Genomic DNA, 114,445 nt, shown 5'->3' on the forward strand with positions numbered 1-114,445 from the left:
CGTGGGGCTTGCAAACTTAATCTCAAAGCTTACACCTTGTGCTGAAAAAAGAGATTCTATGACCGCCGGACAGTCCCAAGACATATCTAAACTATCACCTAGGCAGCCCATTGCGCTAGATACACTCACCCCGCAGGCCGAGGCGCGCCTGATGGAATTTACCCGTTCCGAACTTTTCGCCAAAACTTTTCGCGAAGGCATGGATATGGTGGAAGAGACGGCCGCTTACCTCGACGGGCCGGGCCGACATGATTCCAAGAAATTGGGGCGGGACGACGCTCTGACCTATGCCAGTCAGTCCATGCGGCTGACAACGCGGTTAATGCAGGTTGCCAGCTGGTTGCTCGTCCAGAGAGCCCTTAAGGAAGACGAAATGGGATTGAGCGAAGCCCGGGCGGAAAAATACCGTCTCGTGCCGGAAACCAAGTCGGAGGACGATGTAAGCTTTTCAGAGCTGGCACAAGCCGCCTATACGCTTCCGTCTCGGCTTCTCGACCTGCTCGCGAGGTCGGAGGCGCTTTATGAAAGGATTACCCGCTTGGACCGCTCCCTCTACGGAACAATTGCGGCGCAGCAAGGCAATACGGTAGCTGACCAGCTCAACCGCTTGGAAGCGGCCTTTGGTCAAAACAGCTAAGCCATAAATTTGAATCAATAAAAAAGGCTCCCAGTGGGAGCCTTTTTCGTATTCGGATTGCGATTTGGCTTAGACGCCAAATCCAGCAAATTTGTCTTTGAAGCGGGAAACGCGTCCGCCGCGATCCATCAACTTTGCATCTCCGCCGGTCCAGGCAGGGTGAGTTTTAGAATCGATATCCAGCGCGAGAACGTCGCCTTCTTTGCCCCATGTAGAGCGTGTTTCATATGTTGAGCCGTCAACCATTTTGACGGTAATCATGTGATAGTCAGGATGAGTATCTTTTTTCATTGTCTGGCTCCTTGGCCTCTGGTCACGGGTTTACGTTATTGGGTCCCCCGCTCGGAGCGCGCGATATAGGCGAGGCGCCGCTTTTCGTCAAGTTAGCCGTTCACGATATCCCGAAACGCTTTTAATTTCGTCAAAAGCGGGCGGGCTTCGCTGATGGGCAAGCAGCTCGGCGCATCGCAAAGCGCGGCGTCGGGGGCCGTATGGAATTCCAGAAATACGCCGTCTGCACCCGCGGCGACCGCTGATTTCGCTACTATGGCTACGCCGTCGCGCCGCCCGCCAGTGGAGGCGCCGCCCGTTCGAGGGTCGGCTCCGGGAAGCTGAACGGCATGGGTTGCGTCAATCGTCACCGGCACGTCGAGCTTTTGCATTTCGGGAATAGCCAGAGGGTCGACGATCAGATTGTTATATCCAAAGCTGACGCCCCGTTCGCACATGATGATGGCGTCCGCGTCATAGGTTTCGCGGATTTTCGAGATCACATTTTTGCTGTCCCAAGGCGCAAGGAACTGGGCTTTTTTTACATGCAAGACGCTGCCGGTTGTTTTTGCAGCTTCGGCCATAGTCGTAACCAGATCCGTCTGGCGGCAAAGAAAGGCCGGAACCTGAATGATTTCGGCAACTGAGGCCACGGGCAGGGCTTGTTCCACTTCATGCACGTCGGTGCAGATTGGCACGTTCAGCTCTGCTTTGATCGCCGTGAGCATTTCCAAGCCTTTTTCCAGGCCCGGCCCGCGGAAGGATCTGATGGAAGAGCGGTTCGCCTTATCAAAGCTCGCTTTGAACACATAAGGCAGGCCCAAATCAGCGCAAATGGATTTCAGCTCCCGCCCAATCGTCAGCGATTCTTCGAGGCTCTCCAATACATTACATCCCGCAATCACGGCCAGAGGTAGGCCAGAGCCGATAGACCAGTCCGAAGATTTTGGGGAAACCTTTGACATAGGGTGATCCTTTAGCCAACACGCTCTTTTAGCGGCGCCATCAGAGCGGCGTTTGTGCAAATAATATTGCCCGTCTCTACGACATTTCCGCCAGATAGGCTTTCGACTTGGCATCCGGCTTCTCGCGCAATCAGAACGCCTGCAGCGATATCCCAAGGCGCAAGGCCCCGTTCCCAAAACCCGTCATATCGGCCCGCCGCCGTCCAAGCGAGATCAAGCGCGGCAGAGCCAAGGCGCCTAACACCGGCGCTGTGACCCATAACTTGGTGGAGTTCTTTCAAAAATTTGGCGTGTCCCGGACGGCCCAAAAAGGGTATGCCGGTTGAGAAGAGCGAGTCCTGAAAAATGTCCCGTTGTGAGGGCCGAAGGCGGCGATCTCCCCCGCCCCGCGTGCCGTCATTTATGAAGGCGCCTTTGCCTTTTTCAGCAAAAAACATTTCGTCCGTAATAGGATTATAGATGAGTCCGGCCACGATTTCGCGTGGCTCTCCGTCAATTTCGCGTTCCAGCGCAATTGAAATAGCAAAGTGAGGAATGCCGTGAAGATAATTCGTGGTGCCGTCTAGCGGATCGACAATAAAGCGATGTGTCTTGTCAGAGCCTTCAATTTCTCCGCCTTCTTCAAGCAAAAAGCCATAGCCTGGACGGTCGCGTTGTAGGTTTTCTACAATGACCTCTTCGGCCTTTTTATCGGCGCGCGAAACAAAATCCGCTGGGCCTTTCCGGGCCACCTGCAAATGTTCGACTTCATTGAAATCACGTATCAAACCGCGCGACGCTTTACGCGCCGCCATTTGCATCACGGTCATTATGGCAGAAAGGTTCGCCATCGGGCTCTCCGTAAATTTTTAAATATTGTGCCGAACAGCTTTCTGAAATCTTCAGATATAGGAGCGATCCGGCAGAGTGTTTTAGTCTGCGCGTTTAACGTAAGACCCGTCTTCGGTGTTGATAATCAAACGCTCTCCTTCGCCGACGAAAGGCGGCACCGCCGTGCGTACTCCATTAGAGAGAATGGCCGGCTTAAAGGAATTGGCGGCTGTTTGCCCCTTAACGACGGGTTCGGTCTCAGCCACCTCCAAAACGACGGTTGCGGGCAGGGCAATACTGATTGGGCGGTCTTCGTAAAATTCGACTTCAACTTCCATACTGTCCGTAAGATAGGCGGCAGAGTCGCCAACAAATTCTGATTGCAGGCGGATTTGTTCATAGTTTTCGGAATTCATGAAAACGAGCATGTCGTCTTCTGCGAAAAGATAAGTATGCGGTTTTTGGTCTAGGCGAACTTTTTCCACTGTCTCGGCCGCGCGAAAGCGTTCATTCAATTTCCGGCCATCCAGAATATTTTTGAGCTCCACCTGATTAAAGGCGCCGCCTTTACCAGGCTTCACGGCATTGCATTTTACCGCGATCCAGAGAGAGTCCTGATGCTTGATAATATTACCCTGACGGATTTCATTCCCGTTCATTTTCATGAGGCACTCTTTCTTTCGCTAGACGATGTGGTGTGAGGCTTATCAGGCAAACGAAAAAGGAGCAAGCTAGGCTTGCTCCTTCAAGTGTTTAAAGTGTGGCGTAAAGAAAGGTGCGTATCAATCCGCTCTTACTCCGCAGAAGCCAGTTTAGGCGAACCTGGAGTCACATTATCCTGCACATTGCGTTCCATAAGAAGGCGGCGCGGATCTATCGAGATGAACCCTGGAAGGGTTTCCAGCTCAAAGCTCAGCTCGCTCTCGGCTTGAGTGACGCGAACGCGTTCCAATTTTGACCAAGCGCTCCAGAGCCGTTTGGGCTCTTCCTCATAAAACCCGATTTCTACCCATTCATTGAGGCTCTCACCCTCAATATCGGCAAAACTTTCGGCGGTTTCCATCTCTTCGGTCTGGATTTTCTTGTCCATCTCTAAAGGAAAACTCACGCGGTAACGGCCATTGGGCAGTTTGCTTACGCTTGGTTCAGCCTCGCCGAATTGCATGTCCCACCAGACAATTCGGTCCCACTGATCAGTAATCAATTGATCATATTCGGGGCCAGCAACTTCGCGCAGCGCGTCGGTGACGTCTTTCGTCGTTGGATAAGGCGGGCCGTTCGAGCCGAACTCATTGATAAGATTGCGCATGGCGAGCCGCATATTATCGGGCCCAATATAATGCTTCAGCCCCCAAAGCACCCAGTCCGCTTTGTTGTAAACCAGATATTGCTGCTCCCCGGCCATGGCGAGCGGAACTTCCTTTTCCCGGTCGATAAAGGCCAGAGCCTGCATCTGCGCGATGGTTGAATTCTCCAGAGCGTAGAGGGCTTTGTCAAACCCGTATAAGGCTTCGTAGGCGTCCATAGTGGCATAAGACGTTAGCCCTTCGGACAGAACGTTAAAGCCGCGAGACAGGCCGGGGACGATTTGGTGGGCGAACCACTGGTGACCCAGCTCATGCAGTGTGGTCATGGAGGCGTTGTCCAGGGTTTTGATATCGCCGGCTTCGCCGCTATCCATGATGAAACCCTGTTCCGCATAGGGAATGGTTCCGGCAAAGGCCTGGGCGAACCCAATGAAAGGCACTTCCATAATGCGGAAGTAATTATATTGGTAAGGCCCAAAGTTCTCGGAATAATGAGTCAGGCCGAACTTTGTTGCCTCAATCATATCCTGAACTGAATAGCTGTGGCTCTCCGCATGATAAACGCGGATCGGAATGATTTTTCCCGTCGGGGATGTCCAACTATCTTCGGTCACGGCGTAATCGCCGGACAAAATAGAGAAGAAGTTGCTGATCGGCGTATCAGAACGATAAGTTCGGCAATGACGGTCGTCTTCTACAGACTCCGCGATAAGATCGCCGGGGGCAATGGGAATTTGATTGGCGGTGGTGCAGACCGTGCCTTCAAAATCAATGTAATCCGCTGGCCCGGTCAACATGCCGAAGAGATTAACTTTCCCGGCATCCGGCGCGTCTGGATCCGGGAGTTTTTCTAATTCCGGCAAGTCATATTTGCGCCGGGTTTTAGAATTGCGGATACGAAGATCCGGCACGCCCATTGTCGGAATCACGCGTGAGCTGACGCCAAAGCCACCATAATTGTTGAGAAAAGTACCGTCTTTGGAAATAGCGCTTCTGTCGGCCAGACGCGGCGCGTGGAAGAACGTTTCGAAATCAAGTTCCGTCTTGTCACCGGGCTCAAGCGCAGGCTCGAACCGGAAGACACGAATGCCGAGGTCGTTGATCTCTTCGATGGAATCGCCTTCGGCGTTCGTCCCTTCAGTAAGTTCAACGGCGCCTTTCAGATCAAATTGCTTAACGTCTTCTTCGTGGCCACTGGCCGGGTTAACATAGATTTCGGAAATCGGCACGCCCGACGCATTCTCAAATGTCATAGCGCCTTTGACGGTGGCTTCCTGAATTTCCGGATAAATGTCAGCATTGATGCTGACGCTGCGAACATGCGGATGCGGAGCATCCCGTTCTGTCGCAAGCAGCTTTTCAGCTTTGACTTGGCGTTTTTCCTGTGTCTTCTGATTAGACCAATTCACCTTGTCATAGGCTTGGTAGATATAAATACCGCTGCCGATAAAAGCGGCGAGCGCGAAAGTTGCGACCGCGCCGGAGGCCGGAGTGATATTGGATTTCATTTCTTTGAGACGGCGTAGCAGCGAAACTTGGAAGCCGCGGCGCCAGAGCCAAACGCTAAGCACAGCAAAGAGAACGCAGAGAGCGCCCCAATAGAAATTGAACCACCGAAAATAGACCCAGCTATTATAAGGAGAGATTTCCGAAACTTGACCCGGGCTGGTTCCGCCAAAGCCCATGAGCGGATGATAGAATGGAAGTCTGGAGACCACCAAGGCAACAAACGCCATAGATCCAGCTGCGACCAACATGCCCACAATTCGGTTGGGCACAAAGGCTTGAACAAATAACCCCAAAAAGGCGAAAGCCAGATAGTTCGGGAAAGCATTTAAGAAGGTAAATTTCAAATAAAGCGAAAGGTTCACTGGCGGGCCTCCGGCCGCGATCTGGATCGCCATGCCGACAATCATGACCACCACACAAAGCGTTGCCAGGGCAGCTGATAAGGCCAGCCACTTTGCGACTAGCAAGGACCAATTACGCACTTTAGTGGAATCGAGAAGTCCGACAAATTTTGCGCCGCGATCCCGGAAAACCATTTCGGCAGAGAAAAAGGCGATAATTAATTGAACCGGAATGAGAAAGCTGCCAAAGCCGATACTGACCATAAATAGGCTGGTCGGAACCAGTTTCTGAGGTGAGAAAAAGACGGTGACGATGATCAAAAAGGCAAACAAAGCCATGGCGAGGCTGGCCAATATAATAAACGGAACAGACCGCACAGTTGTTAGATATTCGAACTTTGTGCGTGTCCACAGAGCGGCGATATCCGCGGCAAAGCCAAATTTCGGCTGAACGCTCTTATATTCTGGAATGTCTTTGGATTGAAGGACTGCGCCGCGCAATTTGGTTTTACCGGTCACAATACCGCGTTTGAACCGCCTAAAGACAAGCGCCAAAACGCCGAGCGAAATAACGCCCCAGACAAGCCGGTTGAGACCGAGATAGCCGAAAATGGGGGTTAGCCGCGTATTGCGATCTTCCGGCGACCAGAATTCCGTGTCCAATGTATAAGCAATCGCGCCAAAGGGGTCGGCTAAGGCTTGGATCCATTTTGGAATATCCAGTTCCATGACGACCCCGGACATGATGGAGAAGAAAAACAGTCCGATGGCGCTGACCAGAACCAGCATACGGTTTTGTGTGAGTCCGGCAATCAGGGTGAAAAAGGCCGTCACGAAAAGCGCGTTTACGAGCGTGAAAAGAAGCAGAGGTTGAAGGTAGTAAAGAGGGCGGATCGGACCAAGCGTCAGCTTGTCGATCGTGGGACTGAATGAACCTAGAAATTGCGCCAGTAAGAAAACGAAAAAGCTCAAGAAAATGATCAGGAAAACGCCTGTCATTCGCGATGCGGTCATGTCGAATGTCGAAATCGGCGTGGAGTGAATAATTTCCGTCATATTAGAGGTTTTGTCGCGCAAGATACCTGTCACAACAAAGATTCCGCCAAAGAAAATCACCGGCAGATAGGCATTGGCAATCCCGCCGGCGATCATCTGCGCGCCATTGGCTTTGATTTTTGTGCCGCCGAGCCCTGATCCGAAAAGATCCGGTATAACGGCGACAAAAACGCCGTAAGCCAACATAACAAGGAGAACGACCCAAAAGCCGATCTGACGGGCCTGAAAGCCCATTTCAAATTTCAGGAGACGATTAAACATGAGCTGCCCCTAAACCAAACCGTTTAAGTGGGCGAAATAGGCATCTTCCAGCGTTTCTTCTTTTTGTTCAAATCCTGTGCCCGGAGAGGCATCAGCGAGAACAGAGGCCTGAACACCGCCTTTCAAATGACGACTGGAGAGGAATTTATACCCTTCTTTCATTGTCAGCAAATCATCCCGGTCGACAGATTTTCGCCACACGCGGCCACGAATAGTATCGATCAAACTTTCCGGCGCGCCGCGGACTACGATTTGTCCATTGCCCATTATCGCCATGTCGGGACAGAGGTCGCGCACGTCTTCAACAATGTGGGTGGAGAGCAGGATAATCTTTTCACGGCCAAATTCGGAGAGAAGGTCAAGAAAACGCTGACGTTCAAACGGGTCGAGGCCGGCTGTAGGCTCGTCCACAATCAGAATTTTCGGATTTCCAAGGAGGGCTTGCGCGACGCCAAAGCGCTGACGCATCCCGCCGGAATAGGTCGCGACAGAGGCGGTGCGGTGAGTGATAAGGTTGACCTTTTCCAAAAGCGCCATGATCTGGTCTTCACGTTCGCCTTTATTTATCACCCCTTTTAGGATGGCGATGTGGTCAAGAAGCGCGAGCGCGCTCATGCGGGGATAGACCCCGAAGTCTTGCGGCAAATAGCCGAGCTGAGAGCGGATCGCATCGGGGTGGGTCACAATATCCTGACCATCAAAGAAGATTTGGCCTTCATCCGGTTTCTGCAACGTTGCGAGTGTTCGCATCAGAGTAGATTTTCCGGCGCCATTGGGGCCAAGCAGGCCAAATAGCCCTGGTTCCAAATCCAAGCTCACATTATTTAACGCATGAACATCGCCAAACCGCTTGTGGATATTTTGAATGGAAAGCATGAAAGACCCCTTCGAAAGTCAATTTTCCAATAGAGTAACAATTTCTTATCGAAAAACAACAATTATTTTCGTTTATCGATAAATCTTTACAGGGCATTCTGAGGGAAGCGGCACGCCGTAAGTGCCGCTAGGACATGTCATTCAAAACAGAAAAAATATAATGAAAACTTAAATCGCTTTTCGCGACAGCGGTGTTTATAAATCAATATTATGGAAGCCACTCGCATGACACCTCAGCTCAATTACAGCTTTGCCAGAACGCAAGGCGTGCTGATTGTCACAGATGCGGAAGGCAGTGTAAGTCTGCTTCATAGACCGCAGGTCAGCCTGTCAGCTTTGCTGGAGGCGCGCCGCGCTGTGGGCCATGCGCTGCCGAAACAGGAAGTCAGTCCCGCAATTTTTGAAACGGAACTGTCCAAGACTTATTCGCAAAATGATTTGTCCAGTGCGTCTGAAGACGCAATTGGAACGGGCGAAGATTTGAACGCTCTGGCAGATGGCCTTCCGAAAACCTCTGACCTGTTGGACAATTCTGATGACGCTCCCGTTATCCGGCTTATCAACGGTATTTTGCAGGAGGCGATCCGCTCGCGCGCCTCTGATATTCACATTGAACCCTATGAGCAGCGCCTCTCCGTGCGGTTTCGCATTGATGGAACGCTGAGTGAAAAGCTGAGTCTGCCGGCGCGCCTCGCCCCTGTTCTGGTCAGCCGGGTAAAGGTCATGGCGCAGCTGGATATTGCGCAGAAACGTGTCCCGCAGGATGGCCGTTTCTCGCTTAATCTTGGCCAGCGGGCGATTGATGTGCGGGTCTCGACCCTGCCGTCGCGTCACGGCGAAAGACTGGTCATGCGGATATTGGAAAAGGACAGTTCGCGACTGGCCCTGTCGGAGCTCGGTATGAACGCGCCCATGCTGTCGGCGTTTAAATCCGCGCTTGCCCGTCCCAATGGCATTGTCCTTGTTACCGGGCCGACCGGTTCGGGTAAAACGACAACGCTTTACGGGGCCTTGTCGGAATTAAATGATGGCTCCCGCAATGTGTTAACGGTCGAAGACCCGGTCGAATACGCTCTGGACGGGATCGGCCAGACACAAGTCAACTCTCAAGTCGGGATGAGCTTTGCGGCGGGGCTCCGCGCCATTCTCCGTCAGGACCCGGATGTTGTGATGGTCGGGGAAATCCGGGATCCCGAAACGGCAGAAATAGCCGTGCAGGCCTCACTGACAGGGCATCTGGTTCTTTCAACGGTTCATACGAATTCCGCCATTGCCGCGATCGCCCGCTTGCGGGATATGGGCGTCGAGCCTTTCCTTCTCGCCAGCACCGTTACGGCTTTGGTCGCTCAGCGATTGGTGCGCGAACTTTGCCCGAATTGTAAAACCCCTTATCAGGCCAGCGAGACGGAGCTTTCCGAACTTGGCCTGCCGAATAAACCGACGACATTCTATCACGCCAAGGGATGTAACGAATGTTTGGATATTGGTTATCGCGGGCGTTTGGGCCTTTATGAAATGGTGACGATGGATGACAAACTCCGCGCCATGATTCATGACGGTTCCTCTGAATCCAAGATGTCCAAGCATGCTTTCCGGAGCCGCCAGACACTCCTCCAAAGCGGGGCGCAAGCGGTGGTAGACGGCCTGACCTCCCCTGAAGAAGTGCTCCGGGTTTGCAAATCGAGCACAGCAGAGGCCATCTAAAAAATGGAAGCCTTTGATTATGCCGCAATAGACGCGAAAGGCGCAAAACAGCGCGGCACGCTCATGGCGAGTTCCTCCCGCGATGCGCGCGACATGCTCCGCGCCCGCGCTCTTATCCCCGTTGATCTAAACCGGAGCCGGAAGAAAACGGCGAAGACCGCAGAAGCCTCCAATTCCTTTTTATCAGGCCGGGTAAAATTAAAAGACTTAACTCGCGCGACCCGCCAGCTCGCTATTTTGATAAATGCCGCCACGCCTGTAGAAGACGCGCTTCGCGTTATTGCTCTGCAATTTGAACGCTCGCCAATGCGAGGGGTGCTACTTTCTATTCGAGGGCAGGTGATGGAGGGGTTGAAGCTTTCAGATGCGATGAAGAGCCAGCCGCAAGCCTTTGATGATCTCTATGTCGCGATGATTGCTTCCGGCGAGGCGTCAGGCCGTTTGGCGCAAGTCCTGGAACGTCAGGCCGATGATCTGGAGGCCGCGCAAGCGATACGCCGCAAAATACTTGGGGCGACAGTCTATCCCATGGTGCTGTCTTTGGTAGCCATTGGGGTGATAGCTGTTCTGATGATTTTTGTCGTGCCAAAAGTGGTCGCGCAGTTTGATAGTTTCGGACAAGAATTGCCGCCGCTGACACGGTTTACGATCTGGTTTTCTGCCGCTTTTAAATCTTACGGGATATGGGTGCTGGGAATTGTGGTTCTTGCCTTTATCGGATTTAGACTTTTACTAAAACGTCCGGCGGCGCGATATTGGTGGGACGGCATGCGATTGAAAATGCCTCTATTGGGAAATATTATTCGCGATCTAAACGCGGCGCGCTTTTCCCGCACAATGGCGGGATTAATTAGCGCGGGAACTCCCGCTTTGGACGCGCTGGAAACGTCGCGTCATACGCTGAAAAACTCTGTCATGCGCGAAGCTGTGTTAGGGGCGGCGACCCGGGTGCGCGAAGGCGCCGCGCTCAGTCAGGCCTTGCAAAAGACAAAAGTTTTTCCGCCCTTGGTGACGCAAATGGTCGCCGGCGGCGAGGCCAGTGGAGATGCCGGACAAATGTTTTCACGCTCTGCGGATTACCTTGAAAGTGAGTTTGAAGCCCGGACGTCTGTGTTTTTGACTTTGCTGGAGCCGCTCATCATCATATTCTTAGCGGGTATCGTGTTGTTGATTATCGCAGCTATTTTCCTGCCAATCCTCACGCTTAATCAGTTTATTCTTTAGGAGGCCTCATGGCTAACAGTGAAAAGAAAACAGACAATAACATCCAACACACGCCAGAGGAGCAGGACAAAGAGGCGGGCTTCACGCTTGTTGAGGTTCTGGTGACTTTGGTCATTATCGGCCTTTTGACAACCGTGGTTGTGGCCAACGTCCTGCCGCTGATCGGCGACTCTTCGGCGAAAAAAGCCAAAGCGGACATCGCCGTGTTGCAACAATCTTTGGACCGTTACTATCTCGACTTTTACGATTATCCCGACCAGTCGGCCGGTCTAGACGCGCTGACCGAAGCGCCTGCCGGAGTGGACGAGGCGCTTTATCCTAATGGCGGTTATATCCGGACTTTGCCAAGTGACCCTTGGGGCAACCCTTACCAATATCGCTATCCGGGTGAAAACGGCGTCGTAGACATTTTCTCCTACGGCTCTGACGGGGAACCAGGCGGTGAAGACGCCGCCGCTGATATTACAAACTGGTCTGAATAATCAGAGCAGTTGAAACTTTCAAATGAAGCGCTTTGATGAAACATTCTGAAGCCGGATTTACCCTTATCGAAATGCTTTGCGTTTTGGTTTTGATTAGCCTGCTTTCGGGTGTGGTCATCATGAATATCCCGAACCCCAAATCCCCTGCCCAGATTCAGGCGGAGGGACTAACTCGTGATCTCAATGCCATGGCGCAGGAAGGCTTGATCAGCGGAGAGGTGCGGGCCTTTGGCCTGACGGACAAGCAATTTTCTTTCTATGCTTATGACGGGGAAAAATTTATTCCGGCGGGCGGAAACAATTGGTCAGATGAAATAAGAACTGAGTTTACCCGCAATGGGGAAAAGCTTGAATTGCCTGAAACCTTGGCGCCGCAAATTATGTTCGAGCCTACCAGCATTAATACACCTTTCGTCCTCGACCTGTCTGGCCGCAAAGCCAGATATGAAGTGCGTTCAGAAGGGGACGGCCGCGTCGTCCTGGTGAAGACAGAATGAACAACCTCGTCGAAGATAAGAAAGAGGCCGGATTTACACTCGTAGAAGTCCTGGTCAGCCTTCTGATTTTTGCTGTGGCCATTTTAGGCCTGACGCGGGCAGGTACGCAAACCGTTTCAACCCTTAATCAGCTTGAAGAAAAAACCTATGCCTCCATCGTGGCAGACAACCAACTCGCTTTAGCCCGGTTGGAGAGCGAAAATCCTTTCGCGCAATCGCGGGAAGGGGAAGAGCAATCCGGCGGACGAACATTTGAATATCGCGTGGAACGGGTTGAAACCGAGGTGCCGGAATTTTTTGAATTGGTGGTCAGTGTCTCCTCTCCGAGGACTGACCAAATTCTGATACAACGCCGCGCCTTCGTGACAGGGGAGGCGTCATGAGCGGTCGGGATAAAGAAGCCGGCTTTACGCTTATCGAAATGCTCGTGAGCCTTTTTATTTTTTCGCTAATTTCAGCGGGAACAATGACTGTGATGAGCAGCTCTATAGCTGTCCGAGACCGGGTCAATCAGGGCATGGAAGAGCTAAATCGGATACAGGCCTCCCGGTCAATAATGCGAACGGACTTCGAACGGATATCCTTACGCGCGCGGCGGGATATTCTTGGCAGCTTCGAGCCCTACGTTCTGACCACGGATGGAGAATCCCTAATCAATTTCACTCGGTTGGGCCGTGAGAATCCTGGCGGATTAGAGGCGCGCGGCGACGCCGAACGCGTAGCTTATTACTTTCGGGATGAGAAACTCATTCGTCAAAGCTGGCCAACAGCGAATCCGGATGTGTCGAGCGAGCCACGCGAAATAGTTTTGTTTGATAACTTATTATCCGCCCGTCTCGAATTTCTTTCCGAGGATCTTATCCCTATTTCGCGGTTGGCTATCCCTGTTGAAGCGGCAGCGAGCGGGCCCGGGGGCGCTACTACCTTGCCCGGCGTGGCGCGGTTCGTTCTGACAGAGCGGAACAATAATGTGTCCGAATATATTTTCGAGCTTCGCGGGTGAGGGGCCGAGCGGACAAAGAACGCGGCGCCGTATTAATTGCGACCTTGCTGATTATGGCAATTATGGCGGCGTTGACGGTGACTCTCATGGAAGATATCCGGCTGTCTATTAAACGCACCGCGAATGTTTCAGATTACGCGCAAGCCGATTGGTATGTTCGCGGCGCCGAAGATTACGTTGCAGATATCTTGGCGCAGCGTTTGCAATCCGTTCCCGCCGAAGGCCGCAATCAGGTCCTTTCCAGTATTAATCCTATCATCCTGCCAATTGAAGACGGCGTCATGCAGATGACCGTGCGCGACGGCTCGCATTGCTTCAATTTGGGCAGCCTAACGACCTCTCAAGGCCAGCCCAACGAAGCGGCGGGAGAGCAATTTATCAATACATTGGACGCACTTGGCGTGCCGCTTAACCAAGCTGAAGGCCTAAGAGCCACTTTAACGGACTGGGTGGATACGGACAGCCAGGCGGAACCCGGCGGCGCGGAAGACGGCGATTATCTACGGCGCACCCCGCCAGTTCTTCCGGCGAATACGCCGCTGGCCTCTGTCATGGAACTTCGGGCCGTCCAAGGCGTCACTCCAGAGCTTTATGAAGCGATCCGGCCCTGGCTTTGTGTTGGAGAGCCTTATGTCGAGACCAAGTTCAATATTGATTTGGCGGAAGCCTGGCAGGCGCCTTTACTGGCTGGATTAATGGGCGGTGCGGATAACCTTACTCTGGCCAAGCAACTCATTGCCGACCGTCCGGAGCGGGGCTACGGCTCTATGGAGGTTGTTCTAGCCAACCCAGCCCTGCAAGACCTGCCGCAACGCGAAGGCGAGCCTGATATTGCAGGCCTCCTACAGTCCTCTCTCATTTTTACCCCTCAGTCCCTCTGGGTCGAACTGGAATTAACTTACCGAAAAGCTCAAAGATCGCGCAGCTTTCACTTTACAGGGGTGGACAACGGGCAACCGATTCTGACATATCGTGGATGGGGCCGTGAAAGTTTCCGCCCTTATCTGCGTCCCGTCGACGCGACGACTGCTTCGGAAGGCCGATAGACATGCGCGAGGGCTTGATATTACTGCTGCCGGGCACCGAGTCGGCGCCGCTTTTATGGGGCCATTGGCGTGATGGAAAGGTTTCCGACACAGGGCAAATTCCATTTGCGGAAGCGGAAACTTTGGCGGCTAAGTCACTCCCCGTTGCTATCGTCCTTCCCGGACAAAATGCACAGACTTTTGCCCATGACATTCCGAAAATGCGCCGCCGCGAACGGGAAAACGCTGTCCTTTTCTCTCTCGAAGATAATCTTTCCATGCCGTTCGATAGCCTTCATGTCGCCACGCAAGATGAGGTCGAAATAGACGAAAGCCCGATCAACCTTGCCACAATTATATCAAAGTCTGTGATGGGAGAGGTAATTGATTGGGCCCGCGAAAACGGACTGAACGTTCAACATATTCTGACAGATTATGATGCGGTAACCGGCTTGGAGCCACGCCCGCTTGCGCTGCCGGACCGCGTTGTTCATGCGGGGCCTCTTGGTCACACACTCGACATGGATTGGTATGACGGCCCCTTAGAGACCTTAGACCAACCCACGATATTAAATGCCATTGGGCGCCGCCTGTCGGCGGCGAATAATTTGATGCAGGGCGAGTTTGCGCCGAAATCTGCTCTGAGCGGAACACTCCAGAGAGGGCTTCGTATTGCGGCGCTGGCCGCGTGCCTGGGGATCGCTGTCTTAGTTTTTGAAACTATGGAGGCCCGCGCCATTTCCAAGCAGGCGGAGAATGTTCAGGCGCAAACAGCCCGGCTTTATACCGAGCAAACCGGACAGGCGGCGCCGAATAATCCCGCCCGCGCTGTCGCTCAGGCCGCGCGGTCCGGGAATGTCGCTCCGACGCAATTCCTGGCGCTGTCTGATATTGCCTTTCGCGCTCTGGCCGACTTTGACGATGTATCGATTGAACGTTTGAGTTTTCAGGACAGCCGCAATGAATTGCAGCTACGCTTTAGCTATCCAAGTTTTGAGCGAGCAGAAGCGGTAAAAGCCGCGATGGAAGCCGCCGGAGGAGATTTTACCCCGGGAGGCGTGCGCGAGCAAAGCGGGCGCTTTGTCGGTGAGGCCGTGTTAAGAGCGGCGGGGGCGTCCTGATGTTTTCAAATCTCAGACATCATTGGCAGGAAAGAGAGCCGCGAGAGCAGGTTTTGCTCGGCGTTATGGGCGGGCTCCTCGCTCTTGTTGTTTTCTGGCAGTTTATTTTAAACCCGGTTTTCTCAGCTCAAAATGATGCGCGCGCCGATCTTCTCCGCGCCGAACGCGATTATACAACAGTGGCCCGGACGCTTCCGACTTTGTCCTCGGGCGGTCGAGCCGCCGTCACGCGCCCGTTCAGTCAGGCCGTATTTATCGAAACCGCTCGGGCCCGGGGCATTAACCCCTCTCGCGTTCAGCCTGACGGGAATGAAAGCCTGACCGTTTGGATCGAAACTCAAGACACACAAGCGCTTTACGGCCTCTTGAACGATGTCATCGTGAAAAACGGGGCCGTGCTAAACCGGGTGACGATTTCGACGAGCGTCAATCAAAATCTGTCAGCGCAAATTACTTTCACGCTTTAATTTCGACGCCTTCGAGCGCCAGCAAAGCCCGCTTGCGGTCCAGCCCCCCGGCATAACCGCCGAGCCCGCCGTCTTTGGCAATGACGCGGTGGCACGGCACGATAAGCGCGAGCCCGTTCTTGGCATTTGACCCCGCCACAGCGCGGACGGCTTTGTCATTCCCAACCGCTATCGCCAAATCCGCATAGCTCCGCGTTTCGCCATAGGGAATTTTTTGTAATTGCGCCCAGGTCTGTTTCTGAAACGCCGTACCGGTCAAAGTCAGCGGAGTCTGAAAGGCGGTTAAATTTCCATTGAAATAGGATGTCAGCTCCGCCTCGATTTGTTCGGAAATGGCGGTTCGCCCCGCTTCAATCGGGCGCCGATGAAGACGATATAAACGCTTCACTTGCCCGATCATTTCGACCCGATTGGTGAATTCGAGCATATAGAGAGAGGTTTCATCCGCAATGCTCACCATTCGTCCGAGAGGCGTTTCATGCCATGCGATGGACAGCGGCGCGCCGTCCGAAAGCTTTGTTTTGGCGGGGGCGCTCCCGAACAGCCCCGCATAGGCGGCGCGAAATCCGGAGGGGCTGTCAAAGCCCGCGTCCAGTTGGGCGTTTATCACACTGTCTCCTTTTTGCAGGGATTTTGCCCCGCGTCCTAACCGGACCCAACGCACAAAATCGCTGAGACTAAACCCCGTATGATCCTTGAAGGTCCGCCGTAAGGTTGTGGGGGAATAGCCCTGGTCTTGCAGCGCGGCTTCAGACCAATCTTTTGAGGGATCGGCGAGGATATCCGCCATCAGGGCTTCGAGCATCCGGTGCTGCCCGCCCAGCGGGTGGCAGCGTTTGCAGGGTCGAAACCCGGCCAGCAGCGCGTCTTGAACCTCTTCAAAAAACAGGCAGTTTTTCCGCAAAGGCAAACGCGCCGGACATCCCGGACGGCAGAAAATACCTGTCGAAGTGACGCCGAGATAAAAGCGCAAACCTTTCGCCGCCTCTTTATCCAGCAAGGCGGCGTAGCGTTGGTCATCTGTAAGGGGCTGCGTCATGGGATTGATGTAGCATACCCCATATAACTCCGCCGCCGAAATTCGGTCACGGATGTGATTTAATTCGCGCTTACTCTTCGTTTTTGTAAATCACGCCGCCTTTCATGACAAAATCAACATCCATTAATTCTTCGATATCGTCCAGAGGGTCCCCGTCCACCCCGATCAGATCGGCATATTTGCCTTCTTCCAGAGAGCCGATAACGTCCTCCAGACCAATATGTTTGGCCGCAACCGTGGTGGCAGAGGCGATGGCTTCCTGAGCGGTCATCCCGGCCTCGACCAGATATTGGAACTCTTTGGCATTCTCGCCGTGTTTGGACACGCCGGTATCCGTGCCAAAGGCAATATTGACGCCGTTTTCATAGGCAATGCGCGCCATATCCAGCATTTGCGGGCCCACCTGCAAGGCTTTCTCGGCCGAGTTTGGCGGCAGCCAATCGGTGTTTTCCGCCCAATCGACAACCGTCATTCCCGCAAGAACTGTCGGGACGAGGGTCGCGTCATATTGTTTAAAGAGCGCGGCTGTGCCGGCGTCCAGATAGGTGCCGTGTTCGATGGACTTCACCCCGGCTTTCAAGGCGCTCTCAATGCCCTCTTTGCCATGGGCGTGGGCGGTCACCTTGCGGCCCATTTTGGTGGCCGCTTCGACAATCGATTCCAGCTCGTCATTAAAAAATTGCTGACCCGTTCCGGCATTGGTGTTCGACAGCACGCCGCCTGTGGCCGTAATTTTAATAACGTCCGCGCCGTTCTTTACGGCTTGGCGTGTGGCGCGGCGGCAATCCGCCGGCCCGTCGCAAATCGTTTCTGACGCAAAGAAATGCAGCAAATCATCTTTGAACCCGTGCGAGTCGCCGTGTCCGCCCGTGACGGAAATCGCCGATCCGGCCGCCTGAATATGCGGGCCGGGCACCGTGCCGGCATTAATGGCGCGTTTCAGCGCAAAAATCTCATTCGGCCCGCCCACATCCTGCACGGCGGTAAAACCCGCCATCAAGGTGGTCTTGGCGTTTTTCGCGGCCTGAAAGGCGCTATCGCCGGATTCCATCAGAACCGGTTCCCAGCGAGACGTCGGAGACCATTCACTGCGAAGGTGAACATGGCTGTCAATCAAGCCGGGCAGAAAGAACATCTCTTTTTTATCGAGAATGGTCGCCGCGTCATCTTCGAGAAAGCCTTCTTCCACGCCGACTATTTTCCCGTCATGGATGATAATGGTCGCGTCAGAAATAGGGTCTTCACCGGGAACCGCCAGAACTTCTCCCGCATGGATCAGAGTGAAATCCTCATAATTATCATGCGGGCCGTCATGCGCGAACGAATCAAAAGCAACGCCAATCCCCCCGATAAGAAAGGAAATGGCGGCGGCGGAGGTCAGGAGGGTACGATAAGTCATACCCGACCTTTAACACATTCTTAACCTTTGCGAAGGCCCTTCGCGTGAGAGGATTGTGGGGAAGTGAGACTTCAAAAGCTATTCGGAACGAAAACGTCCGAAGACGAGATGATATTTCTCTTTGGCATTTTCTGGCCGAGCGGTGTTCCTCGTCACATCGAAAGTCTTTCGGAACAATATAGGTAGCCTGATAATATATCTAATAACGCAATAACTAAGAGCTATATCTATGTTTGTTCATAAGATAAAATCGGATGGCTTGGCCCACCTTTCTTATTTGGTGGGTGACGGAGCAGAAGCCTGCGTAATAGATCCGAGGCGTGATTGTGACGTATATATTCGGCATGCCAGAGAACGCGGGGCGCAGATCACTCACATTATAGAAACCCACCGGAATGAGGATTTAGTTTCAGGCGCGCCTATCCTCTCGCAACAAACGGGTGCGAAAGTTTATCATGGGCCGAACGCTGATGGCGAGGTGGTATATGCGACGACAACGAAGGAAGGGGATGAATTTCAATTAGGAAATATGTGTCTACGTATTTTAGAAACGCCCGGGCATACGTATGACAGTATTTCGATCGCTATTTACGATCAAGAATTAGAAAAGGGCGCCGTTGGCGTATTTACCGGCGATGCTCTTTTTGTCGGTGATGTTGGTCGTACCGATTTTTATCCCGAACAATCCGAAAAAGTTGCAGGACTACTTTACGACAGTTTGCAAAAACTTATGCAACTTGGAGACCAGACAATTATTTATCCGGCACATGGCGCCGGGTCCGTTTGCGGCAATGATATGGCAAACCGTGAGTTCTCAACTATCGGTCATGAGCGTGAAAACAATTCGAGGCTCAAAATCAAATCCCGAGAAGAATTTATCAAGGAAAAATTAGACGAACATCACTATATTCCTCAGTACTTTTCTTTGATGGAACACTTAAACCTTGTGGGCGGCTCAGAAATTGACAAGGTTCTCATACCCAAGCCCTTTGCGCCTGGGAGGTTTAAGCCTGACCTTGCAGACTGGCTCTTGGATGTGAGGTCGGTGACCTCTTTTGGCGGAGCCCATGTTCCAGGATCAATATCTATGCCTCAGGATATGATTTCAGCTTTCGCTGGATATTTTCTAAGTGAATCAGATTCGATCTTTCTTATATCTGACCATAGTGACCAAGCGGAACAAGCATCACGTCAATTGGCTCGTATGGGGTTTGATAATATCGTGGGACGATTAGACGGTCTCGTAGGCTTATCCACAACGGGAGCAAAGATTAAAAGTTTGACTTTTGTGGACGCCGAATGTGTCCGTAAAAGAGTGAATAGCTCCAAAGATAATTGGGTGTTGCTGGATGTACGCTCAAAGGACGAATTTGAACAAGGACACATCGACGGCGCGAGGCATCAATATGTGGGACACATAAAATCCTGTTTAGGTGAATTAGACGCTCATAAGGAATATACGGTTATGTGCGGAAGTGGGGCCAGAGCGACGATTGCTGCCTCTTTTTTACAGGCGAATAATTTCAAGAATGTAGATGTATTCCTCGGGTCAATGGGAGCATGGAAAGCGAATAAGTAGGGGGAACATTTCTATTGTAACCCAACGGTTCAAAGCTCTACAGCGCCCGATACGCAATATCTCCGGCAAAATCCGTCTTCCCAGTCTATTTTCGTATCAATGACGTCATAGGCCTTTTCTACTGCCTCTTTCAGCGTCGGGGCTTGGGCTGTGACAGAGAGGACGCGTCCGCCTGCCGCCTGCAACTGCGCGCCGTCACGTTTCGTGCCGGCGTGAAAGATCACGACGCCGTCCGTTTCATTCGCGTAATCCAGATCGTTAATCGGCGTGCCTTTATTATATTTTCCGGGATAGCCATTGGCGGCGAGGACGACATTGACGACGGGCTCGTCAAACCAGGCGGGCGCGCCCAGCGCATCCAGCGTACTATTTTTCGCCATCACTCTCATCGTACGAGAAGCCGATAATCTTATTCTCCTGCGACCTGTATCACAAATTGAAAGACAACGCTTTTGAGCGCATGGGTGGCGAAGTGCCCGCGCGTTCCCCTGTGGTGAGACAAGAGCTCTTGATTGTCCATTGGGAAAGCTTTGTGGAGCCCAACCCTCAAACGGCAACAATTCCCACGCCCGCTTACTATGCCCCGAAAGCCCCAAAGCGCAAAGCCAGCGCCAAACCCGAGGTCAGTGATGACTATGTTTTTGACATAAGAGGCCACATTTACCTCTATTTGCACTTGTGAGGCGTTTGCAACTAAGCTAGTGACCCCCAACACTAATTGAGAACTACTCTCAATAGCGAGATTGTGAAAGTTTCTAAGGAGAAAATTGTGAGGTTGAAAAAGACACTGATGGCAAGTGGAGCATTATCTATACTTGTCGGCCTTGGGGTGGCGCAGACAAGTTATGCTCAGGCACCAGACGAAGATGTCATTACAGTATATGGAACGAAAATAGAGCAGAGCCTGATGGAAGTTCCCGCCAGTGTCGACATCACAACGGCAGAAGAAATCGCAAGGGAACCGATATCCGATCTCTATGATATCGTCGAGCGAATTCCTAATGTAAACGCGGCCCTTGGCGAGCAAGGCTATGCCATTCGCGGCATCGATCAACGCGGCGTGGGCGGCGGTGGTAACGGGAACACAATTACGGTATATGTGGATGACGCACCTTTAGGAAACCAAACGACATTTTTCGGCCCGACGGGCTCATGGGATGTGGGTCAGGTCGAAGTCTATCGCGGACCGCAATCGACTAATTTTGGCCGCAACGCTCTGGCTGGAGCCATTTATATTCGCACCCAAGACCCTAGCTATGAACCTGACTTGAAAGTACGCGCTGAATTCGCTGAACGAGGAACCCACCAGATTTCTGCAGCGGGCGGCACAGCTTTGATTGAAGATAGGGTCGCCTTTCGCTTGTCCGCAGATTACCGGGAAAGTGATGGCTTCATCGCAAATACATTTCTTGAGGATGATGCGGATGCCACGGAACTCTTAAATCTGCGCGGAAAGCTGCTCATCGAACCGACCGAGAACCTGAGTATTATATCAACCACAACTTATGCAGAAAATAATGCTGGCGAAGACGTCGTTGACCCGACAAATGGTTTTACCAACGAGACGGCCTATGATTTAGCGGGACGCGAAGGCACAGAAACTTTCTTGCAATCCGTCAATGCTAATTATGACATCTCGCCGAAATGGTCACTGCAATCTATTACGAGCTATCAAACCACCGATTATATCCGCGTTGAGGATTTTGATGTAACTCCACTGCCGCTGGCGTCTGTGGACCGAACCGGAGATGACAAAGCCCTATCGCAGGAAATACGTCTGAAATATCAGGGGGTGCGCCTTAAGGCTGCTATCGGTGCATATTATGTGGATACCGAGCGCGGATTTGACACGACCACCACAGTTCCGATTTCAATTCTTGACCCCAGACTGCCGTCCAGCCTGTTTGCGACCCAAGGGTCATTTTACGAGTCTCAAGTAGAGAATTTTGCCCTCTTTGCAGACGGGGAGTTTGCTCTTTCGGATAAATTCGACCTCCTATTTGGCGCGCGTTATGATATGGAAGATAATCAAATACAGGCGGTTACTGATACAGAAATTATCAGTGAGTTGCCGCCATCCCTAGAGTATCTACGAGCCTTTGAAGGCTCGCAGGAACAGCTGACAGAAGATGATTTCAATGCCTTCTTGCCCAAAATTGGTTTGCGGTGGCGTGCCCATGATACGACCAATTTCACATTCCTCGCACAGAAAGGTTATCGCGCAGGCGGCTCTGAGATCAGCATAGTGGACGGCAGTACATCTTTTTACGATCCAGAATACTTGTGGAATTACGAAGTTTCCAGCCGTTCCACCTTCTTTGATGGAAAAATGCGCGTTAATGCAAATGTGTTCTATTCTGACTGGACAAATCAACAGGTTCCTGTCCCAATCTCTCCGGCAACACCCTTGTTCACTTACACGGTCAATGCTGGCGAATCTGAACTCTACGGGCTTGAACTCGACGGCAGTTTAGATCTCGATGACGGTTTGGAGCTATATGGGTCTTTGGGGTATGTTCACACTGAATTCAAAGACTTTCCCATATCATATTCAGATACGGATGAGGTAAACTTGGCTGGAAATTCCTTTCCCTTCGCACCTGAGTTCAGTCTGAATGCGGGATTTAACAAGCAACATGATTTCGGCCTGTTTTATGGCGCCGACTTGAACCTTAAAACCTCACAATTTTCGGATAATGAGAACCAAGTCGCGAGCAAGCTGGATGATGTGGCTTTAGTCAATGCCCGTTTGGGGTATGAAATCGATGAACGCTTTAAAATTTCGATTTATGCCCGAAACCTGTTTGATAAAGAATATTATACGTTCTTGAACCAACAAACCGGAACCGGCGTCGCAAGAATCGGAGACCCGCAAGTTTTCGGCATTCGCTTTGACGCAGATCTGTTCTAAAACGCGCCGATGGTTATTCCACTTACGGGCATAGGGACATCAATTGTAGGCATTGCCGCGCTTAAATATGCGTGGGCAAAGCCCGGTCATCTGCGTCCCTATGCTATAAGTGGTGGATGGGTTCTTTTAGGGCTCGCATTGTTCTTTTTTGCGCGCTCCCTTGGCGGAGAAATAGGTGTGCCTGTCGGCGCTACATTTATTTGTGTAACTGCCTTAGCTTTTGCCCTCGCAAATATAGAGGTCAGACCCCAAAAAGTACGGCGCGAACGAGAAGCCGTCATTGACCCTGCCGCTCGCAAAAAAGTCTGGTGGCGCGGAACTCTCCGGGTGTTGCTCGCGGGACCATTATCGGGAGCCGCCGCTTTTGGTGTTGGAACCGCTCTTTCGACTAAACTGCCTATGGAACCTGTAAATGCGGTTGCAATTGGCGGATTAATGGTTCCGCTGATTTGGGGCGCGGGAATGGCGTGGACTTTATCAGACGGTAAAATTTTAAGAGCCTTTACAGTGTTGCTCGTAGTCTGCGCAGTGTCTTACCCCTTAGCATTTTTATTCTAAAGGCCTCGTTATGAGCCAATCTATCTGGCCAAAAGTTCCCCCGCGTTTTGTCGCTGCCATGCTAGCGGGACACTCCGCGCTCGGCCTAGTTTTCGCTGCCCTGATTTATATAATTTGTCTGACCGGAACGATCCTCGTCCTCGCACACGAGATTGGACGCTGGGAAAACCCCCAAGCGACGATTATCACATCTCCCGCTCCTGCGACTATAGTACAAGCGCTTGGTAACGGCGCGGCACGAGCGCAGGAAACCGGGATCGATGGCTATGTGGTTGTGACAACCTCCTCGGATGGCACGCCAAACTTAATTGTCCGGATGGCGGATTTCGAAACAGGCCAAGAAGAAATTTGGAGTGCCGATGCGCAAGGTGAACTCGTGCGTCAACGATTTGACGGTCCGGAGCATTTTCTAAAGCATTTGCACTTATATCTGCACCTACCAGAGACTATAGGCCTACTTATTGTCGGCCTAATCGGGATTGCTTTGCTGTCCTCGATTTGGTCGGGCGTTCTGTCACATCCAAGAATTTTCAGAGATGCTTTCCGTTTTCGCCGTGGGGGCTCGAAACGCCTTGAAGAAGCAGACCTGCATAACCGCCTGAGTGTTTGGGGGCTTCCCTTTCATATTATTGTCTCTTTGACAGGCGCAATTTTGGGCCTATCCATTGCTATATTAGGAATTTTAGCCTTAGCCGCTTTTGATGGTGATATGGAAAAAGCCCGCGGCATTGTCTCGGCTCCTACGCCAGAGGTTAATCAGACATTAGCACCGCTACCGGACGTCCTCCCTGTTGTTGAAAGCCTGTTGGCAAAATACCCGGGCGATGGCGTAGCTCGCTTAGGAATTAGATACCCAGGAACTGTAGGACAATACATCCAAATTGATTTGGACAAACCAAATGATTTGACGGTTACAGACCGCTATACTTTTTCCGCTGATGGTGAGCTTCTTGGAAGTCGCGGGTTTTCTGACGGTGCACTAGGCGCGCAAATCATCGGATCTTTAGGTCCATTGCATTTTGGCTGGTTCGGTTCAGGTTGGGCTGCAGGTTTTCTCAAAATAGCATATGTCTTGTTGGGGCTGGCTCTAACATTTATTACGGCTAGCGGCGTAACAATTTGGGTGGCCCGCCGAGAGGCTCAAGGAAAACCCGTGAAAGGATGGCACCGGGCTTGGATCGCGTGCGTGTGGGGGCAGCCACTTAGTTACGCGCTGGTTGGAATTGCATACCTAATTATGCCCACTTTGCCTGCCGTCCAAATTTGGGTGGCTGTAACCGTGTTGTCGTTCGCACCAGCTTTCTTGATGTCTACACCGATTAAAGGCGCTAAAGTCTTACGCAGTTTAACCGCGGCTAGCCTTGTCTTTCTCGTCATAATACATGTCTTATTAAATAATCAAATTATCGATAATATGGCCTGGGTCATTGACACTGTTTTATTGGGATGCGCCGCGATTATTGCGGCTACCGTCGTTAAAGGCGATTTAACGCATTTGAATCGCCCTGGCACGAAGCAACGGTCAAACGAGTAGATCGCAGGCGATGGCATTAGTTCGATGGCTAAATTAAATTAATAGGGCAACTGGCGGGATGTCCGCAAATCCCCATTTCGGATGATAGCCTGACGCTTTACTCCTTCACAAACAGCAAATAGTTACCCCCCTACAGCGCCCGATACGCAATATCCCTCCGGCAAAACCCGTCTTCCCAGTCTATTTTCGTATCAATGACGTCATAGGCTTTATCCACCGCCTCTTTCAGGGTCGGAGCCTGGGCTGTGACAGAGAGGACGCGTCCGCCTGAGGCTTGCAACTGCGCGCCGTCGCGTTTCGTGCCGGCGTGAAAGATGACGACGCCGTCCGTTTCATTCGCGTGGTCCAGTCCGTTAATTGGCGTGCCTTTCTTATATTTTCCGGGGTAGCCTTTGGCGGCGAGAACGACATTGACGACGGGTTCGTCAAACCAGGCGGGCGCGCCCAGCGCGTCCAGTGTGCCGTTTTCCGCCGCGATGAAAATCTCCATCAAATCGCTTTGCAGGCGGCGCATCATGACCTGACATTCCGGGTCTCCGAAGCGGGCATTATATTCAATTAATTTCGGCCCATCCGGGGTCATCATCAATCCGGCAAATAATACGCCGATAAAGGGATTGCCGTCCTTGGCCATACCGTGAACCGTAGGCTGAATAATTTTTTCCATCACGGTTTTCAGCGCGGCGTCATCAAAGACCGGGGCCGGGGAGTAAGCCCCCATTCCGCCGGTATTCGGACCCTTATCGCCGTCATAGGCGCGTTTATGGTCTTGCGCCGCAATTAGGGGTAGGGCGTTTTTACCGTCGGAAATGGCAAAGAAGCTTGCCTCCTGCCCGGTCATGAATTCTTCGATCACGACCTTGGTCGAGGCGTCGCCGAATTTGCCCGAGAAAAACTCTTCCAGCTCGGCTTCCGCCTCGCTCAGCGTTTCGGGAATGACCACGCCTTTGCCCGCCGCGAGGCCGTCGGCTTTGAGCACGTAAGGCGCGCGCATGGTTTTCAGATAGGTTTTTGCGTCCGCCAGATCGGTAAAGACGCCGTAATCCGCGGTGGGAATATTATAGCGTTTGCAGAATTCCTTGGTGAAGGATTTGGAGGATTCGAGCTGCGCCGCCGACTGGGTCGGGCCAAAGACTTTGACGCCGCGTTTCTGGAGTTCATCGACGAGGCCAAGAGCGAGAGGCTGCTCGGGGCCGACGACGACGAAATCATATCCGTCCCGCTGGATGAGCGCGAGCAGGCCCGTCACATCATCGGCGGCAATGTCCACAATATTGGCGACCTCGGCGATACCCGCATTTCCGGGCGCGCAGGTTAGCTCGGTCACAATCGGGCTTTGCACCAGTTTCCAGGCCAGAGCATGTTCACGCGCGCCGGATCCGATAAGTAATACGTTCATAATGATACCTCTTTTCGCGTGTCACCTACCCTATACACTCGTTCAAATCCATTCTAATCCTTCGTGAATTATGTCTGACAATACGCCCGAATTTACTGTTTCCGAACTCGCTTTCTCGCTCAAGCGCAGTATTGAAGAGCAATATGGCCATGTCCGCGTGCGCGGGGAGTTGGGGCGCGTCACCATTGCCCGCTCCGGACATTGCTATCTGGACGTCAAGGATGACAAGGCGGTGATTAATTCCATCATCTGGAAAGGCGTCATGGGGCGTCTGTCCATGCGGCCCGAAGAAGGCATGGAAGTGGTCTGCGAAGGCAAGCTCTCCACCTATCCCGGTCGGTCGAACTATCAGCTCATTGTCGATAAGATGGAATTGGCCGGGGCCGGGGCGCTCATGGCGCTCTATGAAAAGCGTAAAAAAGCGCTCGCCGCCGAAGGCCTGTTTGATGAAGGCCGAAAGGTGCCGCTGCCGTTCATGCCGAAAACCATTGGCGTGGTGACGTCGCAAACAGGCGCTGTGATCCGCGATATTCTGCACCGCATTTCTGACCGTTTTCCGAGCCACGTTCTGGTCTGGCCTGTTCTCGTCCAGGGCGACAAAGCCGCCGAGCAGATCGCCTCGGCCATTACAGGCTTCAACCATGCAGAGGGCTTTCCGAAACCTGATGTTCTGATCGTCGCGCGCGGCGGCGGGTCCATGGAAGACCTCTGGTGCTTTAACGAAGAAATTGTCGCCCGTGCGGCGGCCAGCTCCAACATTCCTCTGATTTCGGCGGTCGGGCACGAAACCGACTGGACGCTGATTGACTATGTCGCCGATTACCGCGCCCCTACGCCGACCGGCGCCGCCGAAGTGGCCGTCCCGGTTTTAGCGGACTGGCTGGAAACCCTGGCCGATTACGGGCTGAGATTGGGGCGCGGCCTCCGGCGCTCTGTGTTGGAGCGCGAAAACAGATTGCGCGCGGCCCGCTTGCCGCGACTCGACACCGTGCTCGCTCCCGCTCAGCAGCGTCTGGATCTGGCCGCGGCGCGCCTGCCGTCCCCGCAGCGCCTATATGAGCCACAAAAAAACGCGCTTGCCTTGCAGCGCCTGCCGAGCATGACGCAGATTCTCTCCCGCGCCGCTGAACGCCTCGCAGAACGCGACAAAGCGCTCCGGGCGGCCATGCGCTTTACCCATTCCCGCGCCAAGGAAACGCTGACCCGCCAAGGGGAAACAATCATCCGGATGGAAAAATCGGCGGAGCAAGCCATAAGACGCCAATTGGACGCGCAATCAAATCGCCTCGACCGCGCCGCGAAACTTCTTGATGCTTACAGCTATCAGGGCGTGCTCGATCGCGGCTACGCCTTAGTTCAAGATGATAAAGGCCACGTCGTCCGCAGCAAAGATTCTGTCAGCGCCGGGCAGGGGGTTAGTCTGACCTTTGCAGATGGCGAGAGAGCTGCCGTGATTGCAGGTGGGACGACTCTGAAAGCTAAACCGAAAAAACAGACCAAAACCCCGAAGCCCGAAACCCCGCAAGGCGACCTATTCTAACCGCCATTCCCTCTTCGCTTTCGCGCCGCAACCCGTTATAGCGCTCTCATGAATAGTTTTTTCCAAAACCAAGGCGAAGCGCAGCTCCATTACGGCTCTTCGGATTTCACAATAATGAAGCCGGGCGCGTTTGTCGTCTGTGCGATTACAGGCGAGAAAATCCCGTTGGAGCGCCTGCATTACTGGAATGATGACCGTCAGGAAGCCTATAAAGACGCGGCCGCAAGCCTCGAAGCCCATAAAAAGGCGAATGCGTGATGGCGATGAAATTGTTAAGGCGGTTACGGTTCTCTTCTCCCCGCCTGCGGGGGGAAGTCCCTGCAAAGCAGGGGATGGGGGGCAACTCTCGTTTCGGCTCTTCATTTGAAAATCTCCCCCCATCGACTTCCGCTTCGCTCCAGCCACTTCCCCCCGCAAGCGGGGAGAAGAGTATATTGACGATTTTCGCAATGGCAGCTCTTATGGCTTCAGCTCCTGTTTCCTCCCAAACCTCCACACCCCAAACTCCCTCGATCGCCTGCTCCGGCATGGCGCAGCAGGGCGGGCTTATCGTCTGCCGGACCGAGCCAAATGCGAAAGTCAAAATTGCGCGCGGCGAAGACGATTTCTATTTCGAAAATGCGGACGACAACGGCGTTCTCTTTGTCGGCTTTGACCGCGACGAGAGCGATAATTTCGTCGAATATGCGGGCGAGCGGGTCAGTTTCGATCTGTCTCCCCGCGACTATGACACCTCAAAAATCGACGGCCTGCCGTCCAATATGGTCAATGAATATACCGAAGAAGAATTAAAACGTATACGCGCCGCCACCGCCCGTAAAAAAATTGGCTTTGCCTCTCGCCAGGAGGAAATCGGATTTAAAGATGGATTTATCTATCCGATCCAGGCTGATTATATCAAAACTACGAATTTCGGCGCGCAGCGTATTCTAAACGGCGTGCCGAAGCGGCCGCATTACGGCGTAGACCTCGCCGCGCCGAAAGGCACGCCCATTGTCGCGCCCGCGGACGGCATCGTCTCCATGGCGGATGAAGACATGTATTTCGAAGGCTCGCTCCTGCTGATTGATCATGGTCAGGGCCTGATCAGCTATTATCTTCATATGGAAGATATCGTTGTCGAAGACGGACAGCATGTGAAGCAAGGCGAACAGGTTGCGACCGTGGGGACAAAAGGCCGCTCAACGGGGCCGCATTTGTGCTGGCGTTTGAAATGGCGCAATCGTAATCTCGATCCGGAACTCCTCACGGAATGGCCTTCAGAAAGCTGATTGATTATGTCGCCGATAAAATCTGATCCCCATCCGGCCGCGCCGCTCCCTGATGAATGCCAGACCATGACGGATGTCCGCAAGGGCGTAGATAGTCTTGACCGCGAACTCGTGCGCCTTCTGGTTATTCGCCAGGGCTATATGCACGCCGCCGCTCGTATCAAAAAAACTCGCGACGCTGTTTATGACGAAGCGCGGATTGAAGACGTGGTCGCCAAAGTTTTGACCGAAGCAAAAGCGCAGGGCCTGTCCGCCGATATCGCTGAACCCGTCTGGCGGAAATTAATTGAACGCTGCATAGCGCATGAGTTTGACGAATGGGACGCGACGAAAGGCCGGAAAACGGCTTAGTGTTAAATCATGAGATCGTTCTTCTAGTAGAATAAAGCGTTTTTCGAATTAATTGTTACTCCCTCTCCCATGGGGAGAGGGTGCCCGAAGGGCGGGTGAGGGGCTCCAAAACTCTAAATGCGATAGCGCTCGTCCCCTGTAACACCCCAGCCCCTCATCCGTCACTTCGTGACACCTTCTACCCCATGGGAGAAGGAGAAGGTTTGGCTCACCCCTCCACCGCAGTCGGGTAATGACGGGAAAGATTGAAACCCGTCGCTTCCGACGCCAGGCGACTTCGCCATAATTCTGCATTTCATCCCCCGGATAAAATGCTGACCGGACTATGGCTCCGTCGCATCAAGGAAAGCCGCCATCCAGACTAATGGCGCATTCCAATTAATTGTCACCTCGTTCAATGTCCACGCGCCGTGGTCATCGACATAGCAGGTCTGCGCCGCGCAACGCCCTTGAATAGTTTCTGCCACCGGGTCGCTCATATTGTCATTATTCGGCCCGCCGGAGAGGACGCCTGCCGGCGGGGCAGGGCGATCTGAAATTTCAGATTTGGCCCAGAACCGGTGATGCGGGTTCTTGTAAGGCTTATCGCCATAGCCCGTGATATAGCTATAGCCCGTCGGGTTTCGCCCCAGCAGGTAATCCATCAAATCCACGACCCCGTCGCGATATTTTTGCTCACCCGTCAATTGATAGGCCGTGCCGAGAACAATAGCGCGATTGGTCAGCGCGGAATTACTGCCCCAATGATATCTTTCCGAATAATAGGGGAAGTGGAGTTTTTCCTGTGCCGTGTCTAACAGGAAATTATCGGCCGAAGAGATTATTGCATCTTCAGAGACGGGGTTGGTTTGACGAGTTGAGAGTAAAGCTAACAGCTCTGTGTTGTTAAACCCTGGAGCCGTTAGATTATTACTTGGCGCAGGTAGAACAGCTTCCGAGTCAGCCCCAAGGACTTGATTGGTGAGACTATACTCGTATAGGGCCCATTTTTTCTCGTCTAGGAAGTCACTATCCCCGTAAGGTCCGCCCCCATCGAAATTGCTATACCCGAAAATATTTGGGTTTTCTTGAGTTGCGTTGAGGGCTCTCGTTGCGCTTTCAAAACACTGCTGCGAAAACTCAGGATCAATCTCCCGCCAAATCCGCGCGCATTGCGCCCCAATAGCGGCGAGATTTAATGTCGCCCCCGTACTTGGCGGATAGAGATAGCGCGTTTCCTCATCCTCATGCGGCATAATGTTGCCTGTCCAATGTTCGTCATGGACCTTGTGGTGCACCATGCCGGAGGCGTTCACTTCAGTGAGTTTTAAAGGCTCTCCGGCTTCTTGCTTTCCGATAGGCAATTTCATCGTTGTGCCGTGCGGCACCTGCATGGAAAGCATCCATTCGATGTTATATCGCGCCTCGTCGAGCAGGTCGTTCACGCCGTTTCCGGCTTCGGGAATATTGACCTGACCATCGGCAAAACTTTCGCCGAATTGCTCATAGGCATTAAGCAGCGTCCAAGTCGAAATGCCGGCATTGACGACATATTTGCCGTGATCGCCCGCATCATACCACCCGCCCGTCACGTCCAATTTATAATCACATCCCGGCCACTTCGTCCCCCAGAGGTCTTCGCCCTTAAAGCAGGTGACGACTTCATTTCTATGCCCGGCGGGGCGGGTATGTTCCTCGGCGACATAAGGCGTTTCAATCGGCACCCCGGCGCGGGCGTGATAGAAATAGGCGAGCGCGTCATATTTCAGGGATTGATAGAGGTCTTTCGCAATGTCGAAGTCGGGACTATTTGTGCCACGAACGGTCAGATAATATCCGTCTCCGGGCGTATTGAAGTCGGAAAAATCGATTTTATTCAGATGTTGCTGCGCCGTTTCGGAATAGCCGACGGGCTCGGTCACGCCGTCCAGCACGACGTCCCCGTTTTCATTATGGAGCGACCAGGCCGCGGGGCTGTCCAATTCGCCCCGGTAAAAGGCGAGCTTATGGCTCTCAGGCGAAAATCCGTGTTGATTGACATAAATTGGATTGGCATCGGCAAATAAGACAGCGCTGTCATTCGAAGCCGAAAATTTAGACTTTACCTGGTTTTGATCCTGCGCTTTGGCGCCGCATCCTGCCAACATAACCGCGAGCGGTAATAAATAATGACGCATTTCTAACTCCCCAAATTTATGTCTCTGGCCGATAATGTTTTTTTGGCCAACGTCTGTGCACCCAAAACCACTGAGCAGGTTTTTCGCGGACGCGGTCTTCAATAAACTTTGAGACCCTCGTCACGCCGTTTCTTACATCATTGTCTTTATCGCCTGTCCTCGTCAACTCTATCGGAGAATAAAAAGTTACCGTGAAATCCGATCCGTCCCGCGTCACCGCCATAGGCAGGAGGGGGCGTCCGGTTTTAAGGGCGAGCCGCGTTGCCCCCTGCGCGGTCATGGCTTCCGTTCCGAAAAAGGGAATAGATAGCCCCGTATTGAATTTCTGATCGTTTAATATAGCGATGCTCTCGCCGTTATTAAGCGCTTCAAATAATTCCCGCCCCCCTCTATGAGTGGATTTCTGGACCAGGAATTTTGTGCCATAAGCTTCGCGTTTTTCGCGCACGCGTCGGTCAATATGGGGGTTATTTATCTTGCGATAGGTGATCCGCACGGGCAGCCCGGATTGCGTCAGAACGGTCGCCATAACTTCCCAATTCGCGAAATGTCCGGTGACAATAATCGCCGGGGCATTCCCCTTGAGTATATCTAGACCCTCCACCGTGACGCGAGAGCCGTCAAAAGCTTTAATTCGGTGGAGGAGGGGAAATTCAGCAAACGTTCGCCCGACATTATCCCATTGAGCGCGCAGCAGGTTGTTTAATTCCTCATCCGGCATATTCGGGAAAGCGATTTGAAGGCCCGTCTTGGCAATTTTCTGTTTCGAGGTGAGCGGGCCGATTTTTTTGACAACCCATCCCCCCGTCTTTGATATCCAAGAGAACGGAAATAAGTTTAGAAAAAAGCTGACCACATCATAGGCGAAGGCTTCTAATCGCCACATCAGTTTTTGCCCGAACGAGACAGGCATCAAGTTGCGGCGCGGATGATAGGGTGGAGCAATCGGCGAATGGTAAGTTCGTCTTCAAAGACCACTTTAACGGGCCAGGCGTGAATGCCTTTGCGGTAACCTTGGGGCAGGCGGACATGATCTTTTTCTGTCGTCACCAGTGAGGCATCATATTCGCTTGCGAGCAGAAAGAGGCTTTCAATATCGGCATCGTCATAGGGATGATGGTCGGCGAAAGGCACTTCTTCGACAATTTCCCCGCCATGCCGTCGCAGCGCATCGAAAAATTTATTGGGTCGTCCTATTCCCGCAAAGGCGTAAAGTTTACCACGAGGGGGTTCACTTTGCGGAGCGAGATAGGCCGGTATCACGACTTGGCCCTTAAGCTGTTCAGCCAGATGATCGTCTATTTCGTAATCCGGGGTCGGCTTCATCAAGATAACCGCATCGGTTCGCGCGAGGGCGTCTTTCAGGGGCTCGCGCAAGGGCCCAGCCGGGAAAACGCAGCCATTGCCAAATCCGGTTTCTGCATCGACAACTAACAGGGAAAGCGTTTTTGTAAGCTGCGGGTTTTGGTGGCCGTCATCCATGACAATTAATTGCGCGCCGTGACTTCGCGCCGCTCTGGCGCCGTCATCTCGGCCTTCGGATACCCAGACAGGGCCGTGACGGGCGAGCAGAAGCGGTTCGTCGCCGACATCTTTGGAAGTGTGGCGTTCATGCACGGGGATGGGGCCTTTCAGCTGCCCGCCATATCCGCGGGTCAGCCCTACCGCATTTAATTGCATTCGGCGCAGACTCTGGAGCAGGTAAATCACGACCGGCGTCTTGCCCGTTCCGCCCATCGTGGCGTTTCCGACACAGATAACGGGAATGCCGACATCATAGCTCTGCGTGGTTTTGAACCGCCGCCGCACGCCTTTGGTATACAGCCAGGACAGGGGCGAGAGCAGCGTGCGGATCAGCGGGGCGGCGTCGCGTCCGTGGCGGTGGTTCCAGAAATCCGGCGGCTGCATCAGAGCAGCTCCTCAAGCGCGCGGTGGGTGATGTCCAGACTGCCGGACATTTTCGCGGCGATCGCGCTGGCCCGCTTGGTCATTTCTGTAGCTGTGTGTGTGTCGGTGAACATAGTTTTGACTATTTGGGCAAGGTGGCCCCCGTCTTCAACCACTTTAATCGCGCCGGATTGAAGATAGGGTGCGTAAACTTCTTCGAAACTTGTGTAATGCGGCCCTGTCAGGGTCGGGACGGACAGCCGCACAGGTTCCAGCGGATTATGCCCCATCAGCTCCGGCGAAAAGGACCCGCCGACAACCGCGACATCGCCTAGCGCATAAGCCAACCCCATTTCGCCCAGTGTATCGCATAGATAGATATCCGTCTTCGCGCTTGGTTTTTGTCTTTTAGAACGCTGCGCAAAGTTGAGGGTCGGATGCGCGCCGAGGAGCATGCGCGAGCTGGCATCACTTGGGTGGCGGGGAACGAGCACAAGAAGCGCGTCTTTGCCAATCTCTTTCTGCGCCTGGATGAAGACGTCCATTTCCTCGGCGTGGACACTCGCCGCGACCCAGACCGGGCGGTCTCCAATATGTGACTTAAGCGCGCCGCGCTCCGCCGCGTCAAAGCTCAGCGTCGGCGCGTCATATTTCAGATTGCCGACAGAAGAGAGAGGCGCGTCCACAAATTGCGACAGCCCTTGCGCGGTGGGCGCGTCGGCGGGCAGAATTTGGTCAAAACAGCCAAAGACCTGCTTCGCAAACGCCTCCCGCTTCGCCCAGCCCTCAATCGAATGCGCCCCCATCCGCCCATTAATGAGCGCCATGGGGATGCCCGCCTTATGTGTTTGCAGGACGAGGTTCGGCCAGATTTCCGACTCCGCCCAGACGGCCAGATCGGGCTGCCAATGCGCCAAAAACCGCGCCACCATTTGCGGCGCGTCGAACGGCGCGTATTGATGGAACGCGCGCTGGGGCAGTTTCTTCGCCATGAGCTCAGCAGAGGTCACCGTCCCGCTGGTCACCAAGACGGACCGCCCCGGCGTCTCGAGCAGGCGGCGGATCAAAGGCAGCATCATCGTCGTCTCTCCGACAGAGGCGCCGTGCATCCAGATGAGCTCCCCCTTGGGGCGCTTTCGCTCTGTCCGACCATAGCGCTCTGACAGGCGCCTTGCGTCTTCCTTGCCCGCCCGCGCGCGCCGCCGGAGCCAGAGCGGCAGGAACAGCGACAGCCCCCGCATCAACAGCGCATAAAGCCGCGCGGTCATGGGTCTAACTTTCGGGGGGCAGGCTCCACAGGCATATGCCCCAAATCACGATCCGCCCCGGCGAGAAGCTGGTTCATTTCTGTTTCTATGCCGAGGCGAAGGCGCTCTATCTCGGCCTCGTCGGCGTCTGGCCCAACGGTCACAGGGCTGCCCCAGACAATTTTGCCCCGCCCGAACGGCAGAGGCAGGACAAAGCGGTCCCAGCTGTTAAATTGCTTGCGGGATTTCACCGCGAACAGGCACGGCAATATCGGCGCGCCCGTCATCTTGGCCAGGCGCAGCGGCCCTTCGCTCAGCCTTTGCCGGGGCCCGCGCGGCCCGTCCGGCGTGATGACGATACAGCCGCCGCGCTCTATCGCACTGAGAATATCACGGCTGGCCTGCGCGCCCCCTTTTGCCCGGTCGCTCCCGGCTTTTTTGCTCGAGCCGCGAATAGAGCGAAGCCCCAAAAATCGGCAAGTCTGCGCCACAATCGCCCCGTCGCGCGAGCGCGAAATCAGAACATGCGGCAGAGCGTAAGACCGTTTCCACGCGGAATTGAGCATTAAAAACCGCGAATGCCAGGTCAGCGCAATGAGGCCTTCCCCGCCGGAAATGATCGACTCGGCGCGCGCGGCGTGCTCGACCTCCCACCTTGTGGTGTATTTTACGACCACCATATAGGCCGCCACCAGCCCCCCGATCAGGGCCGCAACAGCAGATGAGCGCATCAAGCGTTTGAACACGCGCATCCCTCCTGTTAAGTGCGACATATCGTTTTCTTTTTCGGCTTAGGTCATATGGCGTTAAATCTCAACAATCGGGCTGATAGAAAACGCGCTAATCGCGAAGCGCTCTGGGGCGATCACGGATTTCTGCGGCTTTGGCTCCATAACCACCATCATATCGGCGGCGGCATGCACCGCGCCGTGCAGCCAAATGCCAAGCGCGTGGCCAAGCTCGCCGAGATGGGAATAAAAACCATCATCAACCTACGCGGGGAAAGCCCGAAAGGCTTTTACTGGCTGGAACGCGAAGCCTGCGAAAAACACGGCATCCGCCTCATCGATTTTCGAATGTATAGCCGCGACGTCCATAGCGTCACCCGGCTCAAAGGCGCGCGCGACCTCTTTGGGCGCATAGACTACCCCGCCCTGATGCACTGTAAATCCGGCGCCGACCGCGCGGGAATGATGGCCGTTCTCTATCGGCATTTTGTGATGGGCGACACCATCGCCGAAGCCGTCCATCAGCTCGACCTGAAATACGGCCATATCAAACAGGGCAAGACAGGCATGCTCGACTTCTTCTTCGAAGAGTATCTCGCCTATAACGAACACACCCCGATAGACTTCATGGACTGGGTCGAGGGGGTCTATGATCAGGCTGACGTGAAAGCGCGGTTCAAGGCGGGAAAGGTCGGAAGCGCGGTGACGGAAGGGGTGCTTAGGCGGGAGTAGGGCGGCGTCCAAAGGCAGGAAATATAAAAGGTTGTTTAAAGTTTGGGGCCAGAGACAAAAGATATAAGACAGAGCTTTGGGCTACTATGACTGAATTAGCTTTGCTTCATTAAGTTGCCTTTTTAGCCTACTCAGGTTTGCTGTTGGTTCTTTAACTCTGTCCACGTTAAAATTTAATACGTTGAAGAATAATTGAATTACCAAAAGAGCACTTTCTACCATATAGTCTAAATCTGTATTTACAGCACTTGCGCTGGATGAAGACTTCAAAAAAGTATTTAATCGACCAATTAAATGCGAGTGAAAACTTTTTGCGTTTTTTTTACTAGGGTGCCAGATTCCATACTCCTGTTTGTAGTTCACATCATTACGAAACGTCGACATCCAACCAGCGTTTCTCTGTCCGTCCCTCCTATTTTCGACGTGCCTTTGGATGCTGTCTAGGTGTGCGATAAGTGATGCTTTGGTTTGATTGGAACCATTTGACTGATTAACTTTGAGAGGCAGTTCTTTAAGTAAATTTACATATGTTTTCCAGGTATCTTGATGGGATTCCTTTAGCCTAGCGAATGAAACCTCGGATTTTGAGGGTGACGAAACATGGTAAAGTGATTTGCTGCGCAAGATGTCCTCCTCTACAATACCGTAAATATTCCTCATTTTTTGATATTCGAGAATCGCACCAGAACTTAAATATGTACAGGATTGCCCAAACAAGCGCAGCGTACTATTGGCAGCAAAAAAAGACGCGTAATATAGTTTAATTAAGCCCCATGGCGCTGCTCCGGATATGTATTTATGGTTACGAATTAAAGATATGGTTTCTATACTAGCGCTTCCTAGACGCGCTATCTCGTTGGCGAAAACTATGTCTAGATCATCCTGGGTTTCAGAAAGTATTGGTTCGCCGTCTTCGATTCTGATTTTATAATTTTTGTTCGCTAACCATCCGTTTATTCCAAACTGTTTTTCTTTCTCTGTGACCGTGAAGGCGCTCAGCCTAGATAGAGACGAAAGGAGAAATAACTCGTCTGCTGTCATGGATGTTAAAGAGTAAAACCAGAGTTTAACGTGCTTTCAAAATGCTCAAGAAGTGGTTTGTAGGCGGTAGTTGTTTCATTTATTTTTGAAAGTCTAACTGCTCCACTTACGGGCATCAGAATGTTTCTGAAGTTTGCTTCGGTATAAATCGCCCCATACTTATTTTTTAGGTTAGCCGCGACACTCAAAAAGAACCCACAAATCGCTCTGAATACTTGCGGTTTGAAAAACTTGTCTTTTGTTTTTTCAGTGGTTAGCACAACTTCATAAAATGCATTTAGATAATTTCGAAGGATTACGGCAACCTCGTCAGGCGTTTTATCGCCAAATATTGAAACTAAATTTTTAGTGGCTTGATTAAAAGTGGTTCTTGTTATTTTGCCTTGTGATTTTTTCGCGGGTGACAATCTATTATAGAGAATACCGTCTTGGTCTTCTTTCAAGGCGTCGAATATCTCTCGTAAGAAACTTTCGAGATCGTTCTCATACTCCGCCATTCTTTTTATATCTAGGAGTAATTCTGGCGGGACACCTTTCTGTTTAGAGTTTATATCTATAAATAGGCGGCTTTCATCGGTTTTAGATAAATTATGATAAACTATCACCGGAACCCGAAATGCCTTTTTGGCGAGGCGAAACCCAAATACTCTATGTTGCCCATCGATTATAAGAAATGCTTTTTTTATATCTCTAAAAGTTATAGATTTTGAACGCGAATTGTATTCCAAGTTAGCGTCTTCTTGCGCCGATAAAATTATTGAGCTTGGAACAGTTCCGAGCCCTTGATCAATGTAATTTGCGATCTCACTAGCTCTATTTTTATCAAGCTCGCGTTGAAAGCCTTCCTCAGGGTCTTCTTCTCTATTCACAACGAAACAAGTTCTGGAAAGAATATCGCTTTCCATTGTAAATGAATAGAATTGATGTTTTCCTTGGCGAACCAAGCTCACGGTACCAATGCTTATAGTCATACAGCCTCACCAATGCTTATAGTCATACAGCCTCTGAATGTTCTAAGAGACATTGAAGCAAGGTATCGGGTAAGGCAATAATTTTTTCGTTTCGTCTCGAGAGAGCTAGCAAAAAGCTCCTGACTTGTGGATTCATCCTGATCAGAAATACTTCTTACGCATTGTTTTTCCTCTTAAAGTACTTTTCTAATCCGCACTTTCGATTTTGCCCTTATATTTATTAAGTTGTTTAGTCGAAGCGGTGCTTCGGCTTTGCAATTTTGGTTCGGGCCGGACATCGATTCACTAGATCGATGTCTGTCTCGGCCAAACTAAAATTGTTCTTCCGGGCACAGGACAGGTGAGACGTCATCACTGGTTCGGGGGACGGCGAGGTTGAGCATCTGCCTGTTGACGCGGGCGGACTGTGCCGGGCCACCGAGAACGCGTTAGCCTGCCTACCGCGCCCAGAAGCTGCAAACGGCTTCGTCCCGGCGTGACTGTGGGAGCCATGTAAGAGGCCGTTCCGGTTCCAATCGCTGCCGCGGGGCTCGGGCCTTTGCGAAACGTTATCTATATTCGGTCTCCGGCAGGGGGCCGACCCCGCGGGCTGTCCTATTTTAATGGAAACCGTGAGAAGGCTCCGCACTGGATTGCGAGTGGGAGGAAAAGCGTGGGCGATTCATACTTTTATTTTCTGTCATTCCGCACAAGGCCGATAGGCCGCAGATGCGGGCGCTCTGCGTACCCACAAGGGGCAAGGCCGAGAGGTTGTGAAATTCACTGGCAGAGGCTCCCAACCTCTCGATCTTCCGGGTTCGCTTCGCGCCCCGGAATGACAGGAAAAGTGGGCGATCCTCACCCATGTCATACCGACGCGACCCTCGGCAATCGCGTCGCGACATTTCATGTCGCTTAGGCTCATACCCGGTATAAGTACCTTGTCGGTTCAGCGAAAAACGTCTTCTAAGGATCAAGACGCCAAGCCTAAGGCACTTGCACCGGGCAGGGTTGGCCTGCGTCGGTGTGACGAAGGAATAAGAAAAGTTGGTGGCATCCTTACTAACCCCGCTTTGCGGGGCGTCGTGCGGATGGGTTGTTGACTTATCATGATGAAATGGTCTGATAACATTTAAAGCAAAAGGACGGATTATGAGCGAGCTATTTCTGGATTGTTACAAGATCATGGACCCCGCGCCGGAAATTATTGCCGGGCGGTCGCGGCGGGCGTGGATGGACGGGTTTCCCGATCGCCATGCCTATCGCTGCCTGCCGCTGACCATGGCCAATTCGACCGGGTGGGAATTGCTCTGCCCCTTTGACGTCACGCTGGAATGGGATGGCGGGCCGAGCGCCGACGCGCTCAAGGTCACGGGCAATGGGCCGCCCGACATGATCAAGGGGTTCGCTCTGTCGCATTTTACTATGGGCATCATCACCTTTTACACCGGACATCTTTTCCGCACGCCGCCGGGCTGGGCCGTGCTCTGTAGCGGGCCGCCCAATCAGCCGAAACACGGCATCGGGCCGCTCTCGGCCCTCGTCGAGACGGATTGGCTGCCCTATCCCTTCACCATGAACTGGCAAATGACCGCGCCGGGGAAGGTGAGTTTTAAAAAGGGCGAGCCGTTCTGTTTTATCACATTGATCCCGCATCACGAGCTGGAGTCCATTCAGCCGCGGATCAAGGATATGGAGTCGGACTTTAAACTCAAACGCGATTTCAAGGATTGGCAGAGCTCGCGGTCGGAGTTTCTGGAACGCCTTGAAAAACGCGAAGGCAAGGCTGTGGCTGAAAAATGGCAGCGTCTCTATATGCGCGGGGAAATGGCCAGCGGCGAAAAGGGTCCGCCCTCGCATCTGACCAAGCGGCGATTGAAAAATCCGAAACCGGAAGAGGCGTAAGCATTAAAAAAGCCGGACGCTTTCGCCTCCGGCTTTGATAATTTAAGGGGACGCGCCGTTAGGCAGACGGATTTAATTCGTCCTCGAGCGTGTCTTCCATCTCAACAAAGCCGAGCTCGACCTTGGGTTTGACGTCGCGGCCATAGAGACTGACCAGCACCGCCGCGACGCTCGCAATGATAAAGCCGGGCACGATTTCATAGAGGTTCGCCGACAGGCTTTGTCCGCCAATCTCGACCGGCAGATAGAGCCAGAGGAGCACCGTTACCGCGCCGGCAATCATTCCGGCCAGCGCGCCGTCCCGGGTCATGCCGCGCCAGTAAAGGCTGAGCAGCAGGACCGGGCCAAAGGCGGCGCCAAATCCGGCCCAGGCGTTGGACACAAGGGAGAGAATATTGCTGGAGCGATCAAAGGCGAGCATAATCGCCACGAGCGAGACGAGGATCGTCGCGACCCGTCCGACCAGAACCAATTCTTTCTGGCTCGCATTTCGGCGGGCAAAGGTCTTGTAGAGATCTTCGGTCAGAGAGCTGGAAGAGACCAGAAGCTGAGAGGAGATGGTACTCATAATCGCCGCCAAAATCGCCGCCAGCAGGAAGCCGGAAATCAGCGGGTGGAAGAGCACTTGGCTCAGCAGAATGAAAATCGTCTCGGGGTCGAGCAGCGTTTCCTGCAGGTTATTTTCCTGGACATAAGCGACGCCCATATAACCAACCAGCACGGCGCCAATGACGGCAATCGTCATCCACGTCATGCCAATCCAGCGGGCAATAGCGATATCCTTAACCGTGCGAATGGCCATGAACCGGACAATAATATGCGGCTGACCGAAATATCCCAGCCCCCAGGACAAAAGAGATATGAGGCCGAGGAAGGTCATATCATCCGTCCACCAGGAGAAGAATTGATCCCGCGCCGGTCCCGACGAGCCGTCCATATTAATGGCCGGGCCTGCCTGTGCGATACTGGCCTCTGCCCCGCTTAGTCCGCCAATACTGAAAAAGGCGATAATAGGCACCATAATCAGGGCCAGGAACATGATACAGCCCTGAACGAAGTCCGTTAGGCTAACCGCCAGAAAACCGCCAATGACGGTATAGGCAAGGACAACGCCTGCCGTGAGGAAGAGTCCGTAGAAATAATTCAGGCCAAAGGCGCTCTCGAATAATTTACCGCCCGCCACAATGCCGGCAGAGGTATAGAGCGTGAAGAAAATAACAATAACAAGGGCGGAGATAATACGGAGCGCATGGGATTTGTCATTAAATCGGTTCTCGAAAAAGTCTGGAATGGTAATCGAATCATTCGCCATTTCCGTATAAAGACGAAGACGCGGCGCCAGGAATTTATAATTTAAATACGCCCCGATGGTCAGGCCTACCGCAATCCAGGCAGCGCTAATGCCGCCGACATAGACGGCGCCGGGCAGCCCCATCAGCATCCACCCGCTCATATCCGAGGCGCCGGCAGACAGAGCCCCCACGGCCGGATGGAGCTTCCGTCCACCCAGCATATATTCCGAAACGTCACTGGTTGAATTTTTATAGGCGTATAATCCGATCGCCATCATTAGGACGAAATAGGCCCCAAGCGAGATCATCTCGTAAAATTCAATTCCCATATGAAGTAACCCAGCCTCTAAAATTCAATTATGCGCGGACGATAAAATCGCAAGATATTACGGACGCGTCTGCCCACTACCATGAACAAGATATTTGAAGCTTGTCAATTGCTCGAGACCCACAGGCCCCCGGGCGTGCATTTTACCCGTCGCAATCCCGATCTCTGCGCCCATACCGAATTCACCGCCATCAGAGAATTGCGTAGAGGCGTTATGCATGACGACCGCGCTGTCTATCGCGCGAAGGAAATTCTCTGCCGTTGCGTTGTCTTCGGTGATAATCGCGTCTGTGTGGCCTGATGAATGCTCAGAAACCCAGCGGATAGCCTCATTGGCGTCATCCACCAGCTTGATGGAGGCAATCGTATCGAGATATTCTGTTGACCAATCTTCTTCCGTCGCGGCTTTAAGGCGAGAGTCGATTTTGACAGATTCTTCATCGCCGCGAAGTTCGCAGCCCTGCATCTTGTCGATCAGCTTCGGGATAACGTCTTTGGCAATGGAGCGGTCAATAACGATGCTCTCCGTCGCGCCGCAAACGCCCGTGCGGCGCAATTTGGCGTTATTGACGATTTCAATGGCTTTTGCGATGTCCGCATCTTTGTGGATGTAGCTGTGGCAATTCCCGTCTAGATGCAGAAGTGTCGGGACTTTTGATTCGTTGCGTACAAGTTCGACCAGGCCCCGCCCGCCGCGCGGAATGACCAAGTCGACATATTCATCCGCCTGTAAAAGTGCTGTGACGGCGTCTCGGTCAGTGGTGCCGACAGTTTGTACCACATGTTCAGGGAGGCCTGCTTTGGCCAGTCCAGTTTGCATAGCCTCGACAATGATAGCTGTAGAATTCAGGCTTTCAGATCCGCCGCGTAAAATCACGGCGTTCCCGGATTTAAGGCAGAGCGCGCTGGCATCCGCGCCGACATTTGGCCGAGATTCGTAAATCATTCCGATCACGCCAATGGGAACGGCGACGCGTTCAATATTTAAACCATTTGGGCGGTCAAAATTTGCGAGCCTGCGTCCGACAGGATCAGGTAGCTCCGCGATTTGTTCCAGAGCACTTGCTATGCCCTCAATGCGGTCTTCGGTGAGTTTGAGTCGATCAATAAAAGAGTCAGGTTTTTTGCCTGCGACGCTCTCCACGTCTTTTTTATTAGCGGCGAGTAGGTCACTCATCCGGGCGCGTAGCGCGGCCGCAGATTGTTTAAGGGCTTCGTTTTTTTGCTTGGTAGAGGCAAGTGAAAGGGCCATAGCGGCTTTTTTAGCTTGTTGTCCAAGCCTATTAATATGTTCTGTCACGTCAATATTCGTGGTCGTCATTAAAAATGTCCTGTTTAAAAATTATCGGAATTAAGTTTAGGCAGGTTATTCTATCTAAGTTCAACTGCGCGATTATAGGCGGCGTCGACAGTCTCTTTTAACTTCCTTGTCACAGTACCGTCTTGGTTCAGGGCGTTAAGCCCGGCTTCGGTCGTCCCGTTTTTGCTCGTCACATTATTGCGTAAAGTTTCCAGCGTCTCATTAGAACCTTGAGCCATCTCAATTGTTCCAAGAATTGTTCCCAAAACTAGGTCGCGGGCCTGTTCATTAGAGAAACCCAAGGACTCGGCGGCTTCGACGTAAGTCCTGGCGAATTCGAAGACATAACCGGGGCCGCTTCCAGCCACGGCGGTAATGCGGTCAAGGCCGTCCTCACTGTCGACCCAAACGCTCGTGCCGGCAAGCTCCATCATATCTTCCAGAAGGTCGCGGTAAGTTTGGGACACATTCTCCATCGCGAAAAGACCGGCAACGCCTTTCCCGATCATAGAAGGAAGGTTCGGCATAATACGCGCAATGCGATCCGTCTCCATGACTTCTCCAAGACCTGTCGCGGAAAATCCGGCTGCCATAGATAAGACCAGCCCGTCTTTATTCAAACGTTTTGAATAAGAGGGGAGGACTTTTTCGATGAGTTGTGGTTTGATGGCAACGATGATTAAATCGAACATTTCGTTTTTCAACGCATCTTGGTCTTTGAGCAGCCGCGCGCCCTCAGGCAAGCTCTCGGCCATGGGGTCCACAACCGTAAAGTCGAGCTTATCCGACTTGATCCACTGTTCCAGTAAGGCACCGCCCATTTTGCCGCAACCTACCATTAATACTTTATGAGATGTCTGTTTAGTAACCATTGAAATTATATAGGGGCGATATTATTTGTGTTCAAACAAAATATACGTCATTCGCTGTAAATGAAGGGCTACAATTCTTAAGCTCAAATATTTGAGGCTAGAAATTTAGAGCTATAAATATAACACAAAGTCATTTGTGTTCGAACTAATTCATATTTTTGTGCGTTAGTTTAAATCGCACAGAAAAATAAGGAGGCGCATTTGCCCATAAGTAAACGCATCGTTGTAAAAGTAGGGTCAAGCCTGCTCGCGAACCCGGATCTTTTAACTCCACGATGGGCTTTTATTCAAAGGCTCTTGGAGGATTTCAGACTCTTGCGGGATCAAGGCTATGACATCATTCTTTGTTCGTCCGGTTCTGTGGCTCTTGGTCTTAAAATGATTGGCGAAACGCCTGAGACGGCGGGACTTCGCGATAAGCAAGCTGCCGCAGCGTGTGGTATGCCGCTTCTGCTGAACGCGTATAAACAAGTCGGAACTGAATATAGGTTTGATATCGCTCAGGTCCTGGTCACGCTCCGGGACATGGAGGAGCGCAAGCGTTTCTTGAACACGAAGAACACAATTGATCGTCTGCTAGATGCTGAAGTCATTCCGATTGTGAATGAAAACGACTCTATCACCACCGAAGAAATTCGAGTGGGGGATAATGACCGTTTGGCCGCCAAGGTCGCGCAGATGGTGCAGGCCGACCATTTGGTCATTCTCACATGCATTGATGGTCTATATGACAAAAACCCGGAAGAGCCGGGGGCAAAACTTGTCGAGGAGGTTGAAGACGTGAGTCAGTATCTGGCTGTCACTACCGGGACCAGCGACCTAGGCTCCGGCGGGATGCTGACCAAGATGCAGGCAGCCAATATGGCGCAAAATGCAGGTTGCGTGACCCTTATCGCCAATGGTGAGCATGATAGCCCTGTGTCCTCTGTCTTGTTTAACAAGCGGGAGCATACGCGCTGCTTAGCTCATACGGAACCTGCCTCTGCTTGGGCGGCGTGGCTTACGGACCGGCTGCAAATGGCCGGGAGTATCGTTGTTTCGTCAGATATTGTTGACGCCTTTGAGAAGGAAAAGATGTCTATTCTTCGCGAGCATGTGCAGTCGATTCAGGGGCCTTACGTAAAAGGTGACGTCATTCACATTTATAGCGAGGACGGTGAAGAGATTGCCCGCGGTTTGAGTAATTTCTCTTCTGAAGAAACAATGGTGCTCACTCGAAATATGAATATGCCTCCAGAGCAGTTGCTTGGGTACAAGACTCGGGGGACGATTGTCGGCAAAGACAATCTTGTCCGTCTGGAGGAGCATCACCTCCAGTGGGATAGTCCGGAAGACTCAGCTAGTGTAAATGCGTCTTCCAGTTAAATGTCTTGAGTGAGGTCGCCGACTTCTAAAATAGGGGCGGCATCAATCTCCTCTGCATTCATCATTGCTGCCAGGCGCTGCAATGATGATAAAAGTAGCGTCTGCTCCCAACGATCTAGACCCTCAAATTGCTTAGTGAAATTTTCCTGTAAAAGGGGTGGCGCATTTTTCAGACGGCCTTCACCCTCGGTTGTTAAATAGATATTGATGACGCGGCGGTCAGTCTCGCTTTTTTCGCGCCTGACCAGCTCCGCCTTGGACAGTCTATCGACAATGGAGGTGACGGTAGCTTGGGAGAGGTAAACTTCTTTCGCGATATCAGAAGGTTTCTTGGGTTCGCGGGCGGAGAGAGTCTGCAAAACAAGAAACTGCGGCGCCGTAAGCCCGGCTGATTTCACCAATCGTTTTGAGCTCATATCAATGGCCCGTGTGATTTGTCTGATGGCAATAAGTAAGTCGTTCTGTGTAGACATATCTGTGGGTGTCCCGGTTTTAGCTTAAAAAGCAACCCGGCGCGGTGTGTTTTCTCAATTTCGTTCTTTTGAGTTTGGCGGTGTTTGAAATCCTATTTTTTCAAGCCATGCTTCCGTAAAAGGCCTCTGAATTGATGATAGGTCAGGTCGAGATAATCTGCAGCCTTGCCTTGATGGTGGTCGTTCAAAGACAGAGCCTCATCAATTAAGCGTCGTTCAAAGGTGAAAACCCGTTTTTCAAATCCTGCTTCGGGACCGGGTTTGTGGGTGTTGTCAATTATACTAGAAGTATTTGGTGCATGAACTGCGTCCGACGCAGAATTACTACTCGAATTAAGCGCTATGGCCCAGTCCGGACCTATAAATGGATCCATCTGAAGGTCGGCGACGGGTTGGGTCAAACTTTCGTCTTTTAAAAAGCTGCCCGCTACGCTGCGCTCTACCACATTTTTGAGCTCTCGCACATTGCCCGGCCAGGGCTGGTTCTCTAGGAAGGCCATCGCTTCTGGCGAAAAGCCGGGAAATCGGTCTGCGCCCAAATCACTCGTTATCCGTTTTCCGAACAGATCGGAAAGGGGCTGAACATCTTCGGGGCGTATGCGCAGAGGGGGCAGGTGAACAACGTCGAAAGAAAGCCGGTCCAGTAAATCCGATTGAAATGTCCCGGCCTTTACGCCGTCTCGTAGGTCTTGTCCGCTGGCCGTCAGGATGCGGACATCTACCTCTTGGCTTTCTGTTTCGAGCCCAGCCTCAAACTGCCCATATTCAATGGCGCGCAAGAGTTTTTCCTGAAGCCGTAAACTTGTTCGGTCTATATTATCTAAAAAGAGGGTGCCGGTGTCGGCAGCGTAAAAACGGCCGTTAGTTTCCTCCCGGCCATCTAAAAAGGACTGACCAAAAAGCTCCTTGTCCAGCATCTCGTCTGTGAAAGCGGCGCAATTGACCCGAATGTAAGGTTGCTCCCATCGCGGAGACAAGAAATGTAGCCTGGAGGCAATAAGTTCTTTCCCGGTTCCGCGCTCCCCAAGGATTAAAACGGGTTTTTCCAGCGCTGCTGCGTCCGACACTTTGTCCAAAAGGGCGTAGAATATATTCGACCGTCCGATCGGTTGCTGAGAAATGGCGCTCATAAGAGAGTATAACTGGTAAAATAAGCTAAATCAATAGGCTAAATATTAGTAAAAATAGCTAATTTATTTATCGGTAAAAAACAAGAAACTTAAAAAATTCAATAAAAGCAATGACTTAAAAAAATTCGACAAAGGCTGAGGATTTATCCATATTGAGTTTGTCGGCGGCATACATCGTCGCAAACGAAAAAACCTCAAACCCGAGGTCAAAATTGAAAGAGAGAGAAAGATGACCTTCCGCACTTTAGACATAGACACAGCTTCTGAGTCACCAGACGCCGCCACAGCGATGTCTTCAGCCCCCGCCCGTAGCAGCCGTTCACGCCGTTACAATGCAGTGATGAGCCATCGGAATGTTGGCAGCCGCCTTGTCGGACTGGGATTTTAGAGAGGTCTCTAAAGAGACGCTCCGCCCCATAAACCGCACAACGAAAGGATAAACACATGAACGACTATAGAACAGAAAGTTACCGTCAGGACGGCGAAAGCTGGCAGCGCAAAGGCGCCCGCTTCGTCCGCTACCTGACGAGCCGTAAAGCCGAAACATGGTATTTCTTTATTGCCGGTTTCATCATTGCCGCGGTTTTCGCTTAAACCGCAACTTTTAACCCCAACCCCACATTTGGGCCGTCTGGCCCGAGAACTTAGTTTTAGGAGACGAAAATGGGAATTTTTTCACGCATGGGTGACATCATCAATTCAAACCTGAATGCGATGATCGACAAAGCAGAAGATCCGGAAAAGATCGCACGCTTAATCATTCAAGAGATGGAAGATACTTTAATCGAGGTGCGCACAGACGCCGCCCGCAACATCGCAGAGCGCAAGGAGCTTTCTCGCAAAGCCGAGGAATATTCCGACCGCGCTGGGGAATGGGGCGCCAAAGCGGAACTCGCTTTGTCTAAAGACCGCGAAGACCTGGCTAGAGGAGCGCTGAGTGCCAAGCAGCAAGCCGAAGCTATGGCCGAAGTCGTCAAAAAAGAGATGAAAATTCTCGACGAAGCGGTTGAGAAGGCAGACTCTGATCTGTCCAAACTTCAGACCAAGTTGGACGAAGCCAAAGCGAAACATAAAGCGCTTATGATGCGCGGAAATGTGGCTCGCGGCCAAATCAAAATGCGCACGGTCTTGAAAGACTCCAAAGTCGAAGACGCGCTCGCCCGTTATCAGCGGATGGAACGCAAAGTCGACGATCTGGAAGCTCAGGTCGAAAGCTATGACCTCGGTGCCGGCCAGTCTTTGGAAAGTCAATTTGCTGAACTTGAAGCCAATGACGCCGTTGAAGATGAGCTAAGCGCTCTGAAAGAACGTCTCGGTGGTAAAAAAGCGGCTAATAAAGAGACGAAAAACAAAAAGGCAAGCTAAGATAAGCTTGCCCTAGCGTCCGGGCGGTGAATATACGCTCATTCCCTTCGAACTGGTGAGCTTCCAGCCGCCCGGACATCAAACGAATAGAGAGAGAAACACAATGGAGGATGAATTGGCCCTTTTAATTCCAATTATTGCTATCCTCATGCCGGTCTTCATTATCTGGACTGTCATGTATTTTAAGCATCAGGATAAAAAGCTTCACCAGATGAGCGGCGATGAAATCGCTGAACTGGAGCAAATGTCCAAAGTCGCTGATATTCTGGACCAACGCGTTGCCGTCTTGGAACGCATTCTGGATGATGAAGTGCCAAAATGGAGAGAAAAAAATGACTAAGAGCAAGTATAGGAACAAAACGCACCGCATGCTCAACGACATGAACTGGGACGGAACTGAAGACGGATATAAGTACCAAGGTCCGAAGAGGCTTCGCCGGAACAAAATAGATGGCGTTTTTGGCGGGGTCTGTGCCGGGATAGGTGATTATCTAGGATTGGATCATACGATAGTACGGGTTTTATTCGTCCTGTCTGTTATTTTCTTAAGTTTTCCACTTCTCGCTTACGTCCTGCTTTGGATATTTATTCCGAAGGACGTGCGCGCTCCCTATCACCGCGCGTATCGGCAAACTAGACGGGCTTATCGTGAGTCCCCTTCCATGCCGGCTCGGACAACGACGTTCAAAGACGTCCGATCTAAATTCAGATCGCTTGAGGAACGGATGCAGGGATTAGAGAAATCCATCACATCCAAAGAGTGGAAGCTACGCCGCGATTTCCGCGACCTAGAATCCTAAACTGAAACTGATTGACCATAGGAGGACAGGGTCATGATTAAGACAACACTCGCAATTACCGCTCTCTTGGCTACGGGTACAACCCTACCGCCCGTCCAAGAGATACAGCCGGTCAGAGGCGCAACCCTCTCGGTTTCACAGTTTAATCTTGATTGGGGCAAGGATGGTTTGGAAGCCACATTGGCAGAAAAATCTGATTTCGCTCTGACGCTTAAACTTCGCGGCGATCACGCCGTAACGCTGAAATTTTAAATTCGAATTAGAGAGAGCCTAATGTCAAACCGTCACAAGATTAATGTTATAAAGAGCGCAATCTTTGCGCTCCCTCTTTTAGGCTTGGCAGCGCCTGCCGCTCTAGCAGATCAACCGACCGAGCTTGTTATTCAAGACTTTATTGGGTCTATAAATTGGTCGAATGGCGGCGAGAATTTGGAAGTATCAGACCGAAAAAACGCACGAAGTTTAGACGTATCTACAGAGAATAATATTACGACATTTGACGGCGGCGTGAAAGACTTAGACGGCGATAAATGTGAGAGCCTAAATGGGTCTTACGACCTTAGTTTTTTCGGCAAAAAGAACAAAGGTACATTCGGCGGTTATGAGGACTTAGAGGATTACCCCAGCCTGACGCTTAGCCTTCCCGCCGATACAAAATTGACTGTCAAAAACTCAATTATATTTACGCAGGGACAGCCAAACCTTCGCGCGGCTGAATTGGATTTGACGCATTGCGGCAAAATGAATTTGGGGAACGTAACCGAGGACTTACAAGTTGAAGGAAGAGGCGCCGCCGACCTCACCTTCGAAAATGCCGCGTCTTTAACGAGTACAATGTCTGGATCTGGCGATATCAAAGCCAGCGACATAGGTTTCGTAAGCGCCAAAAGCCATGGTTCCGGGGACCTCGAAATTAGACAAGCCGGAGATGTGGACATCAAAACCGCGGGCTCCGGGGACGTCGAAATAGAAACGATTACAGGCTCCGCGATTATTGAAACATCTGGTTCGGGGGATTACGAAATTGGTTTGGTCGCAGGGTCACTAGACTACCGGAGTTCCGGGTCAGGTGATTTAGATCTTGAGCGAATTGGCGGGCAGGGCCAAAACCGCGCTGGATTGAAAAGTAGTGGAAGCGGCGATATTTATATCGGCGGGGGAGAGATTTTTGAACTGTTCATTACCGTCTCCGGCGCCGCAGATGCGGAAATCAATGCGGTTGTGCAAGACGCTGTCGCGAAAGCTTCCGGCGCGGCTGACATCTATATTGATACCGTTAAAGGCTCTTTGAAAAAGTCGACGTCTGGAGCGTCTGACATTGACGTCGACCGCCGCGGTTAATTAAATAAACGACTGGCGGAGAATTTCTCCCAGACTCTTTGTTCAATCGGCAGGGGTTCGCCCAGATAATCTGAAATAATCGCTTCGGCAAGCAAGGGGGCAAAGACGAACCCTCTTGATCCCAGCCCAGTTAAGACCCGGATGCCCGTTCGGGTTTTTCCTATAGCGGGAAGGGTGTCGGATGTTGTGACGCGGACACTGGCTCGCGACGGCGTCTCTGAAGGGTTAGGCTTTAATCCAAGGTGAGTTTCAAACTGTTCCAGATTCTTCCGGTCGTTCTCGTCTTTAAGATCGAACGGATTCTCAGCTGGCACTAACCTGTCATGTGTGGCGCCTATCAGAAGTTCATCTTTCACATTCAACGCATACCCGCCATAACTGACGGCTCCTTGAAAATCTGAATGGCTTTGCGCCCAACTTAGTTGTCCGCGGGAATATCGCAGCGGCCAATCGGGTAACAAAGCGTGAATTCCATACCCAGGCGCTAGAAAAACGGGGGTTCTCCCGACCGGTAATTCTTCCAGTTTCTTAGCTTCGTAATCCACATTAGATAATATCGATTGTTTAAACCCGAGAGGGTCAATAGCGAGCGCCTGAGGCAGAAACAAAGCGCCATTTGCACTTTCAGTGATATGGTCGTCGGGTAAAGGGTTTTGCGACAGAAGTTTCAGATACCGCGCTTTCTCTTTCTTATTCTTCCCGCGGTGTTCAACCCCCTGTGTGAGGCTAAACCCTTGGTAAAACTCAAGAGCATAAAGATAGCTGCTGAGAAAAAAGCGGCTTTCGGGACGATCCTGTAAATCAAAACGGGGTTTGATTAGCGCCGCCGCATTTCCACTCGCGGCAATATGGTCCGGATCTTCAATCACTTTCGGCACAATACCCCGCCGAATAAAACCTTGAGCCAGTGAAAGCCCGCCAATTCCCGCGCCGATAATCATGGGTTGAGGGGAATCGTTCTTGGGAAAGCCTCTCCCCAGCCCAGGAAGATACGCTTCCAGGCGATGTCTTTTCCGGCCAAACCCTTCTTTGCGCTCTACGTCGAAACCGGCGTCTGTCAGCGCCCGCCTGACGGACCCTGCCACGGTGAAACTCGCCAAGCGCGCCCCGGCAGCAGACAGGCTCGCAAGTTTGTTCATCACGTCTGCTGACCACATATCCGGATTTTTGGAGGGGCTGAACCCGTCCAGAAACCAGGCATTGGCCTGCATATTCATGGACTCCAAAGCCGGAACTATATCATCATGGACAAGCGTGAGGCTGACATCTCCAAAATGTAGACGATGGAGGCCGCGAACGCGTCCAGGCCATTGCTTAAGTAATGTTTCTGCTTTTCCGGCCAGCTCCGGCCAAGCCGAAAGGGCTTGGGACAGAGTATCTTTGTCAAAAGGATATTTTTCGACGGAGACGAAATGAAGGCGTCCATCCTTTGGTTTAGTTTTCTCCCACAATTGCCAGGTGGCAAGGAAGTTGAGGCCGGATCCAAACCCAAGCTCTGCAATTGTAAAACACTTTGTCTCTTGCCAGCCTTTCGGTAGACCGCAGCCGCCGAGAAAAACAGTGCGAGTCTCGTCTAATCCACCGTCAGTTGAAAAGTATATATCGCCAAAATCAGGGGCGGCTGGCGTTCCGGGTCGGCTCCAGTCCAGGTTCGGCGGCGGACAGAGTGTGAGCGGGCGAGGGGCGGGCATAAGACGATATATCCTTCTGGCGCGCTCATGTCATCCATATGGCAAATAAAAAACCCCGCCCTGAGAACAGGACGGGGTGATTATTTTTATAATCTGACGAAATTAGTTGTCAGTTTCATCAGCCATATCATCGGCCATATCTTCTGTATCGTCGACCATTTCGGCTCCAGCGTTTTTCATCGCTTCCGCTTTATCTTGAGCGTTTTGAACAGCAGCTTTACCTGCTTCTTTCAAATCCATGGCTTCTTTTTTTGCTGCTGCCATCATGGCTTCAGCTTCTTCTTCAGTGATATCGCCGGCTTCTTTTAGACGCTCGATATTACGGGCTGTGGCTTCTTTAACCGTTTCGCCTGCGCCTTCGAGGCGGTCGGCTTGTTCCTGAGCGGAATTAACCAGAGCTTCGCCTTGCTCATTAAGCTCGTTTGCTGTTTCTTCAGCGGCTTGTTGAGCTTCACTCGCAGCAGATTCTACACTTGCTTCGATTTCTTCGGCTGTGTTTTCGGCGTCTGTACCGGAGCAGGCGGCCATTAAGGCGGCGGCACTGACGGCAAGGATTGTTTTATAAGTAAAGTGCTTAAAGGTGTCTCTCCAAATCTTGTTACCTGTTACGATAACAGGCCATAACTGCTTAATAAGTCAAGAGATTTGTTAAAGCTCTTTAATATTTAAGCGAAATTATGAGGTCATAAGTCTTTTGAAGAGATTTTGTTCCATATATCCATCAGCTGGAAGCCCATTATTTTTTTGCCATGCGCGAATTGCCTTCCGCGTATTGGGGCCGATTTGACCGTCGATACCTTTAGTGTCGAAACCAAGTTGGGTAAGTTTGACCTGCATGTCCTGCTTATCTTCAAAGGAAAGGGCTTGATCCTCGCGGGGCCAGTCCGTGTGAAGTGTCTGAACGCCGCGTAGGGCGTCGCCTAATACGGTTATCCCCATGGCGTAACTGGTGGAGTTATTATACTTTTTGATGACGTAAAAGTTTTTGAACGTCAGGAGAATGGGGCCTCTATGTCCCGCAGGCGCGATCATTTCCGCGTTCAAACGGCCCTGATCTGCTTTCCAGCGCTCCCCGGTTACAGGGCGAACACCCAAAGCGGCCCATTCATCCACAGTCTTCGTCGCCGTTTCCGAAAGAGAATAATCAAACCCGGACGGGACGGCCACTTCAATCATGACGGGTTCACCTTTGCGCCAGCCATGCCGGCCAAGATAATGCGCGGCGCTGCCGAGAGCGTCATAAGCATTATCCCAAAGATCCTTATTGCCGTCTGAGTTAAAGTCGACAGCATAATCCCGGAATGTCGTCGGAATGAATTGCGTCATCCCCATGGCTCCTGCCCAAGACCCTGTCAGCTGCTCAGCTTTCACCTGATTAGCAGCCAGCATATCCAAAATTGCGAAAAGTTGCTGTTCGCCAAAATCGGTGCGCCGCCCCTCAAAGGCAAAGGTAGATAAGGCGCTGACGACGTCATGATTTCCCATGATACGGCCATAGGCCGTTTCCAGCCCCCAAATTGCCGTCAGAATATGACGCGGAACGGGGTAACGGGCTTCAATGGCATTGAAGACGTCCTCATTTTCAATGAGTTTGCTCGTTCCGGTATTCAAACGGTCAGCAGACACGGCATTGTCGACATATGACCATACAGGTTTCGTAAATTCCGGTTGGTCACTGTCACGCTCGAGCGCCAGCTCATTAATCACAGCGGGCTGTATGACCGACGTGACCAGAGCACGGTCATACCCTTTGGACGTTGCGCGGTTGATAAAATCCGCTTTCCAGCTCTCAAACCGTTTTTGCTGGGCCTCTTCTTCTATCAGAGCAGCCTCTGCCTCAGTTATTGGAGCCTGTACGGGTTGGGCGCCGCGTAGCTGCGCTTCAGCTGTAGGGGTGTTGGCACACCCCTGAAGTGCGGTGAGAGCCAGAACAAGGAGGGTGTAGCGGTGATGTTTCATAACAGTAGCTCTAGCAAAGGCCAGTGAGTCCGACTAGTAGATTTACATCACAAGCTGCACAGGGTTATTAACGTCCAAATTTACCTGAACAGACGTGAATAATACAGTTTTGCGCGTTGACTTGCTTCGCTGTCCTGCCTATATGCCCCGTTCGAGATAAACCCAGCCGCCTATGCGGTTGATCACACTTATTGGAAAGTCAGACAGATGAAAGTCCGTAGTTCGCTGAAATCCCTGAGAAACCGTCACCGCGACTGCCAAATCGTCCGTCGCAAGGGCCGTCTCTACGTTATCAATAAAACCAACCCGCGTTTTAAAGCGCGCCAAGGTTAAACTCTATTTATAATGCGCCTTCTGGCGTATGAACCTGTTCAACGCCTCTTGCCAGTCCTGGTGGGAGGCGTCAGTGTATGTGGGTGTTGAAACTCTACCGTCATAGTCTTTTTCTCGCGCTTTTTGCGTTGATTTTCTCTGCCTATGTGGCCGCGCCCGTCTCGGCCCAGACTGCGCCGCCCAAAGACCGCACACAGCTCCCTCCGCCCGATCCAATTCTGCCAGATGAAGAACGTCCAGAAACGCCTGACCCTGATAGTCTCCCTGAAGATCTGCCGGACGACACAACTGATGACGATGGGGTCTCGGATTTCATCGCGCCCGATATCTTAAAGCAACCGGATTATTCCAGAATGTCATCGGAAGCTGAGAGGCGGGCCCGGCTGGATAAGTTGTTTGTGCGTTTGGCCAATGCGGCCAATGAAGACCAAGGCGAATTGATCGCCGAGGAAATATGGGCGCTCTGGCTTGATAGCGGCTCGGCCTCTGTAAATTTCGTGCTGCGGCGCGGCGCTGCGGCGCAAACAAATGGTGATATGAAACTGGCGCGCGCCATGTATGACCATACGCTTGACCTAATGCCGGACTATGCCGAGGGCTGGGCCCGATCTTCGAGGCTTGCCTTGGAGGAGAAAAACCTATCCCGCGCCCTGACCGAGGCTGCACATGCGTTAACATTGGAGCCCCGCCATTTCTACGCGCTCTGGACAATGGGCAATGTATTCGAGCAGCTTGGCCGGAATGAAGAGGCCTTGGAAGCCTACCGCGAGGCCAATAAACTACATCCGAAGTTAAAATCGGTTGAAGACAGGGTCAACGCCTTGCGGAGTTCTCTCGAGGGCGACGTGCTTTAAGAGGCTATCAGGGCAAGCTTCTCAGCTCGGCTCAATTGTTTAATCGCATATTCTCGTTTACTTGCTGCGCTCCGGTTTTCCGCTTCTTCGCTGTAAGTCAGTTTAACGGGCAATCGCCTCGCCGTATATTTCGCCCCTTTGCCGGAATTGTGAACAGCCACACGTTTTTCCAAATCTCTGGCAATCCCTGTATAAAGCGTGCCGTCCCCGCAGCGTAGAATATAGACGTGCCAGTCCATTTATTCGGAATCGGTTTGCGAAGACTGTTCGCTCGTTTCCAGAGCCGCGGGTTTGGCCACGGTGTCAAGATACGTGTCCAGAATATGCGCCGCATTCACAATTGTCTGAACCGAAGATTTATAAAATTCCTGCGGGATAGTGTCGAAAGTGTCGCTGGCCCCATGATAATTTGGATGGTCTTCTACCCCCAAATAGCCAAATGGAATACCAACCGCATGAAAGGCGGCGTGATCGGATTGATGGGTCCAATCATCCGGACCGTCTTCAGGGCGATCATGACCAAATGAAAGAGTCAGCCCTGTCCCCTTGGCCGCCTTTTCCATCAACGTTTTTAATATAGGATAATGATGAGCGCCGGAAAAATAGAGCTCTCTCTCATTCTGGCTGACCATATCGAGATTGAGGTTAAAAACGGGCCGGCCCTGAACCAATGGATCGCCTGCCACAAAGGCTCTGGCCCCGGACAGACCGCGTTCCTCGGCGTCGAGCCAGACGAGCGCAACGTCATGTTTAGGCGGGCGTTCGGCGAAACTTTCAGCGATAGCAAAAAGCGCGGCGCTGCCAGAGGCATTGTCATCCGCGCCGTTATAAATCACGCCGCCATCACGAATGCCCAGATGGTCATAATGGGCCGTGACAATTAAAATCGGAGTTTTGTCGGCATCTTCGGCGTCTATAACGCCGATGAGGTTTGTGCCTTCCAGTTCAATTGTCGGCCCGTCATCTCGACTAGGTGGAGAGAAGGCAAAAACCTGTGCCCGAGTTTCGTCAAAAACGCCGAGGGCTTTCATTTCCTGTTTCAAATACTCCCGAGCTCTCTCGCCGCCCGCTGTGCCCGTTGCCCGGCCCTGCATGGCGTCAGAGGCGAGGGTTTCAAACACGCGCAGCGGCGTCTCCATTTTAGCTTCGGGGGCAGGCGGGGCGCATCCAACTAAGAGCGCCGAGCCTAAGAGCAAAGTTGGAAATAAAGTCTTTTTCATCATTGAGCGGGTCTTAATCCGGGAGATTGATTTTGAAAAATTGACGGGCGTTTTCTCCCATCACCTTTCGTAAAGTCGGCTCGTTCATGCCTTGCGCGAGGAGCTCACTTGTCAGCGCGGCTAGCTCAGACGTGTCAAACGCCGTTTCGACAGTGCCGTCGAAATCAGAACCCAGCGCGACGGCGTCTTCGCCGAGCAGGTCGACGGCATGGATGATTGCGGCGGCGACGCCTTTGGGGGTGATGTCGCAGATAACCCCTTCGAAATAACCAATGCCAATAATCCCGCCACGCGCAACAATTTCCTTTAAAACCTCATCGGGCAGATTTCGGTTGGCCGTCTTCGGGCAATGGCTGATGGTTCCGCCGTGAGATATGAAGAGAGGACGCTCCGTAATGGCGAGCGTGTCCCTAACCGAGGCGACGGAAGAATGGGCCACATCAATAATAATGCCTTGGCGTTCCATTTCTCGGACAGCCTCTTTCCCGAATTCTGTTAGTCCCGCCTGACTCTGGCCGTGCATGGAGCCGCCAAGTTCATTATCGAAAAAATGCTGAAGTCCCATCGCGCGGTAGCCTTCTGCATAGAGGCGGGCAATGTTTTCTATCTTGCCTTCGAGGGGATGGGCCCCTTCTGTTAGTAGGAGCCCGACGAGAATATCGCTCGGTTGGTCCATATCGGATTTAGTCTTAGCAATGACGAGTTTGTTTTCGTCTTTTTCCGCGAGCTTATGCAGACGTCGCGCCTGAAACGCGGCGCGTTCGTAAATTGAATCCCATGTTCTCAGTGGCCAGAGCTGCGCTTTAGCGAGCATGGCAATGTCGTCAGGTGCATCGGCGGAGTTCTCATCAAAGTTTAATCCTCGCGGCGATTTGGTGACAGCGGAAAACACCTGAAAGTCCACTCCGCCCTCCTCAAGTCGAGGGAGGTCTACCTGTCCACGGTCATGGCGTTTTTCAGGATTACGGCGCCAGAGCAGTGTGTCGGCGTGAAGATCGGCAATGTCGAGTGTCGGGTGAATCGCCTTAGCCTCAGCAGAGATCGTATAGGGGTCATGCGGAGTGACTTTGTTCATATCCGCGTCAACGCCGGGCACAAGAAAGGCAAAGACGTATATGCCGCCTGCCATCAATAAGAGCGCGATCAGAACCAGAACAATTTTCATCGCTTTCATCAACTTCTCCATCGCAGGGTTTTGGCTTTCACTGGATTGACGAAAGCCGACCCAGTTTTACGAGATTTTGCCCAAGCTTTTTTAAGCGCGAAATACCACTTCGCTTGTGTATCGGAATCCTCGACCAGCAAGAGGGTTGGATCGTGAGCGAGACCCATTTGCTGAAGGTCGACCATGTCGGCGTCCTGACGGAGGAAAGCTCTCGCGCCAATTCGAATGAGCGGTGAGAGCGCTTTAAACAGGCCGTGATCGGTAAAAAATATCTGCCGGATTTGTGTGCGGCTTTCATCCAGAGGCGTGACAGCGGTGAAAGACAAAACTGTTTTTTTTCCAACTTTAATTTCCTCTGTCCTGATACCAGGCAGGCGGAAATTAATTTCTGTCACGGGTTTTCCGCCGAGCAGTTTATAGGCGAAGCTATTGGACGAGGGACTATGGGCCACCATGGAAAATCCGCGTTCGACAGGTGCAAAGTCTTTGGCTTTTTCATGCATGGAATGTTCAGATCTCCACCACCATTGCCGGTGAACATAGGGGCCGTGGGCCGGATCCATCAGGCCGATGACCGCATGATCGACGTGGCAGTTCAGTGTCAAGGAATCGTCAAGGGTCGCCTTGCGGTCGGCGAAGGCAAAACGCGGGGGATCAATACATGGAGTGCCCGCGAAACGTTTATCTGACGAAATGAATATCCAGAGGAGCGCCCCGTCTTCCCGCACCGGGAAGGTGCGGACTTTTATCTTTTCGGTTTCCATGTCCTGCCCATCGCACAGGGCAGGTATCTCTTTGCAGGCACCGTCCTCAATGCCGAACCGCCAGCCATGGTATGGGCATTCGACCGTTCCGGATTTGAGGCAGCCAGAGGACAGCGGCGCGGCGCGGTGCGGGCAAATATCGCGCAGGGCAAAAACTTTGCCGTTTTCATCGCGGCCCAGAGTTACTGGCTCTCCGGCAATTTCGCGGCGCACCATTTTTCCGCGCTTCACATCCGAAGACAGTCCGGCAAAATACCAGATATCAAAAACAAAATTGGTCGTGGAGGCCGCCATGGGTCGTCTATATCGCCCCTTCATCGCCCTTACTAGCGGGGAGATTGAGTTTATAAATAATCGTCACCGCGCGAAGGAGGAAGACAAGAGACGCGCCAGCCGTTAGGGAAATAGGTTCTGAATAACCATATTGTCGCGTGACGAAATAAACAGCTGCCCCCAGAAAGGCAGCCGTGGCGTAAATGTCGGCTTTCAGGAGCATGGGCGTTTCGTTGCAGACAACATCGCGCAATAGCCCGCCTGCTGTCGCCGTAATTGTTCCCATAATGGTGCAGATAACAAAACCATATCCAAGCGAGGCGGCCTTAGAGGCGCCGACGACAGCGAAAAGCGCCAGCCCGGCAGAGTCGAGCCATCGCAGGCTTTTGAACTTTGTCCAGAAACGCGGCGCCAGGAACGCGGCGACCCCGGCGCTTGAGGCGATTAATAGGCTAACTTGATCGGAGAGCCAGAAGACGGGTTCACCCAGTAGGACGTCCCGCAACGTCCCGCCGCCAATAGCCGGCAGAAGCGAGATAACAACAACCCCGAAAATATCCATGCGCTGACGCACCGCCATAAGGCCGCCGGACACAGCAAAAACAAAAACGCCGATCCAGTCATAAATATCAATAAAGAGTTCGGGACTCATATTGAGTAAGCTCTCGTCATATCCCAAATATCCTCTGGCGTTTGCCCTGCCTCTCGTAAGCTTTGTAGCGCGGTATCGAGATTGCGCTTGGATAATTTCTCGCCTGCCTCATTCATCATTAGTCCATGATGATAATATATCGGTGTGGGCCAGCCCATAAGCGCCTGTATTAAAACCTGCAAGGGCGTTTCGTGAAAGAGGTCTGCCCCGCGGACGACATAGGAAATTTCCTGCTTCCAGTCATCATGCGGTCCTGCGATCATATAACTGCAGCCTATGTCCTTGCGCGCGATAACAGGATCAAGGTCGTTTTGATCGAAAAACTCACGGGCATCGTGAACGCCTTTATGAATAGGCCCGATATCTTCAAAGCTTAGAGGGCCGATAGTCTGCAGAGCCTTTGGCAGGTTGAGGCGGATGGCGACGGGGAGGGTCGGGCAGTCTTGATGAGATGACTTTAAGAGCTGTGCCTTTAATGCAGAGGCGTCAATATCTTTCATATTACCGGGATGAGGTCGTTTTCCTTCTTTGATATCTTTTCGCGTCAATTCACACGGATATACCAGTCCGCGATCAATCAATTCCGAGACAGGTTTTGCGTAATCCGGATAGTATTGGCTTTGCACTCTGACCGGAAGCGGCCAATCAAAGCCAAGCCAATCTAAATCTGCGTAGAGGCTTTTGGTGAACGCTTCTTTGCAGCGCGTATGATCCGTATCTTCTATCCTCAAAAGACATTGACCGCCCTTCGCTTGCGCAAAATCAAACGCTTCTTTCGCCGCCAGGGCGTGGCCGATGTGGAGAAATCCAGTCGGGGAGGGGGCAAACCGGGTTCGCATGCCGATTTATTTCCGCATGAATCCGCCGAGAATTCCTCTTATAATGCGTCGGCTTTCAGTTCTCATAAGCTGGCGCCCAACCAACTTAATTTCATGCAGAATATGATCTGAAGCCGTTTTCTTTCTTCGGCTGGAGGATCTGCGAGATGTTGTTTTCTTACGGGCTGCTTTTTCCTTAGCCTTTTGCGCGTCTGCTTCCGCTTTAGCCGCGGCCTTTTCCATCGCTTCCGCTCTTTTTGCGAGCACTTCATAGGCGCTCTCACGGTCAACCGACTTGTCGTAAGCTTCGCCCACAGGGCTGTTCGCGATTATGGCTTTGCGTTCGGGCCGTGTGGCGGGGCCAAGCCGGGAGGCAGGCGGTCTGATGAGAGTGCGTCCGACAATGCCGGGGACGCCGTCTTCGTCGAGCAGACTCACAAGCGCTTCGCCAACGCCTAAATCCGTAATAACTTCTTCTGTGTCAAAAGCCGGATTTTCCCGAAAAGAGCTGGCCGCTGCGCGAACGGCGCGCTGTTCTTTGGGCGTGTAAGCCCTGAGGGCATGCTGAATACGGTTGCCGAGCTGGCCTAAAACGCTGTCAGGAATATCCATTGGGTTTTGAGTGACGAAAAAGACGCCGACCCCTTTAGAGCGGATGAGGCGGGCAACCTGCTCGATTTTATCGATAAGGGCATCCGGAGCATCGTCGAAAAGCAGGTGCGCTTCATCGAAAAAGAACACCATTTTGGGTTTGTCCGGATTGCCGACTTCTGGAAGCTCTTCGAATAATTCGGAGAGCAGCCAGAGGAGGAAGGTTGCATAAAGCGACGGAGAATTAATTAATTTATCGGCTGCCAATATGGAGACGACGCCTTTCCCGTCTTCATTTACCCGCATTAAATCTTCAAGCTTAAGAGCTGGCTCTCCAAAAAACTGTTCCGCTCCGGCTCGCTCCAATCTTAAGAGGCTACGCTGTATGGCGGCTACGGACTGACTTGTGACATTGCCGTATTCGCGGCTGATTTCAGCTTTGTTATCGGACAGGAAATTCAATAAGGCGCGAAGGTCTTTTAAATCGAGCAGGAACATGCCTTCGTCATCGGCTAATTCAAAGGCAATGGTCAAAATGCCTTCTTGAGTTTCGTTTAATTCCATAAGGCGCGCCAGAAGGGTCGGCCCCATTTCTGAGATTGTCGTTCGAACCGGATGGCCTTGCTTGCCGTAAAGGTCCCAGAAAAGCGTCGGCATCGCTTCATAGCCATATCCCTTTTGCAGCATCCCTTCATAGTCATTTCCTATGAGACCAATTTTTCGCGCGCGGGAGAGCAGTTTTTCGTGAAGCTTGTGTTTTTCTGATCCGGCCTGAGAAATGCCCGAGAGATCCCCTTTCACATCAGCTGCGAAGACGGGCACGCCGGCCTTGGAAAAGCCTTCAGTCAAAATCTGAAGGGTGACGGTTTTGCCGGTGCCGGTTGCCCCCGCAATCAACCCGTGCCGATTTGCCATTTTCAATAAAAGGTTTTGTTTGACGTCTTCGGTATCAGTGCCGACAAAGATATGGTCTGTCATGAAAGCCTACTTTCGTTTTCCTTAAATTTGTTATGTAACAAGAGGCGGGAATGCAATATGAGTCTTTCTAAACGGGAAGAAATGCCCCGGAAAGACGCCCAATGGGAGAGACGTATATGGCTGATAATCAGGGGTATAATGGCGATCACACCATTCGGGCGAGTCTGCTGTTCATCGCTTTTATACTCGGGATTGCGCTGCTCTATGTCATTCGGGATATTATCACGCCTTTTGCCTTGGCAGTCTTTATCTGGCTGATTATTGACGCTTTTGCTCGCTGGATGCACCGCGTCTCTTCGAAAATACCTTATTGGTTAGCCCTAGCCGTGGCCGTCTTGACCGTTGTGGCCGCCTTTATAGGCATCGGCTTTATTATTGCCAATACGGCTTCGGATGTTGCCAAGCAGGCGCCCTTATATGAGAGCCGAATACAAGAGATTTTCGACTGGTTAGGGCATGTAACAGGACAAGAAAACATTAGCTTTTCCTCTCTGAATGAACGCTTTGAACTTAGTACAAAATTGCAGGCCGGCTTGGCGGGTTTCGCTGCCTCTATTCAAGGCGTTCTCGGTGATATTAGTTTTATTGCTATTTATGTGGCCTTTCTATTTGCTGCGCAGTCCAGTTTTCCGAAGAAAATGGATGACCTGTTTCCGGACAAATCCGACCGAAGCCGGGCGGCCAAAGTGGGTGAGCGAATTCGTCACTCAATCGAGAAATATCTGGGGGTTCAGACAATCATTAGTCTGATGCAGACGGTTGTGTCATATATCGGGATGACCGCATTGGGCCTGGATAATGCTCTGTTTTGGGCTCTGGTCATTTTCATCTTGAACTACATTCCCATCGTCGGCGGACTTGCAGCTGTTGCATTGCCAGTCATCTTTGCCGCCGTACAGTTTGACAGCGTCGGACGCATTGGCCTTCTGGCTGGTATTTTATTTGGCGCGCAATTTATTATCGGAAATACTATTCAGCCGAAAATGATGGGCGATAGTATGAACTTGTCTGCCTTGGTTGTCTTATTGTCTCTTACCCTCTGGGGCGCGCTTTGGGGCGGGGTCGGAGCGTTTTTGTCCGCGCCTTTGACGGTGATTATTATGATTGTTTTGGCCCAATTCCCGACGACACATTGGATTGCCGTTCTTCTCTCCGCCGATGGACAGCCGGATTTGGAGCCTGAGGAAAAAGCTCATAAGAATGCAAAACCCTCTTTATGAGGGAGGGCGCTATCAGAATTATCATCTGATAATTTCACGTAGCTGTGATGGGTCTGTCAATCGCGTGTAACGAAAAATGCATTATGTAAGGGATCATGAAAACATTTACTCTGATTGCGGCAACATCGTCTCTCGTTCTATTGTCCTTCGCAGGCATGGGAACAGCGCGGGGGCAAACAGCCTCTAATCTTCCTATGCTCACTAAGGCTGACACCGCTCAATCGACTCAGCCGGATTACGTGCTAGAGCTTTTTACCTCTCAAGGATGTTCGTCCTGTCCGCCAGCTAATAAATTTGCGTCAAACTTGGCCCAAAGCCGCGACGACGCGCTCGTCCTGTCATATGGTGTGACATATTGGGATTATCTGGGCTGGAAAGATACATTTGGCGACCCGGCCTTTACCCAACGCCAGCGTGATTATGGGAAAGCGCTGGGCGCCCAAAATGTCTATACGCCCCAAATGGTGATCAACGGCGCAGCGCATAGCCCGCGTTATTCCACATCCGATGTCACTTCTATGCCATTGCCCAAATCGCGGCCTCAGGCGAGTTTGTCTTTCCTCCCGGACGGAAAGCTTCAGCTTCAGGCCGATGTTCCGGCCGATTATAAATTATCGCTTATCCGCTACACGCCCGGTCTTCAGGAAGTCGCCGTCAAGCGCGGGGAAAATGGCGGGCGGACGTTGAAAGTTGAAAATGTCGTCGACGAAGTCAGAAGCCCTGACTGGAACGGGCAATCGCTCGTTCTGGACGCGCCGTTAGAAGCGGATCAGACCTATGCCGCCTTTTTTCATGAACCGGGTTCCGTCCAGATCGTGACAGCCACTGTTCTAAAGCCTTAAGGCATTCATAAACACAAAAACTCCCCCTCCAAAGAAAACGGATTTTCCGCCGGGCTGAAGAGCGAAAAATCCGTTTTCCAGTCTGCGTCCGAAGGGTCGGGTAGCAGGCCTTTGGAGTGGGAGTCTGAAATGTTGATTGGCGCTAGGCGAAAAAACCCGGGGGCTGGGGGGCTGTAAGAAAACCGCGTTTCCTCAAATATCGCCAATCAACACCCCCTTACTGACCCCTCTATTTGTTCGGATAGAGACGGAAATATGGCAAAATTAAGGCATTGTATTACGTTTCGGTCAAAGTGTTTAACGGGTCTTAACGATCTCTAAGGCGCTAAGGCCTTGCCGAAAAGCCCCCCCGCCAATAAATAAAGACTATGTCGAATATAATTCCTTTGTCTCCAAACTCGCCACAAAGCTCAAATAAGAAAACACCCAAACGGCCCTCTCAAGTCGCTTTTGACCGCCGTGAACTTGGTCTTATCCTGAACGTATACGGACAGATGGTCTCTAAAGGGGATTGGAAAGACTATGCGATGGATTTCCTTCGCGACAAGGCGGTGTTCTCCATTTACCGCAAAGCGACGGAACACGCGCTTTACCGGATCGAAAAAGTGCCGGAGCTAAAACAAAAGCAGGGCCAGTTTGCCGTCATCGCGCCGGGTGGGCTTATCCTGAAACGGGGCCATGATTTGGAAACTGTTTTACGGGTGTTTGACAAACAACGTTTTCGCACGGTCTAACTGTAAGTTAGGCAATAAAAAAAACCCGCTCAAAAAGCGGGTTTAGCTAATTTTAATGCGTTGAAAAACTATTCACGGCCAAACAGGTTCATCAGGATAGAGAACATGTTGATGAAGGCGAGAAGCAGAGATGCCGCTCCGAACGCACTTAGTTTTTTCATCATCGCTGGATTACCGACAGAACCGTAATAAATACGCTTCAGCGTCTGAGTTTCCCAAGCCGTAATTGCGGCAATGGCAGCCAAAGCGATAACGTTCATAACAATCGCAAACGTGCCTCCGCCCGTAATAGACAAAGCAGGGACAAACATGCCGACAAAGCCGATAATGATAAAGCCAAGGAAAGCCGCCGCGGCGTATTTGATAATGGCATTGAGATTAAATCCGGTGGTGTAACCGAACAGGCTCAAGGCACCAAACATCGCCACTGTCATGAAGAATATCTTCGCGACGATCATCGGGTTGTAAAGAGCGGCATAGGCTGACATTAAGACGCCCATAAAGGCGGCAAACCCAAAGAGGAAGGCGAGAACGCCGCCTAGGCTCATGGAAGGAAGTTTCCGTCCGACGGCGCCAAACCCAAAGACAATAATGAAGAATGAGGCAATCGCCACAACAGGATTGTAGACCAAGCCTAATAAATTCGGGTTGGCGATAATCGCCTGGCCAACGAAAAAGGCGACACCGGCGGTAACGGCCATAGCCATCGCCATGTAGCGGTAGGTGCCAAGCATGAAGCTACGTAAACCGACATCGGTTTCGGCTTCTGTCCTGACGGGGTTATTATACTCGTTCATAAAACGCTCCTTTAATCAACTCAGCCTATGGGGTCATAGGGTCATTGCGTTGAACTGTGGGGTATATATAGTCCATTTCTTTCAAGATACCAAGAGATAGCGCCGAATTGCGCGTTAAAAATTACAGGATTTACCGCTATGGAAAAACGCCGTTTAGGAAGAACAGATATTGATGTCACGTCTGTTTGTCTGGGCACTATGACCTGGGGAGAGCAAAATACCGAAGACGAAGCCCATACCCAACTCGACTACGCCATGGACCGGGGGATAAACTTTATCGATGCGGCAGAGATGTACCCTGTGCCGGGCCGCGCCGAAACACAAGGCCGGACAGAAACCTATATCGGGAACTGGATAGAGGCGCGGAAAAACCGCGACCAATATATTCTGGCCACTAAAGTCGTTGGACGCTCCGAAATGACGTGGACCCGCGATTCTGAAAATTTGACGCGCCAAACGCCAGCCCAAATTGACGAAGCCGTCGAGAAGTCGCTCAAGCGGCTCAAAACAGACTATATTGACTTGTACCAGCTTCACTGGCCGGATCGTCCTATCAACGGTTTTGGTTTTCACAGCTATGAGGACTATGCGACAGACGACATGGTCGCGTTTGAAGATATCCTAGGGGCGCTAAATCGCCATGTTGAAAAAGGAAATATTCGTCACATAGGCCTATCCAATGAATCGAGCTGGGCGACCATGAAGTTTTTGCAAGTCGCTGAGACAAATGGATGGCCGCGAATGGTTTCCAATCAATGTGTTTACAGTCTGGTCGCGCGACGTTTCGATTATGAGCGGGCGGAAATCGCCATGCGCGAGAAAGTCGGTCTATTGGCTTACTCACCTCTGGCGATGGGGATGCTAACGGGCAAGTATGACAGCGGACCGACACCGAAAGGCTCCCGCAAGGACCTCTTTCCGACATTTCTTGGACGTTATGACTTGGCGAAAGCCGCGATCGGCGATTGCAATGAAACCGCGAAGAAGCTCGACCTTACTCCAACACAATTTGCTTTGAAATTCGTTGAAAGCCGTCAGTTTGTGACCTCTAATATAATCGGAGCGACCACGATGGACCAGCTCGCCGAAAACATTGACGCTCATGAAATCGACTGGACCGAAGAAATGGAGAAAGAGGCCCATCGCATCCATCAATCATATCGCTCCCCGGTGGCTTAGTTAATTTTAGCAGAATGATACTCTTTGCCGCCATCAAGATGCAGCCGCGCACGATTGCGGCTCTCACCCATATCCAACGGGGTGTGTCGGGCGCGCGGTGGTCAGAGGCCGAAAAGCTTCATATCACGGTCGGTTATTTCGGCGAGGTGGATGATGACCACGCCGAAGAGCTTGACCACGAACTGGCCCGATTGCGGCTATCCTCCTTTGATTTGTCGTTGAAAGGCGTCAATCATTTCGGCAAAACCGAGCCTCACTCGCTTTGGGCCGGGGTTAGCCCGCATCCCTCTCTGACCCGCATTCATGATCACTGCCGCGTGGCGGCCCGGCGTGTGGGGATCCCTATGGAAAAGCGAAAATTCATCCCGCATGTGACCCTGGCTTACTTAAAAAAGGACGCCTCAATTGACCGTATTATCCGCTTTGAACAGCGCCTCGCCAATTTTGAGGCGGGGCCTTTCTTAGTCGATGAATTTTTGCTTTTTTCAAGCTGGAAAAAGGTGAGAGGGCCGAACGTTTACAGGATGGAAGCGAGCTATCCTCTCTTGGGATAAGAGGCTTTGTAAGCCGTCAAAAATGATTGACGACAAGAGGTCTCACCGCTAAATGCCCGCACCACAATGACGTGCCCTGGTGGCGGAATTGGTAGACGCGCTAGCTTCAGGTGCTAGTGTCCGTATGGACGTGGAAGTTCGAGTCTTCTCCAGGGCACCAAATCACTATTTCTTAACATCCGATAAAGTCCGATTTTCCTAGCAATGCCGTAGGTTATTGGCTATAGGTTGTCCAGACACGTCCAGCGTGGTGGGGGTATATCCGACCGATTTGGGGGTATAATTGGGGGTATCTAAAACATACCCCCTCTGGCTGGGATGATGGATTGCCGCTGACAGATACAAAAATTAAGGCATTAAAGCCCAAAGCCAAACCTTATAAGGTGTCTGACTTTGACGGGCTTTACGTCAATGTTACTCCGAATGGATCGCGCTTATGGCGGTTCAAGTTTCGTCATGAAGGCAAAGAGGGGCTTTTGTCCTTTGGAGGCTATCCCGCTACTGGTTTGAAGGACGCCCGCCGATTAAGGGATGACGCCCGCGCCTTACTCGCCAAAGGCATAAACCCATCGGCGGAAAAAGCCGAGGCCAAAGCGGTGGCCGCTGGCAAGGCCGAGAACAGCTTTAACAAATTCGCTGACCTATTTGTCCAGAAAGCCCGTAAAGAGGGTAGGGCGAAAGTCACGATCAAGAAAATGGAATGGCTCTTAGACGATGCCCGCGCCGATTTTGGCGATATGCCTATCGCAGAAATTACGCCGCAAATCGTCTTAAAGACCCTTCGCAAGCGGGAAAAGCTGGAGCAATATGAAACCGCCAAGCGGATGCGATCCCGTATTGGCGGGGTTTTCCGTTATGCGGTGGCCAGCGGACAAGCCGAAAATGACCCGACCTTTGCCTTAAAAGACGCCTTAATCCGTCCGACCGTTACCCATCGGGCGGCCATAACGGATGAAGAGACATTGAAGCGATTTTTAACGGCGCTGGATAATTACGGGGGAAAACGGATGACGGTGATCGCGCTGAGACTCTTAATGCTCTTTGCCTTACGTCCTAGCGAATTACGGAAAGCCCGCTGGGATGAATTTGATCTAGAAGCGCGTGTTTTTAACGTGCCAGCGGAGCGGATGAAAATGCGGCGACCCCATGCCGTGCCCCTGACTGATCTGGCGCTAGAGCTTTTGAAAGAACTCAAAGCGCTGACAGGCTGGGGCGACTTGCTATTTCCGGCGCAAACATCCGCGCACAAGCCTATGAGCGAAAACACGTTAAACCAAGCCTTGCGCAGAATGGGGTTTGGGCCGGATGAAGCTACTTCACATGGATTTCGTTCGACATTTTCAACGTTTGCCAATGAGAGCGGATTATGGAACCCTGACGCGATTGAGGCCTATTCTTCGAGGCAAGACAAGAATGCGGTGCGCCGAGCCTATAACCGAAGTCAATATTGGGAAGAGCGGGTTAAAATTGCCGAATGGTGGGCAGGAAGGCTAGTTGATTTGTCCGATGGATGAAAGTCAAAAAGAAGTTCAAGAGAAATGGTTTTTACATGATCAAGACCCAGAACATTGGTTTTTACCGGATATTCTTAATTGGATTGCGTTCCGAATATTGCCCACCAAAATATTGAACATTTACAAAGCGGACGTCAGAGAATCACTGGAGGAGTTAGGCATTAATTTGTTTGATATAGCGGAGTTAGTGTCACCAGCCTTTCTCACGCCAACACAAACAGACTATTTAGGTGTAGGAAAAGATCCGAAATTGATGCGGGCCAAAGAGCAACAGGTAAACGACGAGCGCCTTCGAAAAGCTGACCACTACGAAAGGGCGGTTCAGACATTATTACGGAATGATCAACGCTCAGCATCAAAACGATCAGAAAGTCCGATCTTGAATTCTATTCTGCCAAGTAATTCTTTCTTCGAGTCAAATAGGTTAAAGATTGCAATTCACAAATCCAACTTCATCAAACGAGCAACTGAACACGAAATATACAGTACAACGTGGGTAAAAGAGCTGAAAATTAAGCTCCAGGTTCATAAGAACAGGATTTTGTATCTACTCAGATCAAGTAGCTTGGTTGCAGAAGGCATTTTACTGAATGCTTCGGAAAGCCAAGGCGTGAATTACAGATTGGAAGTTCAGGAAAACTTCAATGATTTTTTGGCTAACCGAAACTCCCAAGTTAAACCCTATTCAAATATCCCAGCTGAAGCTTGGAATGCAGACAGTATATCGTGGGATGCATCTTCCTTAGAGATACCACATAAAGTTTATTTGCTAGTAAGAATGTCTAAGCGGGATGTACTCCGAGTTTTGCCATTAGATGTTTCCGATAAACCTATTGGCAGCGAAAAAACTACGAGTATCGGTAGACCTCAGAAGCACTGGAATAAAGTTCTTGCTCAATCGCTCAAAATCACGAACAACGGTACCATCCACATTAAACAGGATGCCTTAGCACAACAACTGAGTGAATGGTACGAAGAAACCTTCAGAGACCAAATTAGTTTGTCTTCAGTCAAGAAAAAATTAAAGGAATACGAAGATTGTGGACTCCTAAATGTTTCTAAATCTTAGGGTTTATGGTGAAATAAATCTACTGAATTTATTGTACTCATAATAGTTTTGAGATTCTTATGGGGGCTTTTGAGACTACGTTTTCTCGAATCTAATTTTCAAACATAGTAAGATCTCCTCGGACACAAGTAACCGAAGGAGAATACTAATGGATAACATAAAATTTCCAGAAACCGGCCTGGTAAGGCTATCTCAAATATTAGCACCTGAGGGCCCAATTCCCGTATCTAAGTCCACTTGGTGGCAAGGCGTCAAAGACGGCGTATTTCCGAAGCCGAAGAAACTTGGGCCAAGAACAACAGTATGGAGAGTGGAAGATATAAGGGCGCTTTTTGAGAATTAATATCAATATAGATGCGAGTTTCCGATACGGAAGCAGCTAACTCTCACAGTAGCTGTAAGTGGCAAATGGTAAGCACTTTTTTTTGGATACATGAAATGGAAAAATTAATACCAGTAATACAAAGCGGTGACTATATCCTACCAGCTCCAAAGATGACAATTTTTCAACGCACTTTAGTGAGGCAGGAAATTGATCGCGTGTTGATGGGGCAAGTTTCTCCCGCAAAATTTAAGCTTTTAAGCTTCATTTTAGATCGTACATTAGGGTGGCAGAAATCAACAGAACGGATTTCTTTCAAACACTTTACAAATGGGATCGTCAATTTGACGAATGGGACAGGTTTGAGTCGGGCCACAGTTGCACGATGCCTTAAAGAGTTAAATAAAGAAGGGTTAATTTTTAGGTCTGGTGAAACCAAAATTGCACAAACCTATGGATTGAATTTAACGTGGGTCAACGACGACAAGTTACAGGTAATCGCTCAAAACAATACTCAGATTAAGACCGGGGGGTATAATAGTGAGAATAGATCTGTACCAAAATTGAGACCCAATAAGAAAGAAACCTTGAAAAGAACTTTTAAAGAAAAAGATAGAGGCTCGGCCGACGCCTCGCTCAGTCTTTCTTCTCGAGAAACTCCTATCCGTTCTCGTGAGAGGACTAAGTTAGAGGAGACCCTTGAGGCCGTAAATAAGCATAGCGCCGAGAAGCTTGCGAAGCGCGAGGCCCGATACCGGAAATCCGATAACGTAAACGATGTACAGGCGCATTGGGCGAAGGCCTTCGCCGAGAATTGGCCTGACGCCCCGAAGACACCTTGGTCTCCAAAAGCTAGGGGTTTGTTTAAGCACGCCATGAAGAATGAGGCCTTTAAAGATTTGAGCCCGACCGAGCTTATTGACTGGGCAGTCCCTGATTGGGGTTTACTCCGCGAGACAACCTTTCACTGGATGAACTCAATGCCGTTGTCTCCCGACCCTGAGATGTTTATGATCCACATCTACAAATTCCTGCTTGCCTTCGGAGATAGGGAAACTCTTCGGCACAAGTTCGATGTCGAAGGCTCCGAAAGGCGGAAGCTTCAAATGCGCCGCCGAGGTATGACCGCTGACCAAGCCGAGAAGAAAGCCGCCGATATTCGGGAAGGCCGCAGTAAGATTGATGAGATGGCCGAGGAGATGGAACGCGAACGTCGCAGTCTTGAGCGGGAGAAGCACATCCTTGAGCGCCAGAAACGATACCTTGCAGCCCGTGAGGCAAGCATGAAGAGTAATGGAATGAAATTTCCGTATGAGAAAACATTATCTCCTTTACCGAAGATAAATTATGATGAGGAGTATCAGTAATACAAGTCTATAAGACTGCTTTTTGGGGATCGCTTTCTGAGCTGCTCTTAAAATTTCCAAGGCATTTTTCAGATACCTAATTCGTGTACCCAGGTACACTGAAGGATGAAATAACTGGGCTTGGTGTAAAAGACTGCGAATGCATAAGAGGGCGAGGTTTTAATGAGTTAATATTCAGAACTTGACGCTGACGGGTATAAGTAACCAATGAAGGTATTTCTATGAGTGATGTTTGACAAATGAAAAGCCCCAAGCAGACCCTACAAGCGAAAGAGAAACCTAATCGACTTGAACGAAATACTCTCTGGGGTCAAAACCAAGTATTTCAGCGAAAGTTTCGAACTCGACCAAATCAATCCTTCTTTGACCGCTTTCTAAACGTGCCACGAATGATTGGTATTCCCCTAGCCTCCGAGCCAATTCACTTTGAGTAAAACCAGCCGCTTCTCTTTTCGCAATGAGAAAACGAATTAGAGACTTATGGCGATCTGAACCGAGCGTTTTTTCCAAGAAGGCATCTCATCAAAAATGAAGAAAACGCTGGAGATAATCTGAATATTAGATTATCTTAAATTCAGATAATTGAGTGTGGTAATGAGTGTTGTATGAGTGTCGAAAATGTAGATCAAAAACCAAAACTGTGCAGAAATTGTGGAGGGTTGGTAGGTAAGGATGACAACAGATGCTCAGAATGTGGAGCTTTTAGTCCCGCACACTCCAAACTCCAATTGTGGTGCGGAACAATAATTTTTCTAGTGTTTTTTGGCTTAATATTAAAAACTTGCGTCAGTTACGACGGAGACCCTTTTACTTCTGAGGACAAAAGGCTTGGAGAACATTGCTTAGATGTTTGGAGCGGGGCTCACCCTGAGTTTATGTCTGAAATTAAATCGCGAATGCGCGATCCGAAAAGCTTCGAGCACGTAAAAACCCGTATAACTCCGCGTGACGAAAATGGTCAACACGTAATCTATATGGAATATAGGGCCCAAAATGGATTTGGCGGAATGAATAATGCGACGGCTAAGGGAATAGTGAACAACGAAACATGCCAACATACAATCGCGTTGATACAATAGCGTACTAACGCTTACCTGATTTTAGAAAACAAAATTTAGACATAATCTTTTGGTATAATGAGAGCGTGGGCGTTAAAAAAATCTAGCTAAATACGAATATCTCTATGCAAAAACCAAATGCTTTTAGGGCTCTGGAAGCCCTTGGTCGTGTTCGATTGTCAGAGTCGTTTTTTATGCGCGATATGCTCTATTCAGAGATTTCTAATTACTATGGAATACCGAACATCCCTGAAAATCCTGAGTTGGCAATTCAGGCGGGAAAGAATCTCTGTCAATTAGTACTTGAGCCTTTGCAAGAACGCTTGGGGCGAATTTCAATAAGATCAGCCTATCGTAGTCCTGAAGTTAACCAGTTCGGAAATCAGAATGCGCTAGGTTGTTCGAGCAACAAACGAAATGCTTCTAGGCATATTTGGGATCAGAAAGATAAAAATGGCTGTGTAGGCGCAATGGCTACGGTCGTTGTTCAGGGTTATATTCCTTATTATGAACAAACAGGGGACTGGAAGGCACTGGCGTGGTACATTCATGATAATGTTCCATATTCCTACATGTGTTTCTATCCCAAGCTCGGGGCTTTCAATATTGGATGGCATGAAAGGCCTCAGAGACGCATAGATAGCCATGTCACGCCAAGGGGGTGCTTGACTAAGCCTGGAATGGAGAATCATTCAGGCACTCACTCAGAGGCCTATTTGGCAATGCTTAAGATGCATAAGAATTATTGATAACTGCAATCTTTTACAGGCCGGAAAATCTTAACTCGGCCTTAACCCAAATCAGTCGACTGAATCGCATGACTGCTGAACAAAAGAAAAAATTAGAACGTAAGCTTTGGGACATCGCGAATGAACTTCGCGGAAAGATGAGCGCGGATGAGTTTCGCGATTATATTCTCGGTTTCATTTTCTACAAATATCTGTCTGAGAAAATGTACCTCTACGCCAATAAGATTTTAGAACAAGACGGTATTGAATACCTTTCGATAGATGAGACCAGCGCGGACGGAGAAGCCTATCTGGTGGCCGTGCGTACAGAAGCGGTGGCGGAGCTAGGGTATATGCTCAAACCGTCTGAATTGTTCTCACGGCTCGCAAAAAGCGGTCAGAACGGCGAATTTATTCTCGATGACCTGACCAAGGTGATGAACAACATTGAGCAGAGCACCTTAGGCACGGAAAGTGAGCAAGATTTCGACAAGCTATTTGAAGATTTAGACCTGACATCGACCAAATTAGGTCGTTCTGAAAATCAGAAAAACGAACTAATCGCCAAGGTGATCGTGCATCTTGATATGATCGATTTCGAGCTGGAGAATATTGAAGGCGACGTTCTAGGCGATGCTTATGAATATCTGATCGGGCAATTTGCCAGCGGCGCGGGGAAGAAAGCCGGTGAGTTTTATACGCCATCCCAAGTCTCGACTATTCTGGCTAAAATTGTGACTATGGGCAAAGACCGGATCAAAAACGTCTATGATCCAACGTGCGGTTCCGGTTCGCTATTGCTTCGTGTAGAGCGGGAATTGGCTAAAGACGCAAAGCCAATGTTCTACGGGCAAGAGCTAAACCGTACGACTTTCAACTTGGCGCGGATGAATATGCTGTTGCATGATGTGCATTACAGACGTTTTGATATTCGACAGGAAAACACGCTAACCCACCCAGCCAAAGAACATACACATCTGAAGTTCGAAGCCATTGTCGCCAACCCACCATTCAGCGCCAAATGGAGTGCTAACCAGATCTTCGAGAGTGATGATCGGTTTTCTCAATATGGCCGCTTAGCGCCTAGATCCAAAGCTGACTTCGCCTTTGTGCAGCATATGATCCACCATCTGGATGAGAACGGCACTATGGCAATCATCTTGCCCCATGGCGTGCTCTTTCGCGGCGCGGCGGAAGGACATATCCGCCGTTACCTGATCGAAGATAGAAACTATCTTGATGCTGTGATCGGCCTCCCCGCCAATATCTTTTATGGCACCTCCATACCAACCTGCATTCTAGTGTTCAAAAAATGCCGCGAAAACCCCGATGACATTCTGTTCATCGACGCCAGCGGAGATGAACATTTTGAGAAGGCCAAGAACAAGAATGCCCTACGCAAAAAAGACATTGCTGCGATAGTGGAGGCTTACTCCGCTCGCGAGTTTAAAGACAAATTCTCTTATGTCGCGCCAATGAGTGAGGTCGCTGAGAACGATTTCAACCTCAACATCCCGCGATATGTGGATACGTTTGAGCCAGAACCTGAAGTGGATTTGAATGCGGTGACGGATGCGCTAGCGAAAATTAACGTGGATACACATGCGATAGACGAGAGGATTAAAGGTTATTGTAAAGAACTAGGGATAGAGGCGCCGCTATGACTAATTTTCGAATGCTGGAAGGCTATACGGAACGCCCCATGCCGGAATTGTCTGAGGAAGAGCTTGAAAGCTTCACTTCCGAAATTCTACAAAGCCTAAGAGGGCAAAATCTTACGAATACGAATGCGTCTATAGGGCTGTTACAAATTGTGGCGGCGGAAAAATCTGCACGGGCGAGCCGCCAAACTGCAAAAGTGGCGATCAAAGTTAGTGTTCTTGCATTGGCAATATCAACCATTGGAATTTTGATTTCAGCAGGAATTCTTGCGTCAAGTTTAGGTGTTGTAGGAAAATGACTGCCACCCCTGAATTGAGGTTTCCGGAATTTGGGTTAGATTGGCGTAGTAAATTACTAGCCAAGCCTTCTGATTTCTCCAAAGGTAAAGGCATTTCGAAATCAGATATTCATGACGGTGGGGCAACTCCGTGCATAAGGTATGGAGAACTATATACTGAGTACGGCGAAATAATAGATGAAACCGTTTCTTGTACGAATGTTGACCCTATCAATTTGAGGTTGAGCAATGGGAATGAGGTTCTTGTTCCCGCATCTGGTGAAGTTGCGTGGGACATAGCTGTTGCGGCGTGCGTTATGCGGCCTGGCATAGCTTTAGGTGGCGATATTAACATTCTCCACACAACAGATGATGGCCGATTTCTTGCTTATTATATCGGAGGAAAACTAAAGCCAAATGTTGCGAGGCTAGCGCAAGGCAATTCTGTTGTTCATGTTTATGGTCAACAACTGTCCTCTCTGAACGTAACTATTCCCGAAATTGAAGAACAAAAAAAGATTGCGGACTTCTTGAAGGCGGTGGATAAAAAAATCCTGCTCCTGCGCGCGAAACATGACCAGCTCACTCGCTATAAAAAAGGCGTAATGCAAAAAATCTTTTCCCAAGAAATCCGCTTCAAAACCGATGACGGCTCCGACTTCCCAGATTGGAAATTCAAGCGGTTTGATGAAGTTTTTTCGTTTTTGCGCACGAACAATTTATCGCGCGCAACCCTTAACTACGTCTCGGGCAATATTTTCAATATTCATTATGGAGACATTCATTCTAAGTTCCAGTCTCGGTTCAAATTAAGTGACGAAATTGTACCATATATAAATACCGATGACGTACCTATGAAAATTACTGAAGAAGAATTTTGCCGCGAAGGCGATCTAGTCATTGCGGATGCTTCTGAAGATTATGCGGACATAGGTAAAACCATCGAAATTGTCGACCTGGGCGGCAAACGAGTTTTGGCAGGCCTTCACACATATCTTGCACGGCCGGACGTTGAGCAGGCTGCAAAAGGATTTTATGGATATGTATTACAGACATTTGAAGCACAACTTCAAATAATGAAGTTCGCTCAGGGCATTTCAGTGCTTGGCATTTCAAAAGGAAATCTAGGGAAGATCAATATTCCTCATCCCCACCCCGACGAGCAACAAAAAATAGCCAGTTTCCTTTCCATGTTGGATGAGAAAGTCAGAGCCGTCTCCGCTCAAATAGACCGAATGCAGACTTTTAAAAAAGGCCTTCTGCAACAGATGTTTGTCTGAAAGGATAAAAGTGAAAATCGAAAATAGGCAAGTTTGGGAGCAGGCCTCCGGCGACGGAAATAGAAGCTATTCTAAGGAATGTTTGAATTGGGATGTAATCCTAAATGGCCCCGGCGCATATGGAAGCTGGCCAGAAGAAAAAGATCGCAGTTATCTGGAGAGCATGAACCGCCCTAGAAAACGCACTGGCTTATGGCGGTTTGCTGAAGAAATGAAGGACGGTGACATTGTAGTCCTGAAACTTGGCCAAAAAATCGGGGTCGCGATTGGCGTTATTGTGGGCGATTACGTCTGGAATAACAGCTTTGGCGATGTTGATGGATGGGATTTACAGCATATCCGGCGCGTTCGGTGGCTATACACTAAGCGTCAGAATTTCGGAGAAAAAGTATTTAAGCGGGGCGACACTACGCAGAAACTTAAGTCTAAAACTGTGCTGGAATGGATCAAAGAGCTTTCTCTTAATTTCGAAATTTTGACGGAGGTAAAAACGTTGCCCGAAGATATTGATCGCGGAACAACTCTTGATCAAATTTCAGAATATTTGTTCGACAATGGAATGGCAAGCGGGTCGATAAATAAGCTTTCACAGAATATGGATGAACTCGTTAGGATTGCTCGATGGTACGCACGGAGCGAGGCTAAAGTTTCCGAGGCCGAAACAATCGCTTATTTGGTTATACCTTTTTTGCAAAACCTCGGATGGACACCGCAGCGCATGGCCATTGAGTGGCACCGGGTCGATGTAGCACTTTTCTCTGCTTTACCGAGAGACACTAAAAACCTCACAACCGTTGTAGAAGTTAAAAAACGAGGAAATTCCTGTCTTACTGCCCAGTCACAAGCCGAAAATTATGCTGACAAACACGGATGTGATCGGTTGGTTGTCACAGACGGAATTAGGTATGGCGTATTTCTTAGACAAGATGGAGAGTTTAAACTCCATGCTTACCTTAACATAACGCGGCTTAAATCATCTTATCCAATTTACGACTGCTTAGGCGCTCAAAATGCCATACTAACGATGTCGCCAAGACGATACTGACAGAAATTAGATATTACAGGCATAACCTGAACTGTAATAATTATGAAGAAACTTAGCTAAGGTTAAACATTTTTGACGCAACTCTTGCCGCATCAGTTTTTCGGCCTGGATATTGAGCGCCAATAATTCCATTGACGTATATGTAACGTGAGAAAGCGGTTTTTGACATATTTCTTATTTCTGGGTTGGCCGAATATGCCATACTGATTAACGTGGTCTCTAGCCAATCTATCTGTTCTGATCCTTGCGACCTGTTTTTCGAGAAATTCCAGTTTTCCTCCGTCATGAGAGGGAATAACATTAAATGAGGTTGATGCCTTTGTTTTTCATCCATTAGCTCCTCATAATGCGAAACCTTATGGCTCTCAAACACCTCACCTTTAAAGCCGTATTGATTAAGGGTCTGACCGACATACCACGGCAGATATTTCTCTCCAAACCGCAAGCAAAAAACATAGCACCCTATCGCCTCTGACAACCCGTCATATTCGGCTTCGACTTGTTTCCAAAAGTCCGCTCTCCAACGGTCATTATCTTCCCACCAATTTAGCTCGTAGGGGCCGTAACATTCAAAGTTCATTTATTTTATCCGTTTACTACTGGTGGACATCCCTAAACCAACCTTTAGATTGCGGTCAATGATAGCGACTTTGAAAACTCAATCAGAAGCTCAATTGGAAGAAAACCTGATCGAAAGGCTGGGAGGGCTCGGCTATAAGCGGGTCACCATTCCCGATGAAGCAGCCTTACTTTCTAATCTAAAAACCCAACTTGAGAAATTTAATAAGACCACATTCACACCATCTGAGTTTGACCGGATCGTCAATCATTTGGATCAAGGCAATGTCTTTGACCGAGCGGGAAAACTTCGCGATTGGTACAATTTAAGACGTGATGACGGCATGAGCGACTATATTCGCTTCATGAATACGGAACATTGGTGTCGAAACGAGTATCAAGTCACAAATCAAATCAGCATGGAGGGGAACTTTAAGACCCGCTATGACGTGACATTGTTGATCAATGGCTTGCCTTTGGTTCAGATCGAATTGAAGCGACGTGGTCTAGAGTTGAAAGAAGCCTTCAATCAGATCAACCGCTATCACCGCCATTCATTCTGGGCGGAGACAGGCTTATTTCAATATGTCCAGATATTCGTGATCTCAAACGGCGTGAACTCAAAGTACTACGCGAATAATCGTGTTCAAAGTTTTAAACAAACCTTCTATTGGGCCGATGAGAGCAACGCTATTATAACTCAACTGGACAAATTTGCGGATGCGTTTTTAGAGAAGTGTCACGTCTCCAAGATGATCGCGAAATATACTGTGCTGCACCAAAGCGACCAAATCTTGATGGTTCTCCGGCCTTATCAGTATTACGCCGCCGAGAGGATTATCGATAAGGTAAAGAATTCCAATGATAACGGCTATATTTGGCATACCACCGGATCAGGCAAAACGCTGACCAGTTTTAAAGCTGCACAAGTCATCATGGATTTGCCCAAAGTCGACAAAGTGATCTTTGTCGTCGACCGCGCTGATCTAGATTACCAGACCACGAAAGAGTTTAATCATTTCAGCGATGGCAGTGTCGACGGGACGGACAACACACGGGCGCTAGTCAAACAATTCTCAGATGATACGCCGCTTATCGTTACGACCATTCAAAAGCTGAATACGGCAATCTCGCCCGGACGATACCAAACCGCGATGGAGGCTATGTCAGATCAGCGTGTCGTCTTCATTTTTGATGAGTGCCATCGGTCTCAATTTGGCGATACGCATAAGCGCATTGTCGATTTCTTCCCCCATCATCAGATGTTCGGGTTTACCGGCACGCCAATTTTCAAAGAGAATGCGGGCAAGAACAAGCACGGCAAGCGTACAACTAAAATGCTGTTTGGGCACTGCCTGCATAAATATGTGATTACGGACGCCATAAGGGATCAAAACGTTCTGAAGTTCGCTGTGGAGTATTGGGGGCGGCTTGATCTGCGCGATGGTCTGGGCGGCGAGGAAAAGGTTACAGCGATTGACCTGAAAGAGTTCTGGGAAAACGAAGACCGCATTTCCCACAATATTGACTGGCTCATTGAGAACCACCGCAAGAAAACCCACGACAAGCAATTCTCCGCTATGCTCTGCGTGGGGAGCGTGAATATGCTCATCAAATATTATGATGCGTTTAAAACTAAGAAAGAGGCGGGGGAGCATGACCTACGCGTTGGCGCAATTTATACTTATGGCACGAATGAGGATGATCTAGACGCGGACGGTTTGCTCGATGACATCTCGACAGACCTCGGCCCGCCGCAATCCGTGAACAAGCATACGCGGGACAAGCTGGAAGAAATTATCGCCGACTACAACGCGATGTATAGGACTAAATTTTCGACCCAGAATAAGCAGTTTTATGCCTATTACAAAGACCTTTCCAAGCGAATGAAAGACCGCGAGAAGAAGAGCTTTAAAGACGCGGATCGGCTTGATATTCTGCTGGTGGTCAACATGTTTTTGACCGGCTTCGATGCGAAAATGGTTAATACCCTCTATGTCGATAAGCGGCTTCGGTATCACGGCTTAATCCAAGCTTATTCACGCACCAACCGCATTATCAGTGAACGAAAATCGCAAGGCAATATTGTCGTGTTTCGTAATCTCAAAGACGAGACCGATGAAGCCATAACGCTGTTTTCCAATATCAACGCGAAAGAAGACATCATCATCGAGCCTTACCGGGTGCATGTAGATAAGTTCAATGCAGCGGTCGAGATATTGCTTTCCATCGTGGCCACTCCCGATGGTGTGAATACGTTGCCTAGCGAAGTCGAACGGCTTGAGTTCATTAAGGCGTTTCGCGCGCTTATCCGTATTCGCAATGTCTTGATGACTTTTTCAGAATTCACTTATGACGATCTGAAAATGAGCGCACAAAGGTTTGAAGACTTTAAAAGCAAATACCTCGACCTCTATGAAGAGACCCGTTTCGATGGCGAGGACGAAAAGAGTTCTATCATTGATGATGTAGATTTCGAATTAGAGCTGATCCAGCGCGACGAGATCAATGTCGCCTACATTCTGGAATTGCTCGGCAAGATAGTCGATGATGATGAAGACTACAAAGCTATGTCTGACGAAGACAAAGCCGATACGATGAAAAGTGTTCTTAAGATGCTAGAAACTGAGGTGCAGCTTAGGTCTAAGCGTGATCTGATTGAAAAATTTATTGAAGACCAAATGCCGAAAATAAATTCAGGCGATCAAATTCAAACCGCATTTAATGACTTCTGGGACCAAGAGAAAACAGCGGCCTTCAATGATCTTTGCGTTGAGGAAGGCTTGGAACAGGCCCAAGTCGCACGCGTCATACACGATTACCAATTTACAGGCCGGAAACCCCTACGTGAAAGCGTTGTCGGTGCCATGCAGACAAAACCAAAGATTTTGGAACGTAAGACCGTCATCGAGCGGGTGACGGACAAGATATTGAAACTGGTACGCACCTTCGAAGACGATATTGGGGGCGAGTGATGGATTGGACAGTCTTTGCAGGTGCACTTATTGGGAGTGGCGTCGCGTCTGCATTTGCCGGCTGGGTTTTAACGAGCTGGACGACAAAAAAGCAAAAGGAAGAGAAGGGGAAGTTCTTATCTAATAAACTCGCAGTAAAATTTGAGAGATATGCTATTGTTCTCGCGAACAGTTTAAATGATGATTTATTGTACGAAGATACTTATGGTTCGCCGTATCCAGAACAGGGAGCGCCCTTGATGAGAATTCCCACCCCTCCTGAAATCGTTTTAGAGCCCACATATGAATTTTTCAAAGCAGACTTGAGGGATCGTGTAATGCAGTTCGAAGACGATATAGCGGTTACTAATTTACGTTTAGCTAGCGCCTCTGACGTATTGGATGGAGAGGAGGTAAATAGATACGCTGTAGAGGACTGTAAAAGAATTGGAAAAATGGCGATTGAGCTCTCAATAGATTTGCGTGAGAACTACAAGCTAGCAAAAAGAAGCTTATCCTTCGGTCAATGGGATGTGAGCAATGAATTTGATTAAATATACCTGATTGGGGGTATAATTGGGGGTATCTTAAAAATACGAACTTTTATTCTCTTTTTATATCAGTAGCTTGCATCTATAATGCGTTGCCTCTCCAGGCACCATTTGGAAATTCACAACATCCGGCTTTATTAAATATGTGTTTTCTAGGTAACTCCGATGTTTTCTGGGGAGCCATAAGCAAAAAGAATTTCAACTAAACAAGCGGAGGGCGGAGAGTTAATTCTTCGCAGCCGAAAAAGGAAATTATTTTCTAGCAAGCCTACTCGGTTTCTTGGCGCTACCTATGACGCTTAGAGTTTCGGTTTTTATAATCGTCGACACGTTCCCGAATAAACGAGGTCTACTTCGATTGCACGCTTTGATAAGACCTCTGCTTTGTTGTCAGAGAAGAGTATCGGATCATAAGGTGTTGTTTTTTACAAGAGCATAAGGCAAGGCTAAATTAGTTTGAAAGAGCCACAGACCTGACAAACCCCCGTTAGGACACATTATGAAAGCCGAAAGCCAAACTGGATCAATTGAAAAGCCTCTCTTAGTGGTGACAGGCGCCTTGGGAAATTTGGGAAAATCTGTAGTTAAACTATTTTCCGAAGATTTCACGGTCGTCGGTCTCGACCAAGAAGGCACTCATGCTGATGTGGAAGTGATAGCGACCGACCTAACGTCAGAACAATCTGTGGCTTTGGCATTTGACAAGATCGCTAATGAATACGGAAAAACACTTTCTGTCATTCATCTTGTGGCATATTTTGACTGGTCAGGTGAACCCAGTCCTCTCTATGAAAAAGTGAATGTGGAGGGCACGAAACATTTGCTAAAAAGTCTCCAAGACTTTCAGGTTGAACGATTTATCTATGCGAGCACGATGCTGGTTCACAAACCGTGTCTGCCGGGAGAACGAATTGATGAAAGCTCTCCCTATGGCCCTAGATGGGAATATCCCAAATCTAAAAAACGAGCAGAAGATACAATTCGTCGTCATCACGGAGATATTCCTTATACGATTTTGCGGCTTGCCGGGGTCTATGATACTGAAACCATGGTTCCCACACTGTCTCAACAGATCGCTCGGATTTATGAGCGTCAACTAGAATCTCACCTTTACTCAGGAAAACTAACCTCGGGTCAATCCATGCTTCACCGAGAGGATATGCTGGACGCGGTGTATCGTGCAGTGAAACGACGAGAGCAATTGCCTCAAGAATCCGAAATTTTGATTGGGGAGCCATTCGCACTAAGTTATGATAATTTGCAAAATCAAATTGGCGAAGAAATTCATGGAAAGAAAGACTGGCTAACATTGCGCTTGCCGAAACCTGTTGCGGCCGTGGGGGCAAAGGCACAAGAAGTATTGGAGCCAGCAATTCCTGATGCAATTGACAAAGGAGAGCCGCCATTTGTCAAACCGTTCATGGTGAATATGGCCGACGATCATTACGCGCTTGATGTTGCTAAAGCAGAGCGCGAATTAGGATGGCGTCCACAACACAGATTGCAAGACGAATTACCCGCTATGATAGCGGAATTAAAATCCGATCCGAAACACTGGTATGAAAATAATAACATTGCACCGCCACAGTGGCTGGATGAGACCGTTAAAGAGGGGCATCATATTGAAGCTCTACGAGAAGATGAAGAGAGCCGTCGACATCAAAAGCATCGTCAGAATCGATGGGCTCACTTCTTAAATATTGCTCTCGGTTTTTGGCTAGTAACGCAGCCTTGGATAATTGGCACGCCTGAACCTTTTCTGCGTTGGAGCGAGTTTGGCCTTGGCGTAATGGTAATCATATTTGCTAGCTTATCGCTCAGTTGGAAAATGGGCTGGGCCCGGATTGTCACGGCCGGTCTCGGCGCGTTAATAATGGCCGCTCCCTTTGTTTTTTGGACCCAAAGCGCCGCCGTATATTTGTCAGATACTCTAATTGGCGCCCTCGTGTTTGGGTTTGCGATAGCGACCCAGCCAGAAGTTGGCCCGAAGACAACAGCACGAATGAGCGGTCCGGAATTGCCAATGGGTTGGAGTTTCAATCCGTCCAGTTGGTGCCAAAGGATACCTATAATTTTTCTCGCATTGATTGGATTGCTGATTTCACGGTATTTGACGGGGTATCAGCTCGGCCACATAGACGGAGTGTGGGAACCCTTTTTTGAAGGAGCGACCAGCGACCCCCAGAATGGAACGGAAGAAATAATTACTTCCAGCGTTTCCGAAGCCTGGCCTGTTCCGGATGCGGCTCTCGGTGCATACACATATGCATTAGAAATACTAACCGGTATTGTCGGGACACGGGCGCGATGGCGTACCATGCCGTGGCTCGTCATGCTCTTTGGGTTGATGATCGTGCCGCTCGGCATCGTATCGATTAGTTTTATTATTATTCAGCCTATACTTATTGGCACTTGGAGCACGCTTGCTCTGATGGGGGCCGCAGCGATGTTGATTCAAATTCCTTATTCCTTGGATGAGTTGGTGGCCACAGGGCAGTTTCTTAGACGACGGAAACGTGCAGGCGCTAGCCTGATAGGGGTTCTGTTATTTGGTGATACGGACAAGGGTACAGGCTCTTCTCCGGTAAAAGATGAATTTGATCGCCGTCCAGATGCCGTATTGAAAGATATGTGGTCTGGAGGCGTTAACTTGCCTTGGACGCTCCTACTCGTTGGGGCGATCGGGGTGCTCCTCATGTTTTCACGATTGACGTTCGATTCTGCAGGAACTCTCGCCCATATAGAACATTTAATTGGAGCTCTAGTGTTGACCGTTTTGGCCATTGCTGCAGCAGAAGTGACAAGGGTGGCCCGCTTTGCCCTTATACCTCTGGGGGCAGGTTTGATCATTTCAACCTTGGCTCTGCAGACGTTAGGCGCTCATTTGTTCGTCAATTTTGCAATTGGCGGAGCGATAATCGCGCTATCTTTCAACAAAGGTAAAATAACTTCAAAGTATGGGAAGTGGGATCGGTTTATAAACTAATGCCATGACCCAGACGGCCGACCTAAGCGCGCTATTGGCAACCATGAAAATTTAAAATTTTGTCACTCAATGTGTGGTTATATCAGAAACTTTCTGGCCCGAATATTTTGCGTTCACATGCAAATAGACATAAACGCGACCGGGAACAACGTCCATATCGTGGAGATAAGGGCGACAACCCCAAGAATAGTACTAACTGAGCGTATGAAAGGGTGAGGAGAGCCCCAGCGTTTCGAGTAAAGACCCCATAAAAGGACCGTGTGTGTGAAAACGGCTATAATCGCGGCTACGATTAGCATTGGACGAGCAGCGGCGCCCTCATAGGACAGGCGTTCAGAGCAGACCAAGCCCTGCAAACCATAGACCGCACTAAAGCTCATGAGCCAAACCGTCATCGGCACCGAAAGGCGTAGGATATCTCTCATGTCAGGATTCCCGAAAGACCGGCGCCGCCAAGACCTATAAGTCCGGTTACGACGGCGAAATCAATCCACAAACGAGCGATCCTGATTTCGCCTTTTTTACGGGGGGATAAATATCCGCGTGCATTTCGAACCAGGAGGAAAATCGACATAGCCGTAATAAGCGTGCCATGAAAACCAACATAACCCGCAATCACCCAAAGCGTCGCATCATAGGCATGGCGGGTTGGGTCAGGCACGAAGGTCAACAACAGCAATGCCGCCGCAGTCAGCATCACGCTACCAATTGCGGCCAGGCTAAACGATAAACGCGCCGATCGGCCTTTCTCAACTTGCTTCAAGCCATGGCGAATGGCCCAAGGCGCAAGCGTAATGCCAATGACGAATAGGGTAAGCCATAAAGGGCTCACCTCGACCCACTCCTGCGGTGGCCAGTTCGGGGCGACCGTCCACAAAAATGCAAATCCGAAAATGAGTGAACCGAATAGCGTCGCGTCCGCCAGTAACAAAAACATTGACCCCCACCAGCCGGGTGGATCGGAGACTTCCGCGGCCGGACGCAGACTTAGGTTGCGGCCTACATCGAGTAATCCTTCTTCACCAGCGCTACCTAGCCCCCAAACCCAATGCACCACAAGCGCCGCTACGCCGATTACGGCAATCGGCACCAGCCAGTAGAGCTTGAAAAGCATACCTAAAAATATCCCCGCCGTCACCACAGCCATGATGAATGGCAAGAGGGTATTCCCAGAATAAACTGTCACGTGAGCCGGTTTTCCGGTCGCGGCGTTCACAACTAAGGTTTCGCGCCGGCCTCGGTTCCAGTCGCCCAGATACCCTTCTCCCTTGGCAATCTTCGCAGCCAGATCGGGATCGGCGTGGAGCGGATCACGCGTCGTAATTTCAGGCAGGCTGGCAAAATTATAGGCGGGAGGCGGCGTGGGCATTGCCCATTCCAGAGTTCCGGCTTTCCAAGGGTTTCGCGATCCCCGCACCGCCACAACAGCATTTGTAACAATATCAATTAGCACCAGGACGAAGCCAATGGCCATGACAAAGCCGCCAATGGACGAGATCAAATTTATGATATCCCATCCTTGTCCAGACTCATAGGTCCAGGTCCGCCGTCTTTGTCCCAGTAGCCCGGCCCAATGAACGCCCAGAAAGGTGACATGGAAAGCGGGTACAATCAGCCAGAACGCCGTCTCTCCCAGCCGGAAGAAACGTCGCCGCCCGGTAAAATGCGGTAACCAGTAATAAATTGCGCCCAGCATCGGGAAGACAAAGCCGCCCACAAGTACGTAATGTAAATGCGCCACAATAAAATGTGTGTCGTGTACCTGCCAATCAAAAGGGACTATTGCCACCATGACGCCAGTCAACCCGCCAATGACGAAAGTGACAAAAAAGGCTAGAATATAGAGCATGGGCAGGGTGGCTCGCGGTCGTCCCTTCCAAAGCGTGCCAATCCAAGCGAAAATTTGGACCGCCGTCGGCACCGCCACTAGCGTCGAAGCCGCCGAGAAGAAGGCTAGTCCCATATGCGGTATCCCGGTGGTAAACATATGGTGAACCCAGAGCCCAAAGCTTAGCACCCCGAGCGCAACCGCAGCCGCCACAACCCAACCATATCCCAGAAGAGTGGTGCGCGACATGATCGGCAGAATCGTCGATATAACGCCGGCCGCGGGCAGAAAAATGATATACACTTCGGGATGGCCGAAGAGCCAGAAAAGGTGTTGCCAGAGCAGGCTATCGCCACCGGCCTCCATCTGGAAAAATGGCAGGCCGAATGCGCGTTCCAATTCCAGCAGGATCGATCCCAGTATCATGGGCGGAAAACCCGTCAGTATCATCACAGCGACCACGAGCATATACCAGGCGAAGATTGGCATTTTTGAAAGCGCCATGCCCGGGGCGCGGTAACGAAGAATTGACACGATGATTTCCACGGCCGCGCAGATCGCGGAAATCTCCACAAATGTAATCCCTAAAAGCCAGAAATCCGTATTAATGCCGGGCGAAGCGACTGAACTGGTCAGGGGCGGGTACATGAACCACCCCCCATCAGGCGCGATCCCGGCCAGCAAGGCAAATATGAGCATCGTGCCGCCTAAAATATAGCACCAAAAGCCATAGGCCGTCAGACGTGGATAAGCTAAATCCCGCGTTCCAAGAAGTTTCGGCAGCAAATAAACTGCAACTCCCTCTATAAGAGGAATCGCAAATAGAAACATCATGATGGTTCCATGCATGGTAAAGACCTGTGCATAGCCCTCAGGGCCCATAAAAGCTGAATTCGGACTGGCCAATTGTGCTCGGATGAGCATGGCCAGAAGTCCTCCAATGGCAAAGAAAGAAAACGCCGCGCAAATGAACATACGGCCCAGATCAGTATGACTTACCGTCGTAAAGCATTTGCGCCAGCCTGGATCAGACGCCCAAATACGCGTGAGTTCTCTATGGCGTTGTAGTGCGCTCATGGCGTTTCTCCAGCGAGGAAACGTTCCCAGGCTTCAGGTTCGTGAGCAATCACGACAAACCGATGTTCCCGGTAGCCTTCCCCGCTATATTCCGAGCTGAGCCCCTGATACCGCCCCGGCTCATAGGCCTCGATTCTAATCGTATTGACGTGGCCGGGAACGGCGTCGAGTTTGCCTGCAAGACGCGGAACCCAAAAGCTATGAATAACATCGGTAGAGGTAATCGCCACATCGACCGGCCGTCCTGCCGGCAGGTGCAATACGTCGGTCGTCACACGCTCAGACGCGTCGGCATAACCAAACCGCCACTCCCACTGGCGGGCCTCGGCGCTCACCTGAACCAGATCGGGTTCCTGATGCGGCAGCAGTGCTTCACCAATGACAAGGCCGTAAGCCAAAAGCGCGGCGAGCACTGTCAACGGAAAACCGAGCCCTAAACCAAATATCCAGACCCTGACATCCTGTGTGTCCGTTTCTCGGCATGTTTTTGGCTTGCGAAACCCCATGACCAAACACATAGTAACGAGGATGAAAATAAGTGTCGCACCGATCAATAGAACCCACCATAGGGTGGCAATTTCGCGGGCTGCGGGGCCTGCCGGATCGAGGGTCGACAGGGTTCCCTTGCATCCGGCCAAGGGCAAAACCATGACAGCAAGAGCAAGAGAAAGTGAAGATTTGAGGCGTTTATGTCTGACGAAATGAAGCAGGAGCGCCGCGAGGAACTGGTGGACCCGATCGAAGAAGTGCCGGGCTATAGCGAAACTGAGTCCCGCATCGGCATCTGGGGTCACCCTCTTCATGCGATGAGTGTTTCTTTTCCTATTGCGCTGACGTTTTGCGCCCTTGGGGCCGATGGGCTCTATTGGCTTTCTGGAGAGACATTTTGGGCTCTCGCCGCAATTTGGGCCGCAGGCACGGCTTTTCTCTTTGGCCTGCTCGCGGGCGTGACAGGTTTCGCTGAGATGCTGTTGGTCTCGGGCATTAGAATGCGGGCTCAAGTCTGGACGCATTTCATAATCGCGGTCTTCCTTCTGTCTATGCTGGGAGCCAATTGGGGATACCGACTTGATGGTTGGGAAACAGCGGTTCTGCCTTACGGTATCCTTCTGTCTGGGTTCAATGTTTGTCTTGTCATTGCGACTGGCTGGCACGGCGGCGCGCTCGTTTTTTCTCATCGTCTTGGCACATCAAAGGGTAACTGAATGTCCCGCGGGTTTTCGAGCCAGTCCGGTATAGGTATTGCGCCCAGGTCGGGCTTGGCCAACACGAAAAACAGGATAGCAATAATCGTCACCATAAGAATAATCTGCGGTCGACGCGGATCGACGCTATAGTGCGTCCCGGGTGTTTCCGCGACGATAACGATGGTATACCCGACCCAGACGTGAAAGACGACCAAGGCAGCCACAAAAAGAAATTTGGCAAACAGCCAGAGTTCGAAAACATCGCGCGCGAACATCAGCATGGTACCGGAAGCAATAGCAAGAACCGCAAACGGAGTCGTGACATAGATATAGCCGTAATGAGTGAGACGGCGGATACGCTTATAATCTTCCTGCCCAATAACGCTACCGTGACGTGAGAGCAGGAGCGGTATCGCAAACAGCCCGGCACACCAGAACGCCAGCATCGTGACATGAACGGCCTTGAGATAAGGAATGGCGGGAGCAAGCCACTCGGTCATGCTAATTCATGATCGATGTTGTGCCATGCCCGGCGCGCCAAAAGGGTGCCAAACACCGCATAGGGGAGACCTGCCGGCACCCACATAATGAGTCCCCCTAATTGTTGGTCACTTAGAGGTGTTAGAGCCCAAGCATATGGCCCCCATGCGTGTGCGGCATAAAGCGGCTCGGACGCGAAGGTTAAAATTGCGCCTAGAAATCCCATCTGCATGTAGGCTGCTAAAATCAATATAACATTGTGAACCGCACTATTCTGCTGTGCCAACACTGCGCGCCAGAACACAAAGGCTGATACAATCAAACTTAATTGCATAATCCAGTAGACCAGAACATTACTTAGGGCGAGATCGTATAGCGCAGGCAGGTGCCAGACCCAAAGGACAACGGTGGCAAAAGCAAATAGCAGTACAGGCTGTTGTGGCCGCCGCGCTGGCCATACCATCGCCAGCAACGGGGCCGCGAGGGCGATAAGTAATATATGATGAACGACCCGGGCCGAAAAAAGTGCAGAAGATAAGGCGCATAAAGGCGAAACAAATGCAATAAAGAGAACCAATGCAGCGCCTTGGCCGAGCCGTGACTTTCGAACCGCAAATAAGAGTACAACCAAAGCCGCCAGAACTACAGGGTCAAGATTCCAACGCATTAACAGCTCCGCCGGATCCGGTGCTGCCCCGCAATAAGTCTGGTTTATGAACTCGCCAATCACGGCCTCTCCATTATCCTCTTCAAACCATTTAAATCAAAACCGGCGATTTGAAACGCTAGTCTTAAACTAATAACAAAATCAGATATTACACGCCGAGACAAGTTGAACCAGATAATTCCAATTTCAAAAAGGTAATTGGTCTAAATGTGAACACCCAAGAGCAGATCGCCGGACTAATATAGTGGTAACTGGAAAGGGTTTCTTAGTGTCGGTAGAGAGATTAAGTTCCGTTTTACACGCTGAGAACTTGAAATCCTCAAATCTTCGTGCGGAGTGTGTCGAAAGCGATTATTAAAGCTTACAGCGGAATGTCGTTCGATTTTTCACGTTCGATTCCGCAGGGAGCGGATCTACTCCTTGGCCATAATTTGGAAAAGCTGGTTTCTGTATGCCATCGCTACGGAGGTCATATCCGGCATGGCTTCAATAAAAGCGGGATCGCTGACAAATAGTCCACCTGTGTAAGTTCCGAAAGAGGGCATAATCAGACGGCTTTCGCTAATCGCGAAACAGGGCGCGGTGACGGAACCGGCGCGGGAGGAAATCTTCGCCTTGGGATGGTAATGCCCGCAAATATTAAATTGTCTCGGTTCCTCATAGGGGTGATGGGTCAGCAGAAATTTATTTTGCTGAACATGGTCCTCGCGCGAGCCCGAGACGGCGTCAGGAATATCAGGGTCGTGATTGCCCAATATCCAGGTGATTTCACACATCTCTTCTTTAAATGCGTTTAGACGCTCAGCCGATTTGGGGGAGAGCCGCGCAGAGGCGTCAATGTCGTGAAAACTATCTCCCAGAGCGATAATTTCGCGCGGCTTATATTCCTGCGCTACGGCCCACAATCTTTCAATTGTATCATGTGTGTCAAAGGCCGGAAGCATGGAGCGCCCAAAACGCCGAAGATAGCTCCCTTTCTCGAAATGCATATCCGCCACGAGCAAGGTTTTACTTTCAGGCAGGAACGCCACTTTGCGGGCGTCGATGACAATATCTCCGGCGCGGGTTCTAAGGGTTTGTTTGCTTGTCATCTAGATAATTTTTGACGGTCTCTAAACGTGAATTCGCAAGGCTATCATGGCTGGCCTGCTCTAATATGGCGAGTTTCGCATCGCCGATAACTGTCTCCTTGCCAAGTTGCATCATGGAGGGGATAGCCAGCGGAGAGGCGTGGGGTAATATCTTGTAATTAACATCGCCTTGGACGTCTGCAAGCCAATCGCGCAGTCTGTGCAGGTCAAGCAAATCGCGTTCCGCCTCTTCGCGGGCGATACGAAGCAAGATATGGTCGGGGTTATATTTGAGCAGAACATCGTAAATGAGGTCGGTGCTGAAGGTAACCTGTTTCATCGTGCGTTTGGCGCCGGGCAAACGTTGTTCTGTTAATCCGGCAATGGTCGCGATCTTGCGAAAGCTCCGTTTCACCATGGGCGCTTCTATAACCCAAGCCTGATATTCTTCATCTAGAATATCTTGGGTCATAAGGCTCTCGACCTCATTAACCGGTTCAATGGAAGTGATGGTGAGCGCGTAATCCGTAATGGAATAGGTCAGCGGTTTCAGTCCGCGAGTTTCCATACGGCGGGTCATCAGCAAACCCAATGCCATATTGACCTTACGGCCTTCGAAACTGTGAATGACAATGACATGGACGCCGCGGTCAAAAAAACCTTCGACCAATACGCCCTTGGATTTCGGCAATTGCGAAAATTCAGACTGTAGGTGCAGCCAGCTTTGGATCTGGTCGGGAAGGTCCTGCCACAGTTTCGGATCAGACAAGGTGCGGCGAACACCCTTGGCAAGAAATGTCGAAAGAGGCATCATGCCGCCCGCATAAGCTGGAACTTTGGGCGGCAGGCGTTTAGGGGCCGGACTGGCTTCCAGCGCCATATCGCGCACGCCGTGATAGCGCAAAACCTCGCCTGCAAAGATAAATCGGTCGCCCGGGGTGAGCCCCATGACAAAGCGTTCTTCGATTTCGCCGATATTGCGTCCTCTTTTGGATTTCATATTGGGAAAGCGGCGAACTTTTAATTTTGCGTATTCGACAATTGTGCCGATATTCATTCGATGGCGGCGGGCTTGTTGAGCGCTCGAAATCTGATAACCGCGGGATGTGGATGTCAGCCGCGCAAAACGGTCGTAAGCCTGTAGCGCGTAACCGCCATCCTCAGCAAAACCCACAAGAAGATCGAAGTCCGATTTGGATAAATTACGGTAGGGCCAGGAGCTCCTGATTTCGTTCAGGGTTTGCCGTTTTTTAAATTTCCCGGCGCAGGCGCGGTTCACAATATATTGCACCGCGACGTCCATAGCGCCTTCCGTAAAGTCTTCGCCGTCGCGTTGTCCCAGGCGGATCGCGTTAATCGCAACGGCGCATTCGACAGCTTCGAGGGGATTGCACGGCACGAGAACGGCATTGGAAGGCTCATCCATTCGGTGGTTTGACCGTCCGATACGCTGCAAGAGCCGGCTGACGCCTTTGGGCGCGCCGACCTGCAAAATCAAATCGACATCGCCCCAATCAATCCCCATCTCCAAAGCAGAGGTCGACACGACGGCGCGGATATGTCCGGAAGCAATCGATGCTTCCGTCATCTGTCGCCGCTCGCGCGAAAGCGACCCGTGATATAACCCTATCGGCAAATTGTCGGTATTTACTTTCCACAATTCCTGAAACAGGTGCTCTGTTTGGGCGCGGGTATTGACGAAAATTATCGCGCTCTTCGCTGTCTTAATGGCCGCGTAAATATCTTTGACGGCAAAGCGCGGATTATGCCCGCCCAGAGGATAGCGCGTCTCTGGCGTCATGATTTCCAAAACGGGCGGCGCGCTGCCGGTGACTTCAATGATTTTTGCTGGGGATCCAGTCGGTCCTAACCATTTTGCCGCTGAGTCAGCATCTGCAATCGTGGCGGAAAGTCCAAAGCGAATATGATCGGGTGCGAGGGTTTTTAAACGCGCCAGTGCCAGAGAAGTGAAGTCGCCGCGCTTATTTGTGGCGAAGCTATGAAGCTCGTCGATAATGACGGTTTTCAATTCTGAAAAATATTCCGCCGCATCCGGATAGGATAAAAGCAGCATGAGGCTTTCCGGTGTTGTTAGCAATATATCCGGCGGCCACTTACGCTGCTTCGCCCTTTGATATTGTTTTGTGTCGCCTGTTCGCACACCGATTTTAATCGGCAAATTCATTTCCGCGACAGGACGGTTCAGATTGCGCTGAATGTCGTTTGTGAGCGCGCGCAGCGGGGAGATATACAGTGTATGAAGTTTTGCCTCGCCTTCTTTGACGGCCAAGTCAATAAGGCTGGGGAGGAAACCGGCCAGAGTTTTCCCGCCGCCCGTGGGCGCAATCAACAATGTATCCTCGCGCCGGGAATATGCGCCAATCATGTCGCGTTGATAATCGCGAATATGCCAATTTTGTTCTGCAAACCATTTTTCAAATTTTACGGGAACGTCTTGCATACTCATTCGCTATATAAATTCAGATCAGGGAAGTAGATAGATTACCAATGGGAAACGCCTCAGCCGAAGAATGGATGCAGGTTCGCGAGGCGGGCTTATATTGCGTCCCCGCAAATGCCTATATTGATCCTCACGAGGCTGTCGAGCGGGCGATTATTACTCATGGTCATGCCGACCACGCGCGCTCAGGTCACGGGGAGGTTTTCGCGACGGTCGAGACAACCGCAATCATGCACACCCGTTATTATATCGAAGGGGAAACGCAGGAGACAGCGCTCACCTACGGCCAGAAACACGATCTCGGAAATGGGGTCACCTTATGGTTTGCCAGCGCCGGACATATTCTCGGTTCTGCGCAGGCCGTGCTCGAATATAATGGCACGCGGGTCGTCGCCGCCGGAGATTACAAGCGCCACCCTGATCCCACCTGCGCGCCGTTTGAGGTTGTGCCTTGTGATGTCTTTATTACAGAAGCTACCTTTGCCCTTCCCGTATTTCAGCACCCCCCGCTTGAGGTCGAAGTTGAAAAACTGATGCGCTCTATGCGGGCGCTTCCGCATCGTACCCATATTGTCGGTGTCTACGCGCTCGGCAAATGCCAGCGTGTTATGAAAACCTTGCGGCAAGCCGGTTATGAAGAGCCGTTCTATTTACACGGCGCGCTTAAAAGACTGACAGAGCTTTACGAGAGCTACGGCCAAGACTTTGGTGAATGGATTTTGGTTAGCGATATTCCGCGCGCTGATAAACATGTGTTTCAAGGAAAAGTTGTTCTGTGCCCTCCGGCTCAAATCAATGATCGATGGTCGCGCCGTTTTGCGGACCCGCTGCCTACCGTTGCGAGCGGATGGATGCAAATCCGCGCCCGCGCCCGTCAGAAGCGCGCTGAAATGGCGCTGGTCGTGTCCGACCATGCTGATTGGGGAGATCTCATCCGCACCTGCGAAGAAACCAAGGCCCCGGATATCTGGATAACCCATGGCAGGGTCGAGGCCTTGGAATATGAGCTCAAAAAACGCGGCATTCGCGCCAAGGCCTTGAACCTTATTGGTCGAGATGAGAGCGTGGAATAATGGAGCGTTTTTCGGAACTATTGGACGATCTCTATTTTACCAATTCCAATTTGGCGAAAGAGATAATTTTAACAAACTATCTACGCAAGACGCCTGACCCGGATCGCGGATGGGCTCTGGCCGCAATCGCCGGAACCCTGTCCTTCGATCTTTTCAAACGCAATCTTATCAAGACATTGATGATGGAACGGATGGACCCGTATTTGTTTGATATGTCACGCGACTATGTCGGCGAAATGAGCGAGACAGTTGCTCTGGCTTGGCCGCAATCGCCCGAGCCTGTTCGCCTGAACCGCCTGCCGGATTTGCATGAGGTGATAGAAGAGTTCAAATCACGCAACAAAGCGGGCATCCGGGAATATCTAATTACTCTCTTGGATAATATGACGCCGGCGCAGCGCTGGGCGCTTTTAAAACTGGGGACGCGGGGCTTGCGCATCGGCATGTCAGCGCGGTCCGTAAAATTGACTTTGGCCAAAATGAAAGGCGTCGACATTGATGTTATTGAGTCGATCTGGCACGGACTAACGCCTCCCTATACGGAGCTCTTCGCGTGGCTGGAAGGTAAAGCCGAGCTTCCCGATATGAGCGATGTGGTGACGTTTTCGCCTGTTATGCTGGCCCACCCCATTGATGAAGAAAAGGACCTTACGGTGATTAAACCGGAGACCCATATCGCCGAGTGGAAGTGGGACGGAATTCGCGTTCAAATCTCTAGCAATGGTAAAGAAACAAAAATTTTCTCCCGCAAAGGCGAAGACATATCTCGATCCTTTCCTGATCTTGTTCAAGCCGTCGATTTCGATGGCGTGATCGACGGCGAACTTATCGTGAAACCAGACGGCGAAGTGGGGTCCTTTAATGACCTCCAAAAACGGCTGAATAAAAAGAAACCCGACAAAAACCTTATGTCGAGATTGCCCGCTCATGTCATCGCTTATGATATTATTGAATGGGAGGGTGAGACCCTGCGCGCTTTGCCCCTGTCGCAACGCCGTAAAAAACTGATCCGTGCGCTCGAACCGCACTCAGAAAGTCGTTTTGAAGTTTCGAAAACCTTGGACTTTTCCAGCACAGAGAACCTGCGCGCCCTTCGGGAGAAAGCGGCTCGCACGGGCGGCCTAATTGAAGGATTGATGATCAAGAGCCTTTCATCGACTTATGTTTCGGGACGCCCCAAACATGCGTGGTATAAATGGAAACGCGATCCCTTTCTGCTAGATGCGGTGCTTATGTATGCGCGGCGAGGAACAGGGAAGAGGTCTTCCTTTTATTCGGATTATACTTTTGGTTTATGGGCCAAAGACGGCGCGATTCTACCCGTGGGCAAAGCTTATTTCGGTTTCACGGATGAAGAGCTTAAGCTCATCGACAATTGGATACGCAGCCACAAACTGGCGCGATTTGGGCCCGTTCAGGAGGTCAAAAAAGAATTGGTATTTGAAGTCGCCTTTGACTCCGTGCAAGAAAGCAAGCGCCATAAATCCGGCTACGCGCTGCGTTTTCCCCGGATCAACAGAATTCGCTGGGACAAACCCGCCGCAGAGGCCGATCAACTTGAAAGTCTGGCAAAATTAGTCGGAAACTAACTCCTGTCGCTTTATCCGCGACCTGTCTCAAACCCCATTAAATTTGCTAAATGCACGATCAACATAAAAGCTGTTGCGATACAGCCGAGGCAAATAATCATCCAGGGGAGGCGGTGCGGTTTTATCGATGGTTTTTCAGCGAAATGGTTTCGAAAACTAATCGCCCCAACGGCGAGAAGAATGACCAGCGCGACCAGCGTAATTGTTAAATCTTGCGACCGGGTCATAACTCTTTCACTCCGCAGGGGCGCTGCTCAGATCATCGGGATTGTTTTTCCGCGGGGGGCTAACACCATGTGGAGTTTTATGCCAGTGAAAAGGGCTGGCCCATATCTCGATTAAGGCCCTTACAGTCGGCCAGAAAAGTAAAATCCAGTAAAATGGCATTAGCAGGGCGGAGGAGAGGAGTTCCGGTTTTCCGGCCCTGATGGCTCCGACCATACCGATAAAGATACCCATCCCCAAGCTGAGTGCCAGAGCCAATAAATAAGGCCAGGAAAAGGGGAGGGTAAAGTCCCAGATATAATGCAGTACTGGGTATAAGAGAGCAAAAACTACAACTGGGGTGAAAACACTGGCACAGAGAAGCGTATATCCCAGAGTGAGCTGGAGGGTAAGAAATCGCATTACACCGGCCCAAGAAAAAGGCCGCAAAGGACGGTGCATGTGAACCATCCAGGTTTGCATAAACCCCTTCATCCAACGGGCGCGTTGTTTTTGCCAGTCTTTAAGGTTGGCGACCGCCTCCTCTTCGGTCGGACAATCAAGAAAACCGATTTTATATCCCAGCGCGGCCAGACGAAAGCTCAAATCGGCATCCTCGGTTACGTTATGAGCGTCCCATCCGCGGCAAGCCTCCAAAGCTTCGCGGCGTATATGATTGGACGTTCCGCCCAACGGAAACGGCGCCCCAAGTTTGGCTAAAAACGGAATCCAAACATGAAAGAGAGCGGCATATTCCAAAGTAAATTGACGCGTCAGCCAATTTGCTCCGCTATTGTAATAATCCAAGGGTGCCTGGAGCGCTGCCCAGTCCGGTCGTTCTAGAAAGGCCGCCCAAGCCGATTTCAGTTGCTGCGGATGGGGTTTATCTTCTGCGTCATAAATTGTGACTAGGTCACCTTTGGCAAATTGCAGAGCGTAATTCAGCGCGCGCGGCTTGGTTTGCGGCGCGCCTTTGGGGGTGATGATCAACCGGAAAGGCGGACGCAAGTTTAACTGAACCGCTCTGATCGTTTTGGGATCAATCTCTTCGCAAATAATTAGGATTTCTAAATTGTCTCTGGGGTAATCCAAACGTTCCAATCGGTTCATTAAATGCCTGACCATATTGTCCTCGTTAAAAATGGGGACAAGAACGGAATAAAACGGAAAATCAGTCGTGGGTTCCGGTCTGGGTCGTGCAGGCTTTTGGTACCTCACCGCAAAAAGGCGGAGCGCCGCCACCCCAACACTCAGCCAAGCAATCAGGGCGAAAAGTTTCAGAGATGTTCCGAGTGGACTCAAGTAAAATCCTGCGGCAAGGGCCAAAAGCGTTCCAACTAAACACCCTCTCACCAGGAAGGAGGCGCGCCGATTTGCTCTGCGCAATGAAAAGCTTACGGCATGCCTTTTTTCCATTTTGCCCCAACCCCTCAGTTTGCGTAGCGAGACAGATTAAAACCGGAAGGTGTAAAGAAAATGCAAAAGATAATTAATAGGATTGAGCCGATGATAGAAATCAGGCTCAGATAGACTTTAATTGTTTTACCGCCCAGCGCGCGGCGTCTTGAACGACAGGGTCTGTGTCGTAAATAAATTCCGCCGCCTCGGTTTTCAGCTCTGCAACACCGCTATTGCCGATGGCGTAGAGCACATTTCGGAGAAACCGTTTCCATCCAATGCGCTTAATCGGGGAACCGGAGAAATGCGTGCGAAAACCATGTTCCCCTAGTTTTGCAAGTTCGGCAAGCTTGGGCGCGTTTAGGTCGTCACGCGCTGACAATTTTGCCTCCTGTCCGATGACCGCGAACTTGTTCCATGGGCAAACGGCTAGGCAATCGTCACAGCCATAAATGCGGTTGCCTATTTTCTTTCGCAAGTCTTCTTCTACGGGGCCGGCATGTTCAATCGTCAGATAGGAAATGCAGCGCCGCGCATCGAGCTGATAGGGAGCCGGAAAGGCGTCTGTGGGACAGATGTCGAGGCAGGCGCGGCAACTCCCACAATGATCTATCTCGGGAGGCGTGGGTTTTAATTCCGCTGCGCATAATATTGTCCCGATGAACAACCAAGAGCCATAATCCCGGCTGAGAAGGTTGGTGTGTTTTCCTTGCCAACCCAGACCTCCGGCTTCGGCGAGAGGCTTTTCCATGAGTGGGGCCGTGTCGACAAATATTTTGACGTCTTCGCCTGTGTCTCGGGCGATTAATCCGGCGATTTCTTTCAGCCTGCCCTTCATCACATCGTGATAGTCTCTGTTTCGGGCATAGACGGAAATGGTAGCTCTTTCCGGTTCGTCGAGCGTCAGCAGGGGATCAGAGTCCGGCCCGTAATTCATACCGAATACGATAGCTGTTTTTGCCTCGGGCCATAGATTTCGCGGGTGGGATCGTCGCTCTAATGTTTCCTTCATCCACGCCATAGAGCCGTGACGGTCTTTATCGACGAAGTCTTTGAGGTAGTTGCCAGCCTGATTTCCAAAGTCATTGAGGTCAATGATGTGAGGCTCTGTGAAGCCGAGCCTTTCCGCGCGGCGCAGAACGGCTTTGGATAGGCTGGCTTTTGTAGATTGTTTTTTGTTATCTTTATTTTCTGTTTTTGACGCCACGGCGTTTAAAAATCCAGATCGGTGTAATGGCGCGGGGCACGAAATCCCGGAACGCGGTCATTAAGAAGCGGACGCATAGAAGGCCGTGATTTAACTTTTTGGTACCAATCTTTTAAGGTTGGCCAGTCACGCCAATTAATTTCCCCGAGAAAGTCGAGGCAGGAAATATGCGCCGCAACAGCAATATCAGCGAGGCTGAAGTAACGCCCGGCCAGCCAGTCGCGCTGATCTAACAGCCAGCAAAAATATCCCAAATGCTGAGCCAAGGCGGCGCGGCCTTCGCGCAATACCGCTGTGTCGGCGGAGCCTAGTCCCGCCACAGATTTTTCGACTTTTTCGTGCAAAATTAAAGCATCTACCTCCTGCGTAAATTTTTGGTCCATCCAATCGGCGAGGCGGCGGGCTTCGGCGCGTTCGACAATGTCCTCGGCCAGTAAAGGATGGCGGGTGGACCCGTCATTCGCATATTCACAAATTGCGCGCGCGCCTGTTATCACGACTTTGCCGCTTGGTATAACATCAATGAGGGTAGGAGGGACGCCTTCGGGCGTCACTTTTTCGAACTCTTTCCAGTCGCCTTTATCCAACTGCCACGGGTTAACGGGGCTTTCAGTAACCTTTAATTTCTTTTCGGCCAGAGCAATTCGGGCCTGACGGCTCGCGGGGTGCAGGGCAAAATGATAAAGAGTACGCATCCCTTTGAGATAGCCTAAATATAGGTAATGAAGACTTAATAGACCTAAGGTTTTTCAGGCAAAGTATCGGAAAAAAACCGCCGATTGCCATGCGCGTGTCCGCATCCCGCCGGGTGGGGGTGAATGAGAATGTCGGCTGCCTGAAAATCTCCCATGAGGCGCTTCTCAGCCTTCAGAACAATATCATGCGCCTCAGATAGGGAAAGCGTTTCATCTAAGTCCAGCCGCATTTGAATGTGAATGTGCGGACCTGACGCGCGGGTTCGTAGTTCAGTCACGGCTCTGACGCGCGGATCAGCCATGGCTAGCCGTATAATGAGTGACCGTTCTTCTTCGCTCAGCTCCATATCCATGAGCTGCGCCCAGGCTAGACGCGCCACGCGGTAGGCCGTGTAGAGCAGCCAAAGCGCCATAAAGAGCCCAACGGCCGCATCTGCCCAAATAAGGGGCGTAAAGGCTGAAATTGCCAGACCAATAATGACGAAAAGATTTGCGAACATATCCGCCAAATAATGCGCACGGTCGCCTCTCACGGCGATGGAACCCGTTGCTCGAATGGCCCAGCTTTGCGCGATTAACAACCAGACTGTAATAATGACAAAGAACACCATAGCCGCAATGGCGAGGCCGGAGTGTGTCAGAGGATGATTTGTTCCTATCTGTTCAACGACTTCTTCCAAGAGGTGAGAGGCCGCGAAGACGATAAGGCAGACCTGAAACACGGCTGAGAAACTTTCCGCTTTGCCGCGCCCGAAACGATATTTCCCGTCGGGCTTGCGCGCAGCATATCGCACGGCAATAAAGCTTGAAATGGCCCCGAACATATCAAGTCCGGAATGCACGAGGGAGGCCAACACACCGACAGAATGGGTATTCTGCCAGAGCAGAGTCTTGCCAACCATCAAAATGACGCCAATACCCACAGCGAGCGCCGTAATGCGGCGCGTAATTCGGGCCGAATTTTCTGGCGGCAGCCGTCCAGGCCTTCCCCGGCGGTCAGGACGATCAAAACGTGTATCTTCCCTTGGATCCAATTTATGCGGCTCGACACTCATGCCGTGTTGTTATAGCATAACCTCTAAACTGGCGACAGTTTATATGAAACATATATGGGGAAACTGTGCCCAAAGAAGGTAAAATTCCCTCTTAGCCACTGATTTATGCCACTGGCAATGCCCGGATTTATCGATTATCAGAAAGAAAATTTATAAAGGACTTTTTATGATACAGCGTCTTTCCCCTAAACATTTCTATATGGCCACTCTGGTGTCGGTTGGATTTTTACTTGCGCCGACTATTGGCTTTACTCAGTCAATGGATACCCCAGCACAGCCCGCTGCCCAATCGGAAACGACGCTAATGGACGCCGGACAGATTATATCAGAGACAGGGGATATTCCACAGGCGCAATTGCCGGATACGGTCACGCCGGAATCCTATGACATCCAACTGAAAATTGATCCTCAGGCCGACACAATGAGCGGACGCGTCTCTATTGATGTGAAGATGGAAGAGGCCACAAATAAAGTCTGGATCCACGCGAAGGAAATGAACGTCTCCAATGCAAAAATTGTTTACGGCGGCGATCAATTTTTCCCTCTCGAGTTTAACGCTGTGCCGTTAGAAGACGCGCCCTCCGGCGTCGCTTACCTAACCTCAGAAACTGAGTTGCCAGCAGGCGATGCGGTTATCACATTGGAATATGAAACGCCTTATAATCAGGCGTTGAATTCCGCCTATCAGGTCCGCCGCGGCGATGACGCTTATATTGTGACGCAGTTCGAGCCGCTCGGCGCGCGCGAAGCTTTCCCGAGCTTTGATGAACCCCGTTTCAAAGTGCCATTCAATATGTCCATCATGGCTCCGAAAGACCAAGTCGTTTACGCTAATACGCCAGAACTTGGCACCAAAGACGTTGAAGTAGACGGCGAGATTTGGACTAATCACACCTTTGCTCGCACACGTCCCCTTCCGACTTATCTCATCGCTTTCGGCGTGGGTCCGTGGGATGTCGTTGATTATGGGAATTTGCCCCAAACCTCGCTTCGCAAAACCGACCTTCGTCTTCGCGGCTTCGCGGCTCGCGGTGAAGGGGAAAATATGGAATATGCGCTCGAGAATACGCAAGGCATATTGGCCGCGCTCGAGGAATATTTCGGATCGCCTTATCCTTATGAGAAGCTCGATATCATCGCGGCGCCGGATTACGCTTTTGGCGCCATGGAAAATCCGGGCGCGATTGTGTATCGGGAATCTCTGCTGCTATTGGGTGATAACCCGCCTCTGTCTCAAAAACGCTCTTATGCCGGCGTCCATTCGCATGAATTGGCGCATCAATGGTTTGGCAATCTCGTCACACCGGTCTGGTGGGAAGATATTTGGCTGAACGAAGCGTTCGCGACATGGTCCGGCAATAAAGGCACGGCAATGTGGAAACCCGAAGGCAATTTTGACCGTAACACCTTAAATTCTGCCTTGGGCGCAATGAACACGGACACATTGTCCACGACTCGTAAGGTCCGTGAACCGCTAGAGCGTTCCGAAAACGTCATGGATCAGTTTGACAGCATCACTTATCGCAAAGGCGGCGGCGTCCTTTCTATGTTTGAATCTTTTGTCGGCGAAGAGGCGTTCCGCGACGGCGTCCGTCTCCACATGAAGCGCTATGCTGACGATGTGGCAACAGGCGACGACTTTTTCCGCTCTATAGCGGACGGCTCGGGCAATCCTGATGTTGTTCCGGCAATGAAAAGCTTTGTCGACCAGCCCGGCTTGCCGCTCGTGTCCGGCGAAGTCACGCAGCTAGACGCCACGACGGAAACCGGCCTCGAGCCTCAGACCGCTGTGATGCTGACCCAGTCACGCTACGCACCCCTTGGGTCCAAAACATCTCAGGGCCAAATCTGGCAGATTCCCGTCTGCGCTAAGTTTGGCTACGGCGAAGAAACGGTCAAAAGCTGCGAGCTTCTTAAAGACAAAACCGGAACCATTGCGTCTCCCCGGACGGGCGAAACGGCAGATTGGGTTACGCTCAATGAAAACGGCTCCGGCTATTACAGGTTCACATTGGATAGCGATGGCTGGACCAATCTGATCAATAATATTGATAAGCTGAACACCCGCGAAGCGCTGACTCTCCAAGATAGTCTCGAAGCGGCCTACCGCGCCGGCGAAGTCGAATCTTCAGTATTCCTCGACGGCATGTCTAAATTGGCGGCGCATCCGGAATATGATGTGGCGTCAAGTTCCAGAGCCCTGATCGGTTTCATGGGCGATGATTTGAACGGAACGGAAGAAAGCCTCGCTCGCTATGTTCAGGAAAATTATTCCGACAGATATGCCCGTATTGCCGGTAAAGACACGGTAGAAGGGAACCTTCTCGCCCCGTCTTTAGCCAGCCTCTTAGTTAATCGCGGAGGCGACGAAGCTCTCGCGAAATCCATGGCGGAAAAAGGCGCTCGTTATCTTGGTCTGAACAAAGAAGCCGACAAAGAATCGGTAGCGCCGAATATGCTGGGACTTGCCCTGGACGAGGCAATGAAAGCCCACGGTGAAAAAGCCTATGATCCACTTATGGAACTAGTCGAAAGCGGGTCGCCATTTGAAAAGAGCGCCGCTCTCGGCGCTCTGACCTCAACGAAGGACGAAGAAATTGCCAATAAACTATTGGCTTTGGCTTTGGATAAAGACGGCCCGCTGACAGGACGTCAATCCAGCTCTGTCGTCTATGGTCTTCTGGGATCAAAAGAGTTCGGAGATATGACGTGGGATTGGTTGAAAGCCAATTTCAGTCAGTATGTCACAGACCGCGTGCCGGATGTCCGCAAAGGCGGAATGCCGAGCACAGGCGGTTATTTCTGCTCTCTTGAGCGCCGTGATGAAGTCCGTGATTTCATGACAGAGAATGCAGCGGTCATTCCGGGCTATGAGCGTAGCCTCGCCCAAACCCTCGAGTCCATCGAGCTCTGCGCCGCTCTGCGTGATGAAAAAGGCGAGGAACTCGCCACGGCGTTGAAAGCGCGCTAAGAGAGACTTAAATCCAGAAAAAGAAAAGCCCGCTCGATAGCGGGCTTTTTTGTGACTTAAGTTTTCGCCGATCAGAGCAGTTGACCTAACGCCCCGCTGACCCCGTCGATAATAAATTGGGACGCCAACGTCGCGAGCAAGACACCGAGGAGGCGTGTCAGAACATTGGTAAATGTTTTTCCCATTAGTTTCATCAAAGGGCCGGCCACTAAAAAGGCGGCCAGTGTAATTAAAAGAGTAATCACGAGGGCCAGCATGATAGAAAACTCTTGCCCACCTGTGGTGGTATTACTCATTAACAGGAGGAGCGTCGCCATTGTCCCTGGGCCGGCAATCATGGGAATGCCCATAGGGAAAACGGAAATATCTTCGAGGTTTTCTACTTCTTCCAATAAATCTTCTGCGCGTTCTTCTCGCGTTTCAGTCCGCTTTTCAAAGACCATATTCAGGCCGATAATAAACAACATAACGCCGCCTGCCAGGCGCAACGCGTCTAGGCTGATACCGAGCTTGGCAAAGAGCCATTCGCCGCCATAAGCAAAACCGATGAGGACGATGGCGGCGACGGCCACAGCCTTGAACGCCATTTCCCGTTGATGGGATTTTGGTGTCCCCTTGGTGAGCGTTGCGAAAATAGGCGCGCAACCCGGAGGGTCGATTACCACAAAAAGTGTCGCAAACGCGCTTACGAATAAAGCTAGATCAAACATGGCGGCCCCATAACGAGACTAAAGTTTAGAAGCAATATGTATTGATGCAAGGGCTCAGTTGCAAAAATGCTCTGACCAAATAAAAACTCCCATTTATCCTTTATGAAAGATCGAGTTCTTCAAAACCTTACCTTTAATCAAAAGAAAAGGATCTGCGATTTGCTTTTTGCCCTTAAATTGAACTCGTCCTCATCCACAGTGAGGCCGACCGGATACATTAAACGCCCAAGGCGGGGTCGGGCTTTGCCTGTCCGCGTATTCATTGCGCAGATCGGTCATTTGTTCTCGCGAGGAACAAGCCTCGTTTTGCACCGGCTCTGGCAAAGGCGGTGAATCTGCATTAGGGAAAATTATGACTCAATCTTCTCCTCTTCCCATGAAAGGCCTCGCTGTGGGGCAGGCACATGACGCCGATGTAAAAACAGGGGTAACGGTTATCCTGCCCGATGCACCCGCCACATGCGCAGTTGATGTACGAGGCGGCGGACCGGGGACGCGGGAAATCATGACGCTGCAAGATGGAGGGCTGATAGACAAAGTCCACGCTGTCGTTCTATCCGGCGGATCGGTTTATGGCTTGGCCGCGGCGGACGCAGTGACGACTTGGCTCGGCGAAAAGCGAATTGGATATGCGCCGGCTCCGGAACCTGTTCCAGTCTCGCCTCTCGTGCCCAGTGCGATTTTATTCGATAATGCCAATGGCGGAGACAAAGACTGGGGGCGGGAGCCGCCTTTTCGGAGACTGGCCTTTGAGGCCTGTGAGGCGGCCGGGTCAGATGTTGGTGAAGGGCAGGTCGGGGCGGGGTTTGGAGCTACGGCCGGCCTCTACCGTGGCGGGTTAGGCATGGCCTCCGAAAATATTAACGGCGTGACTTTGACCGCCCTTATTGCTGCCAACCCTGTCGGATCGCCCTATATGCCCGGCACAGAGTGCCCGTGGGCTTGGGCGCATGAGATGGGCGACGAGTTTGGAGGGCAGCGCCCGCCGTCCGATTATATAGCTGTGGAAGCGTCGGATACTAAGCTGGCTTTTTTGAAATCGTCAGGACAATCCACGGTTATCGGGGCGGTCGTGACCGATGGCGACTTGACGCAGAAGCAACTTAAACGATTGGCAATTATGGCGCAGGACGGGATCGCGATGGCTGTGCAGCCGGCGCATACACCGTTGGACGGGGATACGATTTTTGCGCTCTCCGCTGGAAATAAGGGTTGCGAGACACCGGTTGCTTTAGCTGAGCTTGGCGGGGCCGCGGCGCGATGCGTGGCCCGCGCCTTGATGCGCGGCGTTCATCTGGCAAAGGAGAACTGACACTCTGCAGTGATTGGCGAAAAATCACTGAAATAGCCCTTGCAAAGCGAGCGCAATTCCGCTTTAACGCGCCCTCGCAAGAGATTGCGACCACCGCGCGGTAAAACGCGCACTCTAAGCACCGGTAGCTCAGCTGGATAGAGTACTTGACTACGAATCAAGGGGTCGGGGGTTCGAATCCTCCCCGGTGCGCCATTACTTTTTCACCCCCTAAATAATCGCCTAACACCTTGAAAGGCATGGATATTTGGGGTGTTCGAAGTCCACTAATACGGCTATACTTTAACTTCTCTGTGAACGCCAATTTCAGCACATTCCGACGATCCTCGAATGTGCCGTTTTCCCATATTTTATGGGGGTTAGCGAGGAATGTGAGGGCGTGTTCGAACATTTCACGATAGCCTCGTGCAGGCTTGCTTAAATTCTCGATTTTTTCAGCTAGAACAAGCTTGTCTTGGTCAAGCTTAGTTAGGCGTAGCTCTAACTGTTGAGTGACAATCGCATTGTCAGTCTCAATCATTTTATCGACGAGCTTTATCTCGGAAGCTTTTACCCGTGAGAGTTCAGCGCGAAGACGCGAGGCGCGGTCTTGATTGGAGGAGGCGCGATAGTCCCACAAATCTTTAAACATGCGTGAAGCGACCTTAAAGAGGCTCTCAGAAGGTTGTAGTTGCATGAGTAGAGTTTCAAACTCGCTCTCAATTTTGTCTCGCGCAATTGATTTACGATAGCTACCGCAGTCTTTGTTGAAGCAAAGATAGTAGGGATATTTCTTATTCTTGCCCTTGCTCCAACAAGAGGTAAGCGGCTTGTCGCAATCTGCACAATCTACTGCGCCACGAAGTGCAAAATCTTCCTTGATGTCGGCGCGATTAGCAACGCGCTTTCCATCCGTCAAAATATCTTGGATTTTAAGATGGGTCTCGTAAGAGATAAGCCCCTCATGTTGACCTTCTCGTATATTGATGCCCCATGCGGGGGCTTCAATCATGCCTGCATAGAGAGATTGCTTGAGCAGCACATCAACACGTTCATGTGTAACTTCACCGCTATTGTTTTTAGGAAACTCAGGTTGATCTTGAAGAAATAAGCGGAGTTCCCCTTTCGAGCCAAAACGACCAGACGCAAAACCTTCGAGCGCGTCTTGCACAATGCTCGCGACTGGCTCGTCTCTAACCAAGACTTTGCCGTGACCTTTGACGTATTTATAGCCCGCAGGCGGCGTTGAGTTCACGTAATAGCCATTGAGCAAACGCGCCTTCATACGGTTGATTGTCTGCTCACGGTTCTTTTGCGCAAAGTGTTGTGCAGAACTAGCGAGGACGTTCTCTAAAAATTGAGAGTCGGAATCGTCCCCAAAAACGACAGACGGACTCTCCAAAATGCCACCCGCTTTTGACAATTCTTCGCGCAGACTAATATGCGCTTGTAAGCCCCGCGCCAATCTTGAGATGTCATCGATCAAGACATAGTGTGGTGTCGCTTTGTTCTGTTTCAAGAAAGACAGCATAGCATCCATGCCCGGACGCCTTGCCTTGCTTCCTGTCATGTCATCGGTAAACATGGCGACGACTTCATAACCACGAGCAGAAGCGTATGAGCGACAACGTGTGGCTTGGGATTCAATCCCGCCACCTTCTTTAACTTGTTTCTTTGAGGAAACCCGCGCGTATATTACGGCAGGTTTAAATCCGTCATTACTCATAGTAACCGCCTTTCTTGCTATCTTTGCACTTTACCAGAATGTCGGACTCAACGGCACATTTTTCAAAATCTTCTATCAGCTTATTCACAGGCTCCATGCCATATCCGACATCGACAAACGCTTTCATGATGTGAAAGAGGGTTTCGAGAAGTTCCAATTTTTGGGACTCGCTCAACGCTTCGCTTGCTAAATCCTCTAAATAGTCAGAGGGCTTTGGTACGTTAATTTTAGGTGCGTTGAGGGGGTCGTGATCCATTATATTGATCCTTTCGTAATGCGTTCTCCATTTGTGAACAAAAAGAGAACACAATGTCTTTTAAAAGAATAATTGTAAAGGAAAATATATTCCTATCCACGCAATGGGTGGGCAATGATTACCCGTAAGAATACCCATAAATATCCAGAAGAAGGCTCTAAGAACGGGCTAAGAGGATATTATAAGGCAGCGGCGAAATTTGAATAAGGTTAGAAGCGCTATGACAGATAAATACAACAATACTTACCACAGCGTGAAAATTACACGTCGCCAAGGCGCTAAAAAAGGACGGGTGGCGGTTGAGATTGAGCTAACCGCCAAAGATTGGGCTTGGATGGAGGAGTTGGAAGACAGGCGCATGGTTCCACTTGTCGATATGCTCCATAGCGGATTTATTCAGGGGATGGAGCGAGAGGGGTGGAAAAATCCCGATCTTGTGACCACGCCGCATTCCCCGCCGCCGCGCACATATAGTCTTAGGAACAATGCGCCTGAGCATGGTGAAGATAATGTCGTCAAATTCCGTCCTAAAAGAGAGATCGAAATTGATGAAATCATGGATGACAACATTCCTTTTTAACTGAGCGGGTTTTCGTGGATCAAAACCACAAACAATTTTAGCCAATCTCTGCAATATATCCTTTGCACTCACCTTAAAGTTAGCGCAGACTTTACAATGAGAGGTTGGTAAACGCGCATGGCAAAAAATATTTTAATATTCTCTGACGGGACGGGACAGATTGGCGGACAGAAGCCCGACCAGAAACTCTCCAACATTTATAAAATGTATCGGGCGATGAGGCCCGGTCCCGACTCTCCCATCTCGCCCTTTGAGCAAGCCGCCTATTATGACCCCGGACTTGGGGTCGGCGAGATAGGCGGGCTCACCTTTAAGAAGGTTCGGCAAGGCTTAGCGGCAGCGGTCGGGACTGGAATCGATGAGAACGTCATAGATTGTTACGAGAAAATCCTCGCTTATTATGAACCGGGCGACAAAGTGTTGGTGTTTGGGTTTTCTAGAGGGGCTTACACCGTACGAGCCTTAGCCAATGTTATGAATTTGTGCGGCGTCCCCACCAAAATGCCAGATGGTTCTCCCGTTCCTAAATACGGAAAGAAACTACGAAAGGTCGCGAGTGAAGCCGTTTTGGATGTTTATAACCACGGGGCGGGTCACAAAAGAGGTGACAAGCGTCTTTACAAAGAGCGCGAGGAAAAGGGAAAAAGGTTCAGAGCGAAATACGGTAGTGCTCCGCCAGAAGGCGAAGCGGACGTTCAAGGAAATGTGCAACCGCATTTCATCGGCGTGTTCGACACTGTGGCCGCGCTTGGTAACTCACTTGTCGCTTGGCTTGTGAGAGGCGTGTTTGGTCTCAGCATACTCCTGACGGCATTGTCTTGGTATTTAAGCTGGCCAATCTTAATAACTCTCATACTGGGAGGCTTTTCGACGCTCGTCGGAGTTTGGTGGGCAAGGATATTAGCTAAGTCGGTCAAAACGTTTCAACCCGACCCTGAAAAACCGCTCAAATGGCGAAACCCGCTTCATTGGCAGAAACTTTTAAAGAACAGCCACTATTCTACATGGAAGAAAAAATATTACGATAAATGGCTGGATTCAGATGTCGGGTTCGCGCGTCACGCTTTGGCGATTGATGAACACCGCAAGAATTTTCCTCGCGTCAAATGGGCGAGCCAGAGTGAGATGGATAAGAATAAGGGCAAAAACCCTGACTGGTTAAAACAAGTCTGGTTTGCAGGGTGTCACAGCGACATAGGCGGAAGCTATGCAGAAGATGAGGCGAGGCTCAGCGATATAGCCTTGGATTGGATGATTGAGGAATTGCACGAATGCGTTCCAAACATTCAAGTTCGAGATACGCTTTTTACCTATCCCGACCCATTGGGTTTACAGCACAAACAAACTTACGTTCCGGGACTGGAATGGTTGAAAATCAAATGGCCCGTACAAGTTCGGTATGTTGATACGCAATTTGCGCTTCACTCCTCTGTCATAGCAAGACTGGGTGCTGAGAAAGTGCCGCAGGTGGACGAGGTGAAACCGTACCGCCCCGAGCAGTTGAGAAAACACCCGAAGGCGAAAAAGTATTTCAAAAAACCATGATTAAATTTTTTTAGCCTATTCAGCTACAAAATACCCGCCTTTCCAATTTGCCTCAATTTCTATCACAGGCTCTTCCTTTGCCATATTTGCTGGCTTTTCAATTTCCTGAACTTGGCCGTTTTCAACATGAAAAATACGATTGCAGGTGGCGATGGCGGCGGGTCTGTGCGCGACAATGACTTGCGTGATCGGAATTTTTGCCAAGAGGTTTACGATGTTCTTTTCTGATTTTGCGTCGAGGTTCGCTGTCCCTTCATCCAGAAAAAGAATTCGGGGATTGTTATAGAGGGCTCGGGCAAGAAGGACGCGCTGTTTCTGTCCGCCGGAGAGAATTGACCCCATATCCCCGACGAGGCTTTGAAAGCCCATGGGCATCGCCATGATATCATCATAGACGAAGGCCGCCTTGGCACAGTTTTCTACTCTCTCCTGATCCATTTCCGGGTCAAAGAAGCTGATATTGTCATAGAGAGACCCTGACATCAGACGGTCATCCTGCATCACGACGCCGATCTGATTGCGGATGGCCCGGACCCCCGTTGCAGAGAGAGGACGACCGTCATAAAGGATTTCGCCTTCAATCGGTTTGTGAAGGCCAATAAGTTGTTTCAAAAGCGTTGTTTTCCCGCCGCCAGACGGCCCGGTTAAGGCAACCCTGTCGCCCGGTTTGATTTTGAAATCGACCCCATCAAGCACCCAAGGCTCATTATCCCCATATCGAAACCGCAATTTTTGTACGTCTATTTTTCCGCTTAATTTCTTGCCAACCATCAAAGGCGCATCCACGCCCATTTCTTGATCAGCGTAAACGATATCCGCGAGACGTTCCAAATGGAGCCCAACCGTTCGGAAAGAGAAGTAAAGTCCAATGAGGGAATTAATGCGACCGCTAAACTGCCCGCGATAAGACTGGAAAGCAAAAAACATTCCGAGTGTCAAAGACTGGTTGATCACGAGCATGGCCCCCAGATAATAAATGCCAAGCTCAAGTAATCCGAAAACTATTCCATTGGCAGCTCCGGAGCCAATTCCGAAGCGTTGCAGGCGTAAGCCGACATTTACGCTGTCGGCATAGGAATTCTGCCAATGGGCATGGCGCTCTTGCTCCCGCCCGAATATTTTAATCGCTCGTGCGCCTCGTATTGTTTCAAGCGAGATCGTTTGCAGGTCTGCATCCTTCTGAATCTGTTCTTCTTGAACGCGAATGACATATGGAAAGGTCGCAAGCCGCGAAATAAACGAAAGAACAACAACGCCAATAACGACTCCCGCCAAAAGAGGCGAGTACAGGAACATCACAATGCCTGTCACGACGGCCATGATGCCGTCCAACAAGACGGTTACAAAAGCCGAGGTGAATAAATTCTGTACGGGCTTAAGCGACCCCATGCGGGACATGATATCGCCAATATGGCGTTTTTCGAAAAACTCTGACTCTAGCCGCATGACGTGGCGCAGCATATTGGAGCGCATCTGAAAATTAAGAAGCGTCCCGAAATACATGGAAATATAGGACCGTAAAACACCTATGGCCGTCTGCACCAAGAGCAATAACGCAAAGCCCATAATGATGACTTTGAGAAAATTGACATCCCCTTTGGCGATCGCTTCATCCACGACCAACTGATTAACCAGAGGGGATAAAATAGCGAAAACTTGAAGGATGATCGTAATGGCAATGATCTGTAGAATAATGGGAATGAACCCCGTCATTTTTGACCAGAGATCGGTAATCCGAACCCGTTCTTTATCTTCCTTCTTTTCAAAGTCAGGCGTAGGCGTAAGCTCTAGGGCGACACCCGTGAAATGCTTTGAAACTTCGGCAAGGGGCAGAACACGTTTCCCCCGCGCGGGATCATGAATAGTGACCTTCTTTCGTGTCGCCTTTTTAAGCACCACGAAGTGGTTCAGTCCCCAATGTAAAATACAGGGTGCTTTAAGCTGCCGCAAATCTTCCAACTCGCACCTTAGCCCCCGCGCCGAAAGTCCGAGCATATCGGCGGCGATAGAAAGCGATTTAAGATTTACGCCTTTGAGCGAGACAGAAAATTTTCGCCTGAGTTCCGTCAGTGAGGTTTGGTATCCGTGATATCCCGCGACCATCGCCAGACAGGCAATCCCGCATTCGGCGGCTTCGGCCTGCAAAATGACCGGAAGCTTGTTCCAGCGAAACAGATGGAGTTTATCTGCGCCTTTAATTCCGCCAAACCGGGACTTCGAATCCGCCTCGCGATTATGCCTTGAATCAATCCGACGGTTCACACTTTCGCCCCACACGTTAAAATTTACTCAAAAATGATGAAGCCCGAAATGTAAAGGGTCAAATTGTGACAATGGTGTGAATAAGAAAATCAAATGTAGGGGTTGACTATCTGCTGGATATCGCAAGGTTGCATTTATGGTTAACGTGACATGTGGGGGCTAGCCAGTGAAAATTTTGAGCGATCAGGAATTGGAATCTATTTCGGGCGGGTTTTACGATTACCGGCAGGACATGAGGGAGCCGCCCTATAGAATGGCTCTGCCGACCCTACTACCTCATATTGAAAACATTCCAACACACTCTCTGAATTTTTCAGGGCAACAAAGTTATCACGTAAGTCAAAACGGTGAGGTTTCCCGTGAGCTCAACGACCATCAATCTCGTCAGCCTGTCGGGAGCGTGGCACCTCATTACGCAGACCTGTATAGCCAAGAGCGGGATAATCAGCCCAAGATCAATGCGTCTTACCAACCCCGATCCTTTTCATTCCGGTCCCGGTTTTTGAACCGATGAAACCTATAAGAAATAATCAAGAATTAGGCTCATTTATGCCTGATAGAGCGGGTTTAGTCTGAACAGACTGAGCTCATAATCGGAGGAACGGATGTTTTGACTTGAAACGCAACCATCCGCCCCTCCACCCGAAGGCCTTATGGTTATAAAGCCATAGGCTTAACAAGGCAATCGAAAGGAAACATGCCATGTTGAGAGAACTAAACATAAACGAAATGGAATTGGTGAGTGGGGGAACTGATGAAGTTATAGCTACTGGCACAATTATAAGGCCAGACAATAACTCTTTTACATGGCAAGACTTTCAGGCCACATATGGATCAGAATTCGGCTTTACCGGTTTTGCTGATGGATTTGATGCGGCAAATTTAAGTAGAGGGCAGCTTGCTTTAGCTCTTGTTAATGCAGGAACTTATACGCAATCAAGTCCTATTGATGACATATCAAATCTACCGGATTGTTCAAATAGTGAAGAAGAATGGCAAGATATGCTTTCAACTATGGGGGTCAATGAAGATGGAACTCTTAATCTAGCTGAAGGAGCTAGTCCACTAAATATTTTCAGCGGGTTATTTCAGTACGGTCAACATCTCGCGTCCAGTTCTTCTTGTTGATATAATTCAAATATTCAACTGTTGCAGACAGGATTGAATTCCCTGTCTGTTTTTTAATAAGGTAAAAAATGCTATCTAAATTTTCTTATCTATATGCATTTTTTTTAGTTTTTGCAGGTGGATGTTCTTTTGAGAATAATAAAAGCACTCCTAAAATACCATTATATGATGAAAGCTTACCTATATTAAAGGGATTGATAGACAGGGTAGCTAAAAATAGCTCTAACAATCTCGTTTTAAACTCTACCGGCGGTAGCACACGAGTTTCTCTAGAGATAGCAAAACTATTGAAGGATAATCATATAGATCTAATTGTGGATAAGGAATGTTCATCAAATTGCGCCGAAATATTATTACCCTCCGCAAATACAGTAACATTTAAGAACAATCCGATTATTGCTTTTCATGGGAATATTCTTTCTTATAAACATTTTCTAAATTCGTCTGAGAATATTAAAGGCTCAAAGTGTAATTGGCAGTATGCATACGACTTAGAAAAGATTTTGATAGATAAGGATATGAATTTAGACTTTTGGAGCCACCAAATGGAGCGGCTTGAGCCTAACGTAACTTTTGAAGTTGACAGGTCAGGTTGCCCTTGGAGACGATATAATTTTAAAAACATCGCTTGGCTTCCGAATAGCAATCAGCTCAGAAATATGTGGGGCTTAAAATTTAGTGGTTCTGTCTGTGCTGATAGAATAAATCTTTGCCGAAAAAAGATTGATAAGCGGTGGGAAAAAGGAACCCGGATTGTAATTGGTGATGAAATTTATGTTTCAGGAGACAATTAAACTTGTCTTTATTTCGGCAAGAATCTCTCGACCATAAGCGTCGCAAGCTTCACGGCGAGGTCGTCCTTGTACAGCCTGTCGGCTTCTTAATCATGACGGCTCCATTTTTCGCAGTGACAGTAGCTCCTGTTTTTTCCAATAAATTGAGAGTATAAGCGGAAAAAACAGTTATTGGTTATATCAATCCATCTAATGGACTCTCAGTTATCAGAGCGGATCAAGACGGGCGGCTGACCCAATTTTTTGTGAATGAAAGCGACTTCACTGAAGCTGGCGCCCCTCTTTTCGAAAGCCGAATAGACGTTGGCCCCTGCCTCGCGATTATGCCTTGAATTATCCGACGGTTCACACTTTCGCCCCACACGTTAAAATTTATTCAAAAATGATGAAGCCCAAAATGTAAAGGGGCAAATTGTGACAATGGTGTGAATAAGAAAATCAAATGTAGGGGTTGACTATCTGCTGGATATCGCAAGGTTGCATTTATGGTTAACGTGACATGTGGGGGCTAGCCAGTGAAAATCTTGAGCGATCAGGAAATGGAATCTGTTGCAGGCGGGTTTTACGATTACAGACAGGACATGAGGGAGCCGCCCTATAGAATGGCTCTGCCGACCCTACTGCCTCATATTGAAAACATTCCAACACACTCTCTGAATTTTTCAGGGCAGCAAAGTTATCACGTAAATCAAGACGGTGAGGTTTCCCGTGGAATAAACGACCGCCAATCTTATCACCCTGTTGAGACCGAGACGCCTCATTACGCAGACCTTTCTAGCCACGAGCGGGGTAATCAGCCCAAGGTCAATGCCTCTTACCAACCCCGATCCTTTTCATTCCGGTCCAGGTTTTTAAATCGATGAAATCCATAAGAAATAATCAAGAATTAGGCTCGTTTGGGCCTGATAGAGCGGGTTTAGCCTGAACAGGCTGAGCTCATAATCGGAGGAACGGATGTTTTGACTTGAAACGCAACCATCCGCCCCTCCACCCGAAGGCCTCATGGTTATAAAGCCATAGGCTTAACAAGGCAATGAAAGGAAATCTGCCATGTTGAGAGAACTAAACGTAAATGAAATGGAAATTGTTAGTGGGGGCACCCAAAATATATACGGTCAAGGGCCTGAAGAAGTGCAGGCAAACCAAGA

The 114,445-nt window shown here is 50.5% G+C and carries 110 protein-coding genes and 2 tRNA genes (1 of these 112 cut by a window edge); 61 read left to right on the plus strand and 51 right to left on the minus strand.

Going from position 1 to position 114,445, the window contains the following annotated elements; genetic code table 11:
* The first annotated feature begins 151 nt into the window (after positions 1-151).
* A complete protein-coding gene (gene rcdA / locus ACNA05_RS05200) occupies positions 152-637 on the plus strand; it encodes a protease adaptor protein RcdA (protein WP_415810768.1) in 486 nt (161 codons plus the stop codon).
* Positions 638-706: 69 nt separating this feature from the next.
* Here rcdA and rpmE read toward each other — a convergent pair whose 3' ends face one another.
* The 6 genes from rpmE to ACNA05_RS05230 form a co-directional block, all read right to left on the minus strand.
* Positions 707-928, minus strand: coding sequence for a 50S ribosomal protein L31 (gene rpmE, locus ACNA05_RS05205; protein ID WP_415810344.1), 222 nt, complete (start codon positions 926-928; stop codon positions 707-709).
* 92 nt (positions 929-1,020) lie between these two features.
* Positions 1,021-1,872: a 3-deoxy-8-phosphooctulonate synthase gene (gene kdsA / locus ACNA05_RS05210; protein ID WP_415810345.1), complete on the minus strand. Its 852-nt coding sequence runs from the start codon at positions 1,870-1,872 to the stop codon at positions 1,021-1,023.
* 11 nt (positions 1,873-1,883) lie between these two features.
* Complete coding sequence (locus ACNA05_RS05215; RefSeq protein ID WP_415810346.1) at positions 1,884-2,702, minus strand: inositol monophosphatase family protein; 819 nt, start codon at positions 2,700-2,702, stop codon at positions 1,884-1,886.
* An 81-nt stretch (positions 2,703-2,783) separates the two neighbouring features.
* Positions 2,784-3,347, minus strand: coding sequence for an elongation factor P (gene efp, locus ACNA05_RS05220; RefSeq protein ID WP_415810347.1), 564 nt, complete (start codon positions 3,345-3,347; stop codon positions 2,784-2,786).
* Between the two features lie 128 nt (positions 3,348-3,475).
* Positions 3,476-7,156, minus strand: a complete 3,681-nt coding sequence (locus tag ACNA05_RS05225) for an ABC transporter permease/M1 family aminopeptidase (protein WP_415810348.1) — start codon at positions 7,154-7,156, stop codon at positions 3,476-3,478.
* Positions 7,157-7,165: 9 nt separating this feature from the next.
* The gene (locus ACNA05_RS05230) at positions 7,166-8,032 is read right to left on the minus strand and encodes an ABC transporter ATP-binding protein (RefSeq protein WP_415810349.1); all 867 of its coding nucleotides are present in this window, start codon (positions 8,030-8,032) and stop codon (positions 7,166-7,168) included.
* A gap of 225 nt (positions 8,033-8,257) precedes the next feature.
* Here ACNA05_RS05230 and gspE point away from each other — a divergent pair, with 225 nt between their 5' ends.
* From gspE to gspM, 9 genes are read left to right on the plus strand one after another with little or no spacing between them, the layout of a single operon-like run.
* Complete coding sequence (gspE, locus tag ACNA05_RS05235; RefSeq protein WP_415810350.1) at positions 8,258-9,736, plus strand: type II secretion system ATPase GspE; 1,479 nt, start codon at positions 8,258-8,260, stop codon at positions 9,734-9,736.
* Between the two features lie 3 nt (positions 9,737-9,739).
* On the plus strand, positions 9,740-10,960 hold the full coding sequence (gene gspF, locus ACNA05_RS05240) for a type II secretion system inner membrane protein GspF (RefSeq protein ID WP_415810351.1): 1,221 nt from the start codon (positions 9,740-9,742) through the stop codon (positions 10,958-10,960).
* 8 nt (positions 10,961-10,968) lie between these two features.
* Positions 10,969-11,442, plus strand: a complete 474-nt coding sequence (gene gspG / locus ACNA05_RS05245) for a type II secretion system major pseudopilin GspG (protein ID WP_415810352.1) — start codon at positions 10,969-10,971, stop codon at positions 11,440-11,442.
* Positions 11,443-11,477: 35 nt separating this feature from the next.
* Positions 11,478-11,939, plus strand: coding sequence for a prepilin-type N-terminal cleavage/methylation domain-containing protein (locus tag ACNA05_RS05250; protein WP_415810353.1), 462 nt, complete (start codon positions 11,478-11,480; stop codon positions 11,937-11,939).
* Positions 11,936-12,322, plus strand: coding sequence for a type II secretion system minor pseudopilin GspI (gene gspI / locus ACNA05_RS05255; RefSeq protein ID WP_415810354.1), 387 nt, complete (start codon positions 11,936-11,938; stop codon positions 12,320-12,322). Before ACNA05_RS05250 ends, gspI begins: the two co-directional genes overlap by 4 nt.
* A complete protein-coding gene (gspJ, locus tag ACNA05_RS05260) occupies positions 12,319-12,942 on the plus strand; it encodes a type II secretion system minor pseudopilin GspJ (protein WP_415810355.1) in 624 nt (207 codons plus the stop codon). The genes gspI and gspJ overlap by 4 nt, the downstream gene beginning before the upstream one ends.
* Positions 12,939-13,988: a type II secretion system minor pseudopilin GspK gene (gspK, locus tag ACNA05_RS05265; RefSeq protein ID WP_415810356.1), complete on the plus strand. Its 1,050-nt coding sequence runs from the start codon at positions 12,939-12,941 to the stop codon at positions 13,986-13,988. The genes gspJ and gspK overlap by 4 nt, the downstream gene beginning before the upstream one ends.
* Positions 13,989-13,990: 2 nt before the next feature.
* Complete coding sequence (gene gspL / locus ACNA05_RS05270; RefSeq protein ID WP_415810357.1) at positions 13,991-15,088, plus strand: type II secretion system protein GspL; 1,098 nt, start codon at positions 13,991-13,993, stop codon at positions 15,086-15,088.
* Positions 15,088-15,555 (plus strand): type II secretion system protein GspM, encoded by a 468-nt coding sequence (gspM, locus tag ACNA05_RS05275; protein ID WP_415810358.1) that lies wholly within the window; start codon positions 15,088-15,090, stop codon positions 15,553-15,555. The genes gspL and gspM overlap by 1 nt, the downstream gene beginning before the upstream one ends.
* Here gspM and ACNA05_RS05280 read toward each other — a convergent pair.
* Complete coding sequence (locus tag ACNA05_RS05280; protein ID WP_415810359.1) at positions 15,545-16,594, minus strand: bifunctional transcriptional activator/DNA repair enzyme AdaA; 1,050 nt, start codon at positions 16,592-16,594, stop codon at positions 15,545-15,547. The two genes, gspM and ACNA05_RS05280, sit on opposite strands and share 11 nt — an antisense overlap.
* 70 nt (positions 16,595-16,664) lie before the next feature.
* Entirely contained in the window at positions 16,665-17,993 is a 1,329-nt protein-coding gene (locus ACNA05_RS05285; RefSeq protein WP_415810360.1) for a metal-dependent hydrolase family protein, read from the minus strand.
* 229 nt (positions 17,994-18,222) lie between these two features.
* Between ACNA05_RS05285 and ACNA05_RS05290 the strand changes: the two genes are divergently transcribed.
* A complete protein-coding gene (locus ACNA05_RS05290; protein ID WP_415810361.1) occupies positions 18,223-19,572 on the plus strand; it encodes an MBL fold metallo-hydrolase in 1,350 nt (449 codons plus the stop codon).
* Between the two features lie 29 nt (positions 19,573-19,601).
* On the opposite strand, the gene ACNA05_RS05295 is transcribed toward ACNA05_RS05290, so the two are convergent.
* Complete coding sequence (locus ACNA05_RS05295; RefSeq protein WP_415810362.1) at positions 19,602-19,952, minus strand: phosphoribosylglycinamide synthetase C domain-containing protein; 351 nt, start codon at positions 19,950-19,952, stop codon at positions 19,602-19,604.
* 389 nt (positions 19,953-20,341) lie between these two features.
* Here ACNA05_RS05295 and ACNA05_RS05300 point away from each other — a divergent pair, with 389 nt between their 5' ends.
* The 3 genes from ACNA05_RS05300 to ACNA05_RS05310 are packed head-to-tail and all read left to right on the plus strand — an operon-like array spanning position 20,342 to position 24,575.
* A complete protein-coding gene (locus tag ACNA05_RS05300; protein WP_415810363.1) occupies positions 20,342-22,483 on the plus strand; it encodes a TonB-dependent receptor in 2,142 nt (713 codons plus the stop codon).
* A gap of 9 nt (positions 22,484-22,492) precedes the next feature.
* A complete protein-coding gene (locus tag ACNA05_RS05305) occupies positions 22,493-23,041 on the plus strand; it encodes a hypothetical protein (RefSeq protein ID WP_415810364.1) in 549 nt (182 codons plus the stop codon).
* Between the two features lie 10 nt (positions 23,042-23,051).
* Entirely contained in the window at positions 23,052-24,575 is a 1,524-nt protein-coding gene (locus ACNA05_RS05310; RefSeq protein ID WP_415810365.1) for a PepSY-associated TM helix domain-containing protein, read from the plus strand.
* Positions 24,576-24,705: 130 nt separating this feature from the next.
* On the opposite strand, the gene purD is transcribed toward ACNA05_RS05310, so the two are convergent.
* The gene (gene purD / locus ACNA05_RS05315; protein WP_415810366.1) at positions 24,706-25,974 is read right to left on the minus strand and encodes a phosphoribosylamine--glycine ligase; all 1,269 of its coding nucleotides are present in this window, start codon (positions 25,972-25,974) and stop codon (positions 24,706-24,708) included.
* Between the two features lie 70 nt (positions 25,975-26,044).
* On the opposite strand from purD, the gene xseA reads away from it, so the two are divergent.
* The 4 genes from xseA (at position 26,045) to ACNA05_RS05335 (ending at position 29,136) form a co-directional block, all read left to right on the plus strand.
* Entirely contained in the window at positions 26,045-27,514 is a 1,470-nt protein-coding gene (gene xseA, locus ACNA05_RS05320; protein WP_415810367.1) for an exodeoxyribonuclease VII large subunit, read from the plus strand.
* A 48-nt stretch (positions 27,515-27,562) separates the two neighbouring features.
* A complete protein-coding gene (locus ACNA05_RS05325; protein ID WP_415810368.1) occupies positions 27,563-27,772 on the plus strand; it encodes a DUF2093 domain-containing protein in 210 nt (69 codons plus the stop codon).
* 203 nt (positions 27,773-27,975) lie between these two features.
* On the plus strand, positions 27,976-28,785 hold the full coding sequence (locus ACNA05_RS05330; protein ID WP_415810369.1) for a M23 family metallopeptidase: 810 nt from the start codon (positions 27,976-27,978) through the stop codon (positions 28,783-28,785).
* A gap of 6 nt (positions 28,786-28,791) precedes the next feature.
* Positions 28,792-29,136, plus strand: coding sequence for a chorismate mutase (locus tag ACNA05_RS05335; protein WP_415810370.1), 345 nt, complete (start codon positions 28,792-28,794; stop codon positions 29,134-29,136).
* A 323-nt stretch (positions 29,137-29,459) separates the two neighbouring features.
* On the opposite strand, the gene ACNA05_RS05340 is transcribed toward ACNA05_RS05335, so the two are convergent.
* The 5 genes from ACNA05_RS05340 to ACNA05_RS05360 are packed head-to-tail and all read right to left on the minus strand — an operon-like array spanning position 29,460 to position 35,199.
* Positions 29,460-31,292: a glycoside hydrolase family 9 protein gene (locus ACNA05_RS05340; protein ID WP_415810371.1), complete on the minus strand. Its 1,833-nt coding sequence runs from the start codon at positions 31,290-31,292 to the stop codon at positions 29,460-29,462.
* A gap of 16 nt (positions 31,293-31,308) precedes the next feature.
* A complete protein-coding gene (locus ACNA05_RS05345; RefSeq protein WP_415810372.1) occupies positions 31,309-32,178 on the minus strand; it encodes a lysophospholipid acyltransferase family protein in 870 nt (289 codons plus the stop codon).
* Between the two features lie 26 nt (positions 32,179-32,204).
* Entirely contained in the window at positions 32,205-33,200 is a 996-nt protein-coding gene (lpxK, locus tag ACNA05_RS05350; RefSeq protein WP_415810373.1) for a tetraacyldisaccharide 4'-kinase, read from the minus strand.
* Positions 33,200-34,447, minus strand: coding sequence for a 3-deoxy-D-manno-octulosonic acid transferase (locus tag ACNA05_RS05355; protein WP_415810374.1), 1,248 nt, complete (start codon positions 34,445-34,447; stop codon positions 33,200-33,202). The genes lpxK and ACNA05_RS05355 overlap by 1 nt, the downstream gene beginning before the upstream one ends.
* Complete coding sequence (locus ACNA05_RS05360; RefSeq protein WP_415810375.1) at positions 34,444-35,199, minus strand: lysophospholipid acyltransferase family protein; 756 nt, start codon at positions 35,197-35,199, stop codon at positions 34,444-34,446. The genes ACNA05_RS05355 and ACNA05_RS05360 overlap by 4 nt, the downstream gene beginning before the upstream one ends.
* Before the next feature lie 27 nt (positions 35,200-35,226).
* On the opposite strand from ACNA05_RS05360, the gene ACNA05_RS05365 reads away from it, so the two are divergent.
* On the plus strand, positions 35,227-35,886 hold the full coding sequence (locus ACNA05_RS05365) for a fused DSP-PTPase phosphatase/NAD kinase-like protein (protein ID WP_415810376.1): 660 nt from the start codon (positions 35,227-35,229) through the stop codon (positions 35,884-35,886).
* Positions 35,887-35,970: 84 nt separating this feature from the next.
* Here ACNA05_RS05365 and ACNA05_RS05370 read toward each other — a convergent pair whose 3' ends face one another.
* A complete protein-coding gene (locus ACNA05_RS05370) occupies positions 35,971-36,927 on the minus strand; it encodes a hypothetical protein (protein WP_415810377.1) in 957 nt (318 codons plus the stop codon).
* A gap of 5 nt (positions 36,928-36,932) precedes the next feature.
* Positions 36,933-37,898, minus strand: coding sequence for a DGQHR domain-containing protein (locus ACNA05_RS05375; RefSeq protein ID WP_415810378.1), 966 nt, complete (start codon positions 37,896-37,898; stop codon positions 36,933-36,935).
* Between the two features lie 1,131 nt (positions 37,899-39,029).
* Here ACNA05_RS05375 and ACNA05_RS05380 point away from each other — a divergent pair.
* Positions 39,030-39,782 (plus strand): DUF6065 family protein, encoded by a 753-nt coding sequence (locus tag ACNA05_RS05380; protein ID WP_415810379.1) that lies wholly within the window; start codon positions 39,030-39,032, stop codon positions 39,780-39,782.
* 58 nt (positions 39,783-39,840) lie between these two features.
* Here the strand turns inward: ACNA05_RS05380 and putP are convergent, their stop codons facing one another.
* The 3 genes from putP to proC are packed head-to-tail and all read right to left on the minus strand — an operon-like array spanning position 39,841 to position 43,574.
* Positions 39,841-41,403: a sodium/proline symporter PutP gene (gene putP, locus ACNA05_RS05385; RefSeq protein ID WP_415810380.1), complete on the minus strand. Its 1,563-nt coding sequence runs from the start codon at positions 41,401-41,403 to the stop codon at positions 39,841-39,843.
* 57 nt (positions 41,404-41,460) lie between these two features.
* Positions 41,461-42,723, minus strand: coding sequence for a glutamate-5-semialdehyde dehydrogenase (locus ACNA05_RS05390; protein WP_415810381.1), 1,263 nt, complete (start codon positions 42,721-42,723; stop codon positions 41,461-41,463).
* A gap of 50 nt (positions 42,724-42,773) precedes the next feature.
* The gene (gene proC, locus ACNA05_RS05395; RefSeq protein ID WP_415810382.1) at positions 42,774-43,574 is read right to left on the minus strand and encodes a pyrroline-5-carboxylate reductase; all 801 of its coding nucleotides are present in this window, start codon (positions 43,572-43,574) and stop codon (positions 42,774-42,776) included.
* A gap of 201 nt (positions 43,575-43,775) precedes the next feature.
* Between proC and proB the strand changes: the two genes are divergently transcribed.
* Positions 43,776-44,939: a glutamate 5-kinase gene (gene proB / locus ACNA05_RS05400; protein WP_415810383.1), complete on the plus strand. Its 1,164-nt coding sequence runs from the start codon at positions 43,776-43,778 to the stop codon at positions 44,937-44,939.
* Here proB and ACNA05_RS05405 read toward each other — a convergent pair.
* Together ACNA05_RS05405 and ACNA05_RS05410 are read right to left on the minus strand one after the other, a co-directional pair.
* Entirely contained in the window at positions 44,936-45,412 is a 477-nt protein-coding gene (locus ACNA05_RS05405) for a MarR family winged helix-turn-helix transcriptional regulator (RefSeq protein ID WP_415810384.1), read from the minus strand. The two genes, proB and ACNA05_RS05405, sit on opposite strands and share 4 nt — an antisense overlap.
* Before the next feature lie 92 nt (positions 45,413-45,504).
* Positions 45,505-46,542 carry a sigma 54-interacting transcriptional regulator gene (locus tag ACNA05_RS05410; RefSeq protein WP_415810385.1) on the minus strand — a complete coding sequence of 346 codons (1,038 nt, stop codon included), beginning with the start codon at positions 46,540-46,542 and terminating at the stop codon, positions 45,505-45,507.
* Between the two features lie 229 nt (positions 46,543-46,771).
* Here ACNA05_RS05410 and ACNA05_RS05415 point away from each other — a divergent pair, with 229 nt between their 5' ends.
* The 7 genes from ACNA05_RS05415 to ACNA05_RS05445 all read left to right on the plus strand — a co-directional run bounded on the left by ACNA05_RS05415 (position 46,772) and on the right by ACNA05_RS05445 (position 50,048).
* Complete coding sequence (locus ACNA05_RS05415; RefSeq protein WP_415810386.1) at positions 46,772-46,930, plus strand: hypothetical protein; 159 nt, start codon at positions 46,772-46,774, stop codon at positions 46,928-46,930.
* A 56-nt stretch (positions 46,931-46,986) separates the two neighbouring features.
* Positions 46,987-47,136 carry a hypothetical protein gene (locus ACNA05_RS05420; protein WP_415810387.1) on the plus strand — a complete coding sequence of 50 codons (150 nt, stop codon included), beginning with the start codon at positions 46,987-46,989 and terminating at the stop codon, positions 47,134-47,136.
* 69 nt (positions 47,137-47,205) lie between these two features.
* Positions 47,206-47,907, plus strand: coding sequence for a phage shock protein PspA (gene pspA / locus ACNA05_RS05425; protein ID WP_415810388.1), 702 nt, complete (start codon positions 47,206-47,208; stop codon positions 47,905-47,907).
* Between the two features lie 103 nt (positions 47,908-48,010).
* Positions 48,011-48,247 (plus strand): envelope stress response membrane protein PspB, encoded by a 237-nt coding sequence (pspB, locus tag ACNA05_RS05430; protein ID WP_415810389.1) that lies wholly within the window; start codon positions 48,011-48,013, stop codon positions 48,245-48,247.
* Positions 48,240-48,707, plus strand: coding sequence for a PspC domain-containing protein (locus ACNA05_RS05435; protein WP_415810390.1), 468 nt, complete (start codon positions 48,240-48,242; stop codon positions 48,705-48,707). The genes pspB and ACNA05_RS05435 overlap by 8 nt, the downstream gene beginning before the upstream one ends.
* 33 nt (positions 48,708-48,740) lie before the next feature.
* Positions 48,741-48,959: a hypothetical protein gene (locus tag ACNA05_RS05440; RefSeq protein ID WP_415810391.1), complete on the plus strand. Its 219-nt coding sequence runs from the start codon at positions 48,741-48,743 to the stop codon at positions 48,957-48,959.
* Positions 48,960-48,980: 21 nt separating this feature from the next.
* Positions 48,981-50,048 (plus strand): GIN domain-containing protein, encoded by a 1,068-nt coding sequence (locus ACNA05_RS05445; RefSeq protein WP_415810392.1) that lies wholly within the window; start codon positions 48,981-48,983, stop codon positions 50,046-50,048.
* Here the strand turns inward: ACNA05_RS05445 and mnmC2 are convergent.
* The 3 genes from mnmC2 to ACNA05_RS05460 all read right to left on the minus strand — a co-directional run bounded on the left by mnmC2 (position 50,045) and on the right by ACNA05_RS05460 (position 53,698).
* Positions 50,045-51,739, minus strand: coding sequence for a tRNA (5-methylaminomethyl-2-thiouridine)(34)-methyltransferase MnmC2 (mnmC2, locus tag ACNA05_RS05450; RefSeq protein ID WP_415810393.1), 1,695 nt, complete (start codon positions 51,737-51,739; stop codon positions 50,045-50,047). The two genes, ACNA05_RS05445 and mnmC2, sit on opposite strands and share 4 nt — an antisense overlap.
* 102 nt (positions 51,740-51,841) lie before the next feature.
* Entirely contained in the window at positions 51,842-52,267 is a 426-nt protein-coding gene (locus tag ACNA05_RS05455) for a hypothetical protein (RefSeq protein ID WP_415810394.1), read from the minus strand.
* Positions 52,268-52,414: 147 nt separating this feature from the next.
* Complete coding sequence (locus ACNA05_RS05460) at positions 52,415-53,698, minus strand: lytic murein transglycosylase (RefSeq protein WP_415810395.1); 1,284 nt, start codon at positions 53,696-53,698, stop codon at positions 52,415-52,417.
* Between the two features lie 207 nt (positions 53,699-53,905).
* Between ACNA05_RS05460 and ykgO the strand changes: the two genes are divergently transcribed.
* Together ykgO and ACNA05_RS05470 are read left to right on the plus strand one after the other, a co-directional pair.
* The gene (ykgO, locus tag ACNA05_RS05465; RefSeq protein WP_415810396.1) at positions 53,906-54,031 is read left to right on the plus strand and encodes a type B 50S ribosomal protein L36; all 126 of its coding nucleotides are present in this window, start codon (positions 53,906-53,908) and stop codon (positions 54,029-54,031) included.
* Positions 54,032-54,108: 77 nt separating this feature from the next.
* The gene (locus ACNA05_RS05470) at positions 54,109-54,885 is read left to right on the plus strand and encodes a tetratricopeptide repeat protein (protein WP_415810397.1); all 777 of its coding nucleotides are present in this window, start codon (positions 54,109-54,111) and stop codon (positions 54,883-54,885) included.
* Here ACNA05_RS05470 and ACNA05_RS05475 read toward each other — a convergent pair.
* The 7 genes from ACNA05_RS05475 to ACNA05_RS05505 are packed head-to-tail and all read right to left on the minus strand — an operon-like array spanning position 54,882 to position 61,346.
* Positions 54,882-55,124 (minus strand): GIY-YIG nuclease family protein, encoded by a 243-nt coding sequence (locus ACNA05_RS05475; protein WP_415810398.1) that lies wholly within the window; start codon positions 55,122-55,124, stop codon positions 54,882-54,884. The two genes, ACNA05_RS05470 and ACNA05_RS05475, sit on opposite strands and share 4 nt — an antisense overlap.
* Positions 55,125-56,108: a M28 family peptidase gene (locus ACNA05_RS05480; protein ID WP_415810399.1), complete on the minus strand. Its 984-nt coding sequence runs from the start codon at positions 56,106-56,108 to the stop codon at positions 55,125-55,127.
* Between the two features lie 10 nt (positions 56,109-56,118).
* Positions 56,119-57,279 carry a dipeptidase gene (locus ACNA05_RS05485; RefSeq protein WP_415810401.1) on the minus strand — a complete coding sequence of 387 codons (1,161 nt, stop codon included), beginning with the start codon at positions 57,277-57,279 and terminating at the stop codon, positions 56,119-56,121.
* Positions 57,279-58,328 carry a Rieske 2Fe-2S domain-containing protein gene (locus tag ACNA05_RS05490; RefSeq protein ID WP_415810402.1) on the minus strand — a complete coding sequence of 350 codons (1,050 nt, stop codon included), beginning with the start codon at positions 58,326-58,328 and terminating at the stop codon, positions 57,279-57,281. The genes ACNA05_RS05485 and ACNA05_RS05490 overlap by 1 nt, the downstream gene beginning before the upstream one ends.
* A 7-nt stretch (positions 58,329-58,335) precedes the next feature.
* Complete coding sequence (locus tag ACNA05_RS05495) at positions 58,336-58,959, minus strand: trimeric intracellular cation channel family protein (RefSeq protein ID WP_415810403.1); 624 nt, start codon at positions 58,957-58,959, stop codon at positions 58,336-58,338.
* The gene (gene gluQRS, locus ACNA05_RS05500) at positions 58,956-59,798 is read right to left on the minus strand and encodes a tRNA glutamyl-Q(34) synthetase GluQRS (protein ID WP_415810404.1); all 843 of its coding nucleotides are present in this window, start codon (positions 59,796-59,798) and stop codon (positions 58,956-58,958) included. The genes ACNA05_RS05495 and gluQRS overlap by 4 nt, the downstream gene beginning before the upstream one ends.
* Positions 59,799-59,804: 6 nt before the next feature.
* Positions 59,805-61,346 carry a helicase HerA-like domain-containing protein gene (locus ACNA05_RS05505; protein WP_415810405.1) on the minus strand — a complete coding sequence of 514 codons (1,542 nt, stop codon included), beginning with the start codon at positions 61,344-61,346 and terminating at the stop codon, positions 59,805-59,807.
* A 116-nt stretch (positions 61,347-61,462) separates the two neighbouring features.
* Here ACNA05_RS05505 and ACNA05_RS05510 point away from each other — a divergent pair, with 116 nt between their 5' ends.
* The 3 genes from ACNA05_RS05510 (at position 61,463) to ACNA05_RS05520 (ending at position 64,142) form a co-directional block, all read left to right on the plus strand.
* Positions 61,463-62,566, plus strand: coding sequence for an AI-2E family transporter (locus tag ACNA05_RS05510; protein WP_415810406.1), 1,104 nt, complete (start codon positions 61,463-61,465; stop codon positions 62,564-62,566).
* Between the two features lie 95 nt (positions 62,567-62,661).
* Entirely contained in the window at positions 62,662-63,408 is a 747-nt protein-coding gene (locus ACNA05_RS05515) for a DUF1223 domain-containing protein (RefSeq protein WP_415810407.1), read from the plus strand.
* Positions 63,409-63,776: 368 nt separating this feature from the next.
* Complete coding sequence (locus ACNA05_RS05520; RefSeq protein ID WP_415810408.1) at positions 63,777-64,142, plus strand: DUF2794 domain-containing protein; 366 nt, start codon at positions 63,777-63,779, stop codon at positions 64,140-64,142.
* A gap of 68 nt (positions 64,143-64,210) precedes the next feature.
* Here the strand turns inward: ACNA05_RS05520 and ACNA05_RS05525 are convergent, their stop codons facing one another.
* On the minus strand, positions 64,211-64,939 hold the full coding sequence (locus ACNA05_RS05525) for a Bax inhibitor-1/YccA family protein (protein WP_415810409.1): 729 nt from the start codon (positions 64,937-64,939) through the stop codon (positions 64,211-64,213).
* Between the two features lie 138 nt (positions 64,940-65,077).
* On the opposite strand from ACNA05_RS05525, the gene ACNA05_RS05530 reads away from it, so the two are divergent.
* From ACNA05_RS05530 to ACNA05_RS05560, 7 genes are all read left to right on the plus strand, one after another.
* Positions 65,078-66,118: an aldo/keto reductase gene (locus tag ACNA05_RS05530; protein ID WP_415810410.1), complete on the plus strand. Its 1,041-nt coding sequence runs from the start codon at positions 65,078-65,080 to the stop codon at positions 66,116-66,118.
* 14 nt (positions 66,119-66,132) lie between these two features.
* Positions 66,133-66,672, plus strand: coding sequence for an RNA 2',3'-cyclic phosphodiesterase (thpR, locus tag ACNA05_RS05535; protein ID WP_415810411.1), 540 nt, complete (start codon positions 66,133-66,135; stop codon positions 66,670-66,672).
* 73 nt (positions 66,673-66,745) lie between these two features.
* Positions 66,746-66,832, plus strand: a tRNA-Leu gene (locus ACNA05_RS05540).
* 166 nt (positions 66,833-66,998) lie between these two features.
* A complete protein-coding gene (locus ACNA05_RS05545) occupies positions 66,999-68,186 on the plus strand; it encodes a tyrosine-type recombinase/integrase (RefSeq protein WP_415810412.1) in 1,188 nt (395 codons plus the stop codon).
* Positions 68,179-69,255: a hypothetical protein gene (locus tag ACNA05_RS05550; RefSeq protein WP_415810413.1), complete on the plus strand. Its 1,077-nt coding sequence runs from the start codon at positions 68,179-68,181 to the stop codon at positions 69,253-69,255. The genes ACNA05_RS05545 and ACNA05_RS05550 overlap by 8 nt, the downstream gene beginning before the upstream one ends.
* A 148-nt stretch (positions 69,256-69,403) precedes the next feature.
* On the plus strand, positions 69,404-69,598 hold the full coding sequence (locus tag ACNA05_RS05555; RefSeq protein ID WP_415810414.1) for a helix-turn-helix transcriptional regulator: 195 nt from the start codon (positions 69,404-69,406) through the stop codon (positions 69,596-69,598).
* 95 nt (positions 69,599-69,693) lie between these two features.
* On the plus strand, positions 69,694-70,944 hold the full coding sequence (locus ACNA05_RS05560; RefSeq protein ID WP_415810415.1) for a hypothetical protein: 1,251 nt from the start codon (positions 69,694-69,696) through the stop codon (positions 70,942-70,944).
* Between the two features lie 279 nt (positions 70,945-71,223).
* Here ACNA05_RS05560 and ACNA05_RS05565 read toward each other — a convergent pair whose 3' ends face one another.
* A complete protein-coding gene (locus ACNA05_RS05565) occupies positions 71,224-71,454 on the minus strand; it encodes a helix-turn-helix domain-containing protein (protein ID WP_415810416.1) in 231 nt (76 codons plus the stop codon).
* A gap of 673 nt (positions 71,455-72,127) precedes the next feature.
* Here ACNA05_RS05565 and ACNA05_RS05570 point away from each other — a divergent pair.
* The 5 genes from ACNA05_RS05570 (at position 72,128) to ACNA05_RS05590 (ending at position 76,994) form a co-directional block, all read left to right on the plus strand.
* Positions 72,128-72,751 (plus strand): hypothetical protein, encoded by a 624-nt coding sequence (locus ACNA05_RS05570; RefSeq protein ID WP_415810417.1) that lies wholly within the window; start codon positions 72,128-72,130, stop codon positions 72,749-72,751.
* A 68-nt stretch (positions 72,752-72,819) separates the two neighbouring features.
* A complete protein-coding gene (locus tag ACNA05_RS05575) occupies positions 72,820-74,394 on the plus strand; it encodes a type I restriction-modification system subunit M (protein WP_415810418.1) in 1,575 nt (524 codons plus the stop codon).
* Entirely contained in the window at positions 74,391-74,690 is a 300-nt protein-coding gene (locus tag ACNA05_RS05580) for a hypothetical protein (RefSeq protein ID WP_415810419.1), read from the plus strand. Before ACNA05_RS05575 ends, ACNA05_RS05580 begins: the two co-directional genes overlap by 4 nt.
* Positions 74,687-75,949 carry a restriction endonuclease subunit S gene (locus tag ACNA05_RS05585; RefSeq protein ID WP_415810420.1) on the plus strand — a complete coding sequence of 421 codons (1,263 nt, stop codon included), beginning with the start codon at positions 74,687-74,689 and terminating at the stop codon, positions 75,947-75,949. The genes ACNA05_RS05580 and ACNA05_RS05585 overlap by 4 nt, the downstream gene beginning before the upstream one ends.
* 10 nt (positions 75,950-75,959) lie before the next feature.
* Complete coding sequence (locus ACNA05_RS05590; RefSeq protein WP_415810421.1) at positions 75,960-76,994, plus strand: hypothetical protein; 1,035 nt, start codon at positions 75,960-75,962, stop codon at positions 76,992-76,994.
* Positions 76,995-77,046: 52 nt separating this feature from the next.
* Here the strand turns inward: ACNA05_RS05590 and ACNA05_RS05595 are convergent, their stop codons facing one another.
* Positions 77,047-77,574, minus strand: coding sequence for a hypothetical protein (locus tag ACNA05_RS05595; protein WP_415810422.1), 528 nt, complete (start codon positions 77,572-77,574; stop codon positions 77,047-77,049).
* 58 nt (positions 77,575-77,632) lie between these two features.
* On the opposite strand from ACNA05_RS05595, the gene ACNA05_RS05600 reads away from it, so the two are divergent.
* From ACNA05_RS05600 to ACNA05_RS05610, 3 genes are all read left to right on the plus strand, one after another.
* Positions 77,633-80,527 carry a type I restriction endonuclease subunit R gene (locus ACNA05_RS05600; RefSeq protein ID WP_415810423.1) on the plus strand — a complete coding sequence of 965 codons (2,895 nt, stop codon included), beginning with the start codon at positions 77,633-77,635 and terminating at the stop codon, positions 80,525-80,527.
* Positions 80,527-81,060 (plus strand): hypothetical protein, encoded by a 534-nt coding sequence (locus tag ACNA05_RS05605; protein WP_415810424.1) that lies wholly within the window; start codon positions 80,527-80,529, stop codon positions 81,058-81,060. The genes ACNA05_RS05600 and ACNA05_RS05605 overlap by 1 nt, the downstream gene beginning before the upstream one ends.
* 496 nt (positions 81,061-81,556) lie before the next feature.
* On the plus strand, positions 81,557-84,043 hold the full coding sequence (locus ACNA05_RS05610; RefSeq protein WP_415810425.1) for a vitamin K epoxide reductase family protein: 2,487 nt from the start codon (positions 81,557-81,559) through the stop codon (positions 84,041-84,043).
* A gap of 113 nt (positions 84,044-84,156) precedes the next feature.
* On the opposite strand, the gene ACNA05_RS05615 is transcribed toward ACNA05_RS05610, so the two are convergent.
* From ACNA05_RS05615 to ACNA05_RS05625, 3 genes are read right to left on the minus strand one after another with little or no spacing between them, the layout of a single operon-like run.
* Positions 84,157-84,468 (minus strand): hypothetical protein, encoded by a 312-nt coding sequence (locus ACNA05_RS05615; RefSeq protein WP_415810426.1) that lies wholly within the window; start codon positions 84,466-84,468, stop codon positions 84,157-84,159.
* A complete protein-coding gene (gene ctaD, locus ACNA05_RS05620; RefSeq protein ID WP_415810427.1) occupies positions 84,465-86,948 on the minus strand; it encodes a cytochrome c oxidase subunit I in 2,484 nt (827 codons plus the stop codon). Before ctaD ends, ACNA05_RS05615 begins: the two co-directional genes overlap by 4 nt.
* Complete coding sequence (locus ACNA05_RS05625; protein ID WP_415810428.1) at positions 86,945-87,598, minus strand: cytochrome c oxidase subunit II; 654 nt, start codon at positions 87,596-87,598, stop codon at positions 86,945-86,947. Before ACNA05_RS05625 ends, ctaD begins: the two co-directional genes overlap by 4 nt.
* A gap of 39 nt (positions 87,599-87,637) precedes the next feature.
* Here ACNA05_RS05625 and ACNA05_RS05630 point away from each other — a divergent pair, with 39 nt between their 5' ends.
* Positions 87,638-88,153 carry a DUF2231 domain-containing protein gene (locus tag ACNA05_RS05630; RefSeq protein ID WP_415810429.1) on the plus strand — a complete coding sequence of 172 codons (516 nt, stop codon included), beginning with the start codon at positions 87,638-87,640 and terminating at the stop codon, positions 88,151-88,153.
* On the opposite strand, the gene ACNA05_RS05635 is transcribed toward ACNA05_RS05630, so the two are convergent.
* The 4 genes from ACNA05_RS05635 to ACNA05_RS05650 all read right to left on the minus strand — a co-directional run bounded on the left by ACNA05_RS05635 (position 88,123) and on the right by ACNA05_RS05650 (position 92,813).
* Complete coding sequence (locus ACNA05_RS05635) at positions 88,123-88,635, minus strand: CopD family protein (RefSeq protein ID WP_415810430.1); 513 nt, start codon at positions 88,633-88,635, stop codon at positions 88,123-88,125. The two genes, ACNA05_RS05630 and ACNA05_RS05635, sit on opposite strands and share 31 nt — an antisense overlap.
* The gene (locus ACNA05_RS05640) at positions 88,632-89,282 is read right to left on the minus strand and encodes a cytochrome c oxidase assembly protein (RefSeq protein WP_415810431.1); all 651 of its coding nucleotides are present in this window, start codon (positions 89,280-89,282) and stop codon (positions 88,632-88,634) included. Before ACNA05_RS05640 ends, ACNA05_RS05635 begins: the two co-directional genes overlap by 4 nt.
* Positions 89,283-89,695: 413 nt before the next feature.
* Positions 89,696-90,373 (minus strand): ligase-associated DNA damage response endonuclease PdeM, encoded by a 678-nt coding sequence (gene pdeM / locus ACNA05_RS05645; protein ID WP_415810432.1) that lies wholly within the window; start codon positions 90,371-90,373, stop codon positions 89,696-89,698.
* On the minus strand, positions 90,351-92,813 hold the full coding sequence (locus tag ACNA05_RS05650; RefSeq protein WP_415810433.1) for a ligase-associated DNA damage response DEXH box helicase: 2,463 nt from the start codon (positions 92,811-92,813) through the stop codon (positions 90,351-90,353). The genes pdeM and ACNA05_RS05650 overlap by 23 nt, the downstream gene beginning before the upstream one ends.
* A gap of 47 nt (positions 92,814-92,860) precedes the next feature.
* Between ACNA05_RS05650 and ACNA05_RS05655 the strand changes: the two genes are divergently transcribed.
* Both ACNA05_RS05655 and ACNA05_RS05660 read left to right on the plus strand, forming a co-directional pair.
* On the plus strand, positions 92,861-93,886 hold the full coding sequence (locus ACNA05_RS05655; protein WP_415810434.1) for a ligase-associated DNA damage response exonuclease: 1,026 nt from the start codon (positions 92,861-92,863) through the stop codon (positions 93,884-93,886).
* On the plus strand, positions 93,886-95,475 hold the full coding sequence (locus tag ACNA05_RS05660) for a cisplatin damage response ATP-dependent DNA ligase (RefSeq protein WP_415810435.1): 1,590 nt from the start codon (positions 93,886-93,888) through the stop codon (positions 95,473-95,475). Before ACNA05_RS05655 ends, ACNA05_RS05660 begins: the two co-directional genes overlap by 1 nt.
* An 11-nt stretch (positions 95,476-95,486) precedes the next feature.
* Here the strand turns inward: ACNA05_RS05660 and ACNA05_RS05665 are convergent, their stop codons facing one another.
* From ACNA05_RS05665 to ACNA05_RS05685, 5 genes are all read right to left on the minus strand, one after another.
* On the minus strand, positions 95,487-95,702 hold the full coding sequence (locus tag ACNA05_RS05665) for a hypothetical protein (protein ID WP_415810436.1): 216 nt from the start codon (positions 95,700-95,702) through the stop codon (positions 95,487-95,489).
* A gap of 7 nt (positions 95,703-95,709) precedes the next feature.
* The gene (locus ACNA05_RS05670; protein WP_415810437.1) at positions 95,710-96,981 is read right to left on the minus strand and encodes a glycosyltransferase family 2 protein; all 1,272 of its coding nucleotides are present in this window, start codon (positions 96,979-96,981) and stop codon (positions 95,710-95,712) included.
* A 220-nt stretch (positions 96,982-97,201) separates the two neighbouring features.
* Positions 97,202-98,284, minus strand: a complete 1,083-nt coding sequence (gene queG, locus ACNA05_RS05675) for a tRNA epoxyqueuosine(34) reductase QueG (protein ID WP_415810438.1) — start codon at positions 98,282-98,284, stop codon at positions 97,202-97,204.
* Between the two features lie 5 nt (positions 98,285-98,289).
* Complete coding sequence (locus tag ACNA05_RS05680) at positions 98,290-98,979, minus strand: glutathione S-transferase family protein (protein WP_415810439.1); 690 nt, start codon at positions 98,977-98,979, stop codon at positions 98,290-98,292.
* A 44-nt stretch (positions 98,980-99,023) separates the two neighbouring features.
* Positions 99,024-100,034, minus strand: coding sequence for a cation diffusion facilitator family transporter (locus ACNA05_RS05685; protein ID WP_415810440.1), 1,011 nt, complete (start codon positions 100,032-100,034; stop codon positions 99,024-99,026).
* Positions 100,035-100,200: 166 nt separating this feature from the next.
* On the opposite strand from ACNA05_RS05685, the gene ACNA05_RS05690 reads away from it, so the two are divergent.
* The gene (locus ACNA05_RS05690; protein WP_415810441.1) at positions 100,201-103,005 is read left to right on the plus strand and encodes a M1 family metallopeptidase; all 2,805 of its coding nucleotides are present in this window, start codon (positions 100,201-100,203) and stop codon (positions 103,003-103,005) included.
* A 71-nt stretch (positions 103,006-103,076) separates the two neighbouring features.
* Here the strand turns inward: ACNA05_RS05690 and ACNA05_RS05695 are convergent, their stop codons facing one another.
* Positions 103,077-103,715 (minus strand): MarC family protein, encoded by a 639-nt coding sequence (locus ACNA05_RS05695; protein ID WP_415810442.1) that lies wholly within the window; start codon positions 103,713-103,715, stop codon positions 103,077-103,079.
* Positions 103,716-104,067: 352 nt separating this feature from the next.
* Between ACNA05_RS05695 and ACNA05_RS05700 the strand changes: the two genes are divergently transcribed.
* Positions 104,068-105,027, plus strand: a complete 960-nt coding sequence (locus tag ACNA05_RS05700; RefSeq protein ID WP_415810443.1) for a P1 family peptidase — start codon at positions 104,068-104,070, stop codon at positions 105,025-105,027.
* A 118-nt stretch (positions 105,028-105,145) separates the two neighbouring features.
* Positions 105,146-105,222, plus strand: a tRNA-Arg gene (locus ACNA05_RS05705).
* Here the strand turns inward: ACNA05_RS05705 and ACNA05_RS05710 are convergent.
* Together ACNA05_RS05710 and ACNA05_RS05715 are read right to left on the minus strand one after the other, a co-directional pair.
* Entirely contained in the window at positions 105,185-106,732 is a 1,548-nt protein-coding gene (locus ACNA05_RS05710) for a recombinase family protein (RefSeq protein WP_415810444.1), read from the minus strand. The genes ACNA05_RS05705 and ACNA05_RS05710 overlap by 38 nt on opposite strands.
* The gene (locus ACNA05_RS05715; protein WP_415810445.1) at positions 106,725-106,988 is read right to left on the minus strand and encodes a hypothetical protein; all 264 of its coding nucleotides are present in this window, start codon (positions 106,986-106,988) and stop codon (positions 106,725-106,727) included. The genes ACNA05_RS05710 and ACNA05_RS05715 overlap by 8 nt, the downstream gene beginning before the upstream one ends.
* A gap of 220 nt (positions 106,989-107,208) precedes the next feature.
* Here ACNA05_RS05715 and ACNA05_RS05720 point away from each other — a divergent pair, with 220 nt between their 5' ends.
* Positions 107,209-107,568 (plus strand): hypothetical protein, encoded by a 360-nt coding sequence (locus ACNA05_RS05720; RefSeq protein ID WP_415810446.1) that lies wholly within the window; start codon positions 107,209-107,211, stop codon positions 107,566-107,568.
* Between the two features lie 117 nt (positions 107,569-107,685).
* Positions 107,686-109,113: a T6SS phospholipase effector Tle1-like catalytic domain-containing protein gene (locus ACNA05_RS05725; protein WP_415810447.1), complete on the plus strand. Its 1,428-nt coding sequence runs from the start codon at positions 107,686-107,688 to the stop codon at positions 109,111-109,113.
* A gap of 15 nt (positions 109,114-109,128) precedes the next feature.
* Here ACNA05_RS05725 and ACNA05_RS05730 read toward each other — a convergent pair whose 3' ends face one another.
* On the minus strand, positions 109,129-111,375 hold the full coding sequence (locus tag ACNA05_RS05730) for a peptidase domain-containing ABC transporter (RefSeq protein WP_415810449.1): 2,247 nt from the start codon (positions 111,373-111,375) through the stop codon (positions 109,129-109,131).
* A 166-nt stretch (positions 111,376-111,541) separates the two neighbouring features.
* Here ACNA05_RS05730 and ACNA05_RS05735 point away from each other — a divergent pair, with 166 nt between their 5' ends.
* The 5 genes from ACNA05_RS05735 to ACNA05_RS05755 all read left to right on the plus strand — a co-directional run.
* Positions 111,542-111,889 (plus strand): bacteriocin, encoded by a 348-nt coding sequence (locus ACNA05_RS05735; RefSeq protein WP_415810450.1) that lies wholly within the window; start codon positions 111,542-111,544, stop codon positions 111,887-111,889.
* Positions 111,890-112,077: 188 nt separating this feature from the next.
* A complete protein-coding gene (locus ACNA05_RS05740; protein ID WP_415810451.1) occupies positions 112,078-112,503 on the plus strand; it encodes a hypothetical protein in 426 nt (141 codons plus the stop codon).
* 68 nt (positions 112,504-112,571) lie between these two features.
* A complete protein-coding gene (locus ACNA05_RS05745; protein WP_415810452.1) occupies positions 112,572-113,297 on the plus strand; it encodes a hypothetical protein in 726 nt (241 codons plus the stop codon).
* A gap of 515 nt (positions 113,298-113,812) precedes the next feature.
* Positions 113,813-114,160, plus strand: coding sequence for a hypothetical protein (locus ACNA05_RS05750; RefSeq protein WP_415810453.1), 348 nt, complete (start codon positions 113,813-113,815; stop codon positions 114,158-114,160).
* Positions 114,161-114,347: 187 nt separating this feature from the next.
* Positions 114,348-114,445 carry the beginning of a hypothetical protein gene (locus ACNA05_RS05755; RefSeq protein WP_415810454.1) on the plus strand. The gene runs 370 nt beyond the window's last position, so 98 of the gene's 468 nt are visible here — the first part of the coding sequence; its start codon is at positions 114,348-114,350; the stop codon falls past the right edge of the window.

Origin of the sequence: Litorimonas haliclonae (assembly GCF_965138505.1) — a bacterium.
Classification (GTDB): Bacteria; Pseudomonadota; Alphaproteobacteria; order Caulobacterales; family Maricaulaceae; genus Litorimonas; species Litorimonas haliclonae.

Coding starts and splice junctions, on each gene's coding strand:
- rcdA (WP_415810768.1), top strand. CDS start 152: ATGGAATTTACCCGTTCCGAACTTTTCGCCAAAACTTTTCGCGAAGGC.
- rpmE (WP_415810344.1), bottom strand. CDS start 928: ATGAAAAAAGATACTCATCCTGACTATCACATGATTACCGTCAAAATG.
- kdsA (WP_415810345.1), bottom strand. CDS start 1,872: ATGTCAAAGGTTTCCCCAAAATCTTCGGACTGGTCTATCGGCTCTGGC.
- ACNA05_RS05215 (WP_415810346.1), bottom strand. CDS start 2,702: ATGGCGAACCTTTCTGCCATAATGACCGTGATGCAAATGGCGGCGCGT.
- efp (WP_415810347.1), bottom strand. CDS start 3,347: ATGAAAATGAACGGGAATGAAATCCGTCAGGGTAATATTATCAAGCAT.
- ACNA05_RS05225 (WP_415810348.1), bottom strand. CDS start 7,156: ATGTTTAATCGTCTCCTGAAATTTGAAATGGGCTTTCAGGCCCGTCAG.
- ACNA05_RS05230 (WP_415810349.1), bottom strand. CDS start 8,032: ATGCTTTCCATTCAAAATATCCACAAGCGGTTTGGCGATGTTCATGCG.
- gspE (WP_415810350.1), top strand. CDS start 8,258: ATGACACCTCAGCTCAATTACAGCTTTGCCAGAACGCAAGGCGTGCTG.
- gspF (WP_415810351.1), top strand. CDS start 9,740: ATGGAAGCCTTTGATTATGCCGCAATAGACGCGAAAGGCGCAAAACAG.
- gspG (WP_415810352.1), top strand. CDS start 10,969: ATGGCTAACAGTGAAAAGAAAACAGACAATAACATCCAACACACGCCA.
- ACNA05_RS05250 (WP_415810353.1), top strand. CDS start 11,478: ATGAAACATTCTGAAGCCGGATTTACCCTTATCGAAATGCTTTGCGTT.
- gspI (WP_415810354.1), top strand. CDS start 11,936: ATGAACAACCTCGTCGAAGATAAGAAAGAGGCCGGATTTACACTCGTA.
- gspJ (WP_415810355.1), top strand. CDS start 12,319: ATGAGCGGTCGGGATAAAGAAGCCGGCTTTACGCTTATCGAAATGCTC.
- gspL (WP_415810357.1), top strand. CDS start 13,991: ATGCGCGAGGGCTTGATATTACTGCTGCCGGGCACCGAGTCGGCGCCG.
- gspM (WP_415810358.1), top strand. CDS start 15,088: ATGTTTTCAAATCTCAGACATCATTGGCAGGAAAGAGAGCCGCGAGAG.
- ACNA05_RS05280 (WP_415810359.1), bottom strand. CDS start 16,594: ATGACGCAGCCCCTTACAGATGACCAACGCTACGCCGCCTTGCTGGAT.
- ACNA05_RS05285 (WP_415810360.1), bottom strand. CDS start 17,993: ATGACTTATCGTACCCTCCTGACCTCCGCCGCCGCCATTTCCTTTCTT.
- ACNA05_RS05290 (WP_415810361.1), top strand. CDS start 18,223: ATGTTTGTTCATAAGATAAAATCGGATGGCTTGGCCCACCTTTCTTAT.
- ACNA05_RS05295 (WP_415810362.1), bottom strand. CDS start 19,952: ATGGCGAAAAATAGTACGCTGGATGCGCTGGGCGCGCCCGCCTGGTTT.
- ACNA05_RS05305 (WP_415810364.1), top strand. CDS start 22,493: ATGGTTATTCCACTTACGGGCATAGGGACATCAATTGTAGGCATTGCC.
- ACNA05_RS05310 (WP_415810365.1), top strand. CDS start 23,052: ATGAGCCAATCTATCTGGCCAAAAGTTCCCCCGCGTTTTGTCGCTGCC.
- purD (WP_415810366.1), bottom strand. CDS start 25,974: ATGAACGTATTACTTATCGGATCCGGCGCGCGTGAACATGCTCTGGCC.
- xseA (WP_415810367.1), top strand. CDS start 26,045: ATGTCTGACAATACGCCCGAATTTACTGTTTCCGAACTCGCTTTCTCG.
- ACNA05_RS05325 (WP_415810368.1), top strand. CDS start 27,563: ATGAATAGTTTTTTCCAAAACCAAGGCGAAGCGCAGCTCCATTACGGC.
- ACNA05_RS05330 (WP_415810369.1), top strand. CDS start 27,976: ATGGCTTCAGCTCCTGTTTCCTCCCAAACCTCCACACCCCAAACTCCC.
- ACNA05_RS05335 (WP_415810370.1), top strand. CDS start 28,792: ATGTCGCCGATAAAATCTGATCCCCATCCGGCCGCGCCGCTCCCTGAT.
- ACNA05_RS05340 (WP_415810371.1), bottom strand. CDS start 31,292: ATGCGTCATTATTTATTACCGCTCGCGGTTATGTTGGCAGGATGCGGC.
- ACNA05_RS05345 (WP_415810372.1), bottom strand. CDS start 32,178: ATGTGGCGATTAGAAGCCTTCGCCTATGATGTGGTCAGCTTTTTTCTA.
- lpxK (WP_415810373.1), bottom strand. CDS start 33,200: ATGCAGCCGCCGGATTTCTGGAACCACCGCCACGGACGCGACGCCGCC.
- ACNA05_RS05355 (WP_415810374.1), bottom strand. CDS start 34,447: ATGACCGCGCGGCTTTATGCGCTGTTGATGCGGGGGCTGTCGCTGTTC.
- ACNA05_RS05360 (WP_415810375.1), bottom strand. CDS start 35,199: ATGTCGCACTTAACAGGAGGGATGCGCGTGTTCAAACGCTTGATGCGC.
- ACNA05_RS05365 (WP_415810376.1), top strand. CDS start 35,227: ATGGCGTTAAATCTCAACAATCGGGCTGATAGAAAACGCGCTAATCGC.
- ACNA05_RS05370 (WP_415810377.1), bottom strand. CDS start 36,927: ATGACAGCAGACGAGTTATTTCTCCTTTCGTCTCTATCTAGGCTGAGC.
- ACNA05_RS05375 (WP_415810378.1), bottom strand. CDS start 37,898: ATGACTATAAGCATTGGTACCGTGAGCTTGGTTCGCCAAGGAAAACAT.
- ACNA05_RS05380 (WP_415810379.1), top strand. CDS start 39,030: ATGAGCGAGCTATTTCTGGATTGTTACAAGATCATGGACCCCGCGCCG.
- putP (WP_415810380.1), bottom strand. CDS start 41,403: ATGGGAATTGAATTTTACGAGATGATCTCGCTTGGGGCCTATTTCGTC.
- ACNA05_RS05390 (WP_415810381.1), bottom strand. CDS start 42,723: ATGACGACCACGAATATTGACGTGACAGAACATATTAATAGGCTTGGA.
- proC (WP_415810382.1), bottom strand. CDS start 43,574: ATGGTTACTAAACAGACATCTCATAAAGTATTAATGGTAGGTTGCGGC.
- ACNA05_RS05405 (WP_415810384.1), bottom strand. CDS start 45,412: ATGTCTACACAGAACGACTTACTTATTGCCATCAGACAAATCACACGG.
- ACNA05_RS05410 (WP_415810385.1), bottom strand. CDS start 46,542: ATGAGCGCCATTTCTCAGCAACCGATCGGACGGTCGAATATATTCTAC.
- ACNA05_RS05415 (WP_415810386.1), top strand. CDS start 46,772: ATGACCTTCCGCACTTTAGACATAGACACAGCTTCTGAGTCACCAGAC.
- ACNA05_RS05420 (WP_415810387.1), top strand. CDS start 46,987: ATGAACGACTATAGAACAGAAAGTTACCGTCAGGACGGCGAAAGCTGG.
- pspA (WP_415810388.1), top strand. CDS start 47,206: ATGGGAATTTTTTCACGCATGGGTGACATCATCAATTCAAACCTGAAT.
- pspB (WP_415810389.1), top strand. CDS start 48,011: ATGGAGGATGAATTGGCCCTTTTAATTCCAATTATTGCTATCCTCATG.
- ACNA05_RS05435 (WP_415810390.1), top strand. CDS start 48,240: ATGACTAAGAGCAAGTATAGGAACAAAACGCACCGCATGCTCAACGAC.
- ACNA05_RS05440 (WP_415810391.1), top strand. CDS start 48,741: ATGATTAAGACAACACTCGCAATTACCGCTCTCTTGGCTACGGGTACA.
- ACNA05_RS05445 (WP_415810392.1), top strand. CDS start 48,981: ATGTCAAACCGTCACAAGATTAATGTTATAAAGAGCGCAATCTTTGCG.
- mnmC2 (WP_415810393.1), bottom strand. CDS start 51,739: ATGCCCGCCCCTCGCCCGCTCACACTCTGTCCGCCGCCGAACCTGGAC.
- ACNA05_RS05455 (WP_415810394.1), bottom strand. CDS start 52,267: ATGGCCGCCTGCTCCGGTACAGACGCCGAAAACACAGCCGAAGAAATC.
- ACNA05_RS05460 (WP_415810395.1), bottom strand. CDS start 53,698: ATGAAACATCACCGCTACACCCTCCTTGTTCTGGCTCTCACCGCACTT.
- ykgO (WP_415810396.1), top strand. CDS start 53,906: ATGAAAGTCCGTAGTTCGCTGAAATCCCTGAGAAACCGTCACCGCGAC.
- ACNA05_RS05470 (WP_415810397.1), top strand. CDS start 54,109: ATGTGGGTGTTGAAACTCTACCGTCATAGTCTTTTTCTCGCGCTTTTT.
- ACNA05_RS05475 (WP_415810398.1), bottom strand. CDS start 55,124: ATGGACTGGCACGTCTATATTCTACGCTGCGGGGACGGCACGCTTTAT.
- ACNA05_RS05480 (WP_415810399.1), bottom strand. CDS start 56,108: ATGATGAAAAAGACTTTATTTCCAACTTTGCTCTTAGGCTCGGCGCTC.
- ACNA05_RS05485 (WP_415810401.1), bottom strand. CDS start 57,279: ATGAAAGCGATGAAAATTGTTCTGGTTCTGATCGCGCTCTTATTGATG.
- ACNA05_RS05490 (WP_415810402.1), bottom strand. CDS start 58,328: ATGGCGGCCTCCACGACCAATTTTGTTTTTGATATCTGGTATTTTGCC.
- ACNA05_RS05495 (WP_415810403.1), bottom strand. CDS start 58,959: ATGAGTCCCGAACTCTTTATTGATATTTATGACTGGATCGGCGTTTTT.
- gluQRS (WP_415810404.1), bottom strand. CDS start 59,798: ATGCGAACCCGGTTTGCCCCCTCCCCGACTGGATTTCTCCACATCGGC.
- ACNA05_RS05505 (WP_415810405.1), bottom strand. CDS start 61,346: ATGACAGACCATATCTTTGTCGGCACTGATACCGAAGACGTCAAACAA.
- ACNA05_RS05510 (WP_415810406.1), top strand. CDS start 61,463: ATGGCTGATAATCAGGGGTATAATGGCGATCACACCATTCGGGCGAGT.
- ACNA05_RS05515 (WP_415810407.1), top strand. CDS start 62,662: ATGAAAACATTTACTCTGATTGCGGCAACATCGTCTCTCGTTCTATTG.
- ACNA05_RS05520 (WP_415810408.1), top strand. CDS start 63,777: ATGTCGAATATAATTCCTTTGTCTCCAAACTCGCCACAAAGCTCAAAT.
- ACNA05_RS05525 (WP_415810409.1), bottom strand. CDS start 64,939: ATGAACGAGTATAATAACCCCGTCAGGACAGAAGCCGAAACCGATGTC.
- ACNA05_RS05530 (WP_415810410.1), top strand. CDS start 65,078: ATGGAAAAACGCCGTTTAGGAAGAACAGATATTGATGTCACGTCTGTT.
- thpR (WP_415810411.1), top strand. CDS start 66,133: ATGATACTCTTTGCCGCCATCAAGATGCAGCCGCGCACGATTGCGGCT.
- ACNA05_RS05550 (WP_415810413.1), top strand. CDS start 68,179: ATGGATGAAAGTCAAAAAGAAGTTCAAGAGAAATGGTTTTTACATGAT.
- ACNA05_RS05555 (WP_415810414.1), top strand. CDS start 69,404: ATGGATAACATAAAATTTCCAGAAACCGGCCTGGTAAGGCTATCTCAA.
- ACNA05_RS05560 (WP_415810415.1), top strand. CDS start 69,694: ATGGAAAAATTAATACCAGTAATACAAAGCGGTGACTATATCCTACCA.
- ACNA05_RS05570 (WP_415810417.1), top strand. CDS start 72,128: ATGCAAAAACCAAATGCTTTTAGGGCTCTGGAAGCCCTTGGTCGTGTT.
- ACNA05_RS05575 (WP_415810418.1), top strand. CDS start 72,820: ATGACTGCTGAACAAAAGAAAAAATTAGAACGTAAGCTTTGGGACATC.
- ACNA05_RS05580 (WP_415810419.1), top strand. CDS start 74,391: ATGACTAATTTTCGAATGCTGGAAGGCTATACGGAACGCCCCATGCCG.
- ACNA05_RS05585 (WP_415810420.1), top strand. CDS start 74,687: ATGACTGCCACCCCTGAATTGAGGTTTCCGGAATTTGGGTTAGATTGG.
- ACNA05_RS05595 (WP_415810422.1), bottom strand. CDS start 77,574: ATGAACTTTGAATGTTACGGCCCCTACGAGCTAAATTGGTGGGAAGAT.
- ACNA05_RS05600 (WP_415810423.1), top strand. CDS start 77,633: ATGATAGCGACTTTGAAAACTCAATCAGAAGCTCAATTGGAAGAAAAC.
- ACNA05_RS05605 (WP_415810424.1), top strand. CDS start 80,527: ATGGATTGGACAGTCTTTGCAGGTGCACTTATTGGGAGTGGCGTCGCG.
- ACNA05_RS05610 (WP_415810425.1), top strand. CDS start 81,557: ATGAAAGCCGAAAGCCAAACTGGATCAATTGAAAAGCCTCTCTTAGTG.
- ACNA05_RS05615 (WP_415810426.1), bottom strand. CDS start 84,468: ATGAGAGATATCCTACGCCTTTCGGTGCCGATGACGGTTTGGCTCATG.
- ctaD (WP_415810427.1), bottom strand. CDS start 86,948: ATGAGCGCACTACAACGCCATAGAGAACTCACGCGTATTTGGGCGTCT.
- ACNA05_RS05625 (WP_415810428.1), bottom strand. CDS start 87,598: ATGGTTTTGCCCTTGGCCGGATGCAAGGGAACCCTGTCGACCCTCGAT.
- ACNA05_RS05630 (WP_415810429.1), top strand. CDS start 87,638: ATGTCTGACGAAATGAAGCAGGAGCGCCGCGAGGAACTGGTGGACCCG.
- ACNA05_RS05635 (WP_415810430.1), bottom strand. CDS start 88,635: ATGACCGAGTGGCTTGCTCCCGCCATTCCTTATCTCAAGGCCGTTCAT.
- ACNA05_RS05640 (WP_415810431.1), bottom strand. CDS start 89,282: ATGCGTTGGAATCTTGACCCTGTAGTTCTGGCGGCTTTGGTTGTACTC.
- pdeM (WP_415810432.1), bottom strand. CDS start 90,373: ATGACAAGCAAACAAACCCTTAGAACCCGCGCCGGAGATATTGTCATC.
- ACNA05_RS05650 (WP_415810433.1), bottom strand. CDS start 92,813: ATGCAAGACGTTCCCGTAAAATTTGAAAAATGGTTTGCAGAACAAAAT.
- ACNA05_RS05655 (WP_415810434.1), top strand. CDS start 92,861: ATGGGAAACGCCTCAGCCGAAGAATGGATGCAGGTTCGCGAGGCGGGC.
- ACNA05_RS05660 (WP_415810435.1), top strand. CDS start 93,886: ATGGAGCGTTTTTCGGAACTATTGGACGATCTCTATTTTACCAATTCC.
- ACNA05_RS05665 (WP_415810436.1), bottom strand. CDS start 95,702: ATGACCCGGTCGCAAGATTTAACAATTACGCTGGTCGCGCTGGTCATT.
- ACNA05_RS05680 (WP_415810439.1), bottom strand. CDS start 98,979: ATGCGTACTCTTTATCATTTTGCCCTGCACCCCGCGAGCCGTCAGGCC.
- ACNA05_RS05685 (WP_415810440.1), bottom strand. CDS start 100,034: ATGAGTGTCGAGCCGCATAAATTGGATCCAAGGGAAGATACACGTTTT.
- ACNA05_RS05690 (WP_415810441.1), top strand. CDS start 100,201: ATGATACAGCGTCTTTCCCCTAAACATTTCTATATGGCCACTCTGGTG.
- ACNA05_RS05695 (WP_415810442.1), bottom strand. CDS start 103,715: ATGTTTGATCTAGCTTTATTCGTAAGCGCGTTTGCGACACTTTTTGTG.
- ACNA05_RS05700 (WP_415810443.1), top strand. CDS start 104,068: ATGACTCAATCTTCTCCTCTTCCCATGAAAGGCCTCGCTGTGGGGCAG.
- ACNA05_RS05710 (WP_415810444.1), bottom strand. CDS start 106,732: ATGAGTAATGACGGATTTAAACCTGCCGTAATATACGCGCGGGTTTCC.
- ACNA05_RS05715 (WP_415810445.1), bottom strand. CDS start 106,988: ATGGATCACGACCCCCTCAACGCACCTAAAATTAACGTACCAAAGCCC.
- ACNA05_RS05720 (WP_415810446.1), top strand. CDS start 107,209: ATGACAGATAAATACAACAATACTTACCACAGCGTGAAAATTACACGT.
- ACNA05_RS05725 (WP_415810447.1), top strand. CDS start 107,686: ATGGCAAAAAATATTTTAATATTCTCTGACGGGACGGGACAGATTGGC.
- ACNA05_RS05740 (WP_415810451.1), top strand. CDS start 112,078: ATGTTGAGAGAACTAAACATAAACGAAATGGAATTGGTGAGTGGGGGA.
- ACNA05_RS05745 (WP_415810452.1), top strand. CDS start 112,572: ATGCTATCTAAATTTTCTTATCTATATGCATTTTTTTTAGTTTTTGCA.